General features: G+C 35.3%; 108 protein-coding genes and 2 riboswitches (1 of these 110 cut by a window edge). Of the genes, 61 read left to right on the forward strand and 47 right to left on the reverse strand.

Features of this window, described 5'->3' with window-relative positions; translation table 11 throughout:
* Nucleotides 1-323: 323 nt before the first annotated feature.
* On the forward strand, nucleotides 324-2,786 hold the full coding sequence (locus C7J90_RS03830) for a Mur ligase family protein (protein ID WP_106465090.1): 2,463 nt from the start codon (nucleotides 324-326) through the stop codon (nucleotides 2,784-2,786).
* On the opposite strand, the gene C7J90_RS03835 is transcribed toward C7J90_RS03830, so the two are convergent.
* Nucleotides 2,686-3,830 (reverse strand): IS3 family transposase gene (locus C7J90_RS03835; protein WP_103209691.1). Its coding sequence is split into 2 segments (ribosomal slippage): nucleotides 2,686-3,584 and nucleotides 3,584-3,830, totalling 1,146 coding nucleotides; the frame shifts between segments, so codons are not numbered across the junction. The genes C7J90_RS03830 and C7J90_RS03835 overlap by 101 nt on opposite strands.
* Before the next feature lie 82 nt (nucleotides 3,831-3,912).
* On the opposite strand from C7J90_RS03835, the gene C7J90_RS03840 reads away from it, so the two are divergent.
* On the forward strand, nucleotides 3,913-4,851 hold the full coding sequence (locus C7J90_RS03840) for a CapA family protein (RefSeq protein WP_232618896.1): 939 nt from the start codon (nucleotides 3,913-3,915) through the stop codon (nucleotides 4,849-4,851).
* Between the two features lie 103 nt (nucleotides 4,852-4,954).
* Nucleotides 4,955-5,803: a trypsin-like serine peptidase gene (locus C7J90_RS03845; protein ID WP_103208714.1), complete on the forward strand. Its 849-nt coding sequence runs from the start codon at nucleotides 4,955-4,957 to the stop codon at nucleotides 5,801-5,803.
* A gap of 423 nt (nucleotides 5,804-6,226) precedes the next feature.
* Here the strand turns inward: C7J90_RS03845 and C7J90_RS03850 are convergent, their stop codons facing one another.
* Entirely contained in the window at nucleotides 6,227-6,853 is a 627-nt protein-coding gene (locus C7J90_RS03850) for an FMN-dependent NADH-azoreductase (RefSeq protein WP_103208712.1), read from the reverse strand.
* 305 nt (nucleotides 6,854-7,158) lie between these two features.
* On the opposite strand from C7J90_RS03850, the gene C7J90_RS03855 reads away from it, so the two are divergent.
* Nucleotides 7,159-8,127, forward strand: a complete 969-nt coding sequence (locus tag C7J90_RS03855; protein ID WP_103208710.1) for a M23 family metallopeptidase — start codon at nucleotides 7,159-7,161, stop codon at nucleotides 8,125-8,127.
* 449 nt (nucleotides 8,128-8,576) lie between these two features.
* Here the strand turns inward: C7J90_RS03855 and C7J90_RS03860 are convergent, their stop codons facing one another.
* The gene (locus C7J90_RS03860) at nucleotides 8,577-9,101 is read right to left on the reverse strand and encodes a DoxX family membrane protein (RefSeq protein WP_103208709.1); all 525 of its coding nucleotides are present in this window, start codon (nucleotides 9,099-9,101) and stop codon (nucleotides 8,577-8,579) included.
* Nucleotides 9,102-9,378: 277 nt separating this feature from the next.
* On the opposite strand from C7J90_RS03860, the gene C7J90_RS03865 reads away from it, so the two are divergent.
* The 3 genes from C7J90_RS03865 to C7J90_RS03875 all read left to right on the forward strand — a co-directional run bounded on the left by C7J90_RS03865 (nucleotide 9,379) and on the right by C7J90_RS03875 (nucleotide 12,365).
* The gene (locus C7J90_RS03865) at nucleotides 9,379-10,587 is read left to right on the forward strand and encodes a hypothetical protein (protein ID WP_103208707.1); all 1,209 of its coding nucleotides are present in this window, start codon (nucleotides 9,379-9,381) and stop codon (nucleotides 10,585-10,587) included.
* Nucleotides 10,588-10,953: 366 nt separating this feature from the next.
* Nucleotides 10,954-11,496: a transposase gene (locus C7J90_RS03870; RefSeq protein ID WP_232618807.1), complete on the forward strand. Its 543-nt coding sequence runs from the start codon at nucleotides 10,954-10,956 to the stop codon at nucleotides 11,494-11,496.
* A 23-nt stretch (nucleotides 11,497-11,519) separates the two neighbouring features.
* Nucleotides 11,520-12,365, forward strand: coding sequence for an IS3 family transposase (locus tag C7J90_RS03875; protein WP_116093958.1), 846 nt, complete (start codon nucleotides 11,520-11,522; stop codon nucleotides 12,363-12,365).
* A 549-nt stretch (nucleotides 12,366-12,914) separates the two neighbouring features.
* Here C7J90_RS03875 and C7J90_RS03880 read toward each other — a convergent pair.
* The 4 genes from C7J90_RS03880 to C7J90_RS03895 all read right to left on the reverse strand — a co-directional run bounded on the left by C7J90_RS03880 (nucleotide 12,915) and on the right by C7J90_RS03895 (nucleotide 15,957).
* On the reverse strand, nucleotides 12,915-13,355 hold the full coding sequence (locus tag C7J90_RS03880; protein ID WP_103209830.1) for a hypothetical protein: 441 nt from the start codon (nucleotides 13,353-13,355) through the stop codon (nucleotides 12,915-12,917).
* 136 nt (nucleotides 13,356-13,491) lie between these two features.
* Nucleotides 13,492-14,079, reverse strand: a complete 588-nt coding sequence (locus C7J90_RS03885; protein WP_103209834.1) for an alpha/beta hydrolase — start codon at nucleotides 14,077-14,079, stop codon at nucleotides 13,492-13,494.
* Between the two features lie 432 nt (nucleotides 14,080-14,511).
* A complete protein-coding gene (mhqE, locus tag C7J90_RS03890) occupies nucleotides 14,512-15,465 on the reverse strand; it encodes a ring-cleaving dioxygenase MhqE (RefSeq protein WP_103209828.1) in 954 nt (317 codons plus the stop codon).
* 60 nt (nucleotides 15,466-15,525) lie between these two features.
* The gene (locus tag C7J90_RS03895; protein WP_103209827.1) at nucleotides 15,526-15,957 is read right to left on the reverse strand and encodes a MarR family winged helix-turn-helix transcriptional regulator; all 432 of its coding nucleotides are present in this window, start codon (nucleotides 15,955-15,957) and stop codon (nucleotides 15,526-15,528) included.
* 162 nt (nucleotides 15,958-16,119) lie between these two features.
* Here C7J90_RS03895 and C7J90_RS03900 point away from each other — a divergent pair, with 162 nt between their 5' ends.
* Nucleotides 16,120-16,398 (forward strand): GNAT family N-acetyltransferase, encoded by a 279-nt coding sequence (locus C7J90_RS03900; protein WP_103209825.1) that lies wholly within the window; start codon nucleotides 16,120-16,122, stop codon nucleotides 16,396-16,398.
* Between the two features lie 140 nt (nucleotides 16,399-16,538).
* Here the strand turns inward: C7J90_RS03900 and C7J90_RS03905 are convergent, their stop codons facing one another.
* Nucleotides 16,539-17,450 (reverse strand): DUF5996 family protein, encoded by a 912-nt coding sequence (locus C7J90_RS03905; RefSeq protein ID WP_103209824.1) that lies wholly within the window; start codon nucleotides 17,448-17,450, stop codon nucleotides 16,539-16,541.
* Nucleotides 17,451-17,614: 164 nt separating this feature from the next.
* Nucleotides 17,615-18,130: a YceI family protein gene (locus tag C7J90_RS03910; protein WP_103209832.1), complete on the reverse strand. Its 516-nt coding sequence runs from the start codon at nucleotides 18,128-18,130 to the stop codon at nucleotides 17,615-17,617.
* A 461-nt stretch (nucleotides 18,131-18,591) separates the two neighbouring features.
* On the opposite strand from C7J90_RS03910, the gene C7J90_RS03915 reads away from it, so the two are divergent.
* The 9 genes from C7J90_RS03915 (at nucleotide 18,592) to C7J90_RS03955 (ending at nucleotide 32,914) form a co-directional block, all read left to right on the forward strand.
* Nucleotides 18,592-19,035, forward strand: coding sequence for a Dps family protein (locus C7J90_RS03915; protein WP_103209822.1), 444 nt, complete (start codon nucleotides 18,592-18,594; stop codon nucleotides 19,033-19,035).
* Between the two features lie 540 nt (nucleotides 19,036-19,575).
* Entirely contained in the window at nucleotides 19,576-26,697 is a 7,122-nt protein-coding gene (gene ausA, locus C7J90_RS03920; RefSeq protein WP_158701899.1) for an aureusimine non-ribosomal peptide synthetase AusA, read from the forward strand.
* Between the two features lie 12 nt (nucleotides 26,698-26,709).
* Nucleotides 26,710-27,369, forward strand: a complete 660-nt coding sequence (gene ausB, locus C7J90_RS03925) for an aureusimine biosynthesis 4'-phosphopantetheinyl transferase AusB (protein WP_103207466.1) — start codon at nucleotides 26,710-26,712, stop codon at nucleotides 27,367-27,369.
* A gap of 218 nt (nucleotides 27,370-27,587) precedes the next feature.
* Nucleotides 27,588-28,637 (forward strand): ABC transporter permease, encoded by a 1,050-nt coding sequence (locus C7J90_RS03930; RefSeq protein WP_103207468.1) that lies wholly within the window; start codon nucleotides 27,588-27,590, stop codon nucleotides 28,635-28,637.
* 9 nt (nucleotides 28,638-28,646) lie between these two features.
* The gene (locus tag C7J90_RS03935) at nucleotides 28,647-29,309 is read left to right on the forward strand and encodes an ABC transporter ATP-binding protein (protein ID WP_103207490.1); all 663 of its coding nucleotides are present in this window, start codon (nucleotides 28,647-28,649) and stop codon (nucleotides 29,307-29,309) included.
* A gap of 349 nt (nucleotides 29,310-29,658) precedes the next feature.
* Nucleotides 29,659-30,084: an RrF2 family transcriptional regulator gene (locus C7J90_RS03940; protein ID WP_240622306.1), complete on the forward strand. Its 426-nt coding sequence runs from the start codon at nucleotides 29,659-29,661 to the stop codon at nucleotides 30,082-30,084.
* Nucleotide 30,085: 1 nt separating this feature from the next.
* Nucleotides 30,086-31,408, forward strand: coding sequence for a hypothiocyanous acid reductase MerA (gene merA, locus C7J90_RS03945; RefSeq protein ID WP_103207469.1), 1,323 nt, complete (start codon nucleotides 30,086-30,088; stop codon nucleotides 31,406-31,408).
* Nucleotides 31,409-31,536: 128 nt separating this feature from the next.
* Nucleotides 31,537-32,316 carry an arylamine N-acetyltransferase gene (locus tag C7J90_RS03950; protein ID WP_103207471.1) on the forward strand — a complete coding sequence of 260 codons (780 nt, stop codon included), beginning with the start codon at nucleotides 31,537-31,539 and terminating at the stop codon, nucleotides 32,314-32,316.
* 22 nt (nucleotides 32,317-32,338) lie between these two features.
* Nucleotides 32,339-32,914: a TetR/AcrR family transcriptional regulator gene (locus C7J90_RS03955; protein ID WP_103207472.1), complete on the forward strand. Its 576-nt coding sequence runs from the start codon at nucleotides 32,339-32,341 to the stop codon at nucleotides 32,912-32,914.
* A 94-nt stretch (nucleotides 32,915-33,008) separates the two neighbouring features.
* Here the strand turns inward: C7J90_RS03955 and C7J90_RS03960 are convergent, their stop codons facing one another.
* Entirely contained in the window at nucleotides 33,009-33,254 is a 246-nt protein-coding gene (locus tag C7J90_RS03960) for a hypothetical protein (RefSeq protein WP_103207474.1), read from the reverse strand.
* Between the two features lie 287 nt (nucleotides 33,255-33,541).
* Between C7J90_RS03960 and C7J90_RS03965 the strand changes: the two genes are divergently transcribed.
* Nucleotides 33,542-33,841, forward strand: coding sequence for a hypothetical protein (locus tag C7J90_RS03965; protein ID WP_103207475.1), 300 nt, complete (start codon nucleotides 33,542-33,544; stop codon nucleotides 33,839-33,841).
* Nucleotides 33,842-33,892: 51 nt separating this feature from the next.
* Here C7J90_RS03965 and C7J90_RS03970 read toward each other — a convergent pair whose 3' ends face one another.
* The 9 genes from C7J90_RS03970 to C7J90_RS04010 form a co-directional block, all read right to left on the reverse strand.
* On the reverse strand, nucleotides 33,893-33,994 hold the full coding sequence (locus C7J90_RS03970) for an SE2200 family small protein (RefSeq protein WP_103207477.1): 102 nt from the start codon (nucleotides 33,992-33,994) through the stop codon (nucleotides 33,893-33,895).
* A 15-nt stretch (nucleotides 33,995-34,009) separates the two neighbouring features.
* Entirely contained in the window at nucleotides 34,010-35,503 is a 1,494-nt protein-coding gene (gene lqo, locus C7J90_RS03975; RefSeq protein ID WP_103207478.1) for an L-lactate dehydrogenase (quinone), read from the reverse strand.
* Between the two features lie 461 nt (nucleotides 35,504-35,964).
* Complete coding sequence (locus C7J90_RS03980) at nucleotides 35,965-37,005, reverse strand: acyl-CoA/acyl-ACP dehydrogenase (protein ID WP_103207480.1); 1,041 nt, start codon at nucleotides 37,003-37,005, stop codon at nucleotides 35,965-35,967.
* Nucleotides 37,006-37,024: 19 nt separating this feature from the next.
* The gene (locus tag C7J90_RS03985; protein ID WP_103207481.1) at nucleotides 37,025-37,786 is read right to left on the reverse strand and encodes an ABC transporter permease; all 762 of its coding nucleotides are present in this window, start codon (nucleotides 37,784-37,786) and stop codon (nucleotides 37,025-37,027) included.
* 3 nt (nucleotides 37,787-37,789) lie between these two features.
* The gene (locus C7J90_RS03990) at nucleotides 37,790-38,725 is read right to left on the reverse strand and encodes an ABC transporter substrate-binding protein (RefSeq protein WP_103207483.1); all 936 of its coding nucleotides are present in this window, start codon (nucleotides 38,723-38,725) and stop codon (nucleotides 37,790-37,792) included.
* 11 nt (nucleotides 38,726-38,736) lie between these two features.
* Nucleotides 38,737-39,468 (reverse strand): ABC transporter ATP-binding protein, encoded by a 732-nt coding sequence (locus C7J90_RS03995; protein WP_416060874.1) that lies wholly within the window; start codon nucleotides 39,466-39,468, stop codon nucleotides 38,737-38,739.
* 201 nt (nucleotides 39,469-39,669) lie between these two features.
* Entirely contained in the window at nucleotides 39,670-40,182 is a 513-nt protein-coding gene (locus C7J90_RS04000; protein ID WP_103207486.1) for a DUF4242 domain-containing protein, read from the reverse strand.
* 277 nt (nucleotides 40,183-40,459) lie between these two features.
* Nucleotides 40,460-41,215: a sulfite exporter TauE/SafE family protein gene (locus C7J90_RS04005; RefSeq protein WP_169929210.1), complete on the reverse strand. Its 756-nt coding sequence runs from the start codon at nucleotides 41,213-41,215 to the stop codon at nucleotides 40,460-40,462.
* Nucleotides 41,212-41,472 carry a metal-sensitive transcriptional regulator gene (locus C7J90_RS04010; RefSeq protein ID WP_103207487.1) on the reverse strand — a complete coding sequence of 87 codons (261 nt, stop codon included), beginning with the start codon at nucleotides 41,470-41,472 and terminating at the stop codon, nucleotides 41,212-41,214. The genes C7J90_RS04005 and C7J90_RS04010 overlap by 4 nt, the downstream gene beginning before the upstream one ends.
* A gap of 159 nt (nucleotides 41,473-41,631) precedes the next feature.
* Between C7J90_RS04010 and C7J90_RS04015 the strand changes: the two genes are divergently transcribed.
* The 5 genes from C7J90_RS04015 (at nucleotide 41,632) to C7J90_RS04035 (ending at nucleotide 45,119) form a co-directional block, all read left to right on the forward strand.
* A complete protein-coding gene (locus tag C7J90_RS04015) occupies nucleotides 41,632-42,117 on the forward strand; it encodes a peptide-methionine (S)-S-oxide reductase (RefSeq protein ID WP_103207489.1) in 486 nt (161 codons plus the stop codon).
* Nucleotides 42,118-42,377: 260 nt separating this feature from the next.
* Nucleotides 42,378-42,824: a DM13 domain-containing protein gene (locus C7J90_RS04020; protein ID WP_103208896.1), complete on the forward strand. Its 447-nt coding sequence runs from the start codon at nucleotides 42,378-42,380 to the stop codon at nucleotides 42,822-42,824.
* 126 nt (nucleotides 42,825-42,950) lie between these two features.
* Nucleotides 42,951-43,406: a DoxX family protein gene (locus C7J90_RS04025; protein WP_103208894.1), complete on the forward strand. Its 456-nt coding sequence runs from the start codon at nucleotides 42,951-42,953 to the stop codon at nucleotides 43,404-43,406.
* Nucleotides 43,381-44,070, forward strand: coding sequence for a response regulator transcription factor (locus tag C7J90_RS04030; RefSeq protein WP_103208893.1), 690 nt, complete (start codon nucleotides 43,381-43,383; stop codon nucleotides 44,068-44,070). Before C7J90_RS04025 ends, C7J90_RS04030 begins: the two co-directional genes overlap by 26 nt.
* Nucleotides 44,067-45,119 carry a sensor histidine kinase gene (locus tag C7J90_RS04035; protein WP_103208891.1) on the forward strand — a complete coding sequence of 351 codons (1,053 nt, stop codon included), beginning with the start codon at nucleotides 44,067-44,069 and terminating at the stop codon, nucleotides 45,117-45,119. The genes C7J90_RS04030 and C7J90_RS04035 overlap by 4 nt, the downstream gene beginning before the upstream one ends.
* 291 nt (nucleotides 45,120-45,410) lie before the next feature.
* Here the strand turns inward: C7J90_RS04035 and C7J90_RS04040 are convergent, their stop codons facing one another.
* Nucleotides 45,411-45,668, reverse strand: coding sequence for a type II toxin-antitoxin system Phd/YefM family antitoxin (locus C7J90_RS04040; RefSeq protein WP_103208889.1), 258 nt, complete (start codon nucleotides 45,666-45,668; stop codon nucleotides 45,411-45,413).
* 200 nt (nucleotides 45,669-45,868) lie between these two features.
* Here C7J90_RS04040 and C7J90_RS12235 point away from each other — a divergent pair, with 200 nt between their 5' ends.
* The 6 genes from C7J90_RS12235 (at nucleotide 45,869) to C7J90_RS04060 (ending at nucleotide 51,056) form a co-directional block, all read left to right on the forward strand.
* The gene (locus C7J90_RS12235) at nucleotides 45,869-45,991 is read left to right on the forward strand and encodes a hypothetical protein (RefSeq protein WP_269780132.1); all 123 of its coding nucleotides are present in this window, start codon (nucleotides 45,869-45,871) and stop codon (nucleotides 45,989-45,991) included.
* 179 nt (nucleotides 45,992-46,170) lie between these two features.
* The gene (nrdD, locus tag C7J90_RS04045; protein WP_103208887.1) at nucleotides 46,171-48,021 is read left to right on the forward strand and encodes an anaerobic ribonucleoside-triphosphate reductase; all 1,851 of its coding nucleotides are present in this window, start codon (nucleotides 46,171-46,173) and stop codon (nucleotides 48,019-48,021) included.
* On the forward strand, nucleotides 48,018-48,557 hold the full coding sequence (gene nrdG, locus C7J90_RS04050; protein WP_103208885.1) for an anaerobic ribonucleoside-triphosphate reductase activating protein: 540 nt from the start codon (nucleotides 48,018-48,020) through the stop codon (nucleotides 48,555-48,557). The genes nrdD and nrdG overlap by 4 nt, the downstream gene beginning before the upstream one ends.
* A gap of 91 nt (nucleotides 48,558-48,648) precedes the next feature.
* Nucleotides 48,649-48,746: riboswitch (SAM riboswitch) on the forward strand.
* 61 nt (nucleotides 48,747-48,807) lie between these two features.
* Nucleotides 48,808-50,091, forward strand: a complete 1,284-nt coding sequence (locus tag C7J90_RS04055; RefSeq protein WP_103208884.1) for an O-acetylhomoserine aminocarboxypropyltransferase/cysteine synthase family protein — start codon at nucleotides 48,808-48,810, stop codon at nucleotides 50,089-50,091.
* A gap of 7 nt (nucleotides 50,092-50,098) precedes the next feature.
* Nucleotides 50,099-50,272: a hypothetical protein gene (locus tag C7J90_RS11850; RefSeq protein ID WP_158701900.1), complete on the forward strand. Its 174-nt coding sequence runs from the start codon at nucleotides 50,099-50,101 to the stop codon at nucleotides 50,270-50,272.
* 97 nt (nucleotides 50,273-50,369) lie between these two features.
* Nucleotides 50,370-51,056 carry a type 1 glutamine amidotransferase domain-containing protein gene (locus C7J90_RS04060; RefSeq protein ID WP_103208882.1) on the forward strand — a complete coding sequence of 229 codons (687 nt, stop codon included), beginning with the start codon at nucleotides 50,370-50,372 and terminating at the stop codon, nucleotides 51,054-51,056.
* Between the two features lie 179 nt (nucleotides 51,057-51,235).
* Here C7J90_RS04060 and C7J90_RS11855 read toward each other — a convergent pair whose 3' ends face one another.
* The gene (locus C7J90_RS11855; protein WP_142380709.1) at nucleotides 51,236-51,649 is read right to left on the reverse strand and encodes a hypothetical protein; all 414 of its coding nucleotides are present in this window, start codon (nucleotides 51,647-51,649) and stop codon (nucleotides 51,236-51,238) included.
* Nucleotides 51,650-51,674: 25 nt separating this feature from the next.
* Entirely contained in the window at nucleotides 51,675-52,340 is a 666-nt protein-coding gene (locus C7J90_RS04070) for a C40 family peptidase (protein ID WP_142380708.1), read from the reverse strand.
* Nucleotides 52,341-52,613: 273 nt separating this feature from the next.
* Here C7J90_RS04070 and C7J90_RS04075 point away from each other — a divergent pair, with 273 nt between their 5' ends.
* Nucleotides 52,614-53,666: a metal ABC transporter solute-binding protein, Zn/Mn family gene (locus tag C7J90_RS04075; RefSeq protein ID WP_174688356.1), complete on the forward strand. Its 1,053-nt coding sequence runs from the start codon at nucleotides 52,614-52,616 to the stop codon at nucleotides 53,664-53,666.
* A 72-nt stretch (nucleotides 53,667-53,738) separates the two neighbouring features.
* Here the strand turns inward: C7J90_RS04075 and C7J90_RS04080 are convergent, their stop codons facing one another.
* Nucleotides 53,739-54,692 carry a M23 family metallopeptidase gene (locus C7J90_RS04080; RefSeq protein WP_103208876.1) on the reverse strand — a complete coding sequence of 318 codons (954 nt, stop codon included), beginning with the start codon at nucleotides 54,690-54,692 and terminating at the stop codon, nucleotides 53,739-53,741.
* A gap of 329 nt (nucleotides 54,693-55,021) precedes the next feature.
* Nucleotides 55,022-55,918 (reverse strand): fructose bisphosphate aldolase, encoded by an 897-nt coding sequence (locus C7J90_RS04085; RefSeq protein ID WP_103208874.1) that lies wholly within the window; start codon nucleotides 55,916-55,918, stop codon nucleotides 55,022-55,024.
* A gap of 276 nt (nucleotides 55,919-56,194) precedes the next feature.
* Here C7J90_RS04085 and C7J90_RS04090 point away from each other — a divergent pair, with 276 nt between their 5' ends.
* The 7 genes from C7J90_RS04090 (at nucleotide 56,195) to C7J90_RS04120 (ending at nucleotide 63,776) form a co-directional block, all read left to right on the forward strand.
* Nucleotides 56,195-56,377 (forward strand): hypothetical protein, encoded by a 183-nt coding sequence (locus C7J90_RS04090; protein WP_103208872.1) that lies wholly within the window; start codon nucleotides 56,195-56,197, stop codon nucleotides 56,375-56,377.
* Between the two features lie 160 nt (nucleotides 56,378-56,537).
* Nucleotides 56,538-56,912 (forward strand): hypothetical protein, encoded by a 375-nt coding sequence (locus tag C7J90_RS04095; RefSeq protein ID WP_103208870.1) that lies wholly within the window; start codon nucleotides 56,538-56,540, stop codon nucleotides 56,910-56,912.
* A 132-nt stretch (nucleotides 56,913-57,044) separates the two neighbouring features.
* A complete protein-coding gene (locus tag C7J90_RS04100; RefSeq protein ID WP_103208869.1) occupies nucleotides 57,045-57,359 on the forward strand; it encodes a hypothetical protein in 315 nt (104 codons plus the stop codon).
* Nucleotides 57,360-57,541: 182 nt separating this feature from the next.
* Nucleotides 57,542-60,331, forward strand: a complete 2,790-nt coding sequence (locus C7J90_RS04105) for a type I restriction endonuclease subunit R (protein ID WP_103208866.1) — start codon at nucleotides 57,542-57,544, stop codon at nucleotides 60,329-60,331.
* Between the two features lie 92 nt (nucleotides 60,332-60,423).
* Nucleotides 60,424-61,002 carry a restriction endonuclease subunit S gene (locus C7J90_RS04110; protein ID WP_103208864.1) on the forward strand — a complete coding sequence of 193 codons (579 nt, stop codon included), beginning with the start codon at nucleotides 60,424-60,426 and terminating at the stop codon, nucleotides 61,000-61,002.
* Between the two features lies 1 nt (nucleotide 61,003).
* On the forward strand, nucleotides 61,004-62,560 hold the full coding sequence (locus C7J90_RS04115; protein ID WP_103208863.1) for a type I restriction-modification system subunit M: 1,557 nt from the start codon (nucleotides 61,004-61,006) through the stop codon (nucleotides 62,558-62,560).
* Nucleotides 62,553-63,776, forward strand: coding sequence for a restriction endonuclease subunit S (locus tag C7J90_RS04120; protein ID WP_103208861.1), 1,224 nt, complete (start codon nucleotides 62,553-62,555; stop codon nucleotides 63,774-63,776). The genes C7J90_RS04115 and C7J90_RS04120 overlap by 8 nt, the downstream gene beginning before the upstream one ends.
* Before the next feature lie 115 nt (nucleotides 63,777-63,891).
* Here C7J90_RS04120 and C7J90_RS04125 read toward each other — a convergent pair whose 3' ends face one another.
* The 4 genes from C7J90_RS04125 to C7J90_RS04135 all read right to left on the reverse strand — a co-directional run bounded on the left by C7J90_RS04125 (nucleotide 63,892) and on the right by C7J90_RS04135 (nucleotide 68,354).
* A complete protein-coding gene (locus tag C7J90_RS04125; protein ID WP_158701901.1) occupies nucleotides 63,892-64,059 on the reverse strand; it encodes a hypothetical protein in 168 nt (55 codons plus the stop codon).
* Nucleotides 64,060-64,788: 729 nt separating this feature from the next.
* On the reverse strand, nucleotides 64,789-65,016 hold the full coding sequence (locus C7J90_RS11860; protein ID WP_142379864.1) for a hypothetical protein: 228 nt from the start codon (nucleotides 65,014-65,016) through the stop codon (nucleotides 64,789-64,791).
* 368 nt (nucleotides 65,017-65,384) lie between these two features.
* Complete coding sequence (locus C7J90_RS04130) at nucleotides 65,385-66,329, reverse strand: ketopantoate reductase family protein (RefSeq protein ID WP_103209592.1); 945 nt, start codon at nucleotides 66,327-66,329, stop codon at nucleotides 65,385-65,387.
* Nucleotides 66,330-67,007: 678 nt separating this feature from the next.
* Entirely contained in the window at nucleotides 67,008-68,354 is a 1,347-nt protein-coding gene (locus tag C7J90_RS04135) for an alanine/glycine:cation symporter family protein (RefSeq protein WP_103209590.1), read from the reverse strand.
* Nucleotides 68,355-68,611: 257 nt separating this feature from the next.
* Between C7J90_RS04135 and C7J90_RS04140 the strand changes: the two genes are divergently transcribed.
* The 4 genes from C7J90_RS04140 to C7J90_RS04155 all read left to right on the forward strand — a co-directional run bounded on the left by C7J90_RS04140 (nucleotide 68,612) and on the right by C7J90_RS04155 (nucleotide 73,750).
* Nucleotides 68,612-69,883, forward strand: coding sequence for an anaerobic C4-dicarboxylate transporter family protein (locus C7J90_RS04140; protein WP_410048034.1), 1,272 nt, complete (start codon nucleotides 68,612-68,614; stop codon nucleotides 69,881-69,883).
* A gap of 156 nt (nucleotides 69,884-70,039) precedes the next feature.
* Entirely contained in the window at nucleotides 70,040-71,653 is a 1,614-nt protein-coding gene (locus C7J90_RS04145) for a xylulokinase (RefSeq protein ID WP_103209594.1), read from the forward strand.
* 123 nt (nucleotides 71,654-71,776) lie between these two features.
* On the forward strand, nucleotides 71,777-72,463 hold the full coding sequence (locus C7J90_RS04150) for a 2,3-diphosphoglycerate-dependent phosphoglycerate mutase (protein ID WP_103209587.1): 687 nt from the start codon (nucleotides 71,777-71,779) through the stop codon (nucleotides 72,461-72,463).
* Between the two features lie 330 nt (nucleotides 72,464-72,793).
* Nucleotides 72,794-73,750 (forward strand): mechanosensitive ion channel, encoded by a 957-nt coding sequence (locus tag C7J90_RS04155; RefSeq protein WP_103209585.1) that lies wholly within the window; start codon nucleotides 72,794-72,796, stop codon nucleotides 73,748-73,750.
* 88 nt (nucleotides 73,751-73,838) lie between these two features.
* Here the strand turns inward: C7J90_RS04155 and sph are convergent, their stop codons facing one another.
* From sph to C7J90_RS04165, 3 genes are all read right to left on the reverse strand, one after another.
* Nucleotides 73,839-74,825 (reverse strand): sphingomyelin phosphodiesterase, encoded by a 987-nt coding sequence (gene sph / locus C7J90_RS04160; protein WP_103209584.1) that lies wholly within the window; start codon nucleotides 74,823-74,825, stop codon nucleotides 73,839-73,841.
* A gap of 192 nt (nucleotides 74,826-75,017) precedes the next feature.
* Entirely contained in the window at nucleotides 75,018-75,131 is a 114-nt protein-coding gene (locus C7J90_RS11865) for a type I toxin-antitoxin system Fst family toxin (RefSeq protein ID WP_115855768.1), read from the reverse strand.
* A 284-nt stretch (nucleotides 75,132-75,415) separates the two neighbouring features.
* Nucleotides 75,416-76,381, reverse strand: coding sequence for a nucleoside hydrolase (locus tag C7J90_RS04165; RefSeq protein WP_103209582.1), 966 nt, complete (start codon nucleotides 76,379-76,381; stop codon nucleotides 75,416-75,418).
* A 497-nt stretch (nucleotides 76,382-76,878) separates the two neighbouring features.
* Between C7J90_RS04165 and C7J90_RS04170 the strand changes: the two genes are divergently transcribed.
* Entirely contained in the window at nucleotides 76,879-80,229 is a 3,351-nt protein-coding gene (locus tag C7J90_RS04170; RefSeq protein WP_158701902.1) for an SdrD B-like domain-containing protein, read from the forward strand.
* A gap of 331 nt (nucleotides 80,230-80,560) precedes the next feature.
* Here C7J90_RS04170 and C7J90_RS04175 read toward each other — a convergent pair whose 3' ends face one another.
* A complete protein-coding gene (locus C7J90_RS04175) occupies nucleotides 80,561-81,418 on the reverse strand; it encodes an alpha/beta hydrolase (RefSeq protein WP_103207882.1) in 858 nt (285 codons plus the stop codon).
* A gap of 189 nt (nucleotides 81,419-81,607) precedes the next feature.
* Between C7J90_RS04175 and cls the strand changes: the two genes are divergently transcribed.
* From cls to lepB, 4 genes are all read left to right on the forward strand, one after another.
* A complete protein-coding gene (gene cls / locus C7J90_RS04180; protein WP_103207880.1) occupies nucleotides 81,608-83,095 on the forward strand; it encodes a cardiolipin synthase in 1,488 nt (495 codons plus the stop codon).
* Between the two features lie 124 nt (nucleotides 83,096-83,219).
* A riboswitch (TPP riboswitch) is annotated at nucleotides 83,220-83,323 on the forward strand.
* A gap of 335 nt (nucleotides 83,324-83,658) precedes the next feature.
* Entirely contained in the window at nucleotides 83,659-85,395 is a 1,737-nt protein-coding gene (gene thiC, locus C7J90_RS04185) for a phosphomethylpyrimidine synthase ThiC (RefSeq protein WP_103207878.1), read from the forward strand.
* A gap of 165 nt (nucleotides 85,396-85,560) precedes the next feature.
* Entirely contained in the window at nucleotides 85,561-86,751 is a 1,191-nt protein-coding gene (locus C7J90_RS04190; protein WP_103207877.1) for a DUF418 domain-containing protein, read from the forward strand.
* Nucleotides 86,752-86,847: 96 nt separating this feature from the next.
* Nucleotides 86,848-87,429, forward strand: coding sequence for a signal peptidase I (gene lepB, locus C7J90_RS04195; protein WP_103207875.1), 582 nt, complete (start codon nucleotides 86,848-86,850; stop codon nucleotides 87,427-87,429).
* Between the two features lie 201 nt (nucleotides 87,430-87,630).
* Here lepB and C7J90_RS04200 read toward each other — a convergent pair whose 3' ends face one another.
* Nucleotides 87,631-87,975 carry a complement inhibitor SCIN family protein gene (locus C7J90_RS04200; protein ID WP_103207873.1) on the reverse strand — a complete coding sequence of 115 codons (345 nt, stop codon included), beginning with the start codon at nucleotides 87,973-87,975 and terminating at the stop codon, nucleotides 87,631-87,633.
* Between the two features lie 284 nt (nucleotides 87,976-88,259).
* Here C7J90_RS04200 and C7J90_RS04205 point away from each other — a divergent pair, with 284 nt between their 5' ends.
* Together C7J90_RS04205 and C7J90_RS04210 are read left to right on the forward strand one after the other, a co-directional pair.
* Nucleotides 88,260-88,631, forward strand: coding sequence for a hypothetical protein (locus C7J90_RS04205; protein ID WP_103207871.1), 372 nt, complete (start codon nucleotides 88,260-88,262; stop codon nucleotides 88,629-88,631).
* A gap of 238 nt (nucleotides 88,632-88,869) precedes the next feature.
* On the forward strand, nucleotides 88,870-90,294 hold the full coding sequence (locus C7J90_RS04210) for an alkaline phosphatase (protein ID WP_103207869.1): 1,425 nt from the start codon (nucleotides 88,870-88,872) through the stop codon (nucleotides 90,292-90,294).
* 36 nt (nucleotides 90,295-90,330) lie between these two features.
* Here the strand turns inward: C7J90_RS04210 and C7J90_RS04215 are convergent, their stop codons facing one another.
* Together C7J90_RS04215 and budA are read right to left on the reverse strand one after the other, a co-directional pair.
* Entirely contained in the window at nucleotides 90,331-90,534 is a 204-nt protein-coding gene (locus C7J90_RS04215; RefSeq protein WP_103207867.1) for a hypothetical protein, read from the reverse strand.
* Between the two features lie 562 nt (nucleotides 90,535-91,096).
* Nucleotides 91,097-91,804, reverse strand: coding sequence for an acetolactate decarboxylase (gene budA, locus C7J90_RS04220; RefSeq protein WP_269780130.1), 708 nt, complete (start codon nucleotides 91,802-91,804; stop codon nucleotides 91,097-91,099).
* Nucleotides 91,805-91,909: 105 nt separating this feature from the next.
* On the opposite strand from budA, the gene C7J90_RS04225 reads away from it, so the two are divergent.
* The 3 genes from C7J90_RS04225 to C7J90_RS04235 all read left to right on the forward strand — a co-directional run bounded on the left by C7J90_RS04225 (nucleotide 91,910) and on the right by C7J90_RS04235 (nucleotide 95,051).
* Nucleotides 91,910-92,398: a DUF3427 domain-containing protein gene (locus C7J90_RS04225; protein ID WP_103207866.1), complete on the forward strand. Its 489-nt coding sequence runs from the start codon at nucleotides 91,910-91,912 to the stop codon at nucleotides 92,396-92,398.
* Entirely contained in the window at nucleotides 92,395-93,093 is a 699-nt protein-coding gene (locus tag C7J90_RS04230) for an MOSC domain-containing protein (protein ID WP_103207863.1), read from the forward strand. The genes C7J90_RS04225 and C7J90_RS04230 overlap by 4 nt, the downstream gene beginning before the upstream one ends.
* A 353-nt stretch (nucleotides 93,094-93,446) precedes the next feature.
* Nucleotides 93,447-95,051, forward strand: a complete 1,605-nt coding sequence (locus tag C7J90_RS04235) for a BCCT family transporter (protein WP_103207884.1) — start codon at nucleotides 93,447-93,449, stop codon at nucleotides 95,049-95,051.
* 50 nt (nucleotides 95,052-95,101) lie between these two features.
* On the opposite strand, the gene cudC is transcribed toward C7J90_RS04235, so the two are convergent.
* On the reverse strand, nucleotides 95,102-95,659 hold the full coding sequence (gene cudC, locus C7J90_RS04240; RefSeq protein WP_103207861.1) for a choline uptake/conversion transcriptional regulator CudC: 558 nt from the start codon (nucleotides 95,657-95,659) through the stop codon (nucleotides 95,102-95,104).
* Nucleotides 95,660-96,083: 424 nt separating this feature from the next.
* Between cudC and betB the strand changes: the two genes are divergently transcribed.
* Together betB and betA are read left to right on the forward strand one after the other, a co-directional pair.
* Entirely contained in the window at nucleotides 96,084-97,577 is a 1,494-nt protein-coding gene (gene betB / locus C7J90_RS04245) for a betaine-aldehyde dehydrogenase (RefSeq protein WP_103207859.1), read from the forward strand.
* Nucleotides 97,578-97,610: 33 nt separating this feature from the next.
* Nucleotides 97,611-99,314 (forward strand): choline dehydrogenase, encoded by a 1,704-nt coding sequence (betA, locus tag C7J90_RS04250; RefSeq protein ID WP_103207858.1) that lies wholly within the window; start codon nucleotides 97,611-97,613, stop codon nucleotides 99,312-99,314.
* A 550-nt stretch (nucleotides 99,315-99,864) separates the two neighbouring features.
* Here betA and C7J90_RS04255 read toward each other — a convergent pair.
* Nucleotides 99,865-100,503 (reverse strand): Crp/Fnr family transcriptional regulator, encoded by a 639-nt coding sequence (locus C7J90_RS04255; RefSeq protein WP_106465093.1) that lies wholly within the window; start codon nucleotides 100,501-100,503, stop codon nucleotides 99,865-99,867.
* Between the two features lie 126 nt (nucleotides 100,504-100,629).
* Here C7J90_RS04255 and C7J90_RS04260 point away from each other — a divergent pair, with 126 nt between their 5' ends.
* The 7 genes from C7J90_RS04260 (at nucleotide 100,630) to C7J90_RS04290 (ending at nucleotide 106,950) form a co-directional block, all read left to right on the forward strand.
* Complete coding sequence (locus C7J90_RS04260; protein WP_103210465.1) at nucleotides 100,630-100,761, forward strand: subtilosin A family bacteriocin; 132 nt, start codon at nucleotides 100,630-100,632, stop codon at nucleotides 100,759-100,761.
* 45 nt (nucleotides 100,762-100,806) lie between these two features.
* Entirely contained in the window at nucleotides 100,807-102,159 is a 1,353-nt protein-coding gene (locus C7J90_RS04265; protein ID WP_232618888.1) for a radical SAM/SPASM domain-containing protein, read from the forward strand.
* 165 nt (nucleotides 102,160-102,324) lie between these two features.
* Nucleotides 102,325-103,023: an ATP-binding cassette domain-containing protein gene (locus C7J90_RS04270; RefSeq protein ID WP_103210461.1), complete on the forward strand. Its 699-nt coding sequence runs from the start codon at nucleotides 102,325-102,327 to the stop codon at nucleotides 103,021-103,023.
* Nucleotides 103,024-103,114: 91 nt separating this feature from the next.
* Nucleotides 103,115-104,284 (forward strand): hypothetical protein, encoded by a 1,170-nt coding sequence (locus tag C7J90_RS04275; RefSeq protein ID WP_158701903.1) that lies wholly within the window; start codon nucleotides 103,115-103,117, stop codon nucleotides 104,282-104,284.
* On the forward strand, nucleotides 104,271-105,374 hold the full coding sequence (locus C7J90_RS04280) for a hypothetical protein (RefSeq protein WP_158701904.1): 1,104 nt from the start codon (nucleotides 104,271-104,273) through the stop codon (nucleotides 105,372-105,374). The genes C7J90_RS04275 and C7J90_RS04280 overlap by 14 nt, the downstream gene beginning before the upstream one ends.
* A 2-nt stretch (nucleotides 105,375-105,376) precedes the next feature.
* The gene (locus C7J90_RS04285; RefSeq protein ID WP_158701905.1) at nucleotides 105,377-106,336 is read left to right on the forward strand and encodes an insulinase family protein; all 960 of its coding nucleotides are present in this window, start codon (nucleotides 105,377-105,379) and stop codon (nucleotides 106,334-106,336) included.
* Nucleotides 106,330-106,950, forward strand: coding sequence for a hypothetical protein (locus C7J90_RS04290; protein WP_106465096.1), 621 nt, complete (start codon nucleotides 106,330-106,332; stop codon nucleotides 106,948-106,950). The genes C7J90_RS04285 and C7J90_RS04290 overlap by 7 nt, the downstream gene beginning before the upstream one ends.
* A gap of 252 nt (nucleotides 106,951-107,202) precedes the next feature.
* On the opposite strand, the gene C7J90_RS04295 is transcribed toward C7J90_RS04290, so the two are convergent.
* Both C7J90_RS04295 and C7J90_RS04300 read right to left on the reverse strand, forming a co-directional pair.
* Entirely contained in the window at nucleotides 107,203-107,619 is a 417-nt protein-coding gene (locus C7J90_RS04295) for a DUF2871 domain-containing protein (protein ID WP_103209180.1), read from the reverse strand.
* A 66-nt stretch (nucleotides 107,620-107,685) separates the two neighbouring features.
* On the reverse strand, nucleotides 107,686-108,423 hold the full coding sequence (locus tag C7J90_RS04300) for a DUF429 domain-containing protein (protein ID WP_103209182.1): 738 nt from the start codon (nucleotides 108,421-108,423) through the stop codon (nucleotides 107,686-107,688).
* 195 nt (nucleotides 108,424-108,618) lie between these two features.
* On the opposite strand from C7J90_RS04300, the gene argF reads away from it, so the two are divergent.
* Nucleotides 108,619-109,620 (forward strand): ornithine carbamoyltransferase, encoded by a 1,002-nt coding sequence (gene argF, locus C7J90_RS04305; protein WP_103209183.1) that lies wholly within the window; start codon nucleotides 108,619-108,621, stop codon nucleotides 109,618-109,620.
* A gap of 120 nt (nucleotides 109,621-109,740) precedes the next feature.
* Here the strand turns inward: argF and hisIE are convergent, their stop codons facing one another.
* The 8 genes in view from hisIE to hisG are tightly spaced (each overlapping or abutting the next) and all read right to left on the reverse strand, a layout consistent with a single transcriptional unit that may run on beyond the window.
* Nucleotides 109,741-110,370 (reverse strand): bifunctional phosphoribosyl-AMP cyclohydrolase/phosphoribosyl-ATP diphosphatase HisIE, encoded by a 630-nt coding sequence (hisIE, locus tag C7J90_RS04310; RefSeq protein WP_103209185.1) that lies wholly within the window; start codon nucleotides 110,368-110,370, stop codon nucleotides 109,741-109,743.
* Complete coding sequence (hisF, locus tag C7J90_RS04315; RefSeq protein WP_103209187.1) at nucleotides 110,361-111,125, reverse strand: imidazole glycerol phosphate synthase subunit HisF; 765 nt, start codon at nucleotides 111,123-111,125, stop codon at nucleotides 110,361-110,363. Before hisF ends, hisIE begins: the two co-directional genes overlap by 10 nt.
* Nucleotides 111,122-111,826, reverse strand: a complete 705-nt coding sequence (hisA, locus tag C7J90_RS04320) for a 1-(5-phosphoribosyl)-5-((5-phosphoribosylamino)methylideneamino)imidazole-4-carboxamide isomerase (protein WP_103209188.1) — start codon at nucleotides 111,824-111,826, stop codon at nucleotides 111,122-111,124. The genes hisF and hisA overlap by 4 nt, the downstream gene beginning before the upstream one ends.
* Nucleotides 111,801-112,394 carry an imidazole glycerol phosphate synthase subunit HisH gene (gene hisH / locus C7J90_RS04325; protein WP_103209190.1) on the reverse strand — a complete coding sequence of 198 codons (594 nt, stop codon included), beginning with the start codon at nucleotides 112,392-112,394 and terminating at the stop codon, nucleotides 111,801-111,803. Before hisH ends, hisA begins: the two co-directional genes overlap by 26 nt.
* Nucleotides 112,391-112,966, reverse strand: coding sequence for an imidazoleglycerol-phosphate dehydratase HisB (hisB, locus tag C7J90_RS04330; protein WP_103209192.1), 576 nt, complete (start codon nucleotides 112,964-112,966; stop codon nucleotides 112,391-112,393). Before hisB ends, hisH begins: the two co-directional genes overlap by 4 nt.
* Nucleotides 112,944-113,960, reverse strand: coding sequence for a pyridoxal phosphate-dependent aminotransferase (locus C7J90_RS04335; protein WP_103209194.1), 1,017 nt, complete (start codon nucleotides 113,958-113,960; stop codon nucleotides 112,944-112,946). Before C7J90_RS04335 ends, hisB begins: the two co-directional genes overlap by 23 nt.
* Nucleotides 113,944-115,212 (reverse strand): histidinol dehydrogenase, encoded by a 1,269-nt coding sequence (gene hisD / locus C7J90_RS04340; RefSeq protein WP_174688367.1) that lies wholly within the window; start codon nucleotides 115,210-115,212, stop codon nucleotides 113,944-113,946. The genes C7J90_RS04335 and hisD overlap by 17 nt, the downstream gene beginning before the upstream one ends.
* Nucleotides 115,205-115,343 carry the 3' portion of an ATP phosphoribosyltransferase gene (gene hisG, locus C7J90_RS04345; protein ID WP_103209197.1) on the reverse strand. 476 nt of this gene lie beyond the right edge of the window, so the window shows 139 of its 615 coding nt (coding positions 477-615); its start codon lies off the right edge, out of view; its stop codon occupies nucleotides 115,205-115,207. Before hisG ends, hisD begins: the two co-directional genes overlap by 8 nt.

A 115,343-nucleotide genomic window follows, 5' to 3' on the forward strand; every position in this document is an offset into this window, starting at 1 on the left:
TACACTACCATTTTAACAATATTAAACGAAATGGTTCTTTTGAATAACAACATATGAAAGTGTGCTAAGTGTGATTTGAGATAGACTTATATTGATATTAAAAATAAGTATAACGCTACTTCAATTAAATACCTTCATAATGCTTCAAAATTTGAAAAATAATCTGTTGAATTGATTGCGTTATCCTCAAACGCTAATTGTTATATTAACAACCGCATTAAAGTGATATTGTGATAATCATAATATAAATATTGATAAGTGATATAGGAAAAGAAGTAATCAAAAGGCCATGGATAAATAAGATATTTTTGGGAGGTAAGGATTTGAAATTTGATCAACGTATTATCGAGACAGAATTGCATGGAGAGTGGTATCGTAAGCCAGAAAATGATTGGTTTGTAGATAATATCACTATTAATCCAGCACAAGCTAAGATGGAGTTTAATAAGGGGCATAAAGTCATGTTTATCGCAATTGATTCTGATACGTGGCATAAAGGGTCTGGGAATAGAGGCATTTATTCAGGATGGACGGATACACATACAACTGTGTCGAACCATCAAAAATATATTAGCGGTGCGATTGTAGCGCGACCTATTCCAGAGTTAGATTCATCAATCCCACAGTATGTTGTTGAAGATACATACCAAACTATTAAAATTTTGGCCGATTACGCTTACACACATAGAACGGGTAAGATGATTGCGATTACAGGAACTGCAGGCAAATCAACATCAAAAGGACTGCTTGATACCCTTTTGAGTTATCAACATCAAACCGTTTCAACTAGAGGAAATCATAATACACGGACTGGTGTGCCATTAACGATGGCAAATGCGATTACGCAACCAGATTACACTATTATAGAAGCGGCTATTTCAAGTCTGTGGATGCGCTCTGGCGGTATCATGAAAAACTATGCCCCTGATATTGCGATGATTACATCAATTGATGGAGGCCAACAAAAGGATGTTTATCAAACTGCTGTACTTAAAGCAAAAATAGCAGAGGGTATGAACCAAAAAGGAACTGTCGTTTTAAATAGAGACATGAATGCGTATGAAACCGTCAAACAAAGCGTCGAACAATACAACCGCAACATTATAACATACGGCTTTAATGAACAAGCGGATAGTAAAATTATTAGTGTTAAAGAAACGCGTACGACAACGCTTGTCGAAGCGGATGTATTAGGTGAATGGGTTAAATTTGAAACACAATTAAATGGTAATGGCATGATACAAAATATTCTCGGCGTGCTTACTATTATTAAATTACTAAATGTTGAACTATTACCGTTATTGCCTGAAATCAAAAAATATAAGCCAAATAAAGCAGTTCAAAATTTTGATGTATATCAAACAAAAGAGGGACATCAATTTACTTTAATTAATGATACTTGGAATGCAACAGGTATTGCAATGATTGAAGCAATCAAGTTATTAAGCACTAAAGCAAAATATCATAAAGGTAAGTCGATTGCACTTATTGGTAGAATTGAAAATTTAAGTGAAGAAGAAGCCAAACGTCAACATGAAGCAGTGGCAGATGCAATTATAGAATCAGACATTGATATTGTATATGCCCATGGTCCTGAGATGAAATATATGCTACGAAAGTTACCACCAACAAAAATTGGAGGTTACTATGAAAGTGCGGAATTGATTGCGCGTCATATTGCAAATGTAATTGAAGATGATGATATTGTAATGTTAAAAGGGTCTCCAAGATCAAGTAACTTTAAGTTTGTTAAAGACGAATTACTTAAAGCGATTCAATCTGATGAGGCAGTACCACCTAAAACAAGTGAAAGTATTCATAGTAATGGATACGGTGTAGCGACATATGATTTAGAAACAGGCGAAAAAGTAGCAAGCTTTGGCAAACAAGATGTAATCCAAAATCAAGGTGTAGGTGGATTATTAGTCATTAATCATATATTAGATTTATTGTTCGCTAAAAAGCTGAATTTAACAACTGAATATCGCCCTGATGCACAATCTATACGTGAAAGCCAATCACAAAATGCAATATCACTTTCAAACGATAGCAAACTATCACTCGAAAAATTGATACAAGCGGCAGTAGTTAAAAATGCCCCTAATGCGCTATTAATGCTTGCGAACACAGTAATTGGTTCCAATCAAAAAAGTATGAAAGTCATACGTGAAATGGTCGGGAATCTTCACTTATCAGCAGATAGCGCGCATAACATCACAGGTAGACGCATTCGAAATAAAAGACAGGCTTTGACACTCGATAGCTTATTTAAAGTAGGAGAAAAGCTATATACAAAGGCACCACTTATACAAGATTTATTAAGTCAAAAAATATTCACGCACCAAAACCAGACATATAGAGCGAAAACAAATCTTTATCATTATGGCATGATTACGCATGGACTTTTTTATGGACAAAATGACTCTATCGGTGTCACGCTATCAAAATTAAATGGGCGCAAATATGTATCAGTAGTGATTGGCGCGCAAGGGATGTTCCATAGAGACGCATTGATATATCAAAGTTTGTCCGCTGTGATAACAAATAATGTAAAGCCTTATCCTTCTGAAGAGGCAAAAGTGATTGACAGTGATAAATCAGTGTATACAATTAATGTTTTAGGAGATACTTACTTTGGCGAATTTTATACACGAATTCGACTTAGACAAGGTAAAGAATGGTATGTCAACAGATTTCTAGACAGTTTTTATAGAAACTATCTTTGTACGCTTTCGGCGTCAGATAATTTAATGCACTATGAGGTCGAATGTTGTTATACCAATTAACATAATCAAACAATTCGAGTTTTAAGTGATTAATAGATTTAAAATCATACTGTTTAATGAATTCAGTTTTTAACGCTTTAAATGTACTTTCAGCTACTGCGTTGTCATATGGACATCCTTTCATGCTTAAAGATCTTTTGATACCAAAGGTATCTAGTACATCATCAATCATGTGATTATCAAACTCTTTTCCTCTGTCAGTGTGAAACATTTGTACGTCTCTTAAATCGTGTCTAATGCTACTAAGTGCCTTGGATACAAGCGTGCTATCTTTCTTTGAGCCTGCGCTATGCCCAACAATCTCACGGTTAAAAAGATCAATAAATAAACATATGTAATGCCATTTTCCAGCCACTTTTACATATGTCAAATCACTGACAAGAACTTCCAATGGTTCTTTTCTATTGAAACTTTGATTTAATTCATTATTGATTTCGCGTTCACTTGAGCGAGAAGGAAATGATTTATACTTCGATGTCGTATAAGAAGATACTAATTTATTTGCTTTCATAATGCGTCCTATACGTCGTCTTGAGACATTTAAACCATTTTTGATAAGTTCATTTTTAATCCTTCTTGTTCCAAAACATTTGCGATTAGAATTGAAAATCTCGATAATTTTATCGCTAATTTCCTTATCTCGATCATCTTTTTCAACGTTGGGTGATTTGTTAATTTCGTAATAGTAACTACTTCTAGAGATTTGCAGGACTTTGCACATTGCTGATACTGAATATTTATTGGCATTCTTTCGAATGACATCTATTTTCGTCCCATGATCAGCGCTGCTTGCTTTAAAATATCATTTTCCATTTTCAATTGTTGATTTTCTTTACGTAATTTTCTTAGTTCTTTTTCTTCATTAGTTAAGTTATCTTGATGGTTAAATGAACCAGTATTTTGATGTTGCTTAATCCATTTCCCTAACGCCGAAGGTGTTAAATCATATTCACGAGCAATTTCATTTCTAGGCTTACCATTTTCATAAAGCTTTACCATTTGTAATTTAAATTCAGGACTAAAAGTTCTTCTTTCTCTTGTCATAAAAATCGCCTACTTTCTTAATTTAACAATATCTATTCTCATAGAATTTGTCCAACTAAGTGTAGACGATTCAGAAGATGCATTGACGCGTTTTGGACGAGCGTATAGTTTCGATCAACTAAGACCTTTTATACAACGTGCAGATTTTAATATTTGTAATTTTGAAGCGGCAATTTCTGATGATCGTAACGAATACTTAAAAATGAGAAAACCTTACGTATTGCATGCTGATTCAATTGGTAACGTTAGTACGTTAAAAAACGAAAAAATCAATCTGGTAACGTTAGCCAATAATCATCTGATGGATTGTGGTGTCGAAGGATTAAATCAAACAATAGACCAATTCCAACGGTCTGGTATTGATACAATCGGGGCTGGACGAGAACAAAATGAGGCAGAAAAGCCATATGTGATGAATATCAACAACCAGCGTATTACATTCTTTAATGCCTATTGGTATAGAAAACCAATGTATGAAGCTTTTGATTTCTATGCGATTGGAGACGAACCGGGTGTAGCTTGTATGAATATGTATATGTTAGAATCTATCAAGGCGGAAAAAGAAAAGTATCCAACAAGTAAGATTGTTGTTATTGCGCATTGGGGTGTGGATTTCAAGAGTGTTCATCCATTACAAGTCGAATATGCAGAGCAATTGAGTGCTGCAGGTGCAGATCTAATCATTGGTCATGGTGCACACATGATTCAAAAGGTAGAAAAAATAGGCCATACTACAGTAGCATATAGTATTGGTAATGGCGTGTTTAATAGTAATGGTGAATACAATAAGCGATTTGTGCCAGCATATAGCATGATTGCCCAGCTCATTTTAGAAGAAAATCAACCTCTTAAACTCAGATTTTATCCTATCTATGGGAATAACTTAGAAACATTCTGGCAACCAAGATTTTTAAACGAAGAAGAATTTAAGCATTTTATCAATATGATGAAAACATATGGATCAGAAAATATGGAAATCGGAAAAGATGATTATTATTATATAGAAACAGTTATATCATAAACGAAGAAATAGCGATGAAGTGTTAGAAAGATTGAAAACAACATCGCTATTTTTCATATTATTTGATTGATGAAGATAATTTATATACAGGGAGGATATAAGATTGAAAAAACTACTAATATCAATTATTGTTTTTTCATTTGTAACATCAAGTTCTATTGCTAATGCGGATTCATATTTGGAAAAAGTTGTGAATAATAGAGATGCAGGTATCATGGAGGCTCAGCAATTAGTTCAGGAAATCAGTAATAATGATTTAGATATAAAGGCTATTGATAAAATTGATGAATCAATTAGTGGTATCGGTATTTTATCAAATACTAAAAATAAAGTTTATGGTTCAGCATTTGTAGTAGACGATTATACACTTTTAACCAATAATCATGTAGTAGAAAAAGGGTTTGGAACTCGAAACCAAACAAAATATGATGCAGAAAATGTGAGTAATTTAAAGTTCATGCCATCTAGAAACGGAAGTAATATACCTTATGTATTTAATATAAAAGATATCAAAATGATTAAAGGTGTTGATGTAGCTATTGTGCATACAAAGGAGAAACTAACGGATAAAGTTAAACCTTTAGAAATAGCAAATGAAAAAGATATTAATGATATGAAATTTAAAGACCGAATTACTACTTATGGTTATCCAGCTAAAGAATTTTTAGGCAGTAATTTTGAAAGAGACAATAGGTATAAGTTATATAAATCAGAGGGATTTTATATCCGTAATGTTAATAGTGACGATCCACAATTTTATTCAAAACTCATTATTAGAAAAGGAAACTCAGGTTCTCCAATATTGAATAACAACAATAAAGTGATAGGTATTAATCCAGGAGGAATGAACAACACTAATGCTAATATTACAATCAGAGGTAAAAATGAAATGGCGTATGCAGTTAGCTTTATTGGTTATGTAAAAGAAGAGGTAGATAAGTATAGATATTAATCATTATTAAATGAGCTTTACTAAGAATGAAGAAGTTTAGGGTGGATTTTTGTATATTAAAGTAGAGTGTACAATAATTATAAATAAGTAGAATTTTACGGAATTACTGTGTTTTATCGATTTTTGAACTGCTTAGCTATATTGTTTTGCTCGTAAAGTGGCATATTGATTTGTAAAACTCAATACTTAGTTAATTTTACGTAACATAATGTGTATCAAAAGGCACGGTTTTGAGTATGAAAGTTACAATAATTTGTGTCACTTTTTTATTCAAGAAATCACATATTTAACAATGAAAAAAGGAAGTTAATCAACAATAAATTGTTTAACTTCCTAAATTAGTATGACTAGTTTATTTGAAAGAAAGCTTCATGTGAATGAATGCCTTCTTGCTATTTTTTTAACTTAAGTCTTTTTGAGAAATTAGAATTGTTGTCCCATTTCTACTGCTTTTTGATTTGCAAGTTGTTTAATTTCTTCTGCTTTCTGAGGTGCGGCGTTGTGACCTTCAATAATAACAGTATCGTATGAAGGGACACCGTAGAAGCCCATTAATGATTTAATGTAGCGATCACCGTGTTCCATTTCAGTTCCAGGTCCTTCACTATAGAGTCCACCACGCGCTTGAATGTGAAGGGCTTTTTTGTCTGTTAATAAACCAACAGCGCCTTCTGGAGTGTATTTAAATGTTTTACCAGCAACTGATACAGCGTCAAAATAGGCTTTTAATACTGGAGGGAATGATAAGTTCCACATTGGTGATACGAATACGTATTTGTCAGCGTTGATAAATTCATCAACGATTTCACCTAAACGGTTCACTTTACGACTTTCTTCTTCTGTTAATGTTTCGCCATTTTGTAATTTGCCCCATCCAGAGAAGACGTCAGCATCGATTTGAGGGATATCTTCTTTAAATAAGTCGATGTGTACGATTTCATCTTCAGGATGAGCGTCTTTGTATGAATCTAAGAATGCTTTACCAGCAGCCATAGAAGCTGATACAAGTTCGCTTAGGGGATGTGCAGTAATATAAAGTAATTTAGTCATTTTAAAAGTTCCTTTCTATTAGTGAATGTTAACAACGATAACTATTATATCAAGTATAATAATTATATCAAGATAAAACTTCGAATTCGTAATAAAATACTCCAAATGGCCGATATTTTCAAAGTTTATCGTGAGAAATGATAAGTAAAAAAGTATATATAGTAATAATATATGTATATTTTTACAGTTTTTTACAGGTTGATTACAAAAAAGAGTAAAGTTGTTTACATAGTCAATTTTTATATTTAAATGTGCTAGTATTTGTTTAGTCAATAATGCAATACAAATTGGGAGGACTTATTTTTATGAAAAAATTAACAACCGCTACAATCGCTACGTTAGGTTTAGTTACTGCTGGTATTGCTATCCAAGGTGAAGCAGATGCTGCAGAACAAGCACAATGGATTACATCTTATAACACAACTTATTCAGAAATGACACATGATTATGTCACAATAGATAATTTAGGAAACCGTCATCATACTTTAGATGGTAATTGGGATCCTTCAATGTTTCAAAATGACGCGTATTATTCACAATATGTAGATGAAGAAGGTCATACACACTATATTTATTATTTAACTGATAACGATTACTCATTAAACCAATCACATGAATCCATTCAAGCGAATGGCTATCAAGGTTATATTGGTCAATCAGACTACGTGACACCGTATCAATCTTCATATAATAGTGAAAGTTACAATGCTGATGAAAATAATACAACGCATTGGTCAGCAAACAATACAAATCAAGTAGGTTATGGTACGCAAAATGGTAACAACACAGCTAGTCAAGCACCTACAGTACAAGCGCCGACAACTAATGGCTCACAAAATGATGGCAGTGCTAATATTAAGCCTGCTTCATCTAAAGCAACAGGATCAGCTGGATGGTTGAATAAATATCCACAATGGCAACCATATGGCCAATATCATGGCGGTGGAGCGCATTATGGTGTTGACTACGGTATGCCTGTAGGAACACCTGTATATTCTTTCACAGACGGTCGAGTAATCGATAGCGGATGGAGTAATTATGGTGGTGGAAACCAAATCACTATTCAAGAAGCAGGTACAAACAACTATCAATGGTACATGCACTTGAGTCAATTAAATGTGAAAAAAGGTGACACAGTGTCTGAAGGTCAACAAATTGGATTATCTGGTAATACAGGTAACTCTACAGGACCTCACTTACATTTCCAACGCATGCAAGGTGGTATTGGAAATCAATACGCAGTGAATCCAACAGGCTACTTAGCTTCCAAATAATACAAGTAAAAAGTCTGATATGTATCAGCAATCGAAAAACTTCGAGGTTTTCGTAAGCATTTACGAAAAATTTCGAAGTTTTTCCTTTAATGATATGTCTAGTCGTACCACGAGGGTGTTTAAATGCATTCTCGGGTATTGTTTCCTATCATTCACATATCGTGGTCAATCATGATTAGGAATCAACATGGATGTTTCTATTGGAAGTGTAATTTATAATCTTTATGCATAATACACCTCGTTAATTTAGTTTTTGTAGTGATGAATTAAATGATACGAAAGTGTCTTTTTTTAGTATAATAGTCGGTGATTACATGTATAAACGAAGTCATCTCATACAAAGTTTTATCATAAAAGAAAACGCTAAGACGAATTTTTATAATCATCTTAGCGTTATTTATTTTAGGATGTATGTTTTAGCCTCTATAGTATAGATACGATATATTGGATTAGTGTGTATCTTCAAATTTTTGAAGTCTTGGATAGTAATTGAAAAATTGGAAGAACTTAGCACTTAATAAAGATTTTAAATAATAATCGATGCCGATTTTACCACTGTTAAAGCCCCCCATAAAGATGAAGATGCCAATTAAAATATATAATGGGTTGACAGATACGGTACCTGCAAACAAGAACATAAAGTTTAATCCTAAACCGATAAATGAACCGACAGTAGTGAATAAGCCTAAAACTAAAAACAGTCCTGTCAGGATTTCTAACGTTGGAATCAAAATATTAATCAAAGGTGTCATTGGTAAAACGATAGTGTCTAAAAACCAAGTGAATACTGGATATTGAACTCCCGCTTCTGACATAACAGGATTATCGATTGCATTTTGCAAATAAGCCCCTGCATCAAAGCCTCCACTCATAACCTTTCCGAATCCAGATTTTAGCCAGCCAAATCCTAAATATAAGCGAAGCAATAATAAAATAATACTCGCAATTTTACTTTGTTGTAACCATTTAACCATAATACAGTACCTCCCGAAATAGCTCTTTCTTTAGTTATTTTTAAGTATACTTATTATATCTCTTAACAATTTAAATTATATTATAATGTGAATATAATCACAATAGAAAGAGTTTTATTTCACAAAATTGTCACAAAAGTGAACGATTGGATGATATGTTAATGTTATAGATAAAGGGGTAAAGAAGTGGTGAATGCGTATCACTGTATTTTAAAAATGATAGTGGTATAATTTTTATAACACAATAACTTTTCAAAATAATTAAGGAGTGATTCAAGTGGTTGAAGTAAAAGATTTACAAGCTTTAAAAGAAGCAAATACAGAAAACAACGAGATTATCGTAACAGAAAATATTGCTTTAGAAGGTGAATTTGTATTACAACCTGGTGTCACATTAAAAGGACAAGATGCTACAATTGAAATTTCAGGAGAAGGTCAATTAGTGGGTCTATCTACTAATAATACGATTGAAAATATTACATTACGCACTAATAAAGATAATGATGCAGTGTACTTTGATGGAACAGGTGCACAAGGTAAATATGTCTTGAATAATGTAACAACTTATGGTGCAGTTACATTAATCGCTGACGACGCAAAAGGCGATATTCAAGTAGATGTCGAAAATGTAGATGTTGTTGAAGCAAATGTAACTCACAAAGAAGAAGGGCCTCAAGGATTTGGTGTAACAGTTATCCAAGGGGGTATTACAATTTGGAACCGTACACCAGATATTCGCTTTGATGCTGAAGTGAGAGAGGTATCGGTAGGCCGTGAAGGTGAGCCAGTTAATGGTAGTGGTGTATTTGTATCAGGTACAGATGATGCGAAAATTTATTCAAAATTAATCACTACTAATAATGTTTACACAAACGGATTATTAACTCAAGGTGTTGCCAACCGTATCTCAGGCGGTGTATTCACAGTTACAAATGCGTATGTAGATCGCGTTGAAAATAAAGGATTGACTAAAACGTATGGCTTTAATGATATGGTACTCGATAACTGGGGCTATGTTAAAGAGTGGGTCGTAAAGGATGAAGTACAATCAGAAGGTACAAGTGGTATCGGCTTTGTAAACTTTGGTGATATCGATGCGTTAGATATCCAAGCGCCTATTCGTACTAAAGGAACAGGTGCACGTGGTATTAATAACTATGATGGTACGATTAAAAAATTAGACTTAGATCTGATTGAAACTCACGGTGACGGAGCTGTAGGTATTCAAATCAGTAAACCAGTAGGTCGTATCACAGTGCATAAAGATATTAAAACATATGGTGGCACTGGTGAGTCACTTGTAAAAGGTGTCATTAAACAACTATCAGCGATCGGTATTAGTATTTTAGATGGAGCTGAAGTAGAAAGCTTAGAAGTCAAAGGTAATGTGCATACACACGGTAAAGACATCACACCTGTTCAAAACGAAGGAACAGTTCGTGATGGATTAAAAATCTTAGGCGAAACTTTAAATAAATATGAGTAACTATTTATAAAAAATGAAATAGAGGAATAGTGATTTCAGAAGAAAATTATTTTATTCCAGCTAACCAGGATCACCTATTTTATGGGTGGTCCTGATTCATTAAGTCAAAACATTCTCGTGCAACGGAAGTAACATAATGAAATTCCAATGATGATGCTGTAATTGTAATTAGCATCATCATACACATACACCTATGCTGATATGTACTTCCTATAAGCTTATATATGTTAACAGCAATACTTTTATAGATTCTTTTTCAAAGTGAAATAAGTATGCAAAAATATGTAAAATCAAAAACGCAAATTTGATTTTGATGTGCACCCCAAAAGTTGGACTAAAAAATCTAACTTTATGGGGTGCATTTTTATGGGTAAACATTATAAATTTGAAATCAAGTTAAAAATAGTTCAGGAATATTTAAATAGTAGTTTAGGATATGAGAGATTAGCTAAAAAATATAGTCTATCTCATTATTCTATACTTCAAAGATGGGTTAACCAGTATTTGGAATTTGGACCAAAAGGATTAGATAAAAAATTGCAGAATAAAGAATATACTAGAGATTTTAAAGTATCTGTTTTAAGATTTAGACAAGAAAATAAATTGTCTTATCGAGAAACAGCCAATCACTTTAAAATTTCTAATCCAGCTATGTTAGCCGTTTGGCAGCGTAAATTTAATGAAGAAGGTATTCTCGGTTTAGACAATAAACAGAGAGGACGTCCTTCTAAAATGAAAAGAAAGCAGACAAAAGTTAAACCAGATAATCATTTACCATTAAAAGAAGATGAACGCGAAGAATTAGAAAGACTTAGAAATGAAAATGAAATGTTGAAAGCAGGTATCGCTTATCAAAAAAAGTTACAACGCTTGACCCAACATTACGGAAGCAAACATCCGAAAAAGTAAAGGTCATTAAAGAATTACATGAAATGTATCAATTTGGGTTAAGCCTTCTGTTTGAAGTTACAGAAATAGCTAAATCCGTGTACTACTACTGGCTTGAACGTTTCAAAAAACCTAAAAAAGATATAGATATAGTTGAATCTATTAAGCAAATTTGTAAAGAAAGTGATTATACTTATGGTTATCGTCGAGTTACTCAAGCATTGGCTAATAAAGGAATGACAGTCAATCATAAGAAAGTAAGACGAATTATGAAAGAACACCATTTAACATGTACGAAATTTAAGCATAAAACAAGAAAATACAATTCTTATAGAGGAACTATAGGTAAAGTAGCTAAAAATATATTAAAACGTCGTTTTAATACAGATCGACCTTATCAAAAAGTGGTTACAGACATTACAGAATTTAAATTACGCGATGGAACAAAGGCCTATTTATCACCTTTTATGGACTTATATAACTTGGAAATCTTAAGTTATCGTATATCAAAGCGTCCTACTATAGATATTGTTATTGAACCTTTAACTGAATTACTAGCAATGAGACCGCAACTTTTTTATCGAATGACAATTCATTCAGATCAAGGATGGCATTATCAAAATAGAAACTATATTGAGTCATTAAAAGAACATGATGTATTTCAAAGTATGTCTAGAAAAGGCAATTGCTTAGATAATGCCTCAATGGAAAACTTCTTTGGGTTATTAAAACAAGAAATGTATTATGGACAATCATTTGAAACATTCCAAGAATTAGAACAATCAATTCATAAATATATCAATTTTTATAACAATACAAGAATTAAAGCAAAATTAAAAGGCTTGTCTCCTACACAATATAGGAAACAAACCTTTGAAATCGTATACTAAACCAAAGTACAACTTTTGGGGTTCAGTACATTTTGACACTTTTATATTTTGATTTTTGTCTTTTTGAAAAACCTAAATACCACGAGTTATAATCTGAAGTATTTAAGGATCTTATTTTTAAACGATTAGTGTAAAATTCAGAGTTTTCAAAATTCAAAACTTCCCCTCCGCTTCAAATATTATTTTCATTTAAATTATTTTAGATTCGAATTAAACGTATCTATAATTATATCTTCTAATTCTAAGCCACCATGTTTTTGGCTCTGATTATTCCTTTTTAAGGTGTTAAATCATACGCACGTACAATTTCATATAGTCTAACCACTTGTAACTTAAATGCTAAACTAAATGTTCTTCTTTCTCTTGTTATAATAAAATCGTCTACTTTCTTAAATTAACAATATCTATTCTCATAGAATATGTCCAATTAAGTGTAGACGATTCATTCTCTTTCCAAAAAAGTTGAGCATCTTGTCTTTAGTTAATACAGTACTATTTGTTCGTGATTTTAGTTGTTTTCAATGGTGAGAGTTGTATAGCTTAATGCATCTATAGTGATAATTCTTTAAGGCTAACAACTGACATTTTATCTTCAATCACACCTTGCTGATTGACTTGATAGGTTAATGGTGTTGTCTTAATGAAGAGATCTTCTTTTGGGATAGATGTAACAATATGTGCATGATTAAGGTGGGGATTTTGCTTTACAAAATCATCGACCTCTTGTTTTGGATTTTTAAAGACTAAATATAAGTTAGACAATGATTCTTTATGCTGTAATTCCTTGAAGATGCGCTGGCATACTGTACAATTTGTACTTACAACCATCATATAGTTTGTTGGTGATTTTAACGTTATCGTTCGACTTAATGGAAATGAACTCGCAATAGGGAGTCCACTCATTTCACGTCGTGTCTTATTCACTTTATTATTTAAGAAGAGTTGAATAATGATGACAATGATTAAAAGTATTGCGACAATAATCCACATAACATAGCCTCCTTATCTTATCAATTTTTCATTATAGCACAGTTCATACATATCGATGTATCAAAAATATATTTCAATAAAAAAGCGATGAAGAAATACAATGGTTAGCATTTCTTCATCGCCTATTTTTGGCATATTATAATGATGCTTTTGCAGCTTCAAGTGCCTCTCTTGTGATTTCATGGCTATTGACCCAGTGTGTCGTAACATGTGCGCCGTGGTCTGCGAAAATGGACTGTACATAATCGCTTTGCGCTCTTGTTACCATCGGGTCATTTTTACCCATTGATAAGAAGACAGTCTGATCTGATAAATCAAGATTATCATCTACTGATAACGGATAAAGTGGTGCGAACAAAAGGCCTTTACGATAAGGCATAGTTGGATCAAGCATTAGGTTAATCGCAATATTAGAGCCATTAGAGAATCCTACTAAAATGACATCGTCTAATTTGAAATGATATTGTTGAGATGCTTTTTCTAAAAATTCGTGTAGTTCTTGTGTACGATACATCAAGTCTTCCACATCATATTGACCTTCACCATGGCGCTTGAAAAAACGATTCATGCCATTTTCAGATATATTGCCACGAACACCTAAAACACTATATGTTGGATTTAAATATTCCGCTACTGGGAATAAATCGTGCTCGTTCCCGCCCGTACCATGTAATACGACAAATGTAGGATTAGAAACGTCTCCTTGTTTAAAAACGTGCTTCATTTCAGTCATTGTTTACCTCCTCTTAAATCGTTTTTTAGTTGATAGTATTTTAAATTAAAAGTGCATGCACAACAACTTTGATGAACGGTGTTTCGATTGCTGACTTCTCAACAGAACTACACAGTTTCACAAAATTTTGAGGGTTAGTTCTTGAACTTGTCTTCTGGGAATTGATAAACGGTGTCCCAAAAGCAGGATTTTCGGCAGAACGCCATAGCTCAGCAAAATTAAAAAACAATTTTGTTCGCTATGAGGTTCTGCTCAAATCCTAAGCGCTTTTGTCCCAACCTCCGCGCTCAACAACCTTGTGATAGACGGTGTTTCGCATGCAGAGTTTTCGGCATAACTTCGCAATTCTTCAAAATTTGAGGAACAATTTTTTGAATTGCTCGAGTTATGCTCAAACTCTAAGCGCATGCTCAACAACCTTGTTTAACGTTTGGTGTTGAATGGTCTTATTTCAGATTCGATATATTCACGACGGTCTTCCAAGAATGGTGGAAGTGATAATGATTCGCCTAAAGTTTCATAGGGTTCATCTTCCATAAAGCCTGGGCCGTCTGTAGATAATTCGATTAAAATGTGACCTATGCGTGCATACAATGCTTTGAAGTAAAAGCGTTCAACAATGCCTGAATTTCGAAGTCCCATTTCATCATAACGCTTAGCCCAATATTCAATTGCCTCGCTGTCATCTACACGGAATGAGACGTGATGGACTTCGCCGTAGCCTTGGCGACTTTCGATACCTTCATCTTTACGAAGGATGACTTGTCCTCCGTTACCGCCATCACCCACTTCTAGTAATGTTACATTCGCATTTTCTTGTACGGGTTTCATATCATATAAATCAATTAATGTTTGTTTGAAGTCATCATAGTAGCTGACTGTGATTTCAATAGGACCTAGCCCATAAATGGCTTTATCAGTTGGCACAGGGCCATTTTGCCAAGGGACACCAGGTGCTACACCTGTATTATGTTCATCTGAGATTAATTGGTAAGTTTGGCCGTCTTCTTCTTCAAAGCGTAATACTTTTTTGCCAAAAACTTCATCTATTTCATCGTGTTTAACGCCAAACTCCTCAAAGCGTTGTTTGTAATATTCAATTGCTGCATCGTTTGGAACGCGAAATGATGGGCGACTAATTGAATTTGTACCCGCTCTACCTTTAGGATTATTTGGAAAATCGAAAAATGTCATATCTGTACCAGCATTTCCAACGTCATCAGCAAAGAAAGTGTGGTACGTGTAAATATCGTCTTGGTTTACTGTTTTTTTAACAAGGCGCATACCTAAAATATCAGTAAAAAAGTGATAGTTTCGTTCTGCACTGTCTGTCATAGCAGTTACATGGTGAATTCCTTTTAATGGAAATTGTATCATAAATCAAAACTCCTTTAATGGTTTAATTATCTCTAATTCGAACTATTTGTTTAAAAATTTTTATTGCTTATGGTGTGTATAGATTTCTTTAAGAATGTTTTGTAATGTCGATAATGTTTCATCTGATAATGACGAAAAGGCTGATGCAATCGTTTCAGCGTGTAATGGAAAAATATCTGTCATCAAGCGCTGACCTTTATCTGTAAGTGAAGCGTGGCTCACGCGTTTATCATTTTCGCACTGTCTTCGATGGATGAATCCTTTTTGTTCTAGATTTTGAATGACATAGGTTGTACTACTGCTTGCTACTAAAATGCGCTCTTGTATATTTTGAATCGTTTGTTCACCTTTGTTGAAGAGTAATTCAAGTACTGCAAATTCAGTAACGTTAAGACCGTGAGATTTGATATCATTGCTGACCAGTTTATCAAGGCTGTTATTGATGCGCTTTAATCCTATAAATGTTTTAAGTGCAGTTTCTGTTCGATTCAATTTGAGCACCTGCCTTTCTTATTTATTTCGAATTCGAGATAATTATAACGCATCATAAAAGAGTTGTAAACACTGAAGTTTAATTTTTATACTTTTGATGCTTTTATTGTTATATTAAGGGTATAACTCATAATAGATAACTACTGAAAAGGAGCGTTTTTTATGGCAGAAGTTAAACATGGAGATAAGAAATTTTATGTAGGAGAAGATGAACAGCACTTTGAAGCTTTAATGACATATGTTCCTACAGGTAATGGTATTATAATTATTGATCATACTGAAGTAGGTGCATCATTAAGAGGACAAGGTGTAGGGAAACAATTAGTACAAGCAGCTGTGGATTATGCACGTGAAAACAATATTAAAATTCATGCGACATGTCCATTTGCAAAAGGCGTTTTAGAAGAAACAAAAGAATACCAGGATGTCTTTGAAAAGTAAGATGATAAGGTTTGTTTTCTAATTTATTAGGAAATAAGCCTTTTTATTTGATATGAATCATCTTGTTATAGCCTGATTGAAAAGGGGGGGTTAACTTAGTGCGTTAGCCCCCCTAAATGATACCTATTCCAATTGGTGTATTAATAAGGTTTTTGTTGAATCTGATTGTCGTTCATTTTGAGTGGGATTTCGTAATATTGACAGTTTTCCCATGATAGATGTTCTTTGAAGATATGAAAGCCTTGATTAAAGAATGTGTTCAATCTTTTAACGGTTTCTTCTGACATTTCAGGGAGTTCGTAAATGAGTTCTGTCAGTTTAGTGTCAAAATATGCTTCTTCAATTAAAGGCAAATCAAATGTAAACTCAGAATCTACAAATGGGTAAGGCAAGACGAAAAATGTCGGTCCTTCAAACTGATCATCGCCAAACCAAAATCCAAATTCGATAAAGTGTTCATCAAATGCGGCATACTCAATCACCTGAGATGGTTTGAACATTTCGTGCAGAGTGTTGTAATTGATAATTGTTGAGATATCAAACGTTCCCCAAAATAAACCGGGTTTGATTTTACGTGCACGAAATGGTGCGACAAAAAAGGCAAGCGCACGGGTCGCAAATTTCATTAATTGTAACGCTTGTTGGCTTATTTCTACATTATAATGATGATGTTGTGTATCTTGATCAAATGGTGTTTGATCCTCGACCTCTTGTGGAGTAGTGTTAATCGAAACATGAATATTGAACTTTGCAAGAGCTTCATGAATTTCATTGTAGTAGTGTTGAATGGTTTTGCCGTTTTCTAATGGTGTCGACGTGGATCCCTGCTCAGTTTCAACAACGATACGATGTTGCACGAGGTCTACGTGTATGCTATAGGTATGTTCTTCATAAAATAGCATACCTGTTGAAAAGCCACTAGGTGTAATATCTAGCGTCACATGTGCCCATTGAGGTTCTTGGAATGCACTTTGAAGTTTATATTTTCCAAGTATTTGCGAAATACGATGTAATGTTTCTTTTTCATTTTTCCAATCTGCAAGTTTTAACACGATATCGCCTCCGTTATCATTTCTACTTTTATTATACGCAAAATAATAAAAATTGAATAATTGAAAGTTCATTATTGAGATAAATCATCATATAGAAAAAGACGAAAACCATGAATTACATGATTTTCGTCTAATATAGACTTGAGTAGTCTATCATTCATGAGTTAGCCTTCGATTGCAAACTCACCATCGAATTCGAATTCAACTTCTTTACCTAATAAGAATCCACCAGTTTCTAATGGTTTGTTAAAGTTCATACCGTATTTTTCACGATCGATTTTACCAGAAACTGAGAAACCAACAACTTGACCACCGCTTAATGGGTTGTCGCTAACACCGTGGTTTTTGAAATCAAAAGTTTCTTCGTGTGTTTGGCCAGCTAGTGTTAATTCACCAGTTATACTGTTTTCAGACACTTTTGTTGTTTTGAAAACGATTTGTTTGTTTTCATCAACGTTAAAGAAGTCAGCTGATTTTAAGTGGTTGTCACGATCAGCGTTTCCAGTGTCGATTGAATCAACGTTAATTGTAAGTACAGATTGTAATGAATTGTTGTCATCAATGTCTCCAGATACGTCTACTGAATAATCAGTGAAAGTCCCTTTGACTTTAGATACCATTAAGTGTTTTACTCCAAATTCTAATGTACTGTGTACTGGATCAAATTTTAAATTAGCCATTTCCATAAAACCTCCGAATTTATTGTTTGAATTTATCTTAACATGATATAAAAAATATATCACATGTTATGACTCTTGAAAAGAATGATGCTTATCATAAATCAAAAAGGTATAAATGTGTTCAATGATGATATATAGATAATATACCTAGTAACGAACGAAGCTAAACATGTGCTAGTTTGTTTTAAGTAGGTATCAATCAAGTTAAATGATTAGTTTGTATAGATGTATGCTATCAAGTTTTTCTATTCCAAAGTAATAAATGTAATGAGTCTTATATTATCAATTAAATGATTTAATTGATAATAGTGTTGAAAGTGACGATTTTATGAAGAATGAATATGAAAGTTTTAATATACTTTTTTGGGGTATAGTACGAAATAAGAGAAGAAACATATTTACAAATTAGAATGGTTATAATATAATAATAATTACAAAGTAGAAATTGGAGGTATTAATTGATGAGTAATCAAACTGAAGTAGTAAAAGTATTGAATGATCAAGTTGCGAACTGGACAGTATTATTTACAAAATTGCATAATTTCCATTGGTACGTGAAAGGACCTAACTTTTTCTCATTACATGAAAAATTTGAAGAATTGTACAATGAGGCAAGTCAATATGTCGATGATTTAGCTGAACGTATTTTGGCGATTGGTGGTCATCCTGTCGCAACATTAAAAGAATATCTTGAGTTTTCTATTGTTGATGAAGCGGGTAAAAATTACGCGGCAGCAGAAATGGTCAAAGAATTATCTGAAGACTTTATTAAAGTTTCAAAACAACTTGAAGAAGCGATTGAAGTAGCAAGTCAAGCAGAAGATGATGTAACAGAAGATATGTTTATCGGTATGAAAACAGATATAGATAAACATGTATGGATGCTTGAATCATATCTTGCATAAAAGGTTATTAAATGGCTCTCAGTCAAATTGGACTGGTCGCATTAAATTAAGGCGTTATGCAATAATGGATTGCTTAACGCCTTTTTCGTTGTGTGATCATAAAGTCTTGAACATTAATGTCTCTTTTAATACAACATAAGTCAGTAAAATTGAGTTGCTAAAGCATATTTTATAACTTAAGGGTGTGAATAAATATAGCACATTTGATTGATTCCTAAGCCGAGACTTCTGAGGCACCTAGAAAAGCGAGGCTTTATGGAACAATCAAATAAATGAAATTATTTATACACCAGTCCGATTTACTATAGAATCTATTAAATGTACTTTAAACCCCTAGATGAAGTGATTGACTGTCTAGAGGTTTTTAGTTTGAAAAATATATAAAAGTTGATTATCTTTATCATGATTAAATGAATTAAATATTTATATTAGTTTTATATTAAAGTTTTATGAATTTATTGTTTTAAATTGAAAATATTACAATTAATAAGTATGATGATGACAGAACTTGTAAAATTTTTAGGAAGAAGGGCTTTTTTCATGAATTGTTTTAACGACGGTTCTGTTATTCAAGATTATTACTTTTTTCAAAAACATGATTTTCAACATACGTACTTAATTCAATTACCGCAATCGGTAGCGGTCGAAGATTTGATGTATGCACTCATACAAGTTGTCCATCACCAACCTATGTTACGTACATCCTATACAAGTGCGCATGAGCATATCACATATTGTGAACATCAATTTTCACCTTTTATTGAGGTGATTGTTAATGATGTCGCAATGACTGATATCGATTTAAATCAATATGTTGCATCTCAAATCCCTACTATATCTCCTACTGAATATCCACTGTTTCAATTTATCATTTTCCGATTTACTGATGCGATACAACTTTGTTTCACAGTTAGTCCTATTATTTTTGATGCGATTTCGATGCCATCTTTTTTAAAACAGTTGAATCATTGTTATTGTTTTCCATTTCAGTCGATGAGTATGACATCGGATTTCACACAAATGATACATCAGGAAAATATATTTCGGCAATCTAACGTTTTTCAACAACAACTCAAACGCTATAGCATGTATCAATCATTGTTACAAGAGACACATCAATATATGCCAGTTCGTCGACACACCTCTAAAACGCAAATCGAAGGGTTAACGATATCTCTAGCATATGACAACCTGACACGTGATGACATATATAGTAGCATCGTGCTCGCGAACCATATAATGAGTCGAAGTGAACAAGTGGTACTAGGTGTCACAACTGAACATTATAAAGAAGAAACAAAAGTAGCGATCGGACCACGTTTAGGTCTTCTGCCAATCCAATTTGATGTACATCGCCACGACACATATCGCACGTTACGTGAGCAGGTTGCGACACGTTTTTCTGAGGTGGAGCAGATGACGCCGATTCATTTAAAGGATGTATTGACTGATGTTAAAGAGATGCCATTTGAGACTGTTATACATCTTGAGTCGGTTGTTTTCGACTTTGAATTTGATTATCAACAGTGCACTGCCACTTTGATGCATCCAAACGTCACAGATGCGGATATTGATATTTACCTATACAAAACACTTGAAGGTTATGATATCAAAATGATGTATAATCGAGAACAATTTGACGATTTAACAGTGAATACGTATGCTAATTTAATCCAAACGTTGTGTCAACAGGGAATAGAACGTCCCGATATTTCAATGAAAGAGATGTCGCTAATGACGACGGCGCAAGATGAGGCGCTTTTAGAGACGCTTCAGCAAGTTGACACGCTGCCACATCGTACTGTGCCTGAGTTGTTTGAAGAACAAGTACAAAGTGCTTTGACACGTACTGCATTACGTTATGGAGAGACATCTCTCACATATGAAGCACTTGACCGACAAACGAATCAAATGGCACGTCAGTTACGGCAGATGGGTATCAAACCTAATGACTACGTGGCAGTGATTGCGGAGAGAAGTATAGAGATGATTGCAGCCATAATCGGTATTGTCAAATCAGGTGCAGCTTATGTGCCAATCGATCCGGATGCACCACAATCTCGAATCACTTATATTCTTGAAGATTGTGAACCGTCATTGATAGTCGTTCACGGTGTGACTGTAACGAGTGCTATTCAAACTATAGATATCGCTACATTGATGACCGGCGATGCGAGTTCACTCCCCATTGTCAATACACCGGATGATGACTTATATGTAATTTATACTTCAGGTACGACAGGACAACCTAAAGGAACACGGATTGCGCATCGAAGTGTAGATAGATTGGTGAAACACATTGATTATGTGCCGCTGAATCAAACAACTAAAATTTTACTATCAGGTACGATTGCTTTCGATGCGGTGACGTTTGAGATATATGGTGCATTGCTTAATGGCGGGGAACTGATCGTCATATCTAAAGAACGCTTAATCGATCCTAAATTGCTTGGTTCTACGATTAAACAGTATAAAATTAATACGTTGTTACTCACAACTTCTTTATTTAATCAAATTGTCAGTGAACATGTGGAGGCATTAGAACCTTTAGACTATATGATTATAGGTGGAGAGGTAATCAAGCATAAATGGGTTGATATTTTAAATCAACGTCCCAATCATCCTCAAATTATTAATGCGTATGGTCCGACAGAAAGTACAACGATTACAACAGCATATGCTGTTCCTGAAACACTACCGAGTCGTATTCCAATTGGAAAGCCTATCCGACAAACAGCTGTCTATATTATGCAAAGCGAACAGCAGTGTGGTGTGGGTGTACCGGGTGAACTGTGCATCGGTGGAAGTGGTGTGGCGAAAGGTTACTTGAATCGACCTGATTTAACAGAAAAGCAATTTATGAAGCACCCTTTGACTCATGAATGCATTTATCGAAGTGGTGACCTTGTGCGCTTGCAATCAGATGGAAATATTGACTATTTAGGACGGTTAGACCATCAAGTCAAAATACGTGGATTCCGTATCGAGCTTTCTGAAATTGAACGTGCGATTGAACGCATCAATGGCGTCAATAAAGCAGTTGTTATCGTAACGATGATAGAGGAAGATAAACAGTTGCATGCTTATTATGAAGGCCCTGAACCTATCTCAAAACAAACGTTAAAAGAGGCGTTAAGAGCGCAACTACCGAGCTATATGATTCCACTTCATTTTAAACATATCACTCAAATACCGACAACAGCTAATGGCAAGTTAGATCAACGTGCATTGCCTAAAATTGAGGCTGTTGATGAAGCGCATTTTGTTGCACCAACGAATCAAGTAGAAGCGGTGTTGTGTCATATATTTGAAGAAGTGCTTCATATTGAGCGAGTGGGAATTATAGATCACTTTTTCGAACTGGGAGGTCATTCTCTTAAGGCGACACTCGTAGTGAATCGAATTGAACAATTGCTCAATAAATCAATTAAAGTGCGTGATATCTTAAAAATGCCAACAGTACAACAATTAGCAACAGTACTGATGTCTCTAGATGAGAAGAATCTAGAAGCTATTCCAGTGGTTAGTAGTGACCAGTCTTACTTTCCAGTGAGTACGGTCCAAAGAGGAATGTACTTAGTATGGCGTTTAAATCCTAAAGAGGTTGTGTATAATGTTCCATTTTTATGGCGTTTGAGCGCGCCTTTAGATGTCAATAGGTTGCGTGAGGCTATTCAAATGTTGATTCAGCGTCATGAAATATTACGTACACAATTCAAAGTGATTGATCAAACATTATACCAGGTGATTCATGACACCTTAGAGCCGGATTTTGAAGTGATACGTCAAACAGTGACGACTGAACAACAACTGATTGAGTCATTGACAAAACCATTTAATCTTGAGCGCGACGCATTAATACGTGTGAGATATGTTGAAACAACTGAATGTGATTATGTATTTATGGATACACATCATAGTATTAATGATGGTATGAGTCAAACGATTATCTTAAATGAGTTGAATCAATTGTATCAAAACAAACCTTTACCACCAGTTGTACATCAATATAAAGATTATAGTGAATGGATGAATAAGAGAGATATGACGGTTCATCAAAACTATTGGAAAAATATCTTTCAGGATGGCGTCCCGGTGTTAGATTTGCCACTCGATAACCCTAGACCTAGTGTCAAAACAGTGAATGGTGATATGGTTTATTATCCTTTATCAGAGGCATTAACAACAAAAATCAAGTCATATGTTAAAGAACATGACGTTACAGATTTTATGTTTTTTATGAGTGTTGTAATGGTGATGCTCAGCAAGTATAGTGATCAAGAAGATATTGTGATGGGGAGCGTCATGAGTGCAAGAACACATCCAGGTACAGAAAAAATGCTAGGTATGTTTGCCAATAGTGTGGTATTTAGAGGAAAACCACAAGCACATAAGAAGTGGTTAACATTTTTAAGTGAAATCAAGGCAATGAGCCTCTCAGCCTATGATCATCAAGCGTATCCATTTATTGATTTAGTTGATGATTTGATAACAGACCGTGATGCTGCACGACATCCTTTTTTTGATGTGATGTTAGTTCGCCAGAATAATGAAGAGAACCATGCACACTTTGGATATAGTCAATTGACACATGTTGTACCGAAAAGCACGACTGCCAAGTTTGATATGTCATTTATTATTGAAGAAAGTGAAAATCATTATGTATTCAATGTTGAATATAGTACGGATATATTTAATGAAGAAACCATTTACTGGATGTGTCAACAATTAGACTATATGATGCAAGTCATTGTTGAGGAAGAAGATTTAGAAATTGCGAAAATACCTACTGCTTTACCATCTATGACAAAGTGGATTGAGTCACATGTTCAACGAAAAACACTTGATGCACCTGACTCTGAAACAATAGCTTCTTTATTTGAAGCCCAAGTGAAGCTGTATCAAAAACGCCCTTTACTCATACACAAAGGAGAGGTGCGCACATATCAAGAAGTATGGCGTCATTCATGTGCCATTGCGCAGTATTTATATGAAAAGGGTCTACGTCGTGGTGATCATGTCGCAATAATGACACAACGCGGTCACGGTATGATTGAAGCAATGCTAGGTGCAGCAATGTTAGGGTGTCCATACGTACCAATCGACCCAAGTTATCCGAAAAAGCGCATTGAATTTATTTTAGATGATGCGGATATCAAGCATGTACTAGTCTCAGGCGCTATTTCACTTACGAAGCCAACCACGTGTTTATCAGATATTCCTATGATAAATGACAAGTCTTTTGAAATGGAGAATGGGGTGACCCCATACGACACATTGTATATCATTTATACATCAGGCACGACGGGGCAACCTAAAGGTGTCGAAGTGACACATCGCAATGTGATTCACTTAATCAAGAGCTGGCAAGAATTGATTCAACTGCGATCAGATGATGTGATTTTACAATATGAAAATATAGTATTTGATGCATCGGTATGGGAGATTTACACGTCAATATTGAATGCCGTGCCACTTGTCATAGCATCGGATGAAGAACGATTAGACATTCGGGATTTAGAGCAAGTTATTGCGACACAAAATGTCACTGTTGCATCGATTCCTGTACAGGTATGTATGTTACTGGAGTCCTATCAAATGCGCTGCCTTGTGACAGGTGGGTCTGTTAGCACACCGGCGCTACTCCATAGAGTTATGCCGCATGTTGAGATGTATGTCAATGCCTATGGTCCTACAGAAGCAACAGTCATTGCAACGGCAAAGGTTTATGAAGCACAGCCTAATAGCGCTCGTGTACCGATAGGTCGACCACTGCAACATACACAAGTTTATATGATGGCAGAAGGACAACTTTGTGGCGTTGGTGTACCTGGTGAGTTGTGTATTTCAGGAGACGGTGTTGCAAAAGGCTATTGGCAACGACCAGAACTCAATCAAAAAGCGTTTATAAAGAACCCTTTTGGAGAAGGACAATTATATCGCACGGGTGATATGGCACGCTATCTTCCGAATGGAGATATTGAGTATATTGGACGACGCGATCATCAACAAAAATTCAATGGTTACAGAATTGAACTTGACGAAATTACAAATGCGATGAATCAAATTGAAGGGATTAAAGATAGTGCGGTTATGATAGATCAATCAGGAAATGAGGCGCGCCTGATTGCTTATTATGTGGCATTGGATCATCAAGAGCAGCGTATACGTTCAATTTTAAGTGATATGCTACCACAATATATGATTCCACAGCGACTGATACACTTAGACCGATTGCCACTGACAGCAAATGGTAAGTTGGATAAAGACGCATTACCGAGTATAGATTCATACACGCGTCAGGTGATATCACCGCGCACAGAACAAGAGTCACAGCTGATGAATGTTTTTGAACGCGTGTTAGGACTTTCGCCGATAAGCATAGATGATGACTTTTTTGAAATTGGAGGCACATCACTTGCTGCCATGAAAGTAGTGACCATAATGAGAGAACTGGGTCATGACATGACATTACAAGATATTTATCAATATAAAACAGTACGTGCCATTTTAGCACATCATACAAACATCGCGATAGATGTCCCGGGAAATATTGACCTTCTCCATCAACAGATACAACACAATCACCTTCCATTACCTCAGTTAAATCAACAATCCTTAGGTACCATATTATTAACGGGGGCTACGGGATTTTTAGGGGCATATTTATTGTTTGAGTTGAAAGAAAGCGACAGTATGATTTACTGTGTGGTACGTGGTCAAGATAGTCTTCAAGCAAAACAGAGATTAATCAGTCACTTAGAATATTATTTTGAGGATAGTGTAGTTGCTCAAATAATGCGTCATGTCAAAATCATATTAGGAGATTTTAATCAGTCCTTTAGTGACTATGAGGGGAAAATTAACACAGTGATTCATGCGGGAGCACTTACTGATCATTTTGGTGACAACGAGGAGTTTTATAAAGTGAACGTATTGAGTACACAGAATCTCGTCAATTTTGCGATAAAGTCAAAAGCAAAACTCATTTATATCTCAACAATGAGTATAGGATCTTCATTTTTAGAAGCGGTTGAGGATAAAACTTTTGCAGAGACAGACGTTTATAAAGGACAATATATCGCTTCACCGTACACACAAAGTAAGCTCTATGGTGAGTTTGCCGTTTTAGAAGGTATGAAAGAAGGATTAAACGCTAAAATCATGCGTATTGGCAACTTAACAAGTGCTAAAAGTGGAAAAGTAGCAATGAAAAATATGTCGACAAACCGTTTTTCAATTGTGATGCACACATTGTCACAACTCGATGCCATTAGTGATAGTATGGCGCATACACCTGTCAGCTTTTCTTTCGTAGACGAAGCAGCTCAAGCCGTTATACGAATCGCCCAAACAATGCAGCGGGAGTTGAATGTCTTTCATGTGACAAGTGAATATCAGCACACATTTTTGGAGGTGCTTGAACGCGCAACAGGCCGATCATTTGAGGTGATAAATGATGACGCATTCGAATCTATGATTTATCGTCAACAATTATACACATTAGCGGGATTGAATGAAGGTCATGAGTTAGAAAGACCCGCAATCATGTCTCAAAAGTTCACTCACGAAATGATGACATCTTTGGAGATGAGTTGGTCGGATATCACGTCAGAATGGCTCGGAAAATGGTATCAGTTGATGATACAAACATTTGAATAGAGGTTTTTATTAATGATTCTATATGCAGATGTATCAACATTGAAATCAAGTACGATTCATAAAATCATGCAAGAGTATTTTTATTTTAAGCGTGATGTAACAAGGTATCATTTTGAACGTGATCGTTTACGCCATCGTGTAGGGGAGTTGTTAGTGCATTATGGAGTGTTAAAGTATGCAAAGTTAAGGCCAAATGAATGGCAATTCCTAATAGGAGAGCACGGCAAGCTTTTTATTGATGCCCCGCAAGCACCGTATATCAGTCTGTCATATAGTCATCATCATATTGCATGCATCGTGAGTGAAAATCCAGTAGGCATAGACATTGAGATGATAGAACCGATAGCATGGCAACATCTTAAGTCACAATTCACAGTAGATGAAAGTAAGCACATCAGTACGCTAGAAGACTTTTATCAAGTATGGACTCAAAAAGAAGCATACAGTAAGTTGACAGGGGAAGGACTGCTATGTGGCATCAATCAATATAATGTGCAATCCCCGCTCTATTTTCAAGAGTATCGTGTCAATTTCAAATCAGTCGAAGTGAATCGCGTGTTAATTCAAGTCTGTGATGTAGATCCGAATTTGTCGCTTGCTATAGATGAAGTGGATATAGAAGAGATGATAGACATTTTAGTATCTCAATCAAATGTGGCAGAGGGATTTTAATGATTCACTAGCCCTTTGGATTGGTTTTATCATAACAAAATGTAGTACTTACCATAGTTACCCTCACAGTTCAGTTGATATGGATTGTGAGGGTTAAGTGTAGGCTATGATATGAGTCTTTTGCTATTTATATTTTATCGTATACCATAATTATGCATTACGATATACATATTTAGGGTAGACTATAATCATTAAGTCAAAATAGAAAGGACATCTATATGTTTCTTGCATGGAATGAAATCAAACGTAATAAACTTAAGTTTAGCTTGATTATAGGGGTATTGATTCTGATTAGTTATTTATTATTTTTGTTATCAGGTCTTGCTAAAGGATTAATCAATATGAATACTGAAGGCATTGAAAAATGGGAAGCCGATGCTATCGTACTCAATAAGGATGCGAATCAAACTGTTGCTCAATCTGTATTTCGAACGGATTTAGTTGATGGCAAATTTGAGAAACAAGCGACTTTAAAACAAACAGCTGTCATCATTTCAAATGGATCTACCGAAGAAAATGCATTGTTATTTGGTACGCAAAAGCGTTCATTTTTAGTTCCTGATTTAATTGAGGGGCGTCAGGCCAAAGCGGATGATGAAGTGGTTGCGGATCAAACATTACAGGAAAAGGGATTTAAAATTGGGGATACGTTGACATTATCACAAACGGATGAAAAGTTGAAAATTGTCGGGATAACTGAGAGTGCCAAATACAATGCATCCCCCGTACTATTTGGAAGTGACAAAACGATAGCGTTAATCAACCCGATGCTAACTAGTGACAAAACAAATGCCATTGTCGTGAAAGATGATCATTGGAAAGATGTGCCATTAGATGGCGATTTAGAAAAAATAGAGATAGGTCAGTTTGTTGAAAATCTTCCAGGGTATCAAGCTCAAAATCTAACACTCAACTTTATGATTACATTTTTATTTATAATTTCAGCAACTGTCATCGGTGTATTTTTGTATGTCATGACGTTACAAAAAAGAAATCTTTTTGGCGTACTCAAGGCACAAGGCTTTACAAATGGTTATTTAGCGGTTGTAGTGATATCTCAAACCTTTCTATTAGCTTTAATTGGCACACTTATCGGCCTTATATTAACCTTAGTGACAGGCGCCTTTTTACCAAGTGCCGTACCGATTAAATTTGAACCACTTATTTTGATGATCTTTGGTGTGGTATTGATCTTTGTATCATTACTTGGTAGCTTATTCTCCATATTAACGATACGTAAAATTGATCCACTTAAGGCGATAGGGTAGGTGAAAACAGTGTTGAAATTCAAGAATGTAACAAAAAACTTCAAAGACGGTAATCAAACAATTGAAGCGGTTAAGGCGACTACATTACAATTTGAAAAAGGGGAAATTATCGCAATTGTAGGGCCTTCAGGATCAGGCAAAAGTACTTTTTTAACAATGGCCGGTGCACTTCAAACGCCATCAGAAGGAGCGATATATATTGATGACGAAGATATAACGCATATGAGCCAAAAAGCGTTGTCAAAAGTACGAATGGACAAAATCGGGTTTATACTTCAAACATCAAACCTTGTACCATTTTTAACAGTTAAACAACAATTTGAACTACTATCTAAACATAAAAAGAATGTGCTAAAGCAGGAAGACTATGATAAGCTAATGCATCAACTCGGCCTGACGCAAATCGGAAATCAACTGCCAAGTGAAATTTCAGGTGGACAAAAGCAACGTGTCGCGATTGCAAAGGCGTTGTATACAAACCCTTCTATTATACTAGCAGATGAACCGACTGCATCACTTGATACCGATAATGCAATGGCAGTCATGGAGATATTAAAAGAACAAAGTCAGTTACGTCAAAAAATTTGTATTATCGTAACACATGATGAGCGACTGACTGCGTATTGCGATAAAGTGTATCATATGGAAGATGGCGTATTAAAAGAAAAATAAGCAGAAGGTTGGGACATCAATATCTCGAAGGTTTCTTATAATGAGATGATTTATTCTAATGATACGAAAGTGTTTATTTTTAAAAGTAATTTAATGTAAAATTACATGTATATCACGTCGTATTGTTGGCAAGACTCCTGAGGAAATAGGATTAGCGTCGAGACCGGAGCTCGACCCCATCCCCTAGGAAATGCGAGCCAAACAATACGAATCATCTCTACGCTATTATTTTGGGATTTATGTCACAACCTTTTTGATAAAGAAGTACTACTCATATTGAGCAAAATATTAGAAGGAGATACATTCATATGTTTTAATGTAACTATAAAAGTTACAAAAGGAAGAGATGATGGGTGTGAACTTAGCATTTAATACAGCGGTACATATATTGGCATTTTTAACAAAACATCAAGGCGAAAAACATAATAGTCAAGTATTAGCAGAAAAAGTATGTGTCAATCCGGTACAAATTAGGCGCGTTATGTCTCAGTTGCATCAGCACGGATATGTCGAAGTGAAGCGCGGCAATCAAGGTGGGTATTATATTACGCAAAAAGGCATGACAGCAAAGTTATCACTGTTGTTTGAACTTTTCAATCAGCCAGAGTCTCATATTCGACTATTTACAGGAGATACGGCTATTGAGTGTGAGATTTCACAACAAATTGGGCGCGTCATGTATAAGCACTATCTCGAAGAACAAAAAATTTTAGCACAGTATTATCAAAATATATCTATACAAGATATATTAAATGATATTTCGATGGAGGTATAAGATGAAACAGTATGATTTAGTAGTGATAGGATTTGGCAAGGCAGGGAAAACATTAGCCAAAAGTGCTGCACAGCAAGGACAACGTGTAGCCGTGATTGAAAAGTCTAAGAAAATGTATGGTGGCACATGTATCAATATTGGTTGTATTCCTTCTAAAACACTGATTCACGAAGGCCAATCAAAACAAACGTTCAATGAGGCGATGATGCGTAAACACACTGTTGTAGAGCAATTAAATCAAAAAAATTATTATCTTTTAGCAGATGACCCTAACATTGATGTCCTTGATTATACAGCTCAATTCAAAAGCAATACAGAGATTGCCTTACTCGATGAAAGTCAGAATGAAATTGACAGTGTAACAGCACCACATATTGTCATTAATACGGGTGCGACTTCTATCATTCCAGATATTGAAGGGCTTGCTACATCAGCTCGTGTATACAATTCAACCGATATTATGACGCTCTCAGAAAAACCTCAAAGACTCGTTATCGTAGGGGCTGGCTATATAGCATTAGAATTTGCATCTATGTTTGCTGAATTTGGAACAGAGGTAACGGTTCTTGAACGATCTAATCAGTTTTTAGCTAAAGAAGATGAAGAAGTGGCGGAAATGATTCAAACGGACCTTGAAGCGAAGGGAATTCAATTTGTATTTGAAGCTGAAACAACGCGCATTCAAGACGATGCGTCACAAACGACTGTCCACACAACACAAGGGAACTTTGAAGCAGATGCTGTTTTAGTCGCAACAGGGCGCAAGCCGAATACAAATTTAGGATTAGAATCAACAGATATTCAACTCGGAGATTATGGTGAGATTAAAGTGAATGCACAATTGCAAACAACCGTTCCACATATTTATGCAGTTGGAGATGTAAAGGGTGGCATGCAATTTACGTATATCTCTTTAGATGATTATCGTATTGTTAAATCGCAATTATGGGGTAACGGTGAACGTACGACTGAAAATAGAGGGATTGTTCCATACACAGTATTCATTACACCGCCATTATCACGAGTGGGATTCACCGCTAAAGAAGCAGAACAACAAGGTTATACTATTGCTGAAAATAAATTAGCCGTTAAAGCTATACCACGTCACAAAATAAATAACGACGATCGCGGTCTTTTCAAAGTGGTAATTAACCAAGATAATGAAACCATTCTGGGGGCAACTTTATATGGTGCACATTCCGAAGAGCTTATTAATTTAATCAAATTAGCGATAGATCAAGGGTTGTCATATACGACATTAAGAGATCAAATTTTTACACATCCAACTATGGCTGAATCGTTGAATGATCTATTTAATTTATAAGAGACAACCCAATGATTACACCTGATTGTCATGCAAAGATGAATGCATGCAATACATTTGTCAAAATAAAAGTGTACGTCTAATATGGAAAGTAATATTTGTCATATTTGTGGAAGGTGTGTTAGCGAATGGATTTTACAGAGTTTGAGAAAAAGCTCAATATTAACGATTCACCTCATTTTAATCATACAGTGGCTGAATTGAATAAGCTGATTCAGCAATTCATGTTAGAAATTCCTTTTGAGAATATAGATGTTCAAAATGGTGTTCCTATTTCAACAGCCATTGAAGACATATATGATAAGGTTGTAACTCGAAATCGTGGAGGCTTTTGCTATGAGTTGAATGGACTTTTTAAAGCATATCTAGATGCTAAAGGATTTGAAACTATTCAACTCGCTGCTACGGTACATGCTCCAGACGGTACGCAAAGTTTGGCAGGCTCTCATCTAACACTCGCAGTTAAGATAGATGAGACATATTATATTGCGGATGTAGGGTTTGGTGACTTACCGATGCAATCTTTACAACTTACACGAAGCAAAGATGTATCCGTACATGATGTAAATGGTGAATACCGCGCTATTTTGAAGGGAAATCAGATATATGTTCAAAAATGTGAAAACCGCCATTGGGTGACTCAGTATGAAGCCCTATTTAAAGACCAGCCCTCTGAAGCCTTTACAGAAATGATTCATTATAATCAAAATCATCCAGACTCAATATTTGTACAGCGGCTCATTGTTACTAAACCGACACAAGAGGGGCGTGTCACAATGTCGAATGAAAATATGACCATCCAAAAACAAGGCAATAAATATAAAGAAGCAGTGACCTCAAAAAACTATCGTCAATTGCTAAAACACTATTTTAATATTGATGAACAAGTTGTCCGTTTAGAAGAATAAAACGCAAGGAAGTGTTTGAACGATGGCAAGAGAAACCAAAAGCAAAAGGCAAGACGCACAGCGTAATGAAAAGCGCATCTTAGAAACGACAACAGCAATGATATATGAAAATGATAGTATTGACGATTTGAGCATGGCGAATATTGCTGGAAGAGTAGGTGTGGGTGTAGGAACATTATACCGTCATTTTGAAAGTAAATCACGGTTATGCCAAGCCGTATTAGATAAACAAGTTGAGCAAATGTTCCAAAAGATTGAGAAAGATTTAGAAGAAAATAAAGAAAAATCCTTATATGAGCGTGTCTATATTATTTTATCGTATTTATTAGAGCTTAAAGATAAAAATTTAAACTTATTAAGATTTATAGAAAGAAATGGCTTCAAAAAGCATTCGTTTATGGGTGTGCCATTTTACCATCAATTGTATCGCATTATCTTAAAAGAAATAGAAAAAGAAGGCACCATCGAAGAAAGTCGATTGAAGTTAGATATATTATTAAACGCTTTTTCATCAGATATTTATCATTATGAGCGTTTTGAACAAAACTATTCAGCAGAGACGTATATCAAAAAACTGTTAGACATTTTTTTGAAGTAAAGAGATAGTGGATATTGAAATAATAGCGATAAAGCAGTAGTGGCTAACCATTAGTTCTACTTGTTTTATCGCTATTGTTATTTATCGTATTATATTAGTTCATATCTGGTAATTTAGCATTATAAGGGTTGCGTATTTCAAGAATCAATTCCTTCGTGTCGGCATTGACATAAAAGTCGCTACCATAATTAACATGGCTCACCTTAATGAAACCATTCGTTTCTTTAAGGACGAGTGCAACATCATACTCTTCGTCAATAACAAGTAAAGTGTTCTCGTTTGTAACGACTTCGTGCTCGCCATTATACTTAATTGTGATAATCCAACCATTAAATTTCATGGGTAACACCTCCGAATAATGATTAAAATGCAATTGTCTCATTACGCTTATTATAACAATAATAAAATGAGAACTCTAACAATTATTCATTGCTAATGTTGTGAAAATAGAATGAGCCATCTCCCCTTCGAAAAGGTGCATTGAATAGGGGATGCTATTTCACAACTCCTTTTAGAAGTAAATGTAATCTAAAGACAGTTAGGCACTCAATACAGTGAAGTACGCAAATTATAGTAAAAATGAATATACATTTGTTATAGTGTTGTTATCCAAAGGAGGGCATACACATGAAAAAATTAAGTATCAAAAAATTAGGTTTAATCACTATGGCAATCGCTACAAGTGCGTTAGTTGTTGTACCCCAAACGCACGCATCTGAAAAAGTAGACCCAGGATTTTCAGTAGTAGATAAAACGAAGAAAGCATCAAAACCAAAAGTGGACCCAGGATTTTCAGTGATAGATAGAACGAAGAAAGTATCAAAACCAAAAGTGGATCCAGGTTTTTCAGTAGTAGATAGAACAAAGAAAGCATCAAAATCAAAAGTGGATCCAGAATTTTCAGTGGTAGATAGAACTCAAAAATAACAGACTATCAAAAAAGGGTTAGGACATGGCGTGTCCTAACCTCTCTTCATTTTAGTATTCGATGTTTGGCATTTTGTTAACGTGTTGTTGATAACGTTTAAATCCAACGTAACCTAAAGCGATAACAATACCAGTGATGACCAATGTTTTCATAATATGGAAACTCCTTTACTCGTAATAATTTAATTCAAGATCTTTAGAAGTTTGCTTACGTATTTTTTTCAATAGTTCAACGTCATCAATTAATGACTGACCATATGAAGGAATCATTTTTTGAATTTTTGGTTTCCATTCAGAAGTATATTCAGAGAAGTTTTTCTCTAATACTTCAAGCGCTACAGATACAGAAGTAGAGGCACCTGGTGATTCACCTAATAAAGCGATAACAGAGTGATCTTCAGAGTTAACCACTTCAGTACCAAATTGGATAAATCCTTTACCGTGTTCTTCTGTGTCTTTAATAACTTGTACACGTTTACCAGCAGTATATAATCTCCAATCTTCATCACGTGCTTCAGGATAGAATGTACGTAAGTGATTCATACAACCTTCTTTTGTCATAATGATTTGGTCGATTGAATATTTGATTAATGGTAAGTTTTTAACTGCTGCTGCAAGTAATGTTGTGATATTGTATGGTTTAACAGACTTGAATAAGTCAAGATTAGAGCCATATTTTAAGAATTTAGGTCCAACATTCGCAAATGGTCCAAATAATAATGTTTGCTTGCCATTAATGTAACGTGTATCTAAGTGAGGTACAGTCATTGGAGGTGTACCAGGTGGTTCTTTACCATATACTTTGACACCATGCTCTTCGATAACAGCAGGGTTTGTACATTCTAAGAACTGTCCAGTAATAGGGAATCCACCTAAGTTTTTACTTTCAGGAATACCTGTTTTTTGTAATAGTGGGATCGCGCCACCACCAGCACCAATAAACACATAGTCTGCAACTTGTACTTGTGATTCACCCGTTTGACGATTCACAATAGTTGCTTCCCATTTGCCATCTTCACGACGATTGAAGTCTTTTACTTCATGGTTGAAGTGAATTGAAGCGTTAGGATGTTTTTCGATACCTTTAGCCATTTTACGAGTTAATTCACCGTAGTTAACGTCAGTACCTTCGTCAATTTTACTTGCTGCCATAATGTCATCAGCACTACGACCTTCCATCATTAATGGCATCCATTTTCTCATTACTTCAATATCTTCAGTGTATTCGATATCTTCAAACATATGGAATGCTTTCATTGACTCATAGCGATTCTTTAAGAACTTGCGATTGTTTTTCCCGCGTACAAAACTAATGTGAGGTAAAGGTCTAATGAATTCTTTAGGATCACCAATACCTAAGTCTTTAACAAGGTGTCCCCAAAATTGCTTAGAAATTTCGAACTCTTCATTAATGACTTTGGCTTTTTCGATATCGATTGAGCCATCTGGTTGTTGTACAGTGTAGTTTAACTCACACAATGCAGCGTGACCTGTACCAGCGTTGTAGCGCTCGTTTGAACTTTCTTCACCGGGTTTACTTAAGCGTTCGTAAACTTTAAGGTTCCAGCTTGGTTCTAATTCTTTGATCATTGATGCAAATGTAGTACTTAATACACCAGCACCAACGATAAGGATGTCTTTTTGTCCAGCTTTAGTTGACATACTTATCACCTTTCATATAGTTATTTTGTGGGATGATATTACGCTGAAGGGCTGTGAGTTACACCCTTTTTGTAACACTCTTCTATACTATTATAATACATAATATTGATATATAACAGTGGTTATTAATGTTTATATTAATATTTTGTAAGTGAAATATTAATTGTTTAAGAGCCGTTTCGCAAGTATTTTTACTTATAAAAATTTGAACAGAGCAATATGTATTAGTTATATCAAATAAATTTTAGCGTTATTGAAAATATAAGTTAAGGTTTAAAATGAGTATGGCTCATACGTAAATAGTCATAAATATAAAGAATGCTTTAAGAAAAAGTAAAGAAATAGATAGCGTTTCAGCATCACTTCTTCATCACAAAGAACCACTTTAATATGTAATATGCTCTGACTACATATCAAAGAGGTTCTAAGAGATTGGAACGTCATGTATAAGTTCGAAAGTATTAACTTTTTTGTAGTTCTGTCTCAAGTTTGCCAAGGTGGCGTAAGGTAGGTGTGAGTGCCGCAAAGAAAAAGCCTTCTTTAAGTTTACGTGTTTGAGGTGAGACTGGAGAATATGCGCGTGATCCCCCGTTGACCATAGAGGCTTGGTTGATATCTAAAAGTAAATAGCCGAGCTCTTTTTTGAGGCGGATAATCTCACCAAAATGATTTTGAAGTTGATTGCCGTTTGCTTTGATTAAGGCATAGTAACGATCACGTAAAGCTGTATATTGCTTTTGATAATCTTGAATATCGTATTCCAAGTATTGATTGATGCCATTTTGAGCATTTGAAAATTGATCGATGAGTGCTAAAGAGGAATGGATTGACCCAAGTGCGATGGGAATTTGTAGTGCTACGAACTTGGGGCGAATCCGACTTGCAAAAGTTTTGGCATCTTTCGTAATAATCCACTCATCCAAAACGACCACTTGATCAAATGTAATAGCGTATGTTGCTGAGCCATTGACCCCTAAAAACTGTGCCATTTCTTTTAAAGAGAGTCCTTGCGTATTCGCACGTATCACAAACATGACGAGTTCTTCGCTGTCACGATGTTTTGAAATGGCACCAAAATAATGATCAGGTCCGATATTACTGACGGCAGGGAGTTTACCATTTACAATAAGTCGATTGTCTTCATAATGATGTGAAAGATTGAATTGTTCTAAATCATTGAATGACTTCATCGGATTCGACAAACCTGTTGCACCGAATGCTTGGCCCGTAAGAATTTGATGTTGCAAGTCTTGATTGAGTTCTGGGCGTTCGGACTGTGTCAAATATGTCGAAAAGGCAAGCTGGCACCACAGACAAAATCCTGTTGTAAGGCAAGATTGTGAGACTAATTCAATGGATTGTGCATTTTGAAGGATGTCCTCTTTTGAAAAATAGCCATCTTCAAAAAGATGTTGTATGAAGTCCTTGGCGTAATATTGCCCATTATCAATGTCGATAAGATGCGGATCGAGTTCGTTTTGAATACGTTCATGAATTGTCAATGTCAGTCACTCCTCTGATTTACTCCCCGAAATGTTTTAATACTAATGATTCGAGTAAGCTAATAAGTCTATCAATTAAAAATCCAAAAATACCAATAAAGAAGATAGCTGCTAATACGTCTTCAAGGTTTAGCATATTTCTTGAATCAACAATTAAGAAGCCAAGTCCGGATTGTGCACCAATCATTTCACCAGAAACTAAAAAAATCCAACTTGTTCCAACTGCCACATGAATACCTGACATAATGTGTTTAAATGCGCCAGGAAAGATAATATCTTTGTATAATGAATAAGGTGTCAAGTTTAAGTTGTTTGCGATTTTCAAGTAATGTTGATCGATAGAGCGTACCCCTTTGATGGTATTGAAAATGATTGGAAAAAAAGCAGCGATAAAAATAATCACAATCGCAGGTAAACTGCCAATCCCAAACCACAACACGATGAACGGTGACCAGGCAATAGGTGAAATAGGACGTAACAATTGAAATAAAGGTTCAATCGCCCGATATAGGACATTATTACGTCCTATCAGAATACCTAAAGGCACCGCAACTATGATGGCTAAAATAAAGCCAATCGAAAAGCGCCACAAACTTATACCTAAATGTATAAATATTTCCCCGGTTATGATAAAGGCCCAAATTTGTTGGCCGACAAGGATAGGTCCTGGTAATAAGATAGGCCTATAATCACCAATCCATATCACTAATTGCCAAATGAGTAAAAATATAACAAAAGCAAAGAAGGGTAATAATCCTTTTCTAAAAGTTGAAGTTGTCATTGATTAGCCCTCCTTGTATAAACTTGTATCTACAAACGATTTATATGATGGCGCATCAAATAGGTCATGTTGCTCAACAAGTGATGCAATTTTTTGATAGCCAGATTGTTTGAGTGTGAGATCACCATAAGCAGTCCATTTGGCAGACTGTTCGAGTACATCGCGATCTTGTTTGTATTTTTGAGCCATTAAATCAACACTTTTATCTGTATCTGTCATGAGAAATCCTGCTTCTTTATAGTCACTCACAAATTGTTGTGCGATATCAGGGGCATCATCAATCACGTCCTCTTGTAATACGAGAACACAACAATAAGCATCGTCTATAATGCCTCCACCGTGTTGGAGTAAGTCTCCAGCACCTAACTTTTGACCGAGCGCCCCAAAAGGTTCAGCGACAGAATAGCCAGAAATTCGATGCTCATTCAGTGAAGCAGGCATCTCTGCTGGTGCCATTTCGTGATAGTGAAAATGTCCTTCATCAATATGCAGTTGCTCACGCATCGTCTCTAGTAATAGATAATGCGTCGAATAACGGTGCGGAATCGCAAATGAATAGTCTTCGGAGTTGTGGAAGTCCGACATGCGATGTCCTTTTTGTCCCAAAACAACATTACCTTCGTGATGACCTAGTGCAACTGCTTTAATAGGTGAGCCTTTAGATTTGGCCTTCATTGCAAGCTCAATTAACGTGGAGGCGCCGTCGATACGTCCACTGTTTAACGCATCCATTAAATCGGGCCAGTTGTTAAACTGGACGAGCTCGATTTTGTAAGGGCTCTGTTTATTATGCTGATTAACTTGTTCGGTCATCATCAGATTGGCAGCATGTGTAATCGGCAGATACCCAATTCTCAATACCTTTGAATGATTTTCACGTGGCGCACAACTTGTCAAAACGAATAGGAGCGTTATAAGTATGATAGTCCATTTTTTCATGTAAGTGCCTCCTAAATTTCGTACTCTGGATCTGCCATATGATGATTCAAAGCAAAATCTTCCATAATTTGATTACGAATCTTTAAAACTTGACTTGAATTGCGATTTCTTGGATGTGTGAATGGTATAGTATATTGGTTTAAAATTTTGCAACCCTCATCGAGCAAAATCACTTCATCAGACAGATAGATGGCTTCATCAATATCATGTGTAACAAGGATTAGTGTCACATGAGTATGTTCACGTAAAGCAATGAGTTGGTCTTGTAATTTATATCGTGTAAACGTATCAAGAGCTCCGAGTGGTTCATCAAGTAAAACGACATCTGGCTTGTGTATGAATGCTCTGCAAATGGCGACACGTTGTTTCATACCGCCGGACAGAGAGTCAGGAAAATAGGTTCCTTTGCCTTCTAATCCAACTTGTGAAAGTGTTTGATTGATTTCTTCGTTTGGGACATGATGTTGTATACCAAGGCGGATGTTATCATTAATGGTTTTCCAAGGAAGGAGGTTGTGATGTTGAAATAGCATTAAGCAATCTGAAGAAGGAGAACGCTTAATCTGTTGATCAATCGTAACTTGTCCAGATGAAGGTGTTAAAAAGCCACCGATAATATTAAGTAATGTCGACTTACCACAGTCACTCTTACCGATAAATGTGACAACCTTACTCTTATCAATTGTAAGATTGAAGTTTTGAATGACGTGATGTGAGCCAAAGTAATGATTAAGACCTTCCATAGTAATCACTATAAAAACCTCCTATCCTTATTAAAATGGTAAGAATTAAAATTAAAATAGAAACGGGAAACTAAGGCCAGACCATGTTTCCATGTCCGCCTCAAAATATCCCGTTAATAAAAAGTTGGTTGATCATGCGGCTGATATATTCTTAAAAACTATTGTTGTAATGTCCGAGCCCTTTGTTTAGCGACAAATGCATTAAATTTTTTCAATATCATCGATGGGTGTGTCCACAGCTTCTCTAGCACGACGGACAGCGTCTTCATTAGGTGCATTGTATAGACATACACATTTAGTCATATCTTCACACACGTACGTTCTTTGGAATTGAACTTCTGGTACTTCTTCATAATGGACAGAGTTTTTCTTTTTACGCGCTAAATATTGATCCATAGTGATGCCTTCAGGGATATTCCATGTAACAAGATAATCGATGTTGACATCCCCTTGTTTGACCTCATCTAAAGATTTTCCAACTAAACGTACTTCCTTCACAAGACTGACTTTAATGCCGTTATCTTCTAATAAAGCCTTTGCGTTCTCTTCACTATCAGCTTCTACAATAAAATAGCCATGTGTAAAATCTTCTGTGACTTGAACTTCAATTAACTCGTGTTGCTCTGTTTGAGCTAATGTTTCTACTTTATCTTCAAATTCTGTTTGATTTTGGGCAAAGGATAAGTCGGTTGTTTCTAATAAAAATAATGACATAAATGAAATCCCTCCGATAAATAATCATTTACAAGCATAATATAATAATTCTTATCAGAATACAAGGATTAATTTCGCTTTATATCTAAATTTTCTGATAAAATAAGGTGGAATTTTAATACTATTTCTTTAATCAGTAGTGAGTGGGGGTTATCATGATAAAAGGGCGAGGTCAAACGATGCGAACAAATTGAAAAATATAAATTGCTCTGAAACCCTCGCTCTTTATATTCATATGAGGACAATGAAATGCTGGCGATAATCATCTTGTCAATGACTAAATAAGTTGAATGATAGCAATAACAATAATGACACAAATGATTATTTTTTGGATGAGGCTCGGAATCATTTTGCCAACTTTAAAGCCAATCGGAGCAAAAATAATACTACCTATAATTAAAAATATCGCTGCACTGATAGGTACATAACCTTGCAATAACTTGACGATAAAAGCACCAATGGACGATAAAAAGGCAATTACAATACTGTTAGTAACCACCGTATTCATCGATAGTTTGAAGAACACAAGAAGCACTGGGATAATAATAAAAGCGCCTCCCGCACCTACAATTCCTGAAAAAATACCAATCAGAACACCCACACTAAATAATAAAATCTTATTGTAATTGGGATGTCCCACGAGTGGTGTCGCTTTATAGAATAATAAGATTAAAGCGAGGAGTGCTAATATAATGTACACTGTATTGACAAAAGATTCGTTAAAAAAGTTAGCCAGTATAGCGCCCATAGTACTACCAAGTAGCATACCTATGCCCATATTTAAAACGAGTTGTAGTGAGAAATCAGACTCTTTTCGTGCGCGAATAGAGCCGCTCAATGTACTGAAGAAAACTTGACTTGCTGTAAGGCCAGATGCGATATGGGCACTATAAATAGGTGCGCCAAATAATGGAGGAATCAGTAAAATGGCTGGATAGATAATAATCGATCCCCCAATCCCTACCATTCCTGATATAAAGCCACCGAAAATACCAATAAGCAGCATGACAACAGGTATAGTAAGATCGGTCATTTACTTTTCACCAATAATTCAACGGCTTCATCAATTAATGCTTGGGTATCCTCATTGTTTTCTTCGGCAGTCTTGACACACTCGACCAAGTTTTCGCTCACAATAACACCGATTAAACGTTGTAAGGCATTTTTGGATGCACTGACTTGAGTAACCACATCTTTACAATGAGCATCGTCTTCCATCATTTTAAGAATACCATTCAATTGACCTTGAACACGCTTAATTCGATTTTTCATTTTAGCATCGTAATGCATTTTGGGGACTCCTTTCTTACAATGTATCAACTGTATTTTAAGTCAATTTCTACATCTTGTCAAATACATATAGGGGTATATGAAGTGCCTCTATAATAGAACTTAAAGTATGTCAAAAAGCATGTTACGATAGTATCAAAAAAGAAAGGATTGGCATAAATGGAAACAATTTATTTAGCAGGTGGATGTGTATGGGGCACACAAGCTTACATCAAAACATTGCCAGGAGTTTTGGAGACAGAGGCAGGTCGTGCCAATGGTCAAACGAATACACTAGAGGGCCCTTACGATGGTTATGTTGAATGCATCAAAACACACTTTGACCCTGAAGAAGTCAGCGTTAAGCAATTGGTAGCTTATCTTTTCGAAGCAATTGATCCGTATAGTGTTAACCAACAAGGGGAAGATATAGGGCCTAAATATCGGACAGGTGTTTATAGTCAATCTAGAAAACATCTTGAAGAAGCGGCAGACTATATTGCGTCTCGAGCAGATGCTGCTCAAATTGTAGCTGAAGTACTTCCGCTCACACAATATATCCCGAGTGCGCCTGAGCATCAAGATTATTTGGATCGTCATCCAGATGATTATTGTCATATCTCAAAAGCACTAATAAAGAAGTATCAATTGGAAAAGGAAAAATGATTGGAAGATACTCAAAGCGCAAGCTCAACAACCTTGTGATAGACGGTGTTTCGCATGCAGAGTTTTCGGCATAACTTCGCAATTCTTCAAAATTTGAGGAACAATTTTTTGAATTGCTCGAGTTATGCTCAAACTCTAACCGCATGCTCAACAACCTTTTTTAATATCTAGTTAAGGATTGTTAAGAGGGGGTTTATGTTATTTCGATTTGAAAGAAAGTAAGATGAATTTGTAAATCAAATCGAAAGAAGGAATCTCTTATGAATATTAAAACAACATTACTTGCAACAACAGTAGCAACATCGCTTTTATTAGGTGCATGCGGTAACGATAATGCGGAAGAAAAGAAAGATGAACATGCTAAGTCTGAAATGCATGATCAAAAAATGGACAAAAAAACAAGCAGTGACTCAATGAAGATGGGCATGTTCAAAGGTGAAAACAAAATGGAAGTTAAAGGGCATGCAGAGATTAAAGATAACAAAATCATGCTAACAGATTTTTCATCTTCAAAAGGACCGGACTTGCATGTTTACTTAACTAACGATAATGATATCGAAAAAGGTGCGAAAATTGCACCTGTGAAATTTGACGAAAAAACACAAAGCTTTGATTTAAAAGATGTGAATCCAAATGATTACAACACAGTAACGATATACTGTGACAAAGCACATGTTATTTTTGGTTCAGCATCACTTGCAAAATAATACGGGATTAATGCTATTGGTTTAAGCAATGAGATGAAGGTAATGTGCAAATCCGTAAATGATTTGAGTACACTATCTCATCTCATTCTTTTTGATAAAAATATAATATGAAAGGTGTGCAGGATTATGGTATACAAAGTACTCATTTTATTATTGCGTCTTGGATCAGGGCTATACATTCTAAGGCAAGGTTTCGAAAAGCTTACAGGTGGTTTTGCGATAGATGGCCTCGTCTCCGTTATTCGTGATAATCAAGATTCACCGGAGTGGTACAAAACATTCTTTGAAGTTGTAGTGGCGCAACACCTTGAATTATTCAAGTGGGCTGTTCAAATCGGGGAGATTGCGATAGGTCTTGGACTGATTCTTGGGGTCATGTCATATACTGCGAGTTTTTTTGGTGTCTTTATTATGGTAAATTATATCTTAGCTGATATGATTTTTACTTATCCGCTTCAACTTGTGTGTTTCGTTATTTTATTAATGAATCGACATACATTAGAGTTACTAAGTTTGAATCATTTCATCAAACGTAAAAATATAAGGAATGATGAATATGGCACACGTACTCATAGTGGATGATGAACAAGACATCCGAGAGATTTGTAAGACGTATTTTGAATACGAAGGCTACGATGTAACGGTAGCTGCGAACGGTCAGCAAGCACTAGACAAACTTGACGCAACGATTGATGTCATGATTATCGACATCATGATGCCTGAAGTCAATGGTTATGAAGTTGTCAAAGCAATGAAAAATAAAGGCATGGATATCCCTTATATTTATCTGACAGCTAAAACAAGTGAACAAGATACAATATACGGGCTGATGCTTGGGGCAGATGACTATGTTAAGAAACCATTTAGCCCTAGAGAACTTGTGATTCGAGTTAAAAATATTCTGAACCGCGTCAATATTTCTAAACCTAGAGACAAAGAGACGTTACACTGTGGTCGTTTACAGTTAAATCATTTAACTAAAACAGCCACACTTGATGATGAAATAATTCCATTTCGAATTAAAGAATTTGAATTATTATGGTATTTTGCCAATCATGAATCAGTAGCACTATCAAAGACAGATTTACTTGAGCAAGTATGGGGATACGAATATTATGAAGACATGAATACCCTCAATGTCCACATCCACCGTATTCGCGAAAAGCTAGAAAAATATGGCTATGACGATTACAGCATTACAACTGTATGGGGACTAGGCTATAAATTTCAAAGGACGACGATATGACACTTAGACGACAACTTATTTTTTCTTTTTGCTTAACGATTACCATTACGACATTTCTACTTTACACCTTATACAAACTGATGTGGTTTGATGGACGATTTACGATATTTTTGACACTTTGTTCGTTATTGTCTGCTATGGTGACATTAATTATTGGTATGTTTTTAACGGTACCTACCATTAAAAAGATAGAAAAGTTAAATAACAAAACAAAACGCATTGCGAATGGCCAATTTGACAACGAAAGCCTCAATATCAGAACCCCGCAAGAAATCAAGCAATTGAGTGAATCTTTTGAGTTGATGGTCATTAAACTTCAAGAACAAATGAATGTGATTAAGGATGAACAAGAGGAAAAGATTAATCTTGTACAAAATTTGGCACACGATTTAAAGACGCCTTTAGCCAGTATCAAATCATATTCAGAAGGCCTTAAAGATGGCGTGATTAGTGGCGATGAGGAGACCCAACAAGCTTATTGTGTACTCATCGAACAAGCTGATCGGTTGTCTCGTATGTTTGATGAATTGACAGACGTGATGACAGTGAACAGTCAAGAAAGTGAACAAACAATGATTCATATGGATCAATTACTGATTCCTATCTTTGAAGCGTATGCACATCGTTTACAATCTGATGCCCGCGAGTTAGATGTAGACATGGCAGAAACGATACAACCATTTCTTCAAGATAAAGAAGCGATTGAACGCATCATCATGAATCTGATAGACAACGCAATTAAATTTTCAAAGCCTGGGACGCCTATTGATATCAGAGTGACAGAGGACGAAGATGAAGTAATCTCAATTGCTATCACGGATAAAGGGATAGGGATTCCGAAAAGTGATATTCAAAACATCTTTGAGCGTACATTTAGAGTTGAAAACTCAAGACATAAAGATACAGGAGGCTCAGGGTTAGGCTTGTATATCGCAAACACGCTAGCACTTCAAATACATGGACGTATCGATGTTGAAAGTGAGATAGGCAAAGGAACAACAATGACTTTGTTCTTCCCAGCCAATCGAAATGTGCCACAAACCAAGTAAAAACCGAGTAAGAGGGCTGAGTATGATATCTTAGCCCTTTTACTTGATTTTAATGACATATGACTAGTGAAATCAAGAAGAGATAAACTGCTCTTTTTTCATCATCTGTTGATGACTAAGCCACATAGAATAACGGCGACCTAAGTGTTTGGGGATGCGCTCAAATGCTTGCGCTATCCAATGTAGGTCTTTTATTAACAGATCGACTACATTCATCAATTGGTTTTGAAGATTTTATTTGTAACTTTTTCATATCCGCTTTAGCTGACTTTTTAATTTTGACACGATACATTATAAGTTATCCCAATCTATATCCTCTATGTTTGTATAGCCACGATTATCTTTTTCACGCTCTCTTACTTTAGCCATAGCGCCTACTGATTCAAGGTATAAGGTTTCTTGAATACTGTCCCAATCTTTTTTTCCTATTATGACTGCACTATTCTCACTTTTAGAACCACTGATTATGACAGGCTCGTGGTCAGAGTTGACTTTTTTTAATATTTCATAAAATTCTTTTCTAGCCTTTGCAGGCGATTTAATATTCATAACATCACTTCCTTTATTTATACCCCTTCACAATAACGTACTGAAATCACATACGTAAATAGTTTTGTTCTTTGTGCTATGAGGAATTTGTTAAGATGAAAAAATAGTAATAAGATTATAACGATAATATCTATTTCACTTTAAACTTTATACATCAATCATTCAAGTTACTGCGGGTATCAATTAAAAAAGGGGAGATTATGATTGAATTATTGATGAAAATGGTAGAATTCATGATGACAACATTATCAAATTGGTTAGGTGCACCACTCGGAATGCTTAAGGATCTAAAAAATAAATTGAGACAACGTGATAAAGATTAAGTGCTATCTTACGCTATACGACTGAATTCAACTTGTCATTTGATGTTGTCATAGCTGTTGTTCACATAATGTATAAAAAGAAATGACAAATTCGTTAACACGTCAATTATCATTTGAAAAATACTATATATAGTACCTAAAATCTATTATATATACTATATATAGAAAAGAGTGAGATGATGAAACAACTTGAACAAGAATTGACAGGTCTGATTACAAGAGATCCTACTATTGTGAATGAAAATGCCAATAAGGATAGTGAAACATTCTCAACGATGAGAGATTTGACAGCGGGTGTCGTTTCAAAGTCTTATGCGTTAAATCAATTATTACCTCGACATGTGGCACAAGCACATGAATCAGGAGACATACATTTTCACGATTTAGATTATCATCCATTTCAACCTTTAACGAATTGTTGCTTGATTGATGCTGAAGGGATGCTCGCTAATGGATTCCAAATAGGCAATGCACAAGTCACATCGCCGAAATCCGTTCAAACAGCGGCTGCACAGTTAGTCCAAATTATTGCGAATGTATCAAGCAGTCAATATGGGGGTTGTACCATTGACCGGGTGGATGAATTACTTAGTACATATGCAGAATATAATAAAGCCAAACATATTGAAACTGCGCGACAATTTGTCAAACCTGAAGATATTGAAGAGTTTGTTGATCAGCAGCTTACACGTGATATCAAAGATGCCATTGAGAGCTTAGAGTACGAGATTAATACGCTCTATACGTCTAATGGCCAAACGCCCTTTGTGACTTTAGGGTTTGGGTTAGGTGAGGATGAACTCAGTCGCAAAGTACAACAAGCCATCTTGAAAACACGGATTAAAGGTTTGGGGAAAGATCGTATTACAGCTATTTTTCCGAAACTTGTGTTCTCAATCAAAAAAGGATTGAACTTTGCACCAGAAGATCCTAACTACGATATTAAACAACTTGCCTTAGAGTGCTCAATGAAGCGCATGTACCCAGATATTTTAAATTATGATAAGACAGTCGAAATTTTAGGCGATTTTAAAGCACCAATGGGATGCCGGTCATTCTTACCAGCTTGGCAAAATGAATCAGGTGAGTATGAGAATAATGGTCGTTGTAATCTCGGTGTTGTCACATTAAACTTACCGCGTATTGCGATGGAATCAGGTGGAGACAAAGATCGATTTTGGCAATTGTTTGATCAACGTATGAAAGTATTACATGATGCACTTGTTTACCGCATAGAACGTGTCAAACAGGCCATCCCTAATAATGCACCTATTCTTTATAAGAGAGGAGCTTTCAAATATCGCTTAAATGAAACAGATGACGTCTTCTCATTGTTCGATCATCAGCGTGCAACCATTTCAATGGGCTATATCGGACTATATGAGGCTGCGACGGTCTTTTACGGACCGAACTGGGAGACGCATCCAGATGCCAAGTGTTTTACGATACGTATATTGAAGGCCATGCAGACTTATCAAAAAGAATGGACGAAACAATATGACGTATGGTTCAGCATCTATAGTACGCCGAGCGAATCACTAACAGATCGATTTTGTCGATTGGATTATGAAAAGTTCGGATCAGTACCAGATATCACAGACAAAGGTTATTATCAAAATTCATTTCACTATGATGTCCGAAAAGATGTGACGCCATTTGAAAAGCTAGACTTTGAAAAAGAATACCCTCACTATGCGAGTGGAGGCTATATTCATTACTGTGAATATCCGAAACTCGGTCACAATATTCAAGCCTTGGAAGCGGTATGGGATTATGCGTATGATTGTGTAAGTTACCTCGGTACGAATATTCCAATTGATCGATGTTATGAATGTGACTACGAAGGTGATTTTGAGACGACATCTAAAGGCTATCAATGTCCAAACTGTGGCAATCATAATCCCGAAACCGTCGATGTCGTTAAACGGACGTGTGGTTATTTAGGCAACCCTGTTCAACGTCCAACAATTGAAGGGCGTCATAAAGAGATATGTGCCCGCGTGAAACATATGAAAGCACCACGATCATGAAGTTTCAACACATTCAGAATGGTGCGGGATATATTGCCAAAATTGAATATCATAGTTTTGTCGATGGTGAAGGTGTGCGCTGTAGCGTTTATGTCTCTGGATGTCCGTTTCAATGTCAAGGATGTTACAACGTTGCAGCACAAAACTTTCGCTACGGCGAACCGATGACAGACGACCTGATTCATGAAATTATTGAAGCCTGTGAACCCAGTTATATCGCTGGGTTGAGTATATTAGGGGGAGAGCCTTTTTGTAATTTAAATATCGTCACACCACTTATTCGAGCATTCCGAGAGCGGTTCGGACAAACCAAAACGATATGGATGTGGACGGGATTTCAACTTGAATTTTTGTGGAATGAGGCACATGCGCGTCGTACTTTGCTAAAATCTATTGATGTCTTAGTTGATGGCATGTTTATTAAGCACTTGTACAAACCGAACTTGCCATACAAAGGTTCACTGAATCAACGAGTAATTCACATACCTACGTATATCGAGACATTATCCATTCCCAAATCGATTCATATCGAATGACTTAACATAAAGAAAATTCAGATAAATCATTGACTTTTCATAAGGGCTCATTTAAAATAGCTTTATTCTCATTTGCAAAATAATTCAATACGACTTATCAAGATTGGTGGAGGGACAGGCCCTACGAAGCCAGGCAACCTATTCAGTTAGGTGCTAATTCCTGCAGGGCATTCACCTGAGAGATAAGATTTACTCTAAAGTCTATCATATTCAGGATAGGCTTTATTTTTTTGAATGGAGGGGGAAGATTATGACAAACTATCGATTTGAAACGTTACAATTACACTCAGGGCAAGAAGTGGACTCAGCGACAAATTCACGAGCGTTACCTATTTATCAAACGACGTCTTTTACGTTTGATGACACGACGCATGCTGCACAGCTATTCGGATTAAAAGAAGAAGGTAATATTTATACACGCTTGATGAATCCAACAACAGCTGTACTCGAAACACGTCTAGCTGAATTAGAAGGTGGCGTTGCTGGTGTGGCAGTAGCATCAGGGATGGCTGCGATTACCTATGCGATTCAATCGGTTGCACAAAGCGGTCAGCATATTATCGCAAGTGAAACACTTTATGGTGGTACGCATACACTCTTTACCCATACATTGCCTAAATTTGGCATCGAAGTGACCTTAGTCGATACCAAAGATCCAAATCGAGTCAAACAAGCCATAAAAGACGAAACGAGAGGGATATTTGTCGAAACAATTGGTAATCCTGAGGGGAATATTGAAGATATCGAATCCCTTGCGAGTCTCGCACATGAAGCTGGCATTCCATTAATCGTAGACAATACGTTTGCGACACCGTATTTATGTCGACCTATAGCGCATGGTGCTAATATTGTCGTACATTCAGCGACTAAGTTTATTGGCGGTCATGGCACGACGATGGGTGGCGTTATTATAGATGGTGGTAACTTTGACTGGCGAAATGGTAAGTTTCCGAGCTTAACAGAGCCAGACCCGTCTTATCACGGCATTGTATTTGTCGATGCCTTTCAAGAAGCAGCACTCGCATTCAAGATTCGTACGACGTTGTTACGTGATACAGGTGCAGCCTTGTCACCATTCAATGCATTTATGCTCACACAAGGTCTTGAAACCTTATCACTCAGAGTCGAACGCCATGTTGAGAACGCTGAAAAAGTAGCGCGCTATTTAAAGCAACATCCTCTAGTGGCATGGGTCAAATATGCAGGACTTGAAACGAGTGAATATTATTCGTTGAAACAACGCTACCTTCCAAAAGGTGCAGGTTCAGTCTTTACCTTTGGCATTAAGGGAGGGTATGAGGCAGGTCGTCAATTTATTGAAGGGATGGAACTTTTTTCATTACTCGCTAATGTAGGAGATGCAAAGTCACTTGTTATCCATCCAGCCTCTACAACACATCAACAACTGACAGCAGATGAGCAACGAGCAGCGGGCATCGAACCCGAAACGATTCGTCTATCAATTGGTATTGAGCATATAGATGACATTTTAAGTGATTTAGATAAAGGATTTAAAGCAATCAAAAAGGACTGAAACAATCATGAATGAAATAAAAGAGAATAAAGCGCGCACACTTGAAAATTTGTTAGCTAAAAGACAAGAATGGGAGGATTATATTCCTATCAATCAAGCAGCTTATTTTTTAAAAGAAGAAAAAATTCATTATATCAATCAAGAAATTCAATCGTTAACCCAAACTGATACGAAGTCGTAATAGAATATCATTAAAACTAACGATTTTGATTGAGTAAGACAGATAAGTAGGCTTGGAAATGTAGTAGTATGATTATCTTTACAAAGGATGAGCATGTATGAAAAAAATAATGATTGTAAATACAAGTCATCATCAATTTGATGGATTTGATAAAGAAACGGGCTTATGGCTAAGTGAGCTTGTACACTTTTATGATGTCTTTCATAATGATCCTGACTATCAAGTGGATTTATACAATATCAAAGGTGGAGAAACACCGTTAGATCCTGTGAGTTTAAATCGTGTCACACTGGATAGATTGTCTCGATCTTATTATGAAAATGATGTATTTATGCACAAGCTTAAGCATCTCCCTGCAGTGAGTGAAGCAGACCCATCACAATATGATGTGATTTATTTTACAGGTGGGCATGGTGTGATGTATGACTTTACAGGAAATCCGTATATTGAAGAAGCGGTGAATACGATATACGACAATGGCGGCATCATCTCATCTGTATGTCATGGGACATGTGCATTGCTTGAGGTCAAACGTCCCAATCATCGTTTCTTCATAGATGGTAAAACATTGACAGGCTTTTCAAATGTTGAGGAGATCCTCGCAAATCGTAAGAAATATGTGCCTTTTGCGTTAGAGACCGCATTAAAAGTCAAAGAAGCAAAATATCGAAAGTCAAAAATACCGATGAAAGGTTATATAGAAGTAGAGGGTCAACTTATAACTGGTCAAAACCCGGCATCGGCAAAACTTGTTGCCCAAGCTGTCAAAGAAGCATTAGCATAACTTGGCCATACTTCAAAATTTGAGGGTTAGTTCTTGAACTTGTCTTGTGGGGAGCGATAAACGGTGTTTCGCATGCAGAGTTTTCGGCATAACTTCGCAATTCTTCAAAATTTGAGGAACAATTTTGAAGAATTGCTCGAGTTATGCTCAAACTCTAAGCGCATGCTCAACAACCTTTTTTATCGTTTGATGTACATACGTAAATGATAGAGGCTATAGGCTATAATGAGCCAGGCTATGAATACGATGATTCCAATGGATAATGCTCTGACAATGGTTGTTGATAGTGCTATTAAAATTACCAATGTCAGGCTAAATATGGCGCTAAATAAGATATGCCATTTTAATCGTAGAGATGGAGAAGGGGTGTTGCTTTCGTTTGCAATATTAATCGGGATGTTAAAAAGGGCTAATCCAACGTGTAATATGAAAATTACATATAATGAAGGGTCATGCCATATATAAGATACGCCATTCTGGATAGCGTGATAAATAAGTAATCCAATGGCGACAATAAGGATGACAAAATAGAGTAAACGTAGTGATTTACGATATTTAGATTTTAAATATAACGATTTAGACTGATGTGTCATGATTTAACCTCCTTTTTTAAGAGTTTTAAGATGTAAAAGTATGAATCAAGTCGAAGTGATATGCACTTGATGAAAGGCTCGGCAATGCATAAGGTGAAATAATATGAGATCCTGGTGCATAAATCGATTCATGACTTACGCCATACTTGTAAGCCTGAAAAATAATCTTAGAGCAATATGTCCATCGTGTTGATGACAAGTTCGTATCAATACGGTAAAAGTGTTGATTGCCTTTATAGTTTCGGTTGGCCCAGTCAGCCGCTTTTTGTCCGGCGCCAGGGTATTTAGACCGATAGATTTTTATCCATTTGCCGTCCTTTGTAAATTGAGAAACAAATTGATCAAATGACAAACGTGTAGTCGGAGAGCTTGGATTTGTAATATGTAACACTGTGTCGTCTGATACAGCCAATGCAGCGTGTCCAGGGATACCACTATACATAGAAGCGTTAGAAATTAAGATATCACCAGGCTCAAGCTGAAACGATTCAGTATCTATATCAGAATTTTCGTCAGCTTGGGCTTTATGTATACTTTGTTGAAAACTGATCATTTTATCAAATTGATTTTTTGAGACGGCATCATTAATGAATGAGGTCGCTCGTCCACGATGAATTGCTGCATTATGAGATGCGTTTTCCAAACATATAAAAATTAAATAAGCCAGAACGAAAAATATCAATACAGACACACTCAACCTCATAAAAAGCCACCTACCTCATAGAATTGTCGATGTACTTAATCAGATATATTGTTTCACTAGGATATAAAGTCCATTAATTAAAAAGGAATCTATAAAGCAATTATATTACAAAAATATAGAAAATAAAAATTATAAAAGGTGTAGAATACCATCTCTAATGGAATGAAGTAGCGTTTTTTAAATCGAAGCATTGCACTTTAGACAGATTTGCTATATAATCTTAAATCGTAATGATTACTAAAACGCAATGGAGGAGCGCATATGATTAAAAGAAGTATGAAATTTTTAGCAACTGTAGCTTTAGCAGGAACAGTGTTAGCTGCATGTGGTCAAAGTGATGACCAATCATCAAGCTCAAGCGATACGGCATCAAGTTCAGATGATAAGTTAAAAGTAACGACAACAGTGTTTCCACTTCAGTCATTTGTAGAGCAAATTGGTGGCGACCACGTGGATGTTGAGTCGATTTATCCTAAAGGTGCAGACTTACATAGTTTTGAACCGTCTCAAAAGGATATTATTAATGCAACGAAATCAGACTTGTTTGTGTATACAGGGGATGACCTTGATCCTGTATCGAAAAAAATTGCGGATGCGATTGATAAAGATGACCAAAAATTATCTTTAGAAGATCACATTAACAAATCAGATTTATTGGCAGATCATCATCACCATGATCATGAACACGGTGAAGAAGCGGATCACGAACATGACCATGATCATGGCGAAGAAGCAGATCATGATCATGAATCAGAAGGTGCACACGATGAACATGAGCACGGCACATATGACCCACACGTATGGTTAGACCCAAAATTAGACGAAACATTCGTTAAAGAAATCCGTGACGACTTGAGTCAACGTGATCCAGAGCATAAAGATGAATACCAGAAAAATGCAGATAAATTATTAAAAGACTTAGAAGGTTTAGATGACGATTTGAAAAAAGCAACTGAAGGTCATAAAGGACATGCTGTATTTATCTCTCACGAATCATTAGGATATCTGGCTAACCGTTATGGGTTCGAACAAAAAGGGGTTCAAGGGCTTAATGCAGAAGACCCGTCGCAAAAAGAATTAACAAATATTGTGAAAGAAATTAACGATACAGGCGCTAAATATATTCTTTATGAACAAAATGTTGCAAACAAAGTAACAGACACGATTCGAAAAGAAACAGAAGCAGAGCCACTTAAATTTAACAATATGGAATCTGTGACGAAAGACCAAAGTAAAGACGCCACTTTCCAATCATTGATGAAAGAAAATATTAAAAACATTGAAAAAGCATTAGATGAAAAAATCAAAGCTTAAGACCATTGACTAATAAGAAAAGCACTGAACGAAAAAATCGTCCAGTGCTTTTTGCATGGCACAAAAATGGTTCTAACCTTGTTGATTGATGTAAGGATTAGGATCGACAGCATTTTCATTACCGACACCGCCGCTCATACGTTGGAAGTGAAGATGAGGGCCAGTGGAGTTACCAGTACTACCTGACAAGCCAATTTGATCGCCAGCTTGTACTTTGTCTCCAGCTTGAACATTTAGCGAATTCATGTGCATGTACCATTGATAGTAATCGCTATTCTCTTCTTGGATTGTGACTTGATTACCGCCACCATAATTACTCCAACCACTTTGAATAACAGTACCATCTGTCAGTGAGTATACAGGTGTATTTTCAGGCATAGCATAGTCGACGCCATAGTGTGCACCACCGCCATGATATTGGCCATAAGGTTGAACTTGCTCATATTGAGACAGCCAATTAGAATCGGCTGTTTGGTTTGTATTTGATGAACTTGACTCAGGTGCAGATGTTTGTGGGATTTGGCCTTGTCCCGTTTGATCCGTTGTGTTGGATTGTTCGCTTCCACCGCTATTGTTTTGACTATGATTAGATAGCTGCATTTGATTTGGGTTGACTTCTGGTTGATATCCATTTGACGTGAGATCTTGGTGACTTTGATATGCTGAGTAGTCATTATCTTGATATGGGGATTGTGTCTCATTCGTGATGACTTCAGCACCTTGTGTACCATAATTATGGATAGGGAAATAGAAATAATGTGTACGACCTTCGTGATCTATGAGATAGAAATAATATTCATGATTGTCAAACATACTTTGATTCCAATGACCATCTAACGTGTGGTGATAGTTACCATTTGAATCTTGAGTGATCTCACCATATGAAAAAAGGGATTGGACGTCCTCTGTACTGAATTGTTCATATTGGTGCGCTTGAGTTGCCTCACTCGCATTCGCATCTTGGGACATTAACCCAGCAGCACCTATAGATAAAGCGATAGTCGACACGCTTAGTAATTTCTTCATTTAGAATAGCCTCCTCAAATTAATCTACAGGTACTGTAACACCATCTATAGACTGTGAGAATAGGAGATATACTTTTTTAACTATATAGTAAAAGTGCGATAAACACTGTAATATTTCGGACAATTTGTTAACCGGCTTCATAGCACTATTCAAATTATTTTTGTATGAGTACCTTGATATAAAAATGTAATATCTAACATAAAACAAACGCATTCGTATCATACGTGATAATCATAATATGGAGATTATCGAAATGCTTAATAATGGCATTAAAAAACCCCTAAAGTCATATGTCTACTTTAGGGGTGTATAATGTCAAATATATGAATTATGCTTCAACTTTGTTTACAGATGCATCGTAAATCGAATCGATAGTTGCACCTAAAATTTTGTCGAATTCTTCATCAGATTGACTGACGCGTAAATCATTAATTAATGCACGAGAGAAACTTGCGATTAAATTATGATTTGTTTTAAGGACTTCATTTGCATGTTCGCGGCTATAGCCACCAGATAATGCTACAACACGTATAACATTTGGATGATTTGCTAGAGCTTCATATTGGTTAACATTTGTTGGGATTGTTAATTTTAACATTACATATTGATCTTCTTTTAATTCATCTAAATGTGCCTTAATCGTATCTGCTAAATACGCTTCAATTTCAGCTTTATTTTCAGCATTAATATTTACTTCTGGCTCAATAATCGGTACTAAATCTCTAGCTATAATTTGTTTTGCGACATCGAATTGTTGTTCAACAACTTTATCGATACCTTCTTTATTGAATTCAAGAATATTAGAGCGCATTTTTGTACCGAAAATTTTATGGTCATTGGCACGGGCTAATAATTCTTCTAATTCAGGCATAGGTTTCATTAATTGAACACCATCTTTTTGTTCAGCTAGTCCTTTGTCAATTTTTAAGAACGGCACAATCCCTTTATCAGCAAGGTAATCACCTGTATGCTTACCTTCAACTTCACGATCCATCGTTTGTTCGAAAAGAATCGCACCAAGTACTTTATCAGACGTAAATGAAGGCGATGTAACAATACGCGTACGCATATCATGTACCAATTGGAACATTTCGTCGTCATTTTGATATTGATCCTCTTCAACACCATATCCAAGTAAAGCTTTAGGAGTACTACCGCCACTTTGATCTAATGCTGCAATAAATCCTTTGCCGTTTTTAATCTTATCAAATTGTTCTTGATTCATAATTTCACTCCTCATTTATTATAACCTACACGTCTAGTATGCCTAAAAAAAGTTATGCATTCAAATAATTTAAATGAAAAAGAAAATAACCCAAATATTGAAAGTAGAAAATATTGATGAATTGCACACACTTTGTAGAAATAAATGAATGTATATCATCTGTTTGTCTAAAAGAAAGAAATACGTTTACTTTGGAGAGTTCAAAAGGAAAGTTTTCTATCTACATAGACTTATGATAAGGTGATGTTAATAAACGAAAAAATCAGAGGTTATTCAATGGCATTTTATGAAAACTTAGTCGTACTATTGAGTGCAGGAATGATTTTACTCCCCATTACGATTATCAGTCTAATCATTAATGAATATATGAAACCGATGGAAATACGTTCATTCAAAGCGACGTTCATCATGATATTATTACTCGTTTTATGTGGTATAGGATTATTATTGTTAACTTAACTTATAGACGGATTCCTTTTAAATCAATGTAGCTGAGAATGATGTTGTACTCATATTTCGTGTCTAGCACTTTGCAGTAATTCGTCTTTAGACATTGTTGTACATCAATTGTACCGTTTATACCTAAGTCAGTTATTAAATTAAAATGAGGTGTCACTTTATGTTGCAAAACAAAGAAAGCTTTAGATTGCTATATCAAGCGATCAAAGAACTATCAGAAAGAATGGGTGATGATCAATTAGAAACATATTCTATCAGTTTATTGTTATTAGATTTTGATTTTGAAGATGAAACTTTTGATCAACTATTATTAGCATTTTCGAAGTATATAGATGAAGTGGGTGTCGATCACATCAATCATAGTGAAGTTTTAGCCTTGATAGATAAAACAATTCCAGAAGATAGGGAGATTAATCTTTATATTAAAAACAAAATCATTATTGGATTTGCTAATAATTATTTTCCAGAATTACAAGTTTTAGCAAATGAAATTAAGACGGATATGGCTGTTGCTATGGTTAAGGATTTTAATTAGAGTACTAATGATTTGATGCTATTCTGTTTGAAGTAATCATTGAGATAATGTCTCAAAGATAACTAAATAAGACTCTAGACCGTTTTTGGATATGAACTAAAAACATATTCTTAATTTAGAGAGGTGAAGTTCATGAAAAAAAGGTATATAACAGTATTTGGAATTCTCGTAGTGAGTGTTGTAGCTTATTTGATTATCAGTATGATACACCTTAATGAAAAAGAAATATACTATGGGAAAATTCAAAGTGAAGATGGCATCGTAAAAAAATTAGTCTCTGAAGATGGTCATATTAAGCATCATTATAAACTGACGACAATGAATGTAGATAAAGTTGATCCAGATCAATTTGTTAAAGTTACTTTGACTGATGCAGGAGGTGTGATTTTAGACGAATCACTCATCTCAAAATCACAAATCCCTAAAAAGTTAAAAAATAAATTCTGATTGGTACATATGATGCGCTTTTGTAGAAAGTGAGTTGTTATTATTCCCATTATCAAATAAATATTTGTGGTGTAATAGTAAAAAGCGAAATAAGTGATTGGTGTTATTTGAATGAGTGAATTGTGATATATTTATATTGTAAACGTTTAAATGATATGAGAAAAATAAAAAGGGGAATAACGATGGCTTATCAAAGTGAATTTGCACTGGAGAATGAGGTGCTCCAACAATTAGAACATTTAGGTTATGAACGCGTCAACATTCATAATGTTGAACAGCTGTATGATAATTTAAGAGCGATTATTAATGAGCGTCATGAGGCAAAACTAGAGGGGAAACCATTAACGGATAGTGAGTTTCAACGATTATTGACGGATATTAATGGGAAGTCTGTGTTCGACAGTGCAATGCAACTACGAGATCGTTATATACTCCGACGTGATGATGAAACAGTCGTATCGCTTGAATTGATGAATACGAAGAAATGGTGCCAAAACAAGTTTCAAGTGACGAATCAAATCAGTGTGAAAGACAAATATAAAAGTCGTTATGATGTCACCATTTTAATCAATGGTTTACCAGTGACACAAATTGAGTTGAAACGAAGTGGTGTCGCCATATCTGAGGCGTTCAACCAAATTGAGCGTTATCGTAGACAAAATTTCACGGGACTCTTTCGTTATCTTCAGCTTTTTGTAGTGAGTAACAAAATGGAAACACGTTATTATGCGAATAGTGACCGTGAAATTCTAAAGGCGCATATGTTTTATTGGACGGATGAAAAGAATGAGCGCATCAATTATCTTAAAGACTTTATCAAAGACTTTTTAGAGCCATGTCATCTTGCTAAAATGATCAGTCGTTATATGATTGTAAATGAAACAGATAAGATTCTAATGGCATTACGTCCGTATCAAGTCTATGCAGTTGAAGCGATACTCAATCGAGCACTAGAAACGAATAATAATGGCTATATATGGCATACGACTGGTAGCGGTAAGACATTAACTTCATTTAAAGCGAGTCAATTATTATCACAAGAAGAAGAAATTAAGAAGGTTATCTTTCTTGTAGACCGTAAAGATTTAGATAGCCAGACACTAGCTGAATTCAATAAGTTTCAAGATGATTCGGTTGATTTTACCCAAAACACGAAAAAACTATTGAAACAATTAGAAGATCCTTCACAACATCTGATTGTCACAACGATACAAAAGATGGCAAATGCGGTGAAGTCAGGCGAGGCTGTTATGGATCGTTATCGAGAAGACAAGGTCATCTTTATTATTGATGAGTGTCACCGCACACAATTTGGCGAAATGCACCGACTGATTAAGCGACATTTTCAAAACGCCCAATACTTTGGTTTTACCGGAACGCCTCGCTTTGAAGCGAATAAGAGTCAAGATGGTCGTGCCACTGCCGATATTTTTGATAAGTGTTTACATTATTACCTGATTAAAGATGCGATACGAGATGGCAATGTACTCGGTTTCTCAGTTGAATATAATCAGACCTTTAATACTAAAGAAAATATGAATGAAGATTATGTTGATAAAATCAATACGTCAGAAGTTTGGATGGATGAAGAACGTCTACAGCTCGTTGCAGAACATATCGTGAGGAACTATTCGAAAAAGACCCATCAAGGTAAATATACGACGATGTTTACAGTTCAAAGCATTCCTATGGCAATAGCGTATTACGATATCTTTCGAAAGTTGAAACAAGAAGGTAAGCATGATTTAAATATTACAACGATATTTACATATCAAGCGAATGAAGATACACATGAAGAGGAGTACTTTGAACATTCTCGTGAGGTACTTGACCGTGTGATGGTCGATTATAACCAAACATTTGGGACGAATTATGATACAGATCACTTTGATGGTTATTTTTCAGATGTGTCAAAGCGTATGAAATCAGTTGTCCCAGGTGAAAAGATTGATATTCTTATCATTGTAAACATGTTCTTGACTGGATTTGATAGTAAAAAGCTGAATACACTTTATGTTGATCGTAACTTACAACATCACGACTTGATTCAAGCGTATTCAAGAACAAACCGGATTGAAAAAGAAACCAAACCTTATGGTAACATTGTCTGTTATCGAGATTTGAAGCGACAAACAGATGAAGCGATTGAGATATTCTCGCAAACAGACAATACGGATACAGTATTAAGTTTATCGTATGACGAATACCTAACAGTCTTTAAAGATACTTTAAAGACTGTCTACACCTTAGCTCCAACACCACTTGATGTAGATAATCTTGAATCTGAAGAACAACAAAAGGCATTTGTTGAGTCATTTAGAGAACTTTCGAATACACTTGTCAAACTTAAAACGTTTGATGCATTTGAATTTAGTGAAGATGAGCTGAATATTTCTGAACAAACTTATGAAGATTATAAAGGCAAATATCTCGCTATTTATGAAAATGTGATTAGACGAGAAAAAAATAATGAAGAAGGTGTGTCGATTTTAGACGATATTGACTTTAAGATTGAACTGATGCGTAATGATCTGATTAACGTCAAGTATATTATGGACCTGATCGGACAAATTAATCTTTCCAATAAAAATGAAAGAGATGAAAAACGTCGTCAAATCCATCAATTGTTAGATAAAGCAGATGACGAACAATTACGTCTCAAAGCAGATCTCATTCGTCAATTCATTGATCGTGTCGTTCCATCTTTAAAAGAAGATGCAGATATTAATGAAGCTTATTATGATTATGAAGAACAACAGAAACTCAAAGAAATTGATACGTTTGCACAACAACACTCAATGTCACCAACGTTTATTAATGAAGTTATTGGTGAATACGAATATAGTGGTCACATTGATCGTAAACAAGTGCGACAAAATATAACTGGCAATCTGATTCAGCGTAAGAAGAAAACAGATGATGTAGTGAGGTTTGTTGAAGATACGTCAGGAAAATATAGTTATACTGAATAAGAATCTTAAGAAACTCTTGTATTTTATCTTTACTACAAGAGTTTTTCTGTGTATAATACAATTGTAGTAAAGATAAAATACATCGAAAAGGGGTGTTGACCATTGATACTTTAATTAGATATTCGAACGGTTCGTTACTTACACGTTTAGAAGAAGTCACTACTGACGGTGTAGAGGTGCCTATCTATGATCACGTGATGATGTCATATGATAAAGGCGTATTTCATCACCTTCCTCACGAACCGAAATGGATGAAATTGCCAAACAACCATAAAGGGAAAATAGTGCAAGCGGGTCAGATTGTCATGAATATGATGACAACCGAATGTGTAATAGTGAGTGAGCGTCATGAAGGAAGCATATTACCTTACAACTATACATTAATCGAAATTGATGAGACACGCCTAGACAGTCAATATCTTGTGTATTGGTTTAATATGTCACCTTCAGCACAAGCACAACTTAATCAATTCATGCAGGGGGGATCACTTGTTAAAAAGCTGACACTCAATCACTTGAAACAAATCAAAATACAACCACCACCACTGAAAAAACAAAAGCTTATCGGTCGAATAGCTGCATATCGAAAACGTCAAAAGTACTTATATCAAAAAAAGCAATATCTTATGGACCAATTTTTAGTAGAACAGTTATTAAGGGAGGAATATTAATATGTCAACAACTGAAAAACAACGTCAACAACAAGCAGAATTACAAAAGAAATTATGGAGTATTGCTAACGATTTACGTGGGAATATGGATGCAAGTGAATTCCGAAACTATATTTTAGGATTAATTTTCTATCGTTTCTTATCTGAAAAGACAGAACAAGAAGTAGAAGATATGTTAAAAGAAGAGAATATTTCATATGAAGATGCTTGGCAGAACGAAGAGTATCAAGAAGTTATACGTGAAGAACTGATTCAATCTAATGGATTTGTTGTTGAACCTCAGGAACGCTTTAGTCACCTTATTCGTAAAATAGAAAACCAAACATTTGATATTGAAGACTTACATCGTGCAGTCAATCATATCGAAGAATCCACACGTGGAGAAGAGAGTGAAGATGACTTCAACCATTTATTCGCTGATATGGACCTTCACTCAACACGACTAGGTAATACCAATGCTGCACGTACTAAACTAATTGCTAAAGTAATGATGAATATCAGTACACTACCATTTGTACATAGTGACATGGAGATTGATATGCTTGGCGATGCATATGAATACTTAATTGGTCAATTTGCAGCAAACGCCGGTAAAAAAGCTGGAGAGTTCTACACGCCACAACAAGTCTCAAAAATACTAGCTAAAATTGTCACAACAGGTCGCAAAGACTTAAAAAATGTTTATGACCCGACATGTGGTTCAGGTTCACTCTTATTACGTGTAGGACGTGAAGCAAACGTTCGTCATTACTACGGTCAAGAATACAACAATACAACATTTAACTTGGCTCGTATGAACATGTTATTACACAACAAAAACTACCAACAGTTCACAATTGAAAATGGTGACACACTAGAAGACCCTGCAGTGAAAGAAGAGCGATTTGAAGCAGTAGTGGCTAACCCGCCATATAGTGCTAAGTGGAGTGCTGATCCATCATTTATGGACGATGAACGTTTCAGCAATTATGGTAAGTTAGCACCAAAATCAAAAGCAGACTTTGCCTTTATTCAACACATGATATACTACTTAGATGATAACGGCACAATGGCAGTTGTATTACCACACGGTGTTTTATTTAGAGGCGCAGCAGAAGGTAAAATCCGTCGCTATTTAATCGAAGAAAAGAACTATCTTGATGCCATCATTGGATTACCAGCGAACCTTTTCTTCGGTACAAGCATTCCGACAAGTATCCTAGTATTCAAAAAATGCCGTAAAGATGATGACAATGTCCTCTTTATCGATGCATCACAATCATTCGAAAAAGGGAAAAATCAAAACCATCTCTCTGATGAAGATGTTGAAAAAATCGTCAACACATATCGTAACCGTGAGACAATTGATAAGTTTAGCTATAATGCCTCACTCGAAGAAATCAAAGAGAATGACTATAACCTAAATATTCCTAGATACGTCGATACATTTGAAGAAGAAGAGCCAATTGACCTCGACCAAGTCCAACAAGAACTTAAAGTGATTGATAACGAAATAGCACAAGTAGAAGCTGAAATCAATGGCTACCTTAAAGAGTTAGGGGTGTTGAAAGATGAGTGAATCGAAAAGAAACATCCCTGAACTGCGTTTCCCAGAATTTACAGGAGAATGGGAAGAAAAGAAGTTGGGGGAGATAGTTGAATTTTCTAAAGGTAAATATTTAGGTAAAAAAGATTTAAGTGAAAAAGGAGTTAAGTGTATTCTCTATGGAGAGTTATATACAAAATACGGGCCAATAATAACTGATATATATAGCAGTACAAATGCAGATAAAAAGTTGTTAAAAGAAGGAAAGTATAACCAAATTTTAATACCTTCATCTGGAGAAACTTCTGTAGATATAGCGACCGCTTCTTCTATTGAGTTTGATAATGAATTCTATATAGGAGGGGATATAAATATATTAGAGCCTAAAATTGATAAAGGAACATTTATTTCATTATCTTTAAATGGTGTGAATAAGTTAAATTTATCAAAGTATGCTCAAGGAAAAAGTGTTGTACACATATATAATAATGATATAAAAAAGTTAAAGATAAGTATGGCGGTTGAATTAGAAGAACAAGAAAAGATTGGCACGTTTTTCAGTAAGCTTGATCGATTGATTGAGCTTGAAGAGAAAAAATATGAATTGTTAGAGCAACAAAAGCGCGGCTATATGCAAAAGATTTTCTCTCAAGAACTAAGATTTAAAGATGAAAATGGGAATGCTTTTAAAGAATGGAAAAATACTAATTTCAATTATTTTATGAGTGAGCCTGATAATTTAGAAAAAGGGAATAATTTACTAAAAGACCAATTATTAACAGTTAAGTTACAAGGTAACGGCGTAAGTAAAGCAAATATCAATAGAGCACTAAAAATGGGGGCAACTGTGTATTACAAAAGATTCGCTGGACAATTTATTTATGGTAAGCAAAACTTTTTTAATGGAGCCTTAGGAATTGTACCCAAATCTTTAGATAACTTTTATAGTTCCGGTGATGTTCCTGCTCTGAATATTGACTACAGTAAAATTGATAGATATTATTTTATAAATTATATATCTAGAGAAGATTACTATAGAAAGAAAGAAGCTTTTTCAACTGGTACTGGTAGCAAGCGAATACATGAAAAAACTTTATTGGGATTTGATATAATGTTACCCAGTGTTGAAGAACAACATAAGATAGGTGCTTTTTTCAATAGGTTAGATACTTTTATTGAAAAACAAGAAGATAAAGTTGAGTTATTAAAGCAACGGAAACAAGGCTTTTTACAGAAGATGTTTGTGTAGTGTTGATAACGGCCTATTATGTAAAAAAGTTTGAGACATTATATTAATAAAACAGGGTTCTAAAAAGAGATGGATTGTCGCGAATAGATGACATTAACCTCGCCATTAGTCCTTCTTATTGCTTGTGCTTTGTTTTGACACATACACCTATGAAGATAAGCAAATTGATTAAACCAATGACTATTGCAAAGATACGTACATTATGTTCAAATTCAAAAAAATGTGGCCAACTTAATAAGATAAGTGCAATGATGAATAATACAATGATTACTGATAAATACATTTTATTCTTGATGAGCATCACGTTCACCTTTTCTTAAAGAGTTTCTCAATTTAAAACTTTATCATAATGCAATATATCAATCTTATGCATAGTATAATATAAATATAATGTGTCTACAATTATAAGAAGCACTGTTGCCCCGGTCAACAGTGCTTCCTATAACAAGTTTGTTATATTAACAGCATCAGAAAAAGTGAAAGGTTATGGGAATAGCGTATTCGCATCAGAAATCATTTTAAAAAGTGTTTTATATATACGCTATTTTGTGTAGTCATCAGATACATTTTGTCCGGGGATACTTTATGTGAGGGACTAAGGTTTAGAATGTCTTTTTCTAAAGGGTGTGGATGTCAATTGCGCGCACATTTCGGGAGGCTCGCGAAGGGGATAGACATTCTAAATCAATAGCCCTAGGGTTTCTAACAAAGTGTACTTTCTCTCTTTAAGAATCGATGGTGTCAAGTCCCAATCGCACTTGTCTTCACCCTTTGATCTTTAAGATGTCAATACTATGATGATTTGACGCTTCATATCTATAACAATATAGGTGTTGTAGTGTCTAAGATGATTATTATCAAATACGCATATGACTATAGATATCTGGAGATCTGAATTGTCATCACACCATAAATATGTACATTTATAGATCAAGTTGATGTTGCAAAAGTATAACGCAGCGCATCAACATTTATATAAAAAGGTTTTGTTTATATTTGAATGATTCTATTTCTATGGGTCATGGTTAATTAGTAAACGGTTATCTTTGACTTCGATGGCTTGAAGTAGGTAGGGTTCGCTGTATGGATAGATAAAATGCGTCTTTAATATATTGTCGAAAATATTTATAGTATCGTAATTGTTAGTGAGTAAAAAGGAACGCGTATGACGGACTGCCAGGTGTTGAGAAGATAAAGTCGAGGTGAGCAAGGTGATAATTGTAGGATATAACTTAATCATGATGTGACCCTCCTGATGTAATAAGTTGTAAAATATTGCAATGGCATTATATAAGATTGTCTATATAATATGTTTTGTTATGTATATTATATAGTGCAATGTTGAATAATGCAACAACTTTTTTCAGAAAAATCGAAAAAATATTAAGATGCTTAGTAAATATGTAAAAAATTTTAATGAATGTTTTGTTTTTTTACTAAAAGATATTGAGATAAACAAAAGAGAACCCATAGTGAGAGCTTAAAGATATGCCATAAGGGTACATCAGTAGCTTTTAACACTTTGGGTTCCTACTTATGAATGAGTTGTGGATACGCAAATAGAAATGCGTCTATGATTTGTCTGTTTGTGTGTATGTTGCGTCGAGATTATGACTGATCCTCAATATGAACGAACTCATACTGATGAATCAAAAATGTGAGTGTATCATTGTAAGGTGTATCAATATCCGCTTCATCTCCGTATTTTGAGATTTGACCGTTAAGGTAGTCGATTTCTGTATATCTACCGTTGTATAGATCTTGATGCATCGAAGGATAATGTAATCCTTGTGCTTCTTTTGGATAGGCATTCTCAATTTTTTGGATGAGCTCCTGTTGATCGAGGTGAACACCACGAGATGTTGCGACTTGTACAATTTCTGCTACGAGTGGGTGGACGAGTTTTGAAGCAATAGGGTTTTGACTGAATTCATATATCGTCTTGTCAAAAATCGTGCATAGTGGATTTAATACACTGTTCAAGGTAGCTTTAGACCAGATTGAACGAAATATATCGTCACTGACTTTCGCGTTTAACTGTGCATCATTCAACATTTGAGCGATACGTTCTGTGCGCTCATCAGTTTGACCGTCTGCACGTTGTAATTCAATGCTACCTATTCCTTCAAGCAATACTTTGCCAAGGCCACGTAATCCTGCAGTCCACATCGTTACAGCTAAAAAGATCTGTTCATGTGGCACAATTTTTGAAAGGCGTTCATCATGGCCTAATCCATTCATCATTGAGAGTACGGCGGTATGATGAGTAATAGCCCCCTTATCATATAATTTTCTAACTACTTCTTCAGATTGCATTGATTTGGTTAAGACGATAGCCAAATCAAATGATTCATTCACTTCATTGGGTGTCGTGACTGGAATATCAATGGTATACGTGTCAGTTTCGGTCTGAACTTCAAGCCCCTTTTCGCGTATGGCTTGCACATGGTCTTCCCATGTATCGATTAAAGTAACTGAATATCCTGCCTGTGATAATTGTGAACCAATTCGGCACCCCATAGCGCCAGAGCCAATAATTGAGATTTTTCTCATTTTTCAGACTCCTTTCTTTATAGATTTACAATCTCCATTACAGAAGAGTATAGATTTAATATTAATTGATGTCAACATTTAATTTTGTGCTACAGATAATTTTGCGGGTTTTTTAGGGGATGTTTCATACTTATTTTAGTACGCCTAGCTAACTAAAAGTGATGCAATATGGTGTATAAATTGAAAAACTGCATCAATTTTGCCTCGTTTTTTAAAAAATTGAATATTTCTTGATGATGCAAAAAATAAAGCAAAAAGGTCAAAATTTTTTGCTCGCCATCCCATTCTCCTTGAATCCTGAGCACTTGTTCAACAACCTTGTGATAGACGGTGTTTCGCAAGTAGGATTCTCGACAGAATGTCATGACTCGTCAAAATTTGGGGAACAATTTTGCTCGTCATTCCATTCTGCTTGAATCCTAAACACTTGCTCAACAACCTTGTGATAGACGGTGTTTCGATTGCAGAGTTTTCGGCATAACTTCGCAATTCTTCAAAATTTGAGGAACAATTTTTTGAATTGCTCGAGTTATGCTCAAACTCTAACCGCAAGCTCAACAACCTTTTTTGATAGACGGTGTTTCGATTGCTGACTTCTCAACAGAACTACACAGTTTCACAAAATTTGGGGAACAATTTTGTTCACTGTTAGGTTCTGCTCGAAGTCAAAGCGCAATCTCAACAACCTTTTTTGATATAGTTGTGTGTGAGTGCTTTGACTTTTGGAGATAGGATTAATACGGCGATGATGTTTGGAATTAATACGATGGCTAGTGCAAGGTCGAGAAGGTTCCACAATTGTGTGCCGACTCCAATTGCACCTATGATGATGGAGATGACGTATATGACTTTCATGATTGTGCCTGCTGTGATGCCGAATATGAATTCAGCCATACGTGACCCATAAAAGATAATGACGATTATCGTCGAAAATACAAAGAATACCATCGAAATTGAGACGATGGCACTGCCGAAACTACCAAATGCATCGTGGAAGGCGCGTGCAGTGAGTGCTGCAGCGTTCTCTTTTGCGTCAGGCTCTTGCCAAACGCCAGAGACGAGTACGACAAATGCTGTTGTCGTACAAATGACAAGTGTATCGACTATAATCTCACTGACAGCCCAAAATGCTTGGCGGACGGGATGGTCTGTCTGAGCGGCAGCATGTGCAATTGAAGAAGTTCCTAGACCTGCTTCATTTGAATATATCCCTCGTGCAAAACCCCAACGAATTGTTGTGGCAAGTGCTGCGCCAAAACTACCTCCGAGCGCTGCATCCGGACGAAAGGCTTTTTCGATAATAAGTATCATGATATGAGGTAAATGCTGAATGTTTATAATCACAATACCGATGCTTAAAATCAGGTAAAGTGCGACCATGACCGGGACTATCATCTCTGTAAATGTCGCAATACGTTTTACACCACCGAACACCACAAGTGACGCAATGATTGCTAAAATGAGACCTGTGACAATAGGCGGAATATGAAAAGTATCATGCACTGTACTTGCAACTGAGTGGCCTTGTACCATGGTGCTCGGTATGATTTCAAGTGCGAGAGCTACAGCGAATACTATCGCAAAAATCATCCCTAATTGGCGATTGCGAAAACCATTTTTCATGTAATAGGTTGGCCCGCCTACAAACTCACCTTGACTATTTTTCTCTCGATAATGAACGCCTAACACACTTTCACTAAATTTGAGTGCCATTCCGAAAAAAGCGATCACAATCATCCAGAAAACAGCGCCCGGACCACCCATCATAATGGCGGTAGGGACACCTACAATATTGGCAGCGCCTACAGTAGAGGAGAGTGCTGAGGTAAGTGCTTGGCGTGGTGTAATGGTTCCTTCTCCTACCGGGGTTGCATTAAATTGTCCAAATGTTTGTTTTATGATATAACCAAAATACCGAAACTGAATTCCCTTTAAGTAGCATGTCAAAAATAAACTCGATAGCAACAGAAGCAACACAATGGGATATCCCCATAACCAATTTGTAAATTGAATAAGATATGACATTGTTTCATCCCCTTTATATGATTCAATGCGAAATCGTAGTATCAAATGAGCTATAAAATTATTATAGGTTAAATAGACTGAAATTTACAATAATTTATAAGAGTGATTTATCTTAATAATGCATTAAAGTGTTAACAATTTGGACATAATCAGTGTACTTTTATAGATGAAAGTGATGAAAATTATATGTTAAAATATTCACATAAAAATAGAAAAGAGGAAGAGGTATGCTTCTTTTTATTATAGAGATAATCATTATGGTCCTCGCAATTGTGTTAGGGTTACGCACTGCGGGGGCTTTAGGTTGCGGTATATTTGCTTTAGTAACTCAGCTTGTGATGATATTTGGTTTTGGTTTGCCACCGGGTTCTGCGCCTGTGACAGCGGTTTTAATTATTCTCTCAATTGGTATCGCTGGCGGGACGTTGCAAGCAACTGGTGGTATTGATTATTTAGTTCATTTAGCTTCAAAGATTATTGAACGCTTTCCAAAGTCAATTATTTTCATAGCGCCGTTGATTGTTTTTGTATTTGTCTTCGGTATAGGTACAGCGAATATTGCATTGTCATTAGAACCCATTATTGCTAAAACAGCAATCAAAGCACGTATACGCCCTAAAAAAGCATTAACTGTGTCTGTTTTAACTGCGAATCTTGCATTGTTGTGTAGCCCAGCTGCATCTGCAACTGCGTATATGATTTCTGAATTTGCGGGACTTGGTTTTACGCTCGGTCAATATTTATCCATTGTCTTGCCGACAGCGTTGATTACGATGTTTTTATTAAGTTGTTTTGTGACTTTTGTAGGACAAACGAAAATAGATGATGTCCATGCACAAACGATGTTGCAAAAGATTGGCCAATCTCAAACTGAAACGCAGTATAGCCTTCGCGTCAAACTGGGAGTTATGTCATTTATCATTGCTGTTATTTGTATTTTAACTTTTGGTATTTTCCCAGAGTTAAGTCCGTCATTTAAGGTCGATGGTGAGACGGTTCAATTACAAATGACAGAACTTGTACAACTCTTTATGTACATGAGTGCGATGGTTAACTTATTACTGATCAAGGTTCAACCTCAACAAATTTTGTCCTCTCATATTACACAAGCAGCTATGGGGGCATTATTTGCGGTACTTGGACCAGGATGGCTTGGTGCCACAATCTTTAGTGCACCGTCCAACCGCTCAATTATGGAAGAACAAGTCGGTGGCCTCATTAGTGCGGCACCGTGGCTGATTATTTTACTCGTTTCACTGATTGCGATGGTCGTTATCTCACAATCTGCAACGGCTTCGATTGTAGTACCGATTATGTTATCACTTGGAATACCACCTACATTTTTTATGGCTGTTGTGCAAACGTTAAATGTGAACTTTGTTATTCCGGCACAACCGACAATTTTGTTTGCGGTCGATGTTGACGAAACGCGATCAACACGTACGACAAGCTTTTTATTGCCAGGATTCTTCGGCATTACTGTATCAGTCATTGTCGGATTGAGTATTAAAACATTATTAGGATTATAAAAGGATTGAATATGACGGCTCGACATCATTTTGTCGGGTCGCTTTTTGTTTTGTTTAAATTGTTAAAATATTTATTTTAAGAATGATGAATTGATGTTAAAGAGGTCCTATTATATGATGAAAGCGGTCACATGTTAAGAGGAAAGAGTGATGAAAATGAAGAATCATGAAAACGCCTATCTTCTACAATCGGGGAAGATCAGTGTTGGAATTGAGGTGGGTTCAACGCGTATTAAGACCGTTGCAATCACGCCTGATTGTCATACGATTGCAACAGGATCATTCGAATGGGAAAATCGTTTTGAAGCAGGATATTGGACGTATCATTTGGATGAAATGTGGAAAGGAATCCAAGAGAGTTACGGACAGATGACGCGTTATATTGAACAGAAATATAACGTTACAATGACTCAAATTGCATCACTTGGAATTAGTGGAATGATGCATGGTTATCTCGTATTTGATGATAAGGAGAACTTGCTTGTGCCTTTTCGTACATGGCGTAACAACAATGCCACCGAAGCAGCAGTAGCGTTGCGAGAAAAGTTTGAAGTCAATATCCCTGAACGTTGGAGTATTGCCCAATTGTATCAATCAATACTTAATCAAGAGTCACATGTTGCTCATATCTCATTTATGACGACTTTGTCTGGTTATATTCATTGGCGTTTGACGGGTGAAAAAGTACTAGGTATCGGTGATGCATCAGGGATGTTTCCAGTTGATAGCGTGACTCAATCCTATCGACAAGACTTGTGTGAAGTCTTTGATGAACTACTTGAAAATCACGGTTATTCTCACCGAATTGAGTCAATTTTGCCAAAAGTCAATGTAGCAGGCCAAAATTCCGGAGAGCTAACAACACAAGGCGCACGTTTGATTGACCCGACAGGTAAGCTACGCTCAGGATGTCCGCTATGCCCTCCTGAAGGGGATGCGCAATCAGGAATGGTTGCGACCAATAGTGTTGCGCCACATACCGGTAATGTATCAGTGGGGACGAGTATATTTGCGATGATTGTATTAGATAAGTCGCTTTGCCACGTTTATCCTGAGGTAGATATTGTAACGACGCCAAGTGGACACGAGGTTGCCATGATACATGCCAATAATGGTACATCAGACATCAATAGCTGGATGGGGCTTTTTGGCGAGGTACTCACTGCTATGGGCATAAACTTTAATCAAGAAGCACTCTTTACGACAGTACTTGAGCGAGCATTGGACGAAAATGCAGATGCAAGCCACTGGTTGTCCTATGGATATGTATCAGGAGAGTTTATCACAGAGGTCTCAACAGGTTACCCTATGTTAGTGCGTACACGTGACGGACAACTGACATTAGCGCATTTGATGAAGACACATCTTTTTAGTACTATGAGCACTTTGAAAATAGGTATTGATTTGCTACAAAGAAACGAACATATCCGTATTGATTCAATTGTAGGACATGGCGGACTTTTTAAGACGCCTCAAGTCGCTCAAAAATATTTGGCTATGGCACTTGAAAGTCCGGTTCGTGTAATGGACACAGCTAGTGAAGGGGGCGCATGGGGCATGGCAGTCCTTGCAAACTATAGTCTGCATGCGCATGAACAAGAGTTCGAAACATACCTTAAACAGCGTGTTTTCCAACAGCGTCCATCAACTGAATATACACCATTACCAGAAGATATTCTACAATTTCGTGAATATGTAGCTAAATTTGAAGCGGGATTACAATTACAAGAAATAGCGCATCAAATCTTTAGTAAGAATACAAAGAATTAAATGACATCGTAAAAGATGGAGTGCAATTATTTTAAAGTTGAAAGTGTAAGTGTTAAACTATGACTATGATTAGGCGATACAACTAACTTTATGCAGATATACAAAGAGAAAGGAAGTTGGATAATGCCAAAATTAATATTATGTCGTCACGGCCAAAGTGAATGGAATGCACAAAACCTCTTTACAGGATGGGCAGACGTTGATTTATCTGAACAAGGAGTACAAGAAGCAATGCGTTCCGGCCAAAAGCTCAAAGCACAAGGTGTTCGCATTGATGTTGCGTTTACCTCATTACTTAAACGATCAATTAAAACGACATATCATTTGTTAAATGAATCGGATCAACTGTGGATTCCAGTTCATAAAACTTGGCGTTTAAATGAACGTCATTACGGAGGATTACAAGGTTTAAATAAAAAAGAAACCGCCGAAAAGTATGGAGAAGAACAAGTTCATATTTGGCGTCGGTCTTATGATGTGAAACCACCTGATCAAAGTGAGTCACAACGACAAGAATACTTGAAGGATCGTAAATATGAACTGTTAGATCGTCGTATCATGCCAGAAAGCGAAAGTCTAAAAGACACGTTAGAGCGAGTGATTCCTTATTGGAATGACCAGCTTTCACAATACTTATTGGACGGTCAAACTGTATTAGTCTCTGCGCACGGAAACTCATTACGCGCATTGATTAAGTTTTTAGAAGGCGTACCTGATGACGAAATTGCACAATATGAGATTAAAACGGGAGCACCCCTTATTTATGAACTAGATGAGGCACTGCATGTCCTAGATAGTTACTATTTATAATAAAAGAGAAGATTGGGATACACATACATGAAAGTTGAGACTGTTTAAAGCTAAAACAGGTTTCGACATCATTCGTATATATCCCAATCTTTTTTTGTGATGATGCATGATAATTTGAAAACAGGGAAATACCTTGTAAGTCGTTCATCATTTTAATACCAATGTCTATTGATATAGTGATTATATTATTATGATAAATAATTATTTTGTAATCATATTCTGAACATTGAAAAATAATTGTAATAAATTTTTAAAATTATGATTAAAAAGATAAATGAAAGGGTAGCAATGAAAATATAGTTATTATAAATAGACTAGGAGGTCAGGAATATGGGGAAAATTGTAGATTCATTGATGGATGCACTGAATAGTATAATTGGTTTTATTCCAAACTTAATTAGTGCTATTATTCTTTTGCTTGTTGCATGGATTATTGCAACAATCGTTAAAAAAATCATTGTGAAGGGCCTAGGTGCTTTAGGATTTGAAGAATGGTTACAAAAGAAAGGGCTCGTTGATCGTCAAAAAGGAAAATCAGACTCAGAAGGGTTAATCAAAACCTTTGGTAAGTTAGCATACTTCTTGATTTTCTTATTATTTTTACCGGCAGTATTCGATGCATTAAAAATGGAATCAGTATCGAATCCAATTCGTAGCATGATGCAAAGTGTTTTAAACTTTGCGCCAAGAATTCTTGTTGCGGTAATTATTTTAGTCATTGGATTATTTATCGCTAAAATGTTAGGTACTTTAGTGAAAAACTTATTACAAAGTTTAAATGTAAGTCGCTTCAACCATTATATTAACTTTGGTAACGATAAAAATAGTATCGATTTACCAGTAGCAGTAGGTTGGGTAATTACAACAATTATTGGTTTATTCTTCTTTGTTCAAGCGTTAAACACTGTCAACTTAACAGTGTTAAATAAGATTGGTGCGGCAATTATCGGGTACTTACCGTTAGTTGTATCAGCTGGAATTATTTTAGCATTAGGTTTAATCGGAGGGAACTTACTTGCGAAATTCATCCGTAAATCAACTGGCAATAACACATTAGCGGAAGTCGTTAAATTTTTATTAATCATTGTTGCTGTATTTATGACATTAGATCAATTGAATTTTGCACAAAGTATTGTTAACGTTGCATTCTTATTAATCCTAGGTGCTATTGCTGTTGCCTTTGCAATTGCATTTGGTATCGGTGGTAAATCATTTGCAGAAAAACAATTACAAAAACTTTCAAACAAAATCGAAAAAGAAAGCGATTCAAACCATAATCAATTTTAAAGCAAAAGAGGATGGACACGTATTGGTCCATCCTCTTTTAATATGCAATTTGATACCGAAACAAATAGAGTCAATCAATAGATCTATCTTATGATGTGGAAGCTTGAACGGGATAGTGATCTGAGTAGTCTTGGTACTGGTATGTTTTGCCCCATGATTTTACTTGCCACTCAGGAGAATGTGTCTTAAGAGCTGTATTGCGCCACGATGGAGGATTAGCGTGATCACGTTCTACAAGAATATAATCGAGGTATTGCGGTTCTAATTTGGGATAATTATATTGAGCAATACTGTTTGTTGCTGTATCCCAAGTGCTCGTATGACCAGAATATTGTGTAGGTGGATTAACATTTAATGTCTCAAGCATCTTTTGATATTCTGGTGTATCTTTAATAACATTCAAATCGCCTCCAATTAGAACCATTTCATCTTCGGGGATGTTCTTGTTTTGAATGAACGTTTGAATTTCACGCATTTGACTTTCACGAACGCTTGCATATTTATCTTGAGATAAGGTAGAACCATCAGCTTGCAAATGTGTGCCAATTACGTGAACTGGACGCCCATTGTGATTGATTTTGACATATGCAAATCCTTTATTCGAAAAACGATCTGCGCCGCGCCCATTTTTAAAGATATGTTGTTCTTGTTGAATAATAGGAAAACGACTAACGATACCGACACCTCCATTTGTAGGGGAAACGCTAGAGTAAGCACCGGATGTTCGGTCCCAACCTTCTTGACTTTGTCCAATCACAGGCGTTTGATAAGGATAGTGCTGTTGGAGATTTGCTAAAAGCTTCGAGGATGCTTCTGAATCAAATAACTCATTCAATATGATAACATCATTGCCTTGTATGTAATCTGCACGAGAGATTAAATCTGCGCGCTGCATTTGTCCCCAATTGGGGTATAATGATTGCGGCATAAAGTAGACATTATGCGTAGTTATTTTGAAATCATCATATGTTTCAGCATGCATTGGCGAATAAGAGAAAAGTGAAACGCATACAAGAGATAGTGCAAAGATGCGTAGTAATATCTTCAAAAGAGTCACTCCTTTTAATTCAATCATTTAAATCCATTATTTCAATAGCAATATACCAAAATAAATATTATCGAAGCGGATATTTACATAAACTCAACTTAAACTTTAGAAAGTAGATATTCTTAACATAATCAAAATAAAAAAGAGGCTCTGACAAGATGAGGCCTCTGAAAAATTATTTTCAGAAACATTCATCTAGTGTCATAACCTCTGAATCATCTACGGGTCATCGTCTTTGTCAACCTTACGCTGATTCAACCAATGTTTGAATAACACAAGGATACAACCGACAATAATCGGAGTGAAAAGTTGATCGATGATATAAGAGAACATAGTGTCCCCTCCCAAACTTATTTCACTAGGAAATAAAAATAGACGATAATTCATAATATGTCGTAAAACCCTAAATAAGCAAAAAGCAAAATAGGTCAAAATATGACTCATTCAATGAAAAGGACAGTAAATAGTGTCTTATTTATATGAAATATATGTGATAATTAACAAAATCTGTTGTTTATAAAGAATTGATATCAATTTATTGAATGAGAATGCAAAGATTGCTATATAAAACAAACATAAATAAGCTGAGACACGACAGATGTCCCAGCTTGTTTTAATCATTTAGACGTTGGCTTGATTGAGTCGCAACGTACTTGTTTAGCGAGTGAAGTAATATAGCCGAAGAAGGCATCATGATCAACATGATGAATGATATTAATTTCTCGACCGTGATTAGGATCCATATAAGTCCGTCCTTGACTGGGTCCTTTGGTGATTACAGCTGCTTTGACTGTTTCTTTTTGAACGAGATCAGGTTTACCGACATAAGCAGTGGTTAACACGTCCCACAAGAAATAAGTAGAGTTTGTTTGGAAGTGTGTCAAAGGTGGTACTGAGGCATAGCTCACACCTAAAAAGTCAACACCAGGATATTGACGTTCATTCGCCCACATTTGTCTAATGTCAAGTGTGAGTGGGACTTGATTAGTACTTTCCAAAGCAACCATATCAATGGGGATATTGGAATCAAAAACAACTTTAACAGCATCTGGATCCCAAAATGCATTCCATTCTGCTGTCCCGTCATGCTCAGGTTCTTCGACATTCCCGCGATCTAAGAAAGTGCCTCCCATCCATACAAGACGCTCAATTTTGGCTTCGATACTTGGATCCACTTTGAGCGCTTTTGCTAAATCTGTCAAAGGACCGGTAAATAACAATGTGACACGTTCTTTTGAATAATTCAACTTAAAAATAAGATCTTCATAAGCTTGGCACTTTAATAACTTCGATTGTTCTGTGACACGTTCATTTAAGATAGGTAATGCATCCATAAAAAAAGCGTGCATACGCCATTCTTTTGGAAACGGATTTTTTCCGCGTTCTTCTGAGACGGCTACATCAATAGCATATTCCGAAAAACGGTTGATGATTTTGCGTGTAGCACTTTCAGAAGGCTCAACATAACAATCTGCTCCTATTGTGCTAACGCCTATTAAATGAATATTCTCCATATGTAGTAACAAAAATAATGAAACTAAATCATCTACGCCACCATCGTGATTAAAATAAACGTTATGCATCTTATATTTTCTCCTTTTTAACATATTCAATATATATTGTAATAGAAAATAAAATATAAAAAAAGAGAACTTGTTTTGTCTTAACTATTATCATCAATCGATTCATCATCAGAATTGGCATGTATCTCTTTATAGAAGGATGAGACAACATTGGATGTTGAAATATATTGAGCACCTGCACAATGTAAAAATACATCATTTATTTAATGTGCAATTTATATACATACTAATATCAATAAATTGTGAATATTTAATATTTTAAGCTTGATATTAGATGTTCATATGACCAAAAATTGATTTAAAACTTTTTATATTTTGCAATGTTAAAAGTTGATAGCCAAGCATGATTTGAAGTTTATAATAATAAGTTGTTAATAAAATAAATAGTCAAATAAAAAACAAATTAACATAAATTTAACAAAATATAAAAAAAGTGCTCTATAATGATGGGTAAGAACACTTCAATGAGGGTGTCACTTTTATATCGGAGGGATTATATGTCTAAAAAAACAACTAAATCAAGGATGGATTTCTTACCTAACAGAGCGAATCAATACGCCATTCGTAGATTTACTGTAGGAACGGCGTCAATTTTAATTGGTGCAACATTAGTGTTAGGCGTTCATCATGATGCTCAAGCAGCTGAAGAAGATTCAACAAGTTTGAATTCTGAAAATTCAGATGCAACTCAAAGTGAAACATCATCCGTAGAGTCACCTGAAACACAAACTACTGAACAATCAGTAGAAAAAACACAAGAAGTACCAACAGAAGAAACGTCACAAGAAGAAACATCGACAATAAATGAATCAGCAGAGGAAGTACCAACAGAAGAAGCGTCAACAGAACAATCATCAAACGCATCAACAGAAGAAAAATCAACTGAACAACCGACAAAAACGCCAACAGAAGAACCCTCACCTACACCTTCAGAAGAGCCACAAGTCGATGAAAAAGATTCAGTCGATTCAACGCAAAACACAACAGAAGAAACTGCAAAATCAAACGAAGCATCAACTGAAAACACTTCAGTAGAACCACCTCAAACAAACGATGTACCAACCGATCATCCAAGTACATCAGAACCACCTCAAAATGAAATCAATTTAGATGAGTTAGACCAACAGCAGAAAGAAGATTTAGAAGCTTATAAGCGTTCATATCAAGAAACAGATAACAAAGCAGATGTATTTAATACTATTTTAAAAGACAATGGCTTTAGTGATGAACAAACAAAAGACATCATTAATCAGATGGACCTTGGCAATTTAAATCAATTGTCATCAGAAGAAGCTTTGAACCAACTTATTTATGAGGCACTTCAGTATGCACAAAAGAATCAGCAACCTCAAAACTTTGCAGTACTTCCAACTGCGACTAGAGACGCTCGCGAAGAGTCAGTGAATACAGCAGTGCCACTTGCTGCAGAGGCGCAAGGGAATAACGTCAATGACAAAGTAAACTTTGAGAATTTAGCAATCATTGATGACAATGGCGATACGACGATTCGTCCTAACAACGGTGAAGGTTTTGTAGTGAGAAGTTCATTCGATGTAGATAATTCAGTCAATTCAGGAGATTATTTTACAGTTAAATTACCTAATACTGTTGTAACAAATGACCATAAGCATGATGACACACGTATAGATGATATTAAAAATGCAAACGGCGATGTTATCGCAAATGCGTCATATGACCCTCAGACAAAGACCATTACGTATAAATTTACAGATTATGTAGATACGCATAGTAATGTCAAAGGAAGCATTAACTATTATAACTTTATCGATAGAAATGTAGTTCGTAATGATACTCAAGATGTTCCGCTGAACTATGAGTTTGCGGGTGAAGCGCTGAATGAAAAGCGAGATGTACAATACGAACCATATGAAAGTTTAAATGGATACACAATAGGAACGAGCTTCACATATTTTGATCAACAAACAGGTGAATATGTTCAAACGATTTATGTTAACCCCGAATCTAACGCAATCAATCCAACAACATTAGACATATACGGTGTAGGTGACAGTTCAGCAGTCATTAATGACCAAGTGAGCTACAAAGTGTTTGAAGTACCACAAGGTGAGACGTTAAATAAAAGTTATTTCTTCGATGAAAATCAATATAAAGATGTGACTAATAGTGATACACCAGTATTCACAAACAACAATATGCGCTTAAATTTTAACGCAATTAACAACCCTTATATTGTGCAAGTTCGTTCAAAAGCAGATTTAAATAGCCAGAAACCACTCATTCAAGGGGCGACACTTAGCGATGGTGACACTCGCGTATCGATGTCAAACCAAGTCTTGTATGGAAGTGGTAGTACAGATGCTATGGGTGAAACATATAAATTAGGAAATTACGTTTGGGAAGATACCAACAAAAATGGTATTCAAGATGAAGCGCAAACAGGTGTAAAAGATGTCACTGTTCAAATTACCTTACCAACAGGTGAAATCTTAACTACAACAACAGATGAAAATGGCTATTATGAGTTTTCAGGACTTGTAGATGGTGATTATAAAGTTGAATTCAGTAACTTGCCAGAAGGTTATGAAGTAACGACAACAAATGCTACAAGTAATCCTGAGCAAGACTCAAATGGATTAGACTCTGTCGTAACAATTAATGGTCAAGATAATATGTCTGCTGACCTAGGTATATACAAAAAAGAAATACCAAAGTATGAGTTAGGTGATTTTGTTTGGGAAGATACGAATAAAGACGGACTTCAAGATGCAGATGAGCCAGGTATAGCAGGAGTTAAAGTCACATTGACAAAACCAGATGGAACGACAGAAGAGACAACAACAGATGAGCAGGGTAACTACCGCTTTACAGGATTAGAAAACGGTGATTATACTGTAAAATTCGAAACACCAGAAGGATACGAACAAACTGTAGCGAATTCTGGAGATAATGACGCTGAAGACTCAGATGGCACAGAAGTGGACGTGACAATTAATGGCGCAAATGATCTAACAATCGATAGTGGATTCCATAAAGCAGAAGTTGAGCCACCAGTAGAGCCAACGTACAAAATTGGAGATAAAGTCTGGGAAGATACGAATAAAGACGGACTTCAAGATGCAGATGAGCCAGGTATAGCAGGAGTTAAAGTCACATTGACAAAACCAGACGGAACGACAGAAGAAACAACAACAGATGAAAATGGAATATATGTATTCGAAGGACTGAAGAATGGAGATTATACAGTTAAATTCGAAGCACCAGAAGGATACGAAGCAACAATAGAAAACGCAGGCAACGATGAGCTAGACTCAGACGGAGCAAGCGTGAAAGTCACAGTGAATAATGCAGACGATTTAACAATCGATAGTGGATTCCATAAACCAGAGGAAACACCACCAGGCGAGACGCCACCAGAGGAAACACCACCAGGCGAGACACCACCGGGCGAGACGCCACCAGGAGAAACACCACCAGGCGAGACACCACCGGGCGAGACGCCACCAGGAGAAACACCACCAGGCGAGACACCACCGGGCGAGACACCACCGGGCGAGACGCCACCAGGAGAAACACCGCCAGGCGAGACACCACCGGGAGAAACGACGCCAGGGGAAACACCACCAGGCGAGACACCGCCAGGCGAGACACCACCAAGCAAGACACCATCTATGGAAACACCGTCACATCCTGGACAACACAATGAGGGTAGTCAAAAGTCTATGAAATCTGCACATGCTGAAGCTAACCGAAAAGGGTTACCAGAAACAGGAAATGTACAGACTCAAAATGGTACAATCTTTGGTGCTTTATTAGCTGGATTAGGACTTTTATTAGTAGGGCGTCGCAAAAAGCATAAGTCTAAATAAATGAACCTACAGTTGTAATGTGGATGACAAAGCGTTATGCAATTTCAGGGTGTATTACTGAAAGGAAGTAAGGTTCAAGGTAAAATGAAAGAGACCAAAATAGGCTTTAATGGATTCACCTTTATATTGATATAATAGAGCATTTCAAAAGTAAGACTTGAGGTTAAGCACACCACCTTCACTTTGGAACAGTATGAATAGCTGTTTTAAAATAAAAGTGACGAAGTGCTACACCTCAAGTCTATTTTTAATGGCAAAATAGGTGAAAAAGCATAATGCTAAATCCACATATGATTTCATAAGTTCTGCGTATTGTTAAAAAATAAAACGATTATAAGAAAGCTTGGTCTTGCTGAGCAGTTTGGTCTATCCATGCCACAATGTCTTGTAAAATGATGGCGCTATAGCTTGGTTCATTAAGAATTTCGTGAGCTAAATGATCATAAATGCGCAATGATTTATGTTCAGATGCAATTTCTGAAAAGAATTGAATAGAGTCGAGCGGATTGACGATACTATCCTTTTGACCGTGAAGTATCAGAACAGGATCAACAAAGGCTTCGGGATGATTTTTAAGTTCGATCACACCGTCAATAATGGCATAAGTGAGCCCTGCAGAAAAGGTCTCTGGCACATAAGCATCTTTTCTATAAAGCTCTCGAATGTAGGGGTTTGTAGATAGACCTTCATCCAATGAATTAGGAAAATATGTGTCAGCTGGAGTCTGACGGTTTCCATATGCCTCAGGAGAAAATCGATTATTGTCACGCGTAACTGCGCCAGACGTAATGATACCATTGACAGAACCCGGATGACGTGTACCATACATTGCTACTGCATACCCGCCCATACTATGTCCGAGCAAAAAGATTGGACCTGTAAAGTGCGTTTTGACATAATCTACGACAGATTCTAAATCTTCAATGATTTGATTTTTATGATCATAATAGAGCGGTTTGCCTTCAGAGCGACCATGACCTCGTTGATCGTATCGAATGACGTTAAATCCATTTTGACTTAAGTGTTCAGCAACATGATCATATCGATCAAGATGTTCTGCTAATCCATGTACAATAATGACATTGATATCATCTGCATCCTCAAAATAGACATCCCAATCAACAGGAGAATTGACCTTAGCATAAAGTTTCGTGCCATCTTTTGATTTAATGGTTTGTAGATAATTCATTTTTAACGCCTCCTTATTATTTATTAAGTTCATTATACGTCAATGATATAGTAAGATAAACAAATGTTATTTTGATTCGTTTAATTATTACTTTTAAAACATCAAAAATATAAGAACTACTGATTTATATTATAAAATGATACGTTATAATTGTATTATTCATAAAAGGATAAGGAGGATATATTGAATATGCAACTCATCTTTGATCCAAATGTTAACATCATTTATCGAATGGTAAGTGGTTCTTTTTTTCTAATTAATATTATACTTGCTTTTATCATTATATTTTTAGAACGAGATCGCCGCGAAGCCACATCCACTTGGGCATGGTTGTTGTTATTATTTATTATGCCGATTGCCGGCTTTTTTCTATACCTCTTTTTTGGAAGGGCTGTTCAGCTCAAAAAACAAAAGGTATCTGGTCAAGAAATTGAAGATGCGAAAGATCGTGTCAAATGTCAAAAAGAGGATTTTCGTCAACAGACCTTTCAATCACATAATCCAGTTGTAACGAAACAAGCTGATCTTGTGCAATCATTACTTATCAGAGAGGCTAATTTTTTAAGTGAAAATAATCATGTTCAATTGTTTACAGATGGACATGAGCTCTTTGATAAATTGAAGCATGATTTGAAGCAAGCTCAAAAATATATTCATATGGAATTTTACATTTTAAATATGGATGGACTCGGTTCAGAAATATTGAATATTTTGACTGACAAAGCGAAAGAGGGGCTTGAAGTTAAATTGCTCTATGATGCAGTAGGGTCTAAACAATTGCGAAAATCTAAGTTAAAAGCACTGACAGATGCTGGTGCAAAAGTGGAAGCTTTTTTCCATGCAAAAATTATCCCTTTTATTAATTTTCGCGTTAATAATCGTAATCACCGTAAAAATGTGATTATTGATGGTGATATTGGTTATGTAGGGGGATTTAATGTCGGGGATGAATATTTAGGATTAGATGAAAAAATGGGATATTGGCGCGATACACATTTACGTATTCAAGGTGATGGTGTTGATGCTTTACAACTTAGTTTTATTCATGATTGGAACTCACAAGTGTCAGAAAATCTAGCATTACAATATGATGAACGTTATTTTCCAAAAAATGCTCGAAAAGATGGTAATGTGGCACTGCAAATCGGTTTAAGTGGGCCTAATGTCAGCTGGCCACAACTAGAATTTGCCTATTTGAAGATGATTATGAATGCCAAACAGACGATTCATATCCACTCTCCATATTTTGTACCTGACATTGGATTTGTCAATGCGTTGCGTATTGCTGCGAAATCAGGTGTAGAAGTTAATATGATTGTACCTAACAAACCTGATCAACCTTTTGTACATTGGGCTACACTGACTACGGTCGCGATGCTTATGTACGATGGTGTTAATGTGTATACTTACGAAAATGGATTTATCCATTCGAAAATGATGGTCATTGATGGAGAGGTAGCGTCAGTGGGTTCAGCCAATATGGATGCACGTAGTTTTCGATTAAACTTTGAAATTAATGCGATTATGTACAATCGGGATATCGCCATGACTTTGATCGATCAATTTAATGAAGATTTAAAAGTATCGAAGCGTTTAACACCAGAGCGTTATGAAAATCGTTCGAATTGGGTGAAATTCAAGCAATCTGTTGCCAAGCTCGTATCACCTATTTTGTAAATAGCTGAGTATAATGAGGCACTCAACTCAATAAAAACATAGGTAATGCCATCATGATAAAAGATAAATATGTAATTGTTTTATTCCATATTTAATGCTAGTATGTAAATTGTAACAATTTAAAATATCCTGCTAGGGGTGCTTTTGTAAGCTGAAAGAAGCATAATGTTTCAACCCTTTGTACCTGATCTAGATAATACTAGCGTAGGGAAGCAATGACGACAAACATGATTAAGCGACTGCTTTAGAAACTAAGATGAGTATGTTTAAGGTGCTATTGATAAGTGTCTTATTCAATGTAATGCTGTATATCTTAGTTTTAAGCGTGGTATAGATTAATTTGTTTTTCCATGAGGTTGAGACAAAAGTGTTGAGGATTTGAATCGGAACATGATCTACAAAATAACGGTTGGTTTTGTAGCGTCATGATTGTATGATTCAAAGTCCTGGCTATTAGGATACCGTTAATAGGTATGCTATAGTTTGAATACTTTACGTCTCAACTTTTTTTATGGGGTTATCTCAGCTACATGAGTCTCTTAGCACAATTTAGGGGGCTACTTATGAAACAAGAACAAATTGAATTGAAAAAGAATTTTCCAGCGAGTCGACGTATTTATAAACAAGGTGAGGATGCAGATATTCAAGTGCCATTTCGTGAAATTGAACTCTCTGAAACGGTGACAGATAATGAAGTACGTCAAAATGAACCTTTTGTAGTATATGACACAGCAGGACTCTATCACGATGAGTCATATGAAGTTGATGTGACTAAAGGGCTTCCAAAGTTACGTGAAGATTGGATTGAGTCACGTGGGGACGTTGAACACTATGAAGGACGTCGTGTACAATCAATCGATAATGGTTTCAAAAGTGAAGGCCATCGTAATTTTGTTGAACATCCATTTCGATACCAACCAAGACGTGCTCAAAATGGTAAGAATGTCACACAAATGCACTATGCCAAACAGGGAATAATCACAAAAGAAATGAAATATATCGCAACGCGTGAAAATGTATCCGCTGAATTCGTACGTGATGAAGTAGCAAGAGGACGCGCGATTATCCCCAATAATGTGAACCATCCTGAATCAGAACCTATGATTATTGGTAAAAACTTCCAAGTTAAAATCAATGCAAATATCGGTAATTCAGCAGTATCTTCTTCAATTGAGGCTGAGATAGAAAAACTCGTATGGGCAACACATTGGGGTGCGGATACGATTATGGATCTTTCGACAGGAAAAAACATTCATGCGACACGAGAATATTTAATTCGTAATTCACCCGTTCCAGTGGGGACAGTCCCTATCTATCAAGCACTTGAAAAGGTCAACGGTATTGCGGAAGACTTAACCTGGGAAATATTTCGTGATACATTAATTGAACAAGCTGAACAAGGAGTGGATTATTTTACAATCCATGCCGGTGTGTTATTGCGCTATGTTCCTATGACTGTAGATCGTTTAACAGGCATTGTTTCACGTGGCGGATCGATTATGGCACAGTGGTGTTTAGCGCATCATCAAGAAAGCTTTTTATATACGCATTTTGATGAAATTTGTGAAATTTTGAAGCAATATGATATTGCGATTTCGCTAGGTGATGGTTTACGTCCAGGTTCTATTTACGATGCAAATGATGAAAGTCAATTCGCTGAGCTCAAAACATTAGGAGAATTGACTGATATTGCATGGGAGCATGATGTCCAAGTGATGATTGAAGGACCCGGACACATTCCAATGCATAAAATTAAAGAGAATCAAGATTTAGCAGATTACTACTGTAAAGAAGCACCTTTTTATACGTTAGGCCCTTTAACAACAGATATTGCACCAGCTTATGATCATATTACCTCAGCTATTGGCGCTGCTCAAATCGCAAGTCATGGTACGTCAATGTTATGCTATGTAACACCGAAAGAACACTTGGGTCTACCTAATAAAGATGACGTTCGTGAAGGAGTAGTCACATATAAAATTGCAGCACACGCAGCAGATTTGGCCAAAGGATTGCCTGGCGCATCAGATCGTGATGACGCAATTAGTAAAGCGCGTTTTGAATTCCGATGGGTGGATCAATTCAATTTATCATTAGACCCTGAACGTGCAAAATCATATCATGATGAAACACTACCAGCAGAATCTGCGAAAGTCGCACATTTCTGTAGTATGTGTGGACCTAAATTCTGTTCAATGCGTATTTCTCATGATATTCGTGGTGTTCACAAAGATAAGCTTGAAGGTATGAAAGAAAAGGCTGATGAGTTTAAAGCACAAGGTAGTAAAATTTACCATTAATGCATAAAGAATAAAGGTTGGAACAAAGTTTTGCTTAAAGAACAATGGTTAGGTTGGGCAAGTACTTTTGTTCCAACCTTTTTGAATGATATTCACAATTGCATAGGTTATTAATCTAATATAATGTATAATCGTATATAAATATAAAAATTTGAGGTGTTTGGATTGAGGCGTATACATCAAGCAGACGCATTAAGAGGATTGTCACTAGTTGGTATTCTTTTGGCCAATTTACTTATTTTTCAATATGGTTTAACTGGACAGGATTATTTAGAGTATATGAATATAGGTCCTTTATCAAATGCATTGGCTATCGCCATGAAAGTGTTGATTGTACATAGTTTTATTCCGATATTTGGCATTTTATTTGGATTTTCAATGGATAAATTGTTTCAATCGATGAAGCGTAAAAATATTAAAGCTAAACGATTTAAACTCCTTTTAAGAGCTATTGCACTTATGGTATTAGGTGCGATTCATGCACAGTTTATCTGGCATGGAGATATTCTTCTAACATATGGTATGACAATGTTGATATTGATTGTATTCATTAATTTTAAGACTGGCTTCTTTAAATGGTGTATTTGGATTATCGGTGCTATTTCTATCTTTATTATAATAGCGAGCCTATTTTATTCAGAGCCAATGGAAGAGATTGGAACTGAGAAAATAAAAAGTTATTTATCTCAAACATCAAATATATATCAAAATGGTTCTTATTATGATATTCATTTTACGATTGATTCGATAGAAGATCCGACACTAGAAAAATGGGGTGTTTCTAATGAAGAAAAAGGACTACTCTTTTTAGCTGTGCCACTTTCAATTCTTCCATTATTTATAATAGGTGTATACCTATCACGTACTGATTGGTTTTTAAGTGTTACTGAAGGATTTTGGAGGAATCGTTTATGGTTGTATTTAATTCCTGTGAGCATTGTGATTAAGTTTTTACATCTTTTGTTGCCGACTGGATTTTTTGAAAGTGCCTCTACATTTTTTGATGTAGTACTTGCAGTTGGATATATGGTTGTGTTCAAGTGGCTATATGAACGTTTTCAGGGGCATAGTGTCATGCAAGGACTGGAATCAATGGGGAAGATGTCATTAACGATGTATATTGCACAAAGTATTTTTGGAACGCTTGTCTTTTATAGTTATGGTTTAGGCCTTTTTAATACCAATATATTATGGTTATCAGTACCAGTCTTTGTCGCATTTTATTGCTTGCAAGTGTATATCGCAAAGCAATATATGAAACATTGGCGTTATGGTCCGCTTGAGTACATACTTCGTGTTGTGACTTATTTAAAAATCAAACCACAAAAGGTAAAGATGACACAAGATAAGGTATAATTGAAATTGTAAATAAAGGCATCATGGCGGTTAGACTTCCGGTAATGTTGCGGGGAGTCTAACCTTCTTTATTTCTAAGTGTGAAAGGTGATTGAAATGAGAAAAGAAACATTAGACGGAATCATAGGCATCATGATTGGTTTAGCTATTATTGTATTGTTAAATTGGTTTGTGATTACGCCTTATACTGTAAAGGGTGAGTCTATGTCACCTACATTTGAATCAGGTGATAAAGTACTTGTCAGTAAGATTTCAAAGCATTTTTCACGCATAGATGAGGGAGATGTGATTGTTTTTCATGAGGATGATAATCGTGATTTTATTAAGCGTGTTATCGGTAAACCTGGGGATACAGTTGAATATAAGGATGATCAGCTTTATGTTAACCATAAACCTATTGATGAACCTTATCTAACCTTTAACAAGCGGTATCGAAAGTCTGAGTTTTTAACTGAAAACTTTGATGTGAGCGATATTGTAGGAGCCCAAAACAAGTATAAAATTCCAGAATCACGCTATTTAGTATTAGGTGATAATCGGTTAAACAGTATAGATAGCCGTAATCCTCAGGTTGGTTTGGTTGAAGAGCGTAATATTGTAGGAGAAGTGTTGATACGCTTTTGGCCATTACATCGCATGACATTTCATTTCAATCCTGGCACATTTGATGAAATTTAGATAAAAAATAAGCCCTTCTTAAAGTAAACATTGTCAAAATGTAAACTTTTGAAGGGCTTTTTATATTAACGAAGTGATCCAATCGCTTGATGATGTTGTGACAATAAAACGAATTGTATTGAAGTTGTAGATATGTGATAGTTCTCACAATTAGAATATATGTGTACTTGTATCATCATAGCCGATTAATCAACCTAATTTTTACTCTTCTAATAATGCTTCGTCAATTTCATCATAAATCTTTTGTAATTCGTATTTAGCTCTAGACATTTGGTAGAAATCGTTGCTTCTTAATGCTGATTTTGCCATATATCCTGCACGTTTAACACTTCTTTTGTAATAAGGCTCAAGACTTGCAGTTGCTAATTCATTAACATTTAAATCGTTAAGTAATGCTTGTAGTTCTTGCTTAACTGTAGCGTCATAATATTCATCAGCCGTTCTAGTTGTTTGAGCATCTGCTTCGCCTAATGTCAAACCACCTACGAATGAAGTTGAAAGTACTGTTGCTAATGTGCTTGTTATAATAAAATTCTTGATGTTCATTTAATAATCTCCTTTGGTTTATTTCACAAATTAATCATACGACAAAAACAACTACAATAAAATAAACTATTTATTAACAGTTTATTAAATAAATAAAATTTAATTACAAAAGGTATAAAAAATTTTAATTAATTAGAATTTTTTGAGAGAAGTGAGTCATTCGTTCTTCATTCACATCGTTCTGAAATATCGAATTCTTAAAAATGTGTGAATTGAGAGGGTATTTTTTGGATTTTTCAGATAAATCAGGTATGATAATTTATAGTGATGAAGGAGGTGACAAAATGCGAAGAGATGATTTAAGACAATTTAAAAATAGAAATGTAATTGCATCAGGTATAGTAGCTTGCGTTTGTTTCAAAAATAGGCTAGATATTGAGGACAATTGGAAGCGGAATGTAAAGATATTACTCAAAAATGTAGTTATTTCAGGTGTTGAAGTAGATCATGTTTGGTTATTCGAACGCAATAAATACTACGACATGTCTCAAGAATTGATAGGTCAAGAAGTTAAGTTTAAGGCCAAAGTCACGCCTTATATGAAACAAAAAGAAGGAGTATTTATAGAAGATTATGGTATTGAAAGATCGAGTAAGCTGTTGCTAAAAGAAGTATATGAGAGAGAAAATGAATTAGCACATGCCCAAAAGTATTAAACTTAATATGATGGAGTCTTGAATATGATGAAAAACCATAACAAGTAGGGACGCATTGATTTTAAATCAGAAATCTTGATGAATTTCTTATTAAAATCGATGTGTCCTTTTGTGTTTCATGTGGAACATCAAGAGACATACGCGAAATTTTACAGCATTTTAATATAGTATTAATCCCAAATTGAAAAACCTCTAATAAAATGAAGACAAAATATATTGTTAAGGGAGTATTATACATATGATTTTTAAAAGTCAGTTTGTGAAAGTTTCAATTGTTGGTACACTAGTTGCCTCATCATTGCTTAACTTAGCTCAACCTACATTTGCTTCAGGATCTGAACAAAATACAGCATCTAATGATGAAATTGCAGCTTATGGTAATACAGAAAACCCAAAAAACATCATATTTATGGTGGGAGATGGTATGGGACCCTCTTTTAATACAGCATTTCGCTACTTTAAAGATAATCCAGATACACAAGAAATGGAGAAAACAGCATTCGATGATTATTTAGTAGGCACACAAAGAACTAATCCGCATGATTCCAAAGATAATGTAACGGATTCAGCAGCTGGTGCAACTGCATTTAGTTCAGGACATAAAACATACAATGGTGCAATTGGTGTGGATGAAAATAAGAAAACAGTCGAGACAGTATTAGAGCGGGCCAAAAAAATGGGTAAATCAACAGGCTTAGTCACGACATCTGAAGTGACGGATGCCACACCCGCAGCTTATGCGAGTCATATTGATAGCCGAGATAAAAAGGATGAAATTGCAAAACAGTTTTTTGAAAACCGTATTGATGACCAGCATACAGTAGATGTCATTTTAGGAGGTGGAGCAAAATACTTCGGATCAGCAAATGACAATATCGATAAAAAATTTAAACAAGAGGGTTATGATGTTGTATCAAATAAAGATGAACTGGAGCAGGCTGACGGTGATAAAGTTCTAGGCTTGTTCGCAGATAAAAATATGCCGCTTCAAATCGATGCACCAGACGATGATCCACGCTTAGCTGATATGCAAAGTGCAGCATTAGACCGTCTATCTCAAAATGACAAAGGATTCTTTTTAATGGTAGAAGGTGCTTCAATCGATAAAGCAGCGCATGCAAATGATGTGACAGGTGTCATGTCTGAAATGGGAGGATTTGAAAAGGCATTTGATGATGCTATCGCGTACGCAAAAGAACATGAAGATACGCTTGTGGTTGCAACAGCGGATCATTCAACAGGTGGCCTAACCATCGCAAAAGGTAAAGACTATATGTGGGATGCTTCAGCGATTCATAACATGAAACATTCAGGTCAGTGGATGACTGAGCAAATTGCAGAGGGTAAAGATATCGAAGAAACAATTCAGGCAGGTTACAACAAGTCTTTACCTACTCAAACAGTTAAAGCAATACGAAAAGAAGCTAAAAAATTATCAAAAATCAAAGAAGATGACGAGCGCTATGACGCACAATATCAAAAATTGCAAGATGCCATTCAAAAAACGATAAATGATGAATCAAATACAGGATGGACAACTTATGGGCATACAGGAGAAGATGTGAATACGTATGCATTTGGTCCTCAGTCAGAAAAATTCTATGGCAACATTGACAACACAGACAATGCGAAAAATATATTTGATATTTATAACCAAGAGTGACAATCATAAAAGGTTGCATCTAAAAAAGACGCTTTCTTAAGAAGGCGTCTTTTGTTCATCTTTGAGCGTTTCTTTTTGGGATTTGTCTTTAGAATCTTTGAAGACATATTCAATAATTGTGAATACTAAAATGCTGGAAAACATTAATATTGCTAAACAATACGGCATAGCATTAAATACAAAAATAACAGTCAATATAGAGGCAATTCCAAACCAAGCTAATTTTAAATATAGTTCCATCATTATAATCCTTTATCTTGATTAAATTAAAGATTTACTACAAATTTAAAATGTACCATACAGTCAGTATAGCGAAAATACATATTAATTCAAAGAAATCATATTCATTTTTTATAAATAAAAGGATTACTTGAAAAGAAAGTGTTATTAAAATATATAAATCTACATACATCAACCGCCATTGTTCAGTTTTCGTTGATGTCTACTTACCAATGGCAACGTTCTAAGTGATAACGTCATCTTCCAAAAATCTTTACAGATTTTAATGAATCTGCCGTTATCATACGAACGTTAACCGCCATTGTCCAGTTTTGGTTGATGTCTACTTACCAATGGCAATGCACTAAGGTATAACGCACTTCGCGCAAAAATTCTTAGGGAATTTATTGCTTGAAGCTTATTATACTACGTGCATTTAAGCGCCATTGTTCAGTTTTCGTTGATGTCTACTTTCCAATGGCAACGTTCTAAGTGATAACGTCATCTTCCAAAAATCTTTACAGATTTTAATGAATCTGCCGTTATCATACGAACGTTAACCGCCATTGTCCAGTTTTCGTTGTTATTCTGCTTCTGTGATGTCTTTTGTGATGTTTTGGTAGTCGAATGTTTTGTTAAGGAATGATGGGTCTGTTGGGAGGTGTTGCTCGAACGTATTACAGTTTTGTATTTCAATTTTGCCGTGTTCGATTTCAAAGTCAAGTATATGTCCCATGAATGTTGTATCGTCTGATAAGAAGTGGGCATGAAATCCGGCTGAACCTACACCGTGAAAAATCTCGGGAGTGAAAATAGCTACGATTGTACCTTCTACATTTTCACGTCTATATTGAGGTTGTTTTCGCGCGGATTCAATGAGTCGTTGATAGGGTGGTTCTTGTTTGGGCATAACACGGATATGCATATGTTTAAACATTCCTGTTATTTTAACGACTGCAAATACATTTTCACTTAACATTTTTGAGCAAATCTTTTTGTACAATGGTTCATGCGATTCAACTTTTGTATGAAATAGAGTGTCAGGAACAAATTGTGCGACAGTAGCGTATGGTGTTTTTTCGTCACCCCTAAGTTCTACGACTGTATCATTATCAGCACTGGCATGATACGCTTTGCCTTCGACTAGAATAACTTCGCCATTAGAGCCTGTCAGTGTTGCAATTCCGTGATCTCCTTTTTGTAAAAGCTCATTGATAGAAGCAGTCCCTTCTAGTGCGCCTGCCATTAAAGTGCCTAAAGTTCCATGTTGATATAAAGTATGTTTTGACACAATCTGTCACTCCTTAAAAATAATATATTCCTGTTTCTTTCATTATTTTATTATTAACAATAATATGTCACAAGCCTAAAGTTATTGTGAGATTGTTTATAATACATGGAAGTTATTGAAGGATGTCATAATGTATTAAGTTACGCATTTTATAATTCAGCATTCGGACAAATATATGAGAAACCGACGATTTACTGTGATAAAAGCTTAATATATTTAAGCAGTGGATTAATTGAAAATATGAAGATTTCGCAGTTTAAAGAATACGTTGAGGTTATCTTGGATTTGGTGGATTACAATAATACGCCACGTCAAGTGAGAGCAATGTTGCTGATATTTATGACTTATCGTCAGAATGAATCATTTTCTGAGACATCACAATATTTAGATGAGTTTTTGAACCAAGGTGAATTAAAATGGTACACTAAACCTAACCACACAATGATAAGTAAACAAGAGCATTTAGGAACGGTAAATGTAGTAAAGGAATCTGTTGCAGAAGAAAAATGTCAAATGGATGTATTTCGTATTAGACACGCCGTTAAGAGAGGATATTTAATTGATTCACAACAAAAGGGGACGATGCATGAATGAGTGGTCGAGTTGAAAAATTATTAATAGGGTCAGTGAAACATTTAGGCGAAAAACAGGCTGAGAACAAGTTTGATCAACCGTGGTCGACAGGTGCTTATAAGACAGAAACGCATGAAGCGGTATTACTTAAATACAAAGGTCTTGAAGGAGATGCTGTGGCAGATACACGATTTCATGGTGGCACTGAAAAAGCACTTTTTGCATATCACATTGGCCACTATGATGCATTGAGTCAGCAGTTAGGCCGAGACATTCCAATTGGTAGTAATGGTGAGAATATTGTTGTGAGCCACATGGATGAGATGAATGTGTGTATTGAGGATGTGTATCAAATTGGTGAAGCAATAGTTCAAGTGTCACAACCTAGGCGTCCATGTTGGAAACCAAGCCGCCGTCTTCGTATGCTTGAGTTTGGGAATATATTACAAAGGACAGGTCGTACCGGATGGTATTTTCGAGTTTTACAGGAGGGGCGTATTCAAAAAGGTGACGTGCTACAACTATTAGAGCGCTCGTATCATGAATGGACCATTCAACGGATGAATGATTGCTTAGAACATGAAACGTCCATAGAGACACTTCAGACACTTTATAATGCGCCTTTTTTACCTGAGAGTTGGAAGAAAACTTTGATGAAAAAAATCAATAACGAACAGATTGATGATCATAACAGACTGTATGGTCCGAATGTATAAATGATTAACGCCGATAAGTAAAATGTTACTTGTTGGTGTTTTTATTTTGGCTGAATTCAAAATAAATATTTATTCACTTTATATGTATAAATATTCCTTATTAATAATGTTAAATAAATTTTTAACGTTATTAATGTACTTTATAAAGGCGTTTTAGTAATGTTTATTTATTGGAAAAGTTATATATATTCAAAGTTAGAGTGTAAAGTTTTTGTATGAGATTTGCATTAAAATTTAATTTTAGATACTCTAATGCGTGTATCAAGATGACATACTCCAGAAATTTTGTTTAAGGGGTTCAAAATAATATTTCATATAAGGGGTGCTTAATTGTGCAGAAAAAATCTAACCAGATGGACTGGTTTGTGTTTTTTGGTGCGGCATTGGTGTTATTAATTGCTGTCGTTCCAATGATGGTATTTCCTGATCAAAGTCGTTCTGTCGTCATGGCGATGAATGATTTTGTAACGTCTAAACTTGGGGCAGTGTACCTAGTGTTAGGATTAGCGATTTTTGCATTTGTGATGTATATTGCCTTTGGTAAATATGGATCCGTAACATTAGGGCGTGCCAGTGATAAGCCTGAATTTAGTGATTTTGCATGGGCGTCTATGCTATTTTGCGCGGGTATCGGTTCAGATATTTTATATTGGGGCGTGATTGAGTGGGCGTATTATTTTCAAGGTCCACCACATGGCGCGAAACCTTTAAGTGATACAGCATTAGAATATGCGACGATGTATGGTATGTTTCACTGGGGACCGATAGCATGGTCTATTTATGTATTGCCTGCATTACCTATTGCTTATTTAGTTTTCGTTAAAAAACAACCTGTATTTCGTATTAGTGAAGCATGTCGACCTATTCTGAAAGGGCAAACGGATAAGTTTTTAGGTAAACTTGTAGATATTTTATTTATCTTTGGTTTAATCGGTGGGACTGCAACCTCTCTTGCATTAGGGGTGCCTATGATTTCTGCCGGACTTGAAAAGTTATTCGGTATTGATGGGCAAAATATGCTAGTTAAAAGTTTGGTGTTAATAGGTATTACCATTGTCTTTTCATATAGTTCATATCAAGGATTGAAAAAGGGGATTCAAGTACTGAGTGACTTGAATGTTTGGTTATCATTTGTTTTGCTTGGTTTTATCTTTATAGTAGGGCCAACGGTTTTTATTATGGAAACGACAGTAACAGGATTTGGAAATATGTTGAAAAACTTCTTCCAAATGGCGACATGGTTAGAACCTTTTGGCGGTTTAGGTGGACGTGAAGAAACAGGATTTCCACAGCAATGGACAATTTTCTATTGGGCTTGGTGGCTTGTGTATTCACCGTTTATCGGTTTGTTTATCGCACGTATTTCAAGAGGACGTACGCTAAAAGAGGTGATTCTTGGAACGATTGCATACGGAACATTAGGTTGCGTGCTTTTCTTTGGGATATTTGGGAACTTCGCAGCTTACTTGCAATTGTCAGGTCAATTTAATGTCATTGATTATTTAAATCATCATGGTACAGAGGCAACGATTATTGAGGTTATCAATCATTTACCATTCTCCTCTGTTTTGATTGGATTATTTATTTTATCAGCATTTTTATTCTTAGTGACGACTTTCGACTCTGCTTCATATATTGTGGCTGCAGCAACGCAATTATCGGTTGATGAAGAGCCGCTAAGATGGAATCGACTATTTTGGGCATTTGCGTTATGTTTACTTCCGTTTTCACTTATGTTAGTCGGCGGTGAAGAAGCATTAAGTATTCTTCAAACAGCGTCTATTGTCGCGGGTGTACCATTAATTGTTATATTTATTATGATTATGATTTCATTTATGTATATATTAGCTGGTGACCGAATTGCGCTACAAACTCGTGCAGAACGTTTCAAACGTATCGAACGACGCTCACTTCGCATTTTACGAGTAGGTGAAGATGAGGAAGACGATAATTTATAATATTAAAAAAGTGAGATGAGCAATGGTTGTTCATCTCACTTTTTATGAAATTAATGATTTTGGTCGAGCTCAGGAATCGGAAAATATTTAAATATTTCACCAGTTTTCACAGCTTCACTAATCGAATCAAGCCATTGATAATAGATGCGAGAGTGTTCCATATGCTTTTTAATTTCAATGGCTTCTTCTTTTGTTTCGTCGTCTACATCATCAGCATTGATAATACAATCGATAATGGCTTCTGATTCTCTCAAAGCTGCCATATTAATTTTACTTTCGCGTTTCCATTTTTGAGGGAAAAAATTACTGAAAAACTCAAAAAAGTCTTTTTCAGCTTCGAAATGCTGTTTACGACTCCCTCTTGTAAAACGTTGCTTCACGATGTCAAATTCTTGTAATTTTTTGACTCCAGAACTCATACTAGGTTTACTCATTTGTAGTTCTTGACGCATCTCATCTAAGGTCATACTCTCTTCAAATAACATTGTACCGTATAAGTTTCCGACACTTCGGTTAATACCATAAAGATCCATTGTTTCAGCAATAGAATTAATGACAATATCTTTAGCTTCATCGAGTTGCGATGCATAAGAAGAATGACGTACCATCTTTTAACACCTCCCGTACATATCACGTTTAAAAATTTAAGTTAAGACATACAAGGTTGTGACATAGTGAGTGGTTTCAGAAGTTTTATAATTAGCGATTGGATAACCGTACATATTCAAAAACCACTCGCGTAAATACGACATCTAAAGTCGCAGCGTTAAGAGAAGACGATATAGCGAAGTGATTTTCTATCGCCGTGATGTTCAAAGCACAATCTCAACAACCTTGTTTACTAAATGTCATTACTTATCGATTTTAACCCTTTGTTAATAAAAAATAAAATGTTTTTAATTTATTTAACGTAGAATTTGAACATTTGTATGTCTGAATGATGTGAGTTGACATCGTAAAAAAGCATATGGTAAAGTTAAGTTTGTCAAATTCGTTAAATAAAAATTTAACAAACTTAACGGAGGTATCTTGATGGAACTTGTAAAAAATTTATCTCGTCGTCAGTTTATTGATGGTGAGTGGGTGGACAGTAGCAATAAAGCCACACGCAAAATTATAAACCCTTACAATCAAGAAGTAATTATAGAAGTAGCAGAAGGAACGACTGAAGATGTTGAGCGCGCTATTTTAGCTGCAAGACGTTCTTTTGATGACGGCGAATATGCTAATGAAACAGGCGAAGTCAAAGGTCAAAAAGTACGCGCAATTGCAGATAAAATTAAAGAACATCGCGAAGAACTTGCAAAACTTGAAACATTAGACACAGGTAAGACACTTGAAGAATCATACGCAGATATGGATGATATCCATAATGTATTCATGTATTTTGCAGGATTAGCTGATAAAGATGGTGGTGAGATTGTTAATTCACCAATTCCAAACACAGAAAGTAAAATTGTCAAAGAGCCAATCGGAGTTGTGACACAAATCACGCCATGGAATTATCCTTTACTCCAAGCATCTTGGAAAATTGCACCAGCTCTTGCAACAGGATGTTCAATCGTGATGAAACCGAGTGAGATTACACCACTTACAACGATTCGAGTTTTTGAATTAATGGAAGAAGTCGGTTTTCCAAAAGGCGTTATCAATCTTGTATTAGGTGCTGGATCTGATATTGGAGACATTATGTCAACGCATAAAGACATTGACCTTGTATCGTTCACAGGTGGTATTCAAACAGGTAAACGTATCATGAAGCAAGCAGCTGATCATGTCACAAACATCGCATTAGAGCTAGGAGGTAAAAATCCAAATGTTATCTTTGACGATGCAGATTTCGATTTAGCAGTAGACCAAGCATTGAATGGTGGATTATTCCATGCAGGTCAAGTATGTTCAGCAGGATCACGTATTATTGTTCATAATGCCATTAAAGCAGACTTTGAAAAAGCACTACTAGCACGCATCAAAAATATTAAGATGGGTAATGGTTTTGATGATAATACGGAGCTAGGACCATTAATTTCTGCAGAGCACCGCGATAAAGTAGAAAGCTATATGGATATCGCCAAAGAAGAAGGCGCTACAATTGCAATAGGTGGTAAACGTCCAGATCGTGAAGATTTAAAAGACGGTTTCTTCTTTGAACCAACAGTCATTACTAATTGTGATACGTCTATGCGTATTGTCCAAGAAGAAGTGTTCGGCCCAGTTGTAACAATTGAAGGCTTTGATACAGAAGAGGAAGCAATTAGACTTGCAAATGATTCCATTTATGGACTAGCAGGTGGCGTTTTTACTCAAGACATTGGTAAAGCCAACCGTGTTGCCAATAAATTGCGTATGGGAACAGTTTGGATTAATGATTTCCATCCATATTTTGCCCAAGCACCATGGGGTGGCTACAAGCAATCAGGTATCGGTCGTGAGTTAGGTCACCATGGTTTAGAAGAATATTTAGAAACAAAACACATCTTAATGAATACTAACCCAGAGCCAGTGAATTGGTTTGGCAAACAATAACAATCATATCATTCAAATAAGGAGGACCTTTTTATGAGTAAGGCATACGATAAGATGTATGATTATATCATTATCGGTGGAGGAAGTGCTGGATCAGTATTAGGTGCACGATTAAGTGAAGACAAAGATAAAAAAGTATTAGTACTTGAGGCGGGACGTAGTGATTACCCATGGGATTTATTAATCCAAATGCCAGCAGCGTTAATGTATCCGTCTGGTAATCGCTTTTACGACTGGAAGTATGAAACGTCTGAAGAACCGCATATGGGTGGCCGTAAAGTTTTTCATACACGCGGTAAAGTATTAGGTGGTTCAAGTTCAATCAACGGTATGATTTATCAACGAGGTAATCCATTAGATTATGAAAAATGGGGTAGCCCAGAAGGTATGGACACATGGGATTATGCGCATTGTTTACCATACTTTAAACGTCTAGAGACAACATTTGGTGCTGATAAAGATGATCCGATTCGCGGTTTAAATGGTCCAATTAAGTTACGTCGTGGACCAGCAGACAACCCGTTATTTGAATCATTCTTTAATGCAGCCGTTGATGCAGGATATAAAAAAACAAAAGATGTTAATGGATATCGTCAAGAAGGATTCGGTCCTTTCGATAGCCAAATTCATAACGGGCGTCGTGTATCAGCATCGCGTGCGTATTTAAGACCTGCTATGAAACGCAAAAACTTAACAGTTAAAACACGTGCCTTTGTTGAGAAATTACATTTCGATGGCAACCGTGTCACTGGTGTGACATTTAAACGTAACGGTCGCCTGCATAAAGTGTTGGCGAAAGAAGTTATTCTTTCAGGTGGTGCGATTAATACACCTCAATTACTTCAACTTTCTGGTATTGGTGATTCAGAGCATTTACGTTCTGTGGGAGTAGAGCCGCGCTTACACTTACCTGGTGTTGGTGAAAACTTCGAAGATCACTTAGAGGTGTACGTACAACATGCATGTAAAGAGCCTGTATCAATGCAACCAAGTTTAAATAAACTAAAAATGCCATTCATTGGTTTAGAATGGTTAACACGTCGGACTGGTGCTGCAGCGAGTAACCACTTTGAAGGTGGCGGTTTCGTGCGCTCTAACGATAAAGTGGAATACCCGAACTTAATGTTCCACTTCTTACCATTAGCAGTGCGTTATGATGGACAAAAAGCGCCAACAGCACATGGTTACCAAGTTCATGTTGGACCGATGTATTCAAATTCACGTGGACACTTAAAAATCACATCAACGAATCCATATCAAAAACCGAAATTTGTATTTAATTATTTATCAACACCAGAAGATCGACAAGAATGGGTTGAAGCTATTCGTGTCGCACGAAACATCTTGAAACAACCATCAATGGATCAATATAATGGTGGCGAGATTTCTCCAGGCCCATCTGTACAAACGGATGAAGAGATTTTAGATTGGGTACGTCGTGACGCAGAAACAGCCCTACATCCATCATGTAGTGCAAAAATGGGACCTGCTTCAGATCCGATGGCTGTCGTGGACCCATTAACAATGAAAGTACACGGTATGGAAAATTTACGTGTTGTTGATGCTTCAGTGATGCCAACAACAACAAATGGTAATATCCATGCTCCAGTATTAATGCTTGCTGAAAAAGCAGCAGACATTATCAAAGGGGTTAAGCCATTAGAGCCTGAATATGTCGATTACTACGTACATGGCAAAAATGACCCTGAAGACGGCGCAATCGAGTCACACTATTAAATGATACAAATTTAATACGCATACAAAACGATGACAAAGAGAGACTTAAATCATAAGTGCCTTTTGTCATCGTTTTATTAGGATTTAGAATTATTTTGTGCTAGGTGATTTAATGAAATTTCTGGAGAACTGAAAATTTGGAACTAAAGAGGTAATATAATATCCGACGTTGAACTAGAAGCAAAATATAAAGGTATATTCATCTCGCAAACATACTACAGAAGATGTTGGTTAGTTTACAAATCAAGAGTAAAAAATTTTAAAATAATGAAGAAAAGGGTGGTAGTCAAATTATAGAGGATAAAGAAGATGGGTATAACATGGTACTAAAAATTATTAATAAGAATGTAACTTCTGGCATTCTTATAAAATGACATATAATATTAATGTTTATTAAATTAAGAAAAACACTTCAAAGATTTCGATACTTTCCCAAAATTTTTCACACTAAAATTATTATAAACAAATCATACTCACTATGAAGAAATATGAAAAGTTGTATATAACAAAAATGATTGTTTTACCCATTAATATTGGAAGGAAGAATTTATCAAAAAGAATTACATACGGAATTTTCACAGTTTTCGCATGGAATCATTTTTTTGATTTCTTCAATATTTATAACCTTTATAAAGTGAGAAGATGTATCTAAAATATTCTTGTCTTTTAACTGTTTTATAATTCTCGCTACATTTTCTCTAGTAGTTCCACAATATTGGGCTAGTTCTTCTTGAGTAATTTTAATTTTAATAATTACCATATCTTTTTCAACTACACCAAATGTATTAGATAATCTAATTAGAACAGATAGAAAGCTACTTAATTTATTTCTTGTTAACATATCTCTGATAAACATATCTTTTTTTATATTTTCTAAAACGAGGAGTTTCATATATAGATTATAGAGGCCATTATTATTTTTAATAATTCTAATAGGAACTTTATAAAATGTAGCATCTGTTTTTCCATAAAAATATTTAAATTTATCACAGATTAATAGATTATTTGGACTTACTATTTTATATATTAAGGTTGTTCCATCAGCATTATCTTGATTAATATATAAAATACCTTTATCGACAAAATACAAGTATTCTTCAAAGGATTCATTAAGAGTATGTCCTTTACTTAACTCGCTTTTCTTTCCATTCTTTTTGATAAAGTCTTTCATAATTGTGAATCTATCCATGAAATAACCCCTCCTTATAAAAAGTATAGCACTGATTTGTGATTTTGTAACATATGTTACATCTTTTGCAATTTTTATCTGTTAAAATAAGGTTGTAGTCAAATAAAAGTAGAGGGGGAGAGCCTAATGGAGAAAGGCGTTATGGTAAGTAACAAAGGTTGTTCTGCATGTTCAATCGGCGCTGCTTGTCTTATTGACGGTCCATTCCCTGACTTTGAAGTCATGGGTATCACTGGTACTTTTGGTTTGTCTTCTTAATAAGATTAAAGAGCCGAGCATATATATGTTCGGCTTGACTTCAATATGGAAGGAATTTTAGAAATGGACAAATATCTATATTTTAATGATAATTCTAGATTGCATCAGTTACCAAATGGTGGAGTTATTGAAGTGAAAAACGGTAGATTAGATGATGAAGTATTTGATTTCGAATATTTGGATTTAAATTCTTCTGCATTTGAAGCGTGTACATATTTCGATGGTTCTAAGACCGCTCCCGATATTTTAAAAGAAATGTGTAGTAAATATAACTGTGATATCAACGAACATTTAGAATGGTATTCAAATTTAATTAATCGTTTATATAAAAAAGGGCTTATTGATTTTGTAGATTATCCAATTAAAAAAAAGCTAAATGTTAGTGGATCAACTGATTATATTACACCGCTGCATGCAGTATTTGAGATTACACATAAATGCAATTTAAAATGTGAGCATTGTTATTTGGAAAGTTCGCCTTTTATACAAGATACATTGTCATTAGAAGAATTTAAAAAAATTGCTACTACAATGTATGAAAATGGTATCCTTACATGCGAGATTACCGGAGGAGAGGTTTTTGTACATCCAAATGCAAAGGAAATATTAGAATTTGCTCTTAATAAATTTAAGAAAGTTGGCATATTAACTAATGGCACATTGTTGAAACAAGATATTTTAGATTTACTAATTAAATATAAGAAAAAAATAGTAGTAGGAATTTCTCTAGATAGTATTTGTGCTGAAAAACATGATAGTTTTCGTGGTAAAAAAAGTGCATTTCATCAGACTTGTAGAACAATTAACAAGCTTTCTGAGAATGGACTTTTTGTAAGAGTTGGAATGTCCATTTATGAAGATAATATGTGGGAAATAGATGATATGGCAAAATTAGTAAGGGATTTAGGAGCATCAGCTTTCTCTTATAATTGGATAGATGACTTTGGTAGAGGAAAAACAATGGATCAGTTAAAATTAAATAAATTGGATGACTTGTCTTTTGCGGAATTTGAAGTAGAAGTTGTAAAGAATAATAGTGACATTATTCCTTTAGTTCCGATAACAAAAAATCAAGCTAACAATTGTGGAGCAGGTTGGCGTTCAATAGTTATGGATCCAAATGGAAATATTAGACCATGTGCACTGTTTCCAAAAGAATTTGTAATAGGAAACTTAAAAGAGCAGACTTATGAAGAAGTTTTTTCGTCGGAAATAGTTAATCGTTTATATTTATTACAATCACCACAAAAAAGTAGTTTTTGTAGTGATAAATGTGGATTTAAAGATTACTGTGCTGGTTGCTATCTAAAAGGTCTTAACACTAACAAAAACCATCGAAATAGTCATTGTGGATGGATTAAGGGCGAAAAATTAGAAAGCTTAGTTGAAAAAATATAATTGGAGGGAACAATGTGAATAGAAATATTATAACAGTGATAATAGGTTTAATTTTTTTGATTTCTGGTGTAGTGTTCGCAATTAAGCAAGAATGGATTTTCGCAGTAATTTTCATATTAATAGGGATTCTATATCTATTAAAAATGATGAAAAGAGATAAATCTAATGACAATAGTTCGTTTAAATAATCTGAATATTTGGTATAACCCACAAAAACTAATAATTGAAAATGCAACTTTAAATCTAGAAAAGGGCAAGATATATGGGTTACTTGGTAAAAATGGATCCGGTAAAACAACATTGATAAATACCATATGTGGAGTTATACCAACCTTTTCGGGTGATATAAAAATCAATGACTTAGATATAGTAAAGGAAAATTATCAAGCTAGATTAGAAAGATTCTATGTACCAGATACCCCCCCTATTATTTCTCAAATGACAACTCAACAATATATAAGTTTTATACTAGATATGTATCAGCAGAAATTTAACGAAAGACAGTTAGTGGAAATTTCTAAAAAATATAATTTTGAGAATTTTTTAGGTACTAAAATGGATAATCTTTCATTTGGAAATAAAAAAAAGACTGCTTTAATTTGTTCACTTTTATTAGATGTGCCTCTCAAAATATTTGATGAACCATTAAATGGCTTGGATATCGAAGCAATAGATACTTTTCTTCAAGATCTCTTTGATATGGTGAAAGAAGGCAAATGCGTTATCATATCATCACATTTATTAGATATTGTCAAAAAATTAACATTGAATATTATATATATTAACGATAAACATTGCCATTATTTCACCCTCAATGAGGAAAGCGATATAAGGAAGGTTTTATCAAATTATGATCAAGAATAGTATATATTTAAACCTGTTCTATGCTTATTATAGTAATAAAATTAAACTGAGAATTATCGTTAGAAATATAATAGGTTTAGTGGTTCTTTTAGTGTTTGAGTATAAATTAATTGAAAATTATTTGGATAGTATGAATATACTCTCTTCTAATTTCTTTAGATTGGCTTTAATAATACCTTCTTTTTTATTAACTAATATTTATTGGAATTCTTTTCGAGAAAATGATTTATATAGGTTGTTCGGTTATATACCTGTTGAGAACAAAAAAGTTTTAATAGGAATGAATTTATATATTTTTATTGATATAACTGGGAAAAGATTAATTTATTTACTAATATTGCCCTTATATGCTTGGACAAATAATAAAATCAGTTTATTTGAGTGCTTTTCATTATTCTTATTATTCCTATTGCTTATTCTGACTGCACAGTTTATTTGTATCCTTTTTTATGAGATTCGAGAAAAATATATAGCATTTATATTACTAACAGTGTTGTTTTTAAGTGTTTTTTTTAATCAAATAATAAGTTATATATTATTAGTGTTCATTATAATATGTACATTTTTGATGATGAAGAATATCCGCTTTAATTCAAAAAAGAAAAGAGAAGATGGAAATGGTTTAGTAAGAAGTATATCTAATTTAAAATGGGAATTTAAAAAATTTTTTTCAGAAACACCAAATATTATTGGAATAATAGGCATGTTTATTTTTCTTAATATCATTAATTACAATTTGAGTAGCATGACCGAAGTCAAAATTGAATTTGAAATAAAGTATTTTCTGATTTTATTTGTTTTGTCTTCTATAAGTCCATTGAACCTTCTATTTTCTTCAGATAAAGAATTACGAAGTATAGCAATTTATATGCCACTTAAAAAGAAAAAAATTTTTATAACCAAATTTTTAGTTGTATCACTAATATCTCAAACTCTACTACTAATTATTGTAATCATAAATAAGTTGTTACTTCAGGAAAATTCAGGTGAATCATATGTAAAGCTCTTTGCTATATTATTAATGGTGAACTTTATTAGATTAAGATTTGATATGATTTTACCTATCATAAATTATGAGAATAAAAGTGACTTATGGAGAAATCCCAAAAAGTACGTGTCGTTAGTTATAGTTATTCCTATCCTCTTTGTAGCACTAAATATGAGTTTGTATATAACGATTTTAATAGGATTAGCTGTTTGTTTATTACTAGAAGTATACAATTTATTATTTGTAAAGGAAGATTTCTATGGGCATAGATAAGTCTATAAATTTTTACGATAATTATATTTATATTGATAAAATAAGCAATCAAGATATAGAAAGTTTCTCTAATAATTTACTAATATCTGAAATGTTAAATGAAAGATTTCAAAAAATAAATGAGTATTCTATTATTCCTTATTCTAGTACAAGTGTGATAGGTGAAAACATTTATAACATTTTCTATTTGAAGATTTTAAGTAATAAATATAACGATTTTGATTATAACCAGTGGATTGAAAACATTTCTAGTAATTATGAATTTACTTCTAAAGATTACTATTTGTCTCTGGAGAAAATGAGCAATAAGATTAAAAGTTATCATTTAAACCCGATGAATAAAAACAAGATATTAGTTAAGGAGCGAGTATATCCAAATACTTTATTAGGTAGTAAACGTATAGGATCTATTGATTCGTTGAGCATAGGGGAATTTAATAAAGAGGAGATAAGCGAGAGAATACCAGTAAGTTTAGATAATTCTAATTTACATATTTCAAAAGTAGACGGAATTTTAAATATACATAAATTAGAAGATATAAAACATATATCTCCTATTTATGTGCCTCATGAGGTTTTTCAAGAAAAGCCACCTATACTACAAGGACAAAGTATTAATACAATATGTTATTATTTTGGAATTAATGATGAATATTCCAAAATGATTTATGGTCCTATGTTGCAAGGTTACTTAACGCAATATGGACATTCAGTATTATTTAAGAAACTTAGAATAAAAGATTTTCAGCTCTACCATTTTGAAGCACATTTTGACCAGGAGACTAATATTTTATTTATTCAATATATAGTGGATGAAATCTGGAAAGTAAAAGTAAGGGAGTCAATTATCACAGAAATTGTAGGTTTAAGTATTACTAAAGAAGATTTTCAAACCATGAAAATGTTTATATCAAATGAATATAGGTTTAAATTTAGTAAACACTTTGGAATCTTAAATTATATTATAGGGCTTGGTAATAAATTTTTTCAGTTCAAAGATATTCTTGAAGTAATTTCAAACATAGAAATTCATGAATTTTTAAACTTTTTGGATAACAAAAAATTAATAAGTATTATAAATGAGCGATGAAAATGAAGATAAAAAAAGTATTTTATGAGGATTTAGATCGATGTCTTTTTAACTTTGTTCAAAATGGAGTGCGAATAACATATTTTAATTTAGATAGCGCTTATATTAATTTAATAAAAGCTGTTGTTAATATAGGTGGAGAACAATATGAGCCTGGTACAGCTCATTTTATAGAGCATCTCAAATTTTGGAAAGAAGGGGTTAATTTATACGATTTAATGAACAGATTTGGTACTATTCTTAATGCTAATACTACTGAATGTGAAACAAATTTTTTATTATACTGTAGCAAGAAAGATACTTATACAACGTTAATGAATTTTACATCTTATTTATTGAATCATAGATATACTTGTGACGAATTTAATAAAGAAAAGAAAATAATATCGAATGAGATAAAGGGGTATTATTCAATTTTAAAAAATGAAAAGGAAAAAATGAAATATGTAAAAAAAATATTAGGAAATTTGGATCATGTTAACTCTATTTCCAAAGAATATCTAGAATCTGTTTCTTCATCATGTTATCAAAAAAATAATATCCATTATTATTTTATCGGTGATTTTAGCGGTGTAATAGATGGTAGTGTAGACAAAAGTAAAGAGAAAATGGAATTGGTAGTAGATGATACTCTAATTTCACATAGTTACGATAACATCGAATTATTTTTAAAGATACGTTACCTTTGTATGAATAATTATATTAATTATTTTGTAAAAAACAAAACAATTATAATTAATTTTAGAGATTTAACTTCTATAAAGGCCACCTCTGGAATAAAGCTGGACATTTTCAGAACTAATGTAATTTCTTATATATTAAAAATTTATGAAGACGTAAATGCATTATTGGAGTTCTTGGAAATTTGGAAAGTATCAAAAGGGGATTTCACAAAAATCGGTAATATTCTTGAAAATGAAGAAAAACTAATTGAATTATTGAATGAGGAATTTATATGTTAAAAAAGAGTATTCCATTTTTATTTATAGCTATGATAGTCTATGAAATCTCTCCTTTTAAAAAAATGTTGAGTGAATTATTAATACAACATCAGATATTGATTACATACTCATGGTTTAATTTTCTTTGTTTTACATTAATATTTTCATTCGTATTACTTCCTTTTCAGAGCAAATTCTATGGAATCATTCATAAAATGCAGTTAGTGAATAATGTTTTTATTGAAAATGATTATAAAATGACTACAGATGTAGTGGAAACTATTAACAAATTAAAGATACCAACAAAAAACAAAATAATGTTATTATTATTTCTAAATGTAATAGTGTATGGATTATTTATTAGTATTATATCAGAGTTTAAACTTAATATATTACTTGTTGTATTTCTTCCTATTGCTATAGTTTTTGGTGTTTCTTCATATGTAATAATAAATAAATTTGCAAGACAAAAAATAAATAATAATATTTTGAAGTTTTTAGTATCTATCATTATACCCATTATGATTTTATTGTACGTGAAAAAGGAAATTATATTATTTGTAACTATACAGAGTTGTGTAGTATATATATATGGGTACTTTGATAAAAGGAAGAAAAAATTTATAAATAAGTGAACTATAGATTATTTGTGACAACTATATAGTAGAGGACAAATTTACTAAGACAATAGAAGACTAAAATCTCTTGTCTTACTTTTATTCATATCAGCAGCTTATTCAATTTTATAGTTTGGCAAAAATGACCCTGAAGACGGCGCAATCGAGTCACACTATTAAATGATACAAATTTAATACACATACAAAACGATGACAAAGAGAGACTTAAATCATAAGTGCCTTTTGTCATCGTTTTATTAGGATTTAGAATTATTTTGTGCTAGGTGTTTTAATGGCTTTATGCATCATGATATAAAAGAGTACAAAAGCAAGCGTGATTAAGATGTGTCCTAATCCTGAGATTCCTGCGATAGCTGGTCCAGTTTCAAATCCTTTAATTGTTGCGATACCATTCACAAATTGCATTGCAACAGTGATGAGTACACCTGCATGATACACATAAAAGAAACTATTAAATAATTTGCCGTATTGTGTTAAATGAAAGCGACTCTCTAACAATAAAAAGATTAAAAACATGATTGTACCAAGGACTAACAAATGTGTATGAGTGACATTAAGCTGAGAGTAGCCACTAAAGTTATTGGAACGTGTCATTTCTCGATAAAACAATCCACTTAGCATTCCTAAAATGGTATATAACATTGAACTATACATTAATTTCTTCATTTTTTGACCTCCTAAATGCTACTTATCATTCATCTTAAAACACTAATATGAACTCAATATGAACGCCTAAAGATTTGAATAAGGTATGACAATAGCACCTGTCTCAGCTTGGCCAAAAATTCTTTTTGAATATTGGTTATCTTGATGGATGAGATAAAGGCTATACGCGCATAGCAAGGCATCGAGTTGATCCTCAATATGCTTTTTGGATTGACGTGTCATTGTATGCCAATCAGGCGAAATCCATTCTTCGTAATTTAAGAGGTGCCCTTCTCTCTCTAGTGACTTGAAACAAATATCTAATCTTTTGAGTCCTTGCAAGGATTGTTGAAAGTTCACATTTCTTTTTTGCTTATAGTGAAAAGGATATTCATTTGGGAAAAGGCTAGCTGTAATGGCAGTAGGGAACGTTTCAACTACATAGTGTGACGTTTCATTAATATGAATATCCACCTCATTTAGTATTCTATTTTGGAGTAAAGATAATAGGTTTTCACCACGAATGCTGCCATAAGTTTTGGTTAAAAAGGTACGACTGACATGAAATGCACGAACGTGGTGTTGATGAATCCTATTTTGAGCGAGTATACGTTCAGCTTGACGTGATCCTTGGTTGTTCGGAACGATTAAAGGGGCGTCTATCGCAATGCGTAAAGGGCCTTCATATCGTTTTAAAATTTCAAGTAGGGCTTCGTCTGTCCATATGTCGGCATGTATATACTGTATTAAGCCATGTTTATTAATAATGCAAAGCCCTGTTTCATGCTGATCTGTCCAAGCAAGGTCGATTCCGATATAATACATTATTTCGCCTCCTTAAGTACAGCATATCATTAAAATAGAAAGACAGATTAGAGAATGAATTATCAGAAAAATCTTGCCCTTATGGTTGAATTATAGATGAATATATGTATAATAATACGTATTAAAGAATAAATATTAATAAAATCTAATAAAGGACGTGGTTTATATGGGACGTACACAACAACATTAAAACAAATCGAAAGCTTTAAAGGGCACAGCTTTTTAAAAACGAATGATTTTTCTCCAGATCAAATCTTTACATTGATTGATTTTTCATTAGAACTTAAGCATAAAAAGCAAAATCATTTGCCGCATCCTTATTTAAAAGGAAAGAACATTGCTTTAATTTTTGAAAAGCCATCGACGCGTACTCGTGCGGCGTTTAGTATTGCTGCACATGATTTAGGTGCAAAGGTTGATTACTATGATAAGGGTGATATTCATTTAGGTGTTAAAGAATCAATCACTGACACAGCGTGTGTCTTCGGCCGAATGTATGATGGCATTGAATTTAGGGGGTTTCGCCAAGAAGATGTGGAAACACTGAGTCATCATGCACAAGTCCCAGTATGGAATGGACTGACGAATGAGTGGCATCCGACACAAATGATTGCGGATTTTATGACGATGAAAGAATATTTTGGTACTTTAAATAACCTTACTTTAACTTATGTTGGCGACGCTGATAATAATGTTGCTAGAGATTTGCTTGTGACGGGGGCAATGCTTGGGGTGAATGTACATATTGCAGCACCAGAAGATCTTCAGCCCAATTCGGATATACAACAATTAGCATTTAATTATGCGAATCAATCAGGGTCAACAATAAAAATAACCTCAAACGTTTCTGAAGCTGTATACCAAGCAGATGTGATTTATACAGATGTCTGGCTCTCAATGGGCACTGATGAAAAGGAGTGGGACACCCGCATTGAAAAAATGCTGTCATATCAAGTGAATGCCAATATGCTTAAAAAGACAGGACTTGATCATACAATAGTCATGCATTGTTTACCAGCCTTCCATGATACGAATACGAAAGTGGGACAAAAAATATATGAAACATATGGTATTGCTGAAATGGAAATATCAGATGAAGTGTTTCAACAATATCAAGAAGTCATTTTTACACAAGCTGAAAACCGACTTCACTCAATTAAAGCTATTATGGCTGCGACACTAGGAGATATTTTTTAAACGCAGTTCGCATAAAAAACTTCAAAAAGTGAAGTAATCATGCTTCTGACCACTATTAGTACCTCTCAACAAATAAGGAGGAACTTAAGCGTTTTTGCTTTGTTCCTCCTTAAGAGCTTTTTACCATGATTCAATATTGGCACGTTCGCCTTTGAAATTATTTTGAGTCTGATGGCGCTGTGCGAGTAATGCCTCAACATCATTAATAGAGATGCCTTCTTCATACCATAAGACAGATAAGTGATAGAGGAGGTCTGCACTTTCAGATATCAACTCATCACGGTTATGTTTCATTGCTGCGATGACCACTTCAAATGCTTCTTCTCCCAATTTTTTCGTGATTTTTTCTTTACCTTTTTCCATTAAATAATGTGTATATGACGATTCATCTCGTTCAGACAATCGTTTTTGAATACTGTTTTCAAGCTGTTTGAGATCAAAAGGCCACTCTGTATTAAAGCAGCTGTGTGAGCCAGTATGACATGTTGGTCCAACAGGGTTCACAAATAATAGTAAAGCGTCTTGGTCGCAATCTAAGTGCATATCGACTACTTTTTGAATATGACCTGATGTTTCGCCTTTTTGCCACAACCGCTTTTTAGAACGTGAATAAAACCAAGCAACCTTCGTATCGATTGTTTTTTGAAATGCTATTTCATCCATGTAGCCAAGCATTAAGACTTGCTTTGTCGTAGCATCTTGTAAAATAACGGGTAATAGACCTTTTGAAAAGTCGGGTTTTAAGTCCATCTAACAGGGATACCTCCTTGTTGAAGTGCAGTTTTGATGTCGAATATTGTTGTCTCTTTATCATGTAGAATGCTTGCTGCTAATCCTGCTGAGACATCTGTCTTTGCAAATAATTCGGTAAAGTGACTAGGATTTCCTCCGCCGCCTGATGCGATAATAGGAATGTTGACAAGCTGTGCAATTTCGTTGAGATGATAAAGATCAAAGCCTTGTTTCATTCCATCGTATGCCATACTAGTAATGAGCAATTCACCAGCGCCTAAAGTTTCAACGTGTTGAACCCAATCATAGACGCGTACATCTGTCCGCTTTTTACCGCCATGTGTGCAGCAAAAATAATCATTCAACACCTCATCATATTGGCTGTCTATTGCGATACAGATACATTGTTTGCCAAATTTTTCGCTCGCTTGTCGTACTAAGTCTGGATGATTTAATGCAGCTGAATTGAGTGAAACTTTATCCGCACCATTTTGTAGTAGTAGGGAAATATCATGAATTGAACGAATTCCACCGCCAACTGTAAGTGGAATAAAAAGGTGTTCTGCTGTTTGTCTAATGATGTCTAAAGTTAACGCATGCCCCTTTTCAGTCTTAGATATATCGAGGAATACGAGTTCATCTGCCCCTTCTTGATTGTAATAGGAAGCTAGGTCGGCAGGGTCACCAATGTCACGTAATCCTTTAAATTGCACCCCTTTAACGACACGGCCATCTTTGACATCAAGACACGGAATGATTCGTTTTTTGATCATGTGAGTCCCTCCCAAAATGTCGGTTGATGTGCTGCTTTGCCAACTATTGCAGCATGAACACCGATTGATTCAAGTTGTGCAATGTCGTCTTGATGACGAATCCCACCTGAGGCAATGACTGGGATGTCAACTGCTTTGACAAGTGCTTCTGTCGTTGCAAAATTGGGTCCTCCCATTTTACCGTCCTTTGAGATATCTGTATAAATGATACCGCCGATAGGGAGGTGAGCGATGTCTTTTGCAAAAGCAATCACATCTAAACGTGTTTCTTCAAGCCATCCATTTACTTTAATGTCACGATGGTATGCATCAACTGAGACGTAAATTTTCCCAGGAAATAATTTACTCATGTCTTCTAACCAATCTATGTTCTGTATTGCTTCTGTCCCGACAATACAATAATCTACACCTGCTAAAAAATATGAACGCAATGTTTCTTCATTTCGAATCCCACCACCAACTTCTATAGGTTTTTCAGATTGTTGTATAAGTGTCTCGATATAAGTGGATTCTGTAGCGCTTTGATCTTTTGCCCCCATTAAATCTACAATATGAATTCGATCGACGCATTGATACTGGTTGTATAATTGGATACTCTCTTCAGCGGAATGTGGCATTTTTTCTGATGTCTCATATTGACCTTCTGTTAACCGCACACTTTGTCCATTTATCAAGTCAATGGCTGGCCATAGTTTTAACATTTGAGAAACCTCCCTCCAAAGCTGTTTTTAGAATTATCAAGCCATTATTTCCGCTTTTTTCGGGATGAAATTGAATGCCAGTGTACTGTTGGTGCTGAACGATAGCAGGAATATCTGTGCCATACGATGCATAAGCTATTACGTTTTCATCCATTGGTGCTTGATAGCTGTGAACAAAGTAGACATCGTGATTCAAAGCTTCAGATGGACTTTGCAACGTATTCCAACCCAGATGTGGTACTGTATAGGATGTATTGATTGGAAAAATTTGACCTGGTAATAATCCTAAACCTTCAACTTCACCTTCAGCACTTCTTTCATATAGCAGTTGCATGCCTAGGCAAATCCCGATAATGGGTTGAGATGTTACTTTTAAATAGTGATCCAAATGATAGGATTTGATTGTTTGCATGGCGTCTTTGAAGTGACCGACACCTGGAAGAATAAGCGTGTCTGCTTTGGATAATACATCAAGGTCACGTGATAAGACGACATCATAGTCTAAGTATTCAATGGCTCGTTTAACATTGAGAACGTTACCTAATCCGTAATCTACAATGGCAATCATTCTATCACACCTTTCGATGAGGGAATTCGATTGATATCAGAAGGTGAAAGGGCTTGTTTTAAGGCGCGGGCGAAAGCTTTAAATATCGCTTCAATCTCATGATGTGTATTGCCTTGGCGCAATAAATCGAGATGCACAGTTAATCGTGCATTAATGACAAGCGCTCTAAAAAATTCTTCAACAAGCTCTGTATCAAATGTGCCTACCTTTTCTTTGCTAAATTGTGCGTCAAAATGAAGGTAAGGTCGTCCACTAATATCAACGACAGCACGTGCTAATGTTTCGTCCATTGGTAAATATTGTGTACCGTACCGTTCGAAATGAGACTTATCCTTTATGATTTGTAAAAGGAGTTGGCCTAGTACAATGCCGATATCCTCTGTTGTATGGTGGTCGTCTACCCACGTATCACCTGTGACATCAATTTTGAGACTCAATCCGCTATGAAAGCTGAAAAGGGTTAACATATGATCTAAAAAGCCAATACCAGTTTGTACATGGCTATCATTGCCCTCTATGATTTCGATAGCAATTTTTGTTTCTTTTGTTTCACGATTGATTTGATAAGCCATGTTTTTCACTCCATTCTTTAATAGCTTTTTCAAATGCGTCAAGTTCTTCATCAGTAGCGATAGAATATCGCACACATTGTGTCATGGCGGCTTCAGTCTTTGGATCGTAAAATCTTGGAATAAACCCTTTTTCTTCTAGGAATTGACCTAACGCTACAGCTTGATTTCCTCTAGTGAGCACGAAATTGGTTTCACTCGGAAAAACAGTCATATGCTTTCTAGCGTAGGTATTCATAATTGTTTTGAGTCTATGACTTAAATGCCGCTGGTATGCGACGTGCTTTTTAGTGTCGTCTTGGTGTTCAAAAAGATGAATCGCAATATCCAACGTCAGTGTAGATAGGGGATAAGGGTGTTCAATTTCACGCATCATCTTGATTGTTTGTTCGGTGCTTAGTAATAGACCTAAGCGTAATCCTGCTATTGCAAAGGCTTTAGATAATGTGCGCATTACAATAATATGGTCTTGAAGCGGTAATTGAACTGGTGTTGTGAAGTCAACATACGCTTCATCTATGACTAAATAACCTTTAATTGCTTGCATTTTATCGGCTAATTCCTGTATATACCTTTCGTCAAAACGATGTCCTGTTGGGTTGTGTGGGTTACTAAAGATGAAGAAACTCGGCTGAATTTGATCAATGGCTGCGAGTACCTTGTCGATTGGGAAGGTTAATTCATCAGTTGCATCAATAAAGTAAATCTGACGTTTTGTTTGATTGGCATAATCTTGATACATAAAAAAGTCTGGATTAAGCGTTAAACAAGGTCCCTCAGGCATTTGAAACATCAATTTTTGAATGAGTTCATCAGAGCCATTTCCACAACAAATTTGGTCAACCTCTAAATTGCCGTAGTATTGTGCATAAGCGCGTCTAAAACGATCATATTGTTCGTCAGGGTATTGATGATATTCACTCGATAGGATGATTTGGGTTAATGTCTTATCATCTATAGGTTTGATGGGGCTTTCGTTTTTATTCATTCGTATCATCTTGCAAGCCTCCTTTACGAATTAATAAAGAATGTCTATGATTGTATAACTGTTCCTCTTGTGCAATTTGTGATGCATCGACATATGTCTCTTTAAAGGTCTGTTGTGACAAATGAATAACCGTGTGCTTCGTCAAGAAATCATTTACAGATAAGCCATGTTGGAATCTTGCAGTGCGGTTTGTAGGTAAAACATGACTAGGTCCTGCTATATAATCACCCATAACTTCTGGTGAGAAACTGCCTAAAAAAAGACTACCTACATAGTGTATATAAGGAACGTAATCTTCTGGTGATTTAGTTTGAATTGAGGCATGTTCTGGCGCAATTTTATTCATGACCTGACAACTTTCATCAAAGTGATTTGTATGAATTAAATAGTGATGATTTTTTAAACTTTCTTTTAATATTGATTGACGTTCAGTTCTCTCGCTTAGATACTGAATTTTTTCGGATAGTTCGCTTAATAAAGAGTGATCGGTTGATATGACGAAAGTACGTGCTAATTCATCATGTTCTGCCTGAGCTAACACATCATAGGCTACTGCATCGATATCACATGATGCATCGATAATAAGTGCTATTTCACTTGGTCCAGCAATTTGATCAATACCGACTATGCCATATAATAACTTTTTGGCATATGCAACATATTGATTACCGGGACCTACGATTTTATCAACTTTATCAATAGTTTCTGTGCCATAAGCGAGTGCAGCAATACTTTGAGCACCACCGACTTGATATATGTGATTAACACCTGTGATGTAACAAGCTGCTAGCACGCTTTTAGCAATACCTGTTGATTGTGGAGGAGTAACCACTGTAATATTTTTAACGCCTGCTACTTGAGCTAATGTCACTGTCATAAGTACGGTCGAAGGATAGCTTGCTTTGCCACCTGGTACATAAACGCCTACAGATTCTATAGGACGATAAACTTCATACATTTCTGACTGATAATCACCATCTGTGTAGCGAATTTTTGCTTGATATGTTTTGATACGCTCGTAACTATGATGAAGTGCTTTTTTTAAGTCGGCATCAAGGTCATCATAAGCTTGTTTCATCTCTTCTTTTGGTATTTCAAGTTGAGCGATTTCAACTTGATCGAACTGTTTATTATAGTTGTATAAAGCGAGATCACCCTTTTCTTTGACGTTTTCACATATTTTTGCGATATGATCATGTAACGACAAGTCAAGTGGTTCTGATGATTGGTAATCATTTAAAAATGATTGTGTATTATAAATCAATTTTGGACACCCCTAACATTTGGATGAATGCATCAATCGCGCTTGATTGAGTAAAGAAGCTTTGTCTATTCGTAATTAATTGAGCTTGTATATCTCTAATATGTTCTTTTTCGATAAGCCCGTTTGAA

This window comes from Staphylococcus felis, from assembly GCF_003012915.1.
GTDB classification, from domain to species: Bacteria; Bacillota; Bacilli; order Staphylococcales; family Staphylococcaceae; genus Staphylococcus; species Staphylococcus felis.

Excerpts from the sequence above, each read along its gene's own strand:
- C7J90_RS03850 (WP_103208712.1), bottom strand. The coding sequence starts at position 6,853 with ATGACTAAATTACTTTATATTACTGCACATCCCCTAAGCGAACTTGTA.
- C7J90_RS03855 (WP_103208710.1), top strand. The coding sequence starts at position 7,159 with ATGAAAAAATTAACAACCGCTACAATCGCTACGTTAGGTTTAGTTACT.
- C7J90_RS03860 (WP_103208709.1), bottom strand. The coding sequence starts at position 9,101 with ATGGTTAAATGGTTACAACAAAGTAAAATTGCGAGTATTATTTTATTA.
- C7J90_RS03870 (WP_232618807.1), top strand. The coding sequence starts at position 10,954 with ATGGGTAAACATTATAAATTTGAAATCAAGTTAAAAATAGTTCAGGAA.
- C7J90_RS03875 (WP_116093958.1), top strand. The coding sequence starts at position 11,520 with ATGTATCAATTTGGGTTAAGCCTTCTGTTTGAAGTTACAGAAATAGCT.
- C7J90_RS03880 (WP_103209830.1), bottom strand. The coding sequence starts at position 13,355 with ATGTGGATTATTGTCGCAATACTTTTAATCATTGTCATCATTATTCAA.
- C7J90_RS03885 (WP_103209834.1), bottom strand. The coding sequence starts at position 14,079 with ATGAAGCACGTTTTTAAACAAGGAGACGTTTCTAATCCTACATTTGTC.
- mhqE (WP_103209828.1), bottom strand. The coding sequence starts at position 15,465 with ATGATACAATTTCCATTAAAAGGAATTCACCATGTAACTGCTATGACA.
- C7J90_RS03900 (WP_103209825.1), top strand. The coding sequence starts at position 16,120 with ATGGCAGAAGTTAAACATGGAGATAAGAAATTTTATGTAGGAGAAGAT.
- C7J90_RS03910 (WP_103209832.1), bottom strand. The coding sequence starts at position 18,130 with ATGGCTAATTTAAAATTTGATCCAGTACACAGTACATTAGAATTTGGA.
- C7J90_RS03915 (WP_103209822.1), top strand. The coding sequence starts at position 18,592 with ATGAGTAATCAAACTGAAGTAGTAAAAGTATTGAATGATCAAGTTGCG.
- ausA (WP_158701899.1), top strand. The coding sequence starts at position 19,576 with ATGAATTGTTTTAACGACGGTTCTGTTATTCAAGATTATTACTTTTTT.
- ausB (WP_103207466.1), top strand. The coding sequence starts at position 26,710 with ATGATTCTATATGCAGATGTATCAACATTGAAATCAAGTACGATTCAT.
- C7J90_RS03930 (WP_103207468.1), top strand. The coding sequence starts at position 27,588 with ATGTTTCTTGCATGGAATGAAATCAAACGTAATAAACTTAAGTTTAGC.
- C7J90_RS03940 (WP_240622306.1), top strand. The coding sequence starts at position 29,659 with ATGGGTGTGAACTTAGCATTTAATACAGCGGTACATATATTGGCATTT.
- merA (WP_103207469.1), top strand. The coding sequence starts at position 30,086 with ATGAAACAGTATGATTTAGTAGTGATAGGATTTGGCAAGGCAGGGAAA.
- C7J90_RS03950 (WP_103207471.1), top strand. The coding sequence starts at position 31,537 with ATGGATTTTACAGAGTTTGAGAAAAAGCTCAATATTAACGATTCACCT.
- C7J90_RS03955 (WP_103207472.1), top strand. The coding sequence starts at position 32,339 with ATGGCAAGAGAAACCAAAAGCAAAAGGCAAGACGCACAGCGTAATGAA.
- C7J90_RS03960 (WP_103207474.1), bottom strand. The coding sequence starts at position 33,254 with ATGAAATTTAATGGTTGGATTATCACAATTAAGTATAATGGCGAGCAC.
- C7J90_RS03965 (WP_103207475.1), top strand. The coding sequence starts at position 33,542 with ATGAAAAAATTAAGTATCAAAAAATTAGGTTTAATCACTATGGCAATC.
- C7J90_RS03970 (WP_103207477.1), bottom strand. The coding sequence starts at position 33,994 with ATGAAAACATTGGTCATCACTGGTATTGTTATCGCTTTAGGTTACGTT.
- lqo (WP_103207478.1), bottom strand. The coding sequence starts at position 35,503 with ATGTCAACTAAAGCTGGACAAAAAGACATCCTTATCGTTGGTGCTGGT.
- C7J90_RS03985 (WP_103207481.1), bottom strand. The coding sequence starts at position 37,786 with ATGACAACTTCAACTTTTAGAAAAGGATTATTACCCTTCTTTGCTTTT.
- C7J90_RS03990 (WP_103207483.1), bottom strand. The coding sequence starts at position 38,725 with ATGAAAAAATGGACTATCATACTTATAACGCTCCTATTCGTTTTGACA.
- C7J90_RS03995 (WP_416060874.1), bottom strand. The coding sequence starts at position 39,468 with ATGGAAGGTCTTAATCATTACTTTGGCTCACATCACGTCATTCAAAAC.
- C7J90_RS04000 (WP_103207486.1), bottom strand. The coding sequence starts at position 40,182 with ATGTCATTATTTTTATTAGAAACAACCGACTTATCCTTTGCCCAAAAT.
- C7J90_RS04005 (WP_169929210.1), bottom strand. The coding sequence starts at position 41,215 with ATGACCGATCTTACTATACCTGTTGTCATGCTGCTTATTGGTATTTTC.
- C7J90_RS04010 (WP_103207487.1), bottom strand. The coding sequence starts at position 41,472 with ATGCATTACGATGCTAAAATGAAAAATCGAATTAAGCGTGTTCAAGGT.
- C7J90_RS04015 (WP_103207489.1), top strand. The coding sequence starts at position 41,632 with ATGGAAACAATTTATTTAGCAGGTGGATGTGTATGGGGCACACAAGCT.
- C7J90_RS04020 (WP_103208896.1), top strand. The coding sequence starts at position 42,378 with ATGAATATTAAAACAACATTACTTGCAACAACAGTAGCAACATCGCTT.
- C7J90_RS04025 (WP_103208894.1), top strand. The coding sequence starts at position 42,951 with ATGGTATACAAAGTACTCATTTTATTATTGCGTCTTGGATCAGGGCTA.
- C7J90_RS04030 (WP_103208893.1), top strand. The coding sequence starts at position 43,381 with ATGGCACACGTACTCATAGTGGATGATGAACAAGACATCCGAGAGATT.
- C7J90_RS04035 (WP_103208891.1), top strand. The coding sequence starts at position 44,067 with ATGACACTTAGACGACAACTTATTTTTTCTTTTTGCTTAACGATTACC.
- C7J90_RS04040 (WP_103208889.1), bottom strand. The coding sequence starts at position 45,668 with ATGAATATTAAATCGCCTGCAAAGGCTAGAAAAGAATTTTATGAAATA.
- C7J90_RS12235 (WP_269780132.1), top strand. The coding sequence starts at position 45,869 with ATGATTGAATTATTGATGAAAATGGTAGAATTCATGATGACAACATTA.
- nrdD (WP_103208887.1), top strand. The coding sequence starts at position 46,171 with ATGAAACAACTTGAACAAGAATTGACAGGTCTGATTACAAGAGATCCT.
- nrdG (WP_103208885.1), top strand. The coding sequence starts at position 48,018 with ATGAAGTTTCAACACATTCAGAATGGTGCGGGATATATTGCCAAAATT.
- C7J90_RS04055 (WP_103208884.1), top strand. The coding sequence starts at position 48,808 with ATGACAAACTATCGATTTGAAACGTTACAATTACACTCAGGGCAAGAA.
- C7J90_RS11850 (WP_158701900.1), top strand. The coding sequence starts at position 50,099 with ATGAATGAAATAAAAGAGAATAAAGCGCGCACACTTGAAAATTTGTTA.
- C7J90_RS04060 (WP_103208882.1), top strand. The coding sequence starts at position 50,370 with ATGAAAAAAATAATGATTGTAAATACAAGTCATCATCAATTTGATGGA.
- C7J90_RS11855 (WP_142380709.1), bottom strand. The coding sequence starts at position 51,649 with ATGACACATCAGTCTAAATCGTTATATTTAAAATCTAAATATCGTAAA.
- C7J90_RS04075 (WP_174688356.1), top strand. The coding sequence starts at position 52,614 with ATGATTAAAAGAAGTATGAAATTTTTAGCAACTGTAGCTTTAGCAGGA.
- C7J90_RS04080 (WP_103208876.1), bottom strand. The coding sequence starts at position 54,692 with ATGAAGAAATTACTAAGCGTGTCGACTATCGCTTTATCTATAGGTGCT.
- C7J90_RS04085 (WP_103208874.1), bottom strand. The coding sequence starts at position 55,918 with ATGAATCAAGAACAATTTGATAAGATTAAAAACGGCAAAGGATTTATT.
- C7J90_RS04090 (WP_103208872.1), top strand. The coding sequence starts at position 56,195 with ATGGCATTTTATGAAAACTTAGTCGTACTATTGAGTGCAGGAATGATT.
- C7J90_RS04095 (WP_103208870.1), top strand. The coding sequence starts at position 56,538 with ATGTTGCAAAACAAAGAAAGCTTTAGATTGCTATATCAAGCGATCAAA.
- C7J90_RS04100 (WP_103208869.1), top strand. The coding sequence starts at position 57,045 with ATGAAAAAAAGGTATATAACAGTATTTGGAATTCTCGTAGTGAGTGTT.
- C7J90_RS04105 (WP_103208866.1), top strand. The coding sequence starts at position 57,542 with ATGGCTTATCAAAGTGAATTTGCACTGGAGAATGAGGTGCTCCAACAA.
- C7J90_RS04115 (WP_103208863.1), top strand. The coding sequence starts at position 61,004 with ATGTCAACAACTGAAAAACAACGTCAACAACAAGCAGAATTACAAAAG.
- C7J90_RS04120 (WP_103208861.1), top strand. The coding sequence starts at position 62,553 with ATGAGTGAATCGAAAAGAAACATCCCTGAACTGCGTTTCCCAGAATTT.
- C7J90_RS04125 (WP_158701901.1), bottom strand. The coding sequence starts at position 64,059 with ATGTATTTATCAGTAATCATTGTATTATTCATCATTGCACTTATCTTA.
- C7J90_RS11860 (WP_142379864.1), bottom strand. The coding sequence starts at position 65,016 with ATGATTAAGTTATATCCTACAATTATCACCTTGCTCACCTCGACTTTA.
- C7J90_RS04130 (WP_103209592.1), bottom strand. The coding sequence starts at position 66,329 with ATGAGAAAAATCTCAATTATTGGCTCTGGCGCTATGGGGTGCCGAATT.
- C7J90_RS04135 (WP_103209590.1), bottom strand. The coding sequence starts at position 68,354 with ATGTCATATCTTATTCAATTTACAAATTGGTTATGGGGATATCCCATT.
- C7J90_RS04140 (WP_410048034.1), top strand. The coding sequence starts at position 68,612 with ATGGTCCTCGCAATTGTGTTAGGGTTACGCACTGCGGGGGCTTTAGGT.
- C7J90_RS04145 (WP_103209594.1), top strand. The coding sequence starts at position 70,040 with ATGAAGAATCATGAAAACGCCTATCTTCTACAATCGGGGAAGATCAGT.
- C7J90_RS04150 (WP_103209587.1), top strand. The coding sequence starts at position 71,777 with ATGCCAAAATTAATATTATGTCGTCACGGCCAAAGTGAATGGAATGCA.
- C7J90_RS04155 (WP_103209585.1), top strand. The coding sequence starts at position 72,794 with ATGGGGAAAATTGTAGATTCATTGATGGATGCACTGAATAGTATAATT.
- sph (WP_103209584.1), bottom strand. The coding sequence starts at position 74,825 with ATGATTGAATTAAAAGGAGTGACTCTTTTGAAGATATTACTACGCATC.
- C7J90_RS11865 (WP_115855768.1), bottom strand. The coding sequence starts at position 75,131 with ATGTTCTCTTATATCATCGATCAACTTTTCACTCCGATTATTGTCGGT.
- C7J90_RS04165 (WP_103209582.1), bottom strand. The coding sequence starts at position 76,381 with ATGCATAACGTTTATTTTAATCACGATGGTGGCGTAGATGATTTAGTT.
- C7J90_RS04170 (WP_158701902.1), top strand. The coding sequence starts at position 76,879 with ATGTCTAAAAAAACAACTAAATCAAGGATGGATTTCTTACCTAACAGA.
- C7J90_RS04175 (WP_103207882.1), bottom strand. The coding sequence starts at position 81,418 with ATGAATTATCTACAAACCATTAAATCAAAAGATGGCACGAAACTTTAT.
- cls (WP_103207880.1), top strand. The coding sequence starts at position 81,608 with ATGCAACTCATCTTTGATCCAAATGTTAACATCATTTATCGAATGGTA.
- thiC (WP_103207878.1), top strand. The coding sequence starts at position 83,659 with ATGAAACAAGAACAAATTGAATTGAAAAAGAATTTTCCAGCGAGTCGA.
- lepB (WP_103207875.1), top strand. The coding sequence starts at position 86,848 with ATGAGAAAAGAAACATTAGACGGAATCATAGGCATCATGATTGGTTTA.
- C7J90_RS04200 (WP_103207873.1), bottom strand. The coding sequence starts at position 87,975 with ATGAACATCAAGAATTTTATTATAACAAGCACATTAGCAACAGTACTT.
- C7J90_RS04205 (WP_103207871.1), top strand. The coding sequence starts at position 88,260 with ATGCGAAGAGATGATTTAAGACAATTTAAAAATAGAAATGTAATTGCA.
- C7J90_RS04210 (WP_103207869.1), top strand. The coding sequence starts at position 88,870 with ATGATTTTTAAAAGTCAGTTTGTGAAAGTTTCAATTGTTGGTACACTA.
- C7J90_RS04215 (WP_103207867.1), bottom strand. The coding sequence starts at position 90,534 with ATGGAACTATATTTAAAATTAGCTTGGTTTGGAATTGCCTCTATATTG.
- C7J90_RS04225 (WP_103207866.1), top strand. The coding sequence starts at position 91,910 with ATGGAAGTTATTGAAGGATGTCATAATGTATTAAGTTACGCATTTTAT.
- C7J90_RS04230 (WP_103207863.1), top strand. The coding sequence starts at position 92,395 with ATGAGTGGTCGAGTTGAAAAATTATTAATAGGGTCAGTGAAACATTTA.
- C7J90_RS04235 (WP_103207884.1), top strand. The coding sequence starts at position 93,447 with ATGGACTGGTTTGTGTTTTTTGGTGCGGCATTGGTGTTATTAATTGCT.
- cudC (WP_103207861.1), bottom strand. The coding sequence starts at position 95,659 with ATGGTACGTCATTCTTCTTATGCATCGCAACTCGATGAAGCTAAAGAT.
- betB (WP_103207859.1), top strand. The coding sequence starts at position 96,084 with ATGGAACTTGTAAAAAATTTATCTCGTCGTCAGTTTATTGATGGTGAG.
- betA (WP_103207858.1), top strand. The coding sequence starts at position 97,611 with ATGAGTAAGGCATACGATAAGATGTATGATTATATCATTATCGGTGGA.
- C7J90_RS04255 (WP_106465093.1), bottom strand. The coding sequence starts at position 100,503 with ATGGATAGATTCACAATTATGAAAGACTTTATCAAAAAGAATGGAAAG.
- C7J90_RS04260 (WP_103210465.1), top strand. The coding sequence starts at position 100,630 with ATGGAGAAAGGCGTTATGGTAAGTAACAAAGGTTGTTCTGCATGTTCA.
- C7J90_RS04265 (WP_232618888.1), top strand. The coding sequence starts at position 100,807 with ATGGAAGGAATTTTAGAAATGGACAAATATCTATATTTTAATGATAAT.
- C7J90_RS04270 (WP_103210461.1), top strand. The coding sequence starts at position 102,325 with ATGACAATAGTTCGTTTAAATAATCTGAATATTTGGTATAACCCACAA.
- C7J90_RS04280 (WP_158701904.1), top strand. The coding sequence starts at position 104,271 with ATGGGCATAGATAAGTCTATAAATTTTTACGATAATTATATTTATATT.
- C7J90_RS04285 (WP_158701905.1), top strand. The coding sequence starts at position 105,377 with ATGAAGATAAAAAAAGTATTTTATGAGGATTTAGATCGATGTCTTTTT.
- C7J90_RS04290 (WP_106465096.1), top strand. The coding sequence starts at position 106,330 with ATGTTAAAAAAGAGTATTCCATTTTTATTTATAGCTATGATAGTCTAT.
- C7J90_RS04295 (WP_103209180.1), bottom strand. The coding sequence starts at position 107,619 with ATGAAGAAATTAATGTATAGTTCAATGTTATATACCATTTTAGGAATG.
- C7J90_RS04300 (WP_103209182.1), bottom strand. The coding sequence starts at position 108,423 with ATGTATTATATCGGAATCGACCTTGCTTGGACAGATCAGCATGAAACA.
- hisIE (WP_103209185.1), bottom strand. The coding sequence starts at position 110,370 with ATGGACTTAAAACCCGACTTTTCAAAAGGTCTATTACCCGTTATTTTA.
- hisF (WP_103209187.1), bottom strand. The coding sequence starts at position 111,125 with ATGATCAAAAAACGAATCATTCCGTGTCTTGATGTCAAAGATGGCCGT.
- hisA (WP_103209188.1), bottom strand. The coding sequence starts at position 111,826 with ATGTTAAAACTATGGCCAGCCATTGACTTGATAAATGGACAAAGTGTG.
- hisH (WP_103209190.1), bottom strand. The coding sequence starts at position 112,394 with ATGATTGCCATTGTAGATTACGGATTAGGTAACGTTCTCAATGTTAAA.
- hisB (WP_103209192.1), bottom strand. The coding sequence starts at position 112,966 with ATGGCTTATCAAATCAATCGTGAAACAAAAGAAACAAAAATTGCTATC.
- C7J90_RS04335 (WP_103209194.1), bottom strand. The coding sequence starts at position 113,960 with ATGATACGAATGAATAAAAACGAAAGCCCCATCAAACCTATAGATGAT.